At 71.4% G+C, this 111,113-nt stretch carries 99 protein-coding genes and 10 pseudogenes (2 of these 109 running past the window's edge); 49 read left to right on the top strand and 60 right to left on the bottom strand.

The genetic code is table 11. The annotated features are described in order from the left end of the window. On the bottom strand, positions 1-173 hold the 5' end (the start) of the coding sequence (locus LRS14_RS23075; RefSeq protein WP_257801266.1) for a tripartite tricarboxylate transporter substrate binding protein. Its footprint begins 841 nt before the window's first position; the window shows 173 of its 1,014 coding nt (coding positions 1-173); it begins with the start codon at positions 171-173; its stop codon lies off the left edge, out of view. Continuing rightward, the gene (locus tag LRS14_RS23070) at positions 163-1,275 is read right to left on the bottom strand and encodes a porin (protein ID WP_257801265.1); all 1,113 of its coding nucleotides are present in this window, start codon (positions 1,273-1,275) and stop codon (positions 163-165) included. The genes LRS14_RS23075 and LRS14_RS23070 overlap by 11 nt, the downstream gene beginning before the upstream one ends. A gap of 180 nt (positions 1,276-1,455) precedes the next feature. Between LRS14_RS23070 and LRS14_RS23065 the strand changes: the two genes are divergently transcribed. Both LRS14_RS23065 and LRS14_RS23060 read left to right on the top strand, forming a co-directional pair. Next, a complete protein-coding gene (locus LRS14_RS23065) occupies positions 1,456-2,436 on the top strand; it encodes a tripartite tricarboxylate transporter substrate binding protein (RefSeq protein WP_257801264.1) in 981 nt (326 codons plus the stop codon). Between the two features lie 10 nt (positions 2,437-2,446). Then, a complete protein-coding gene (locus tag LRS14_RS23060; RefSeq protein WP_052736513.1) occupies positions 2,447-3,517 on the top strand; it encodes a mandelate racemase/muconate lactonizing enzyme family protein in 1,071 nt (356 codons plus the stop codon). A 13-nt stretch (positions 3,518-3,530) separates the two neighbouring features. Here LRS14_RS23060 and LRS14_RS23055 read toward each other — a convergent pair whose 3' ends face one another. Genes LRS14_RS23055 through LRS14_RS23045 form a run of 3 tightly spaced genes read right to left on the bottom strand, consistent with a single transcriptional unit; the run spans position 3,531 to position 5,325 of the window. Next, complete coding sequence (locus LRS14_RS23055; protein ID WP_257801263.1) at positions 3,531-3,734, bottom strand: alpha/beta fold hydrolase; 204 nt, start codon at positions 3,732-3,734, stop codon at positions 3,531-3,533. Next, positions 3,731-4,345, bottom strand: a complete 615-nt coding sequence (locus LRS14_RS23050) for an alpha/beta fold hydrolase (protein ID WP_257801262.1) — start codon at positions 4,343-4,345, stop codon at positions 3,731-3,733. Before LRS14_RS23050 ends, LRS14_RS23055 begins: the two co-directional genes overlap by 4 nt. Continuing rightward, positions 4,342-5,325, bottom strand: a complete 984-nt coding sequence (locus LRS14_RS23045; protein ID WP_257801261.1) for a tripartite tricarboxylate transporter substrate binding protein — start codon at positions 5,323-5,325, stop codon at positions 4,342-4,344. Before LRS14_RS23045 ends, LRS14_RS23050 begins: the two co-directional genes overlap by 4 nt. A gap of 126 nt (positions 5,326-5,451) precedes the next feature. Between LRS14_RS23045 and LRS14_RS23040 the strand changes: the two genes are divergently transcribed. Both LRS14_RS23040 and LRS14_RS23035 read left to right on the top strand, forming a co-directional pair. Beyond that, a complete protein-coding gene (locus LRS14_RS23040) occupies positions 5,452-6,291 on the top strand; it encodes a PPK2 family polyphosphate kinase (RefSeq protein WP_052736511.1) in 840 nt (279 codons plus the stop codon). A gap of 21 nt (positions 6,292-6,312) precedes the next feature. Beyond that, positions 6,313-6,603: pseudogene (locus tag LRS14_RS23035) on the top strand (DUF2845 domain-containing protein); the annotation flags it as partial. Here the strand turns inward: LRS14_RS23035 and LRS14_RS30790 are convergent. Continuing rightward, positions 6,557-7,495, bottom strand: a complete 939-nt coding sequence (locus tag LRS14_RS30790; protein WP_404977607.1) for a transglutaminase domain-containing protein — start codon at positions 7,493-7,495, stop codon at positions 6,557-6,559. The pseudogene LRS14_RS23035 and the gene LRS14_RS30790 overlap by 47 nt on opposite strands. A gap of 236 nt (positions 7,496-7,731) precedes the next feature. On the opposite strand from LRS14_RS30790, the gene LRS14_RS23025 reads away from it, so the two are divergent. The 7 genes and pseudogenes from LRS14_RS23025 to LRS14_RS22995 all read left to right on the top strand — a co-directional run bounded on the left by LRS14_RS23025 (position 7,732) and on the right by LRS14_RS22995 (position 13,259). Continuing rightward, a complete protein-coding gene (locus tag LRS14_RS23025; RefSeq protein ID WP_046114922.1) occupies positions 7,732-8,376 on the top strand; it encodes a PEP-CTERM sorting domain-containing protein in 645 nt (214 codons plus the stop codon). Positions 8,377-8,483: 107 nt separating this feature from the next. Then, positions 8,484-8,789 (top strand): annotated as a pseudogene (locus LRS14_RS23020) (nucleotide pyrophosphohydrolase); the annotation flags it as partial. Then, entirely contained in the window at positions 8,766-10,667 is a 1,902-nt protein-coding gene (locus LRS14_RS23015) for a PIN domain-containing protein (RefSeq protein ID WP_257802208.1), read from the top strand. The pseudogene LRS14_RS23020 and the gene LRS14_RS23015, both read left to right, overlap by 24 nt. A gap of 15 nt (positions 10,668-10,682) precedes the next feature. Next, entirely contained in the window at positions 10,683-11,591 is a 909-nt protein-coding gene (locus LRS14_RS23010) for a LysR family transcriptional regulator (RefSeq protein WP_046112638.1), read from the top strand. A 116-nt stretch (positions 11,592-11,707) separates the two neighbouring features. Continuing rightward, on the top strand, positions 11,708-12,040 hold the full coding sequence (locus LRS14_RS23005) for a hypothetical protein (RefSeq protein ID WP_046112637.1): 333 nt from the start codon (positions 11,708-11,710) through the stop codon (positions 12,038-12,040). Positions 12,041-12,087: 47 nt separating this feature from the next. Beyond that, positions 12,088-12,549: a TerB family tellurite resistance protein gene (locus tag LRS14_RS23000; protein WP_046112636.1), complete on the top strand. Its 462-nt coding sequence runs from the start codon at positions 12,088-12,090 to the stop codon at positions 12,547-12,549. Then, complete coding sequence (locus LRS14_RS22995; RefSeq protein WP_257801259.1) at positions 12,546-13,259, top strand: extensin family protein; 714 nt, start codon at positions 12,546-12,548, stop codon at positions 13,257-13,259. Before LRS14_RS23000 ends, LRS14_RS22995 begins: the two co-directional genes overlap by 4 nt. Positions 13,260-13,269: 10 nt before the next feature. Here the strand turns inward: LRS14_RS22995 and LRS14_RS22990 are convergent, their stop codons facing one another. Next, positions 13,270-13,503, bottom strand: coding sequence for a hypothetical protein (locus LRS14_RS22990; protein ID WP_257801258.1), 234 nt, complete (start codon positions 13,501-13,503; stop codon positions 13,270-13,272). Between the two features lie 72 nt (positions 13,504-13,575). Here LRS14_RS22990 and LRS14_RS22985 point away from each other — a divergent pair, with 72 nt between their 5' ends. Further along, on the top strand, positions 13,576-13,941 hold the full coding sequence (locus LRS14_RS22985; RefSeq protein ID WP_046112634.1) for a hypothetical protein: 366 nt from the start codon (positions 13,576-13,578) through the stop codon (positions 13,939-13,941). A 52-nt stretch (positions 13,942-13,993) separates the two neighbouring features. Here the strand turns inward: LRS14_RS22985 and LRS14_RS22980 are convergent, their stop codons facing one another. Genes LRS14_RS22980 through LRS14_RS22965 form a run of 4 tightly spaced genes read right to left on the bottom strand, consistent with a single transcriptional unit; the run spans position 13,994 to position 17,670 of the window. After that, a complete protein-coding gene (locus LRS14_RS22980; protein ID WP_046112633.1) occupies positions 13,994-14,677 on the bottom strand; it encodes a CoA pyrophosphatase in 684 nt (227 codons plus the stop codon). Beyond that, positions 14,677-14,958: a DUF427 domain-containing protein gene (locus LRS14_RS22975; RefSeq protein ID WP_046112632.1), complete on the bottom strand. Its 282-nt coding sequence runs from the start codon at positions 14,956-14,958 to the stop codon at positions 14,677-14,679. The genes LRS14_RS22980 and LRS14_RS22975 overlap by 1 nt, the downstream gene beginning before the upstream one ends. Beyond that, positions 14,955-17,042 (bottom strand): NAD(+) synthase, encoded by a 2,088-nt coding sequence (locus tag LRS14_RS22970; protein WP_046112631.1) that lies wholly within the window; start codon positions 17,040-17,042, stop codon positions 14,955-14,957. Before LRS14_RS22970 ends, LRS14_RS22975 begins: the two co-directional genes overlap by 4 nt. 16 nt (positions 17,043-17,058) lie before the next feature. After that, positions 17,059-17,670, bottom strand: coding sequence for a cysteine hydrolase family protein (locus LRS14_RS22965; protein ID WP_257801257.1), 612 nt, complete (start codon positions 17,668-17,670; stop codon positions 17,059-17,061). Positions 17,671-17,874: 204 nt separating this feature from the next. Here LRS14_RS22965 and LRS14_RS22960 point away from each other — a divergent pair, with 204 nt between their 5' ends. Then, positions 17,875-19,746 carry an ABC transporter ATP-binding protein gene (locus LRS14_RS22960; RefSeq protein WP_257801256.1) on the top strand — a complete coding sequence of 624 codons (1,872 nt, stop codon included), beginning with the start codon at positions 17,875-17,877 and terminating at the stop codon, positions 19,744-19,746. On the opposite strand, the gene LRS14_RS22955 is transcribed toward LRS14_RS22960, so the two are convergent. The 3 genes from LRS14_RS22955 to LRS14_RS22945 form a co-directional block, all read right to left on the bottom strand. Next, a complete protein-coding gene (locus LRS14_RS22955) occupies positions 19,734-20,591 on the bottom strand; it encodes a S9 family peptidase (RefSeq protein ID WP_046112629.1) in 858 nt (285 codons plus the stop codon). The genes LRS14_RS22960 and LRS14_RS22955 overlap by 13 nt on opposite strands. Beyond that, positions 20,578-21,744 carry a DUF3182 family protein gene (locus tag LRS14_RS22950; RefSeq protein WP_052736226.1) on the bottom strand — a complete coding sequence of 389 codons (1,167 nt, stop codon included), beginning with the start codon at positions 21,742-21,744 and terminating at the stop codon, positions 20,578-20,580. The genes LRS14_RS22955 and LRS14_RS22950 overlap by 14 nt, the downstream gene beginning before the upstream one ends. 141 nt (positions 21,745-21,885) lie before the next feature. Continuing rightward, on the bottom strand, positions 21,886-23,241 hold the full coding sequence (locus LRS14_RS22945) for a DUF3422 family protein (protein ID WP_257801255.1): 1,356 nt from the start codon (positions 23,239-23,241) through the stop codon (positions 21,886-21,888). 134 nt (positions 23,242-23,375) lie between these two features. Here LRS14_RS22945 and LRS14_RS22940 point away from each other — a divergent pair, with 134 nt between their 5' ends. After that, positions 23,376-23,663 carry a hypothetical protein gene (locus LRS14_RS22940; RefSeq protein WP_046112627.1) on the top strand — a complete coding sequence of 96 codons (288 nt, stop codon included), beginning with the start codon at positions 23,376-23,378 and terminating at the stop codon, positions 23,661-23,663. 64 nt (positions 23,664-23,727) lie between these two features. Here the strand turns inward: LRS14_RS22940 and LRS14_RS22935 are convergent, their stop codons facing one another. From LRS14_RS22935 to LRS14_RS22915, 5 genes are all read right to left on the bottom strand, one after another. Then, the gene (locus tag LRS14_RS22935; RefSeq protein WP_046112626.1) at positions 23,728-23,997 is read right to left on the bottom strand and encodes a GlsB/YeaQ/YmgE family stress response membrane protein; all 270 of its coding nucleotides are present in this window, start codon (positions 23,995-23,997) and stop codon (positions 23,728-23,730) included. Between the two features lie 144 nt (positions 23,998-24,141). Next, a complete protein-coding gene (locus LRS14_RS22930) occupies positions 24,142-24,306 on the bottom strand; it encodes a hypothetical protein (RefSeq protein WP_257801254.1) in 165 nt (54 codons plus the stop codon). Between the two features lie 109 nt (positions 24,307-24,415). Beyond that, entirely contained in the window at positions 24,416-26,728 is a 2,313-nt protein-coding gene (locus tag LRS14_RS22925) for a xanthine dehydrogenase family protein molybdopterin-binding subunit (RefSeq protein WP_257801252.1), read from the bottom strand. After that, on the bottom strand, positions 26,725-27,801 hold the full coding sequence (locus LRS14_RS22920) for a xanthine dehydrogenase family protein subunit M (protein WP_232315324.1): 1,077 nt from the start codon (positions 27,799-27,801) through the stop codon (positions 26,725-26,727). The genes LRS14_RS22925 and LRS14_RS22920 overlap by 4 nt, the downstream gene beginning before the upstream one ends. Next, entirely contained in the window at positions 27,798-28,370 is a 573-nt protein-coding gene (locus tag LRS14_RS22915) for a (2Fe-2S)-binding protein (RefSeq protein WP_257801251.1), read from the bottom strand. Before LRS14_RS22915 ends, LRS14_RS22920 begins: the two co-directional genes overlap by 4 nt. Positions 28,371-28,497: 127 nt before the next feature. Between LRS14_RS22915 and LRS14_RS22910 the strand changes: the two genes are divergently transcribed. From LRS14_RS22910 to LRS14_RS22885, 6 genes are all read left to right on the top strand, one after another. After that, positions 28,498-28,866: a thioredoxin family protein gene (locus LRS14_RS22910; protein ID WP_257801250.1), complete on the top strand. Its 369-nt coding sequence runs from the start codon at positions 28,498-28,500 to the stop codon at positions 28,864-28,866. 101 nt (positions 28,867-28,967) lie between these two features. Beyond that, entirely contained in the window at positions 28,968-30,311 is a 1,344-nt protein-coding gene (locus tag LRS14_RS22905; protein ID WP_083440483.1) for a glucose-1-phosphate adenylyltransferase, read from the top strand. Further along, positions 30,308-32,443: a glycogen debranching protein GlgX gene (gene glgX, locus LRS14_RS22900; protein WP_257801249.1), complete on the top strand. Its 2,136-nt coding sequence runs from the start codon at positions 30,308-30,310 to the stop codon at positions 32,441-32,443. The genes LRS14_RS22905 and glgX overlap by 4 nt, the downstream gene beginning before the upstream one ends. Next, on the top strand, positions 32,440-34,287 hold the full coding sequence (gene treZ / locus LRS14_RS22895; RefSeq protein ID WP_257801248.1) for a malto-oligosyltrehalose trehalohydrolase: 1,848 nt from the start codon (positions 32,440-32,442) through the stop codon (positions 34,285-34,287). The genes glgX and treZ overlap by 4 nt, the downstream gene beginning before the upstream one ends. A gap of 14 nt (positions 34,288-34,301) precedes the next feature. Continuing rightward, entirely contained in the window at positions 34,302-37,223 is a 2,922-nt protein-coding gene (gene treY / locus LRS14_RS22890; RefSeq protein WP_257801247.1) for a malto-oligosyltrehalose synthase, read from the top strand. 79 nt (positions 37,224-37,302) lie between these two features. Continuing rightward, on the top strand, positions 37,303-37,722 hold the full coding sequence (locus tag LRS14_RS22885) for an Hsp20/alpha crystallin family protein (protein ID WP_046112618.1): 420 nt from the start codon (positions 37,303-37,305) through the stop codon (positions 37,720-37,722). Between the two features lie 53 nt (positions 37,723-37,775). Here LRS14_RS22885 and LRS14_RS22880 read toward each other — a convergent pair whose 3' ends face one another. Continuing rightward, the gene (locus LRS14_RS22880) at positions 37,776-38,792 is read right to left on the bottom strand and encodes a tripartite tricarboxylate transporter substrate binding protein (RefSeq protein WP_404977606.1); all 1,017 of its coding nucleotides are present in this window, start codon (positions 38,790-38,792) and stop codon (positions 37,776-37,778) included. 106 nt (positions 38,793-38,898) lie between these two features. Next, positions 38,899-41,295 (bottom strand): DUF6351 family protein, encoded by a 2,397-nt coding sequence (locus LRS14_RS22875; RefSeq protein ID WP_257801246.1) that lies wholly within the window; start codon positions 41,293-41,295, stop codon positions 38,899-38,901. A gap of 223 nt (positions 41,296-41,518) precedes the next feature. Between LRS14_RS22875 and LRS14_RS30785 the strand changes: the two are divergent. After that, positions 41,519-41,674 (top strand): annotated as a pseudogene (locus LRS14_RS30785) (helix-turn-helix domain-containing protein); the annotation flags it as partial. Here the strand turns inward: LRS14_RS30785 and LRS14_RS22870 are convergent. Continuing rightward, the gene (locus tag LRS14_RS22870) at positions 41,639-42,088 is read right to left on the bottom strand and encodes a hypothetical protein (protein WP_257801245.1); all 450 of its coding nucleotides are present in this window, start codon (positions 42,086-42,088) and stop codon (positions 41,639-41,641) included. The pseudogene LRS14_RS30785 and the gene LRS14_RS22870 sit on opposite strands and share 36 nt — an antisense overlap. Here LRS14_RS22870 and LRS14_RS22865 point away from each other — a divergent pair. Further along, on the top strand, positions 42,081-42,326 hold the full coding sequence (locus LRS14_RS22865; RefSeq protein ID WP_257801244.1) for an IclR family transcriptional regulator C-terminal domain-containing protein: 246 nt from the start codon (positions 42,081-42,083) through the stop codon (positions 42,324-42,326). The two genes, LRS14_RS22870 and LRS14_RS22865, sit on opposite strands and share 8 nt — an antisense overlap. Here the strand turns inward: LRS14_RS22865 and LRS14_RS22860 are convergent. From LRS14_RS22860 to LRS14_RS22850, 3 genes are read right to left on the bottom strand one after another with little or no spacing between them, the layout of a single operon-like run. Next, positions 42,295-43,554, bottom strand: a complete 1,260-nt coding sequence (locus LRS14_RS22860; RefSeq protein WP_257801243.1) for a hypothetical protein — start codon at positions 43,552-43,554, stop codon at positions 42,295-42,297. The genes LRS14_RS22865 and LRS14_RS22860 overlap by 32 nt on opposite strands. 50 nt (positions 43,555-43,604) lie before the next feature. Beyond that, the gene (locus tag LRS14_RS22855; RefSeq protein ID WP_257801242.1) at positions 43,605-44,984 is read right to left on the bottom strand and encodes a tetratricopeptide repeat protein; all 1,380 of its coding nucleotides are present in this window, start codon (positions 44,982-44,984) and stop codon (positions 43,605-43,607) included. Then, positions 44,981-45,211 carry a DUF2789 domain-containing protein gene (locus LRS14_RS22850; protein WP_046112613.1) on the bottom strand — a complete coding sequence of 77 codons (231 nt, stop codon included), beginning with the start codon at positions 45,209-45,211 and terminating at the stop codon, positions 44,981-44,983. Before LRS14_RS22850 ends, LRS14_RS22855 begins: the two co-directional genes overlap by 4 nt. A 178-nt stretch (positions 45,212-45,389) precedes the next feature. Between LRS14_RS22850 and LRS14_RS22845 the strand changes: the two genes are divergently transcribed. The 3 genes from LRS14_RS22845 (at position 45,390) to LRS14_RS22835 (ending at position 49,947) form a co-directional block, all read left to right on the top strand. Then, positions 45,390-46,970, top strand: a complete 1,581-nt coding sequence (locus LRS14_RS22845) for a diguanylate cyclase (protein WP_257801240.1) — start codon at positions 45,390-45,392, stop codon at positions 46,968-46,970. Between the two features lie 260 nt (positions 46,971-47,230). Beyond that, complete coding sequence (locus tag LRS14_RS22840) at positions 47,231-48,232, top strand: sigma-70 family RNA polymerase sigma factor (protein WP_257801239.1); 1,002 nt, start codon at positions 47,231-47,233, stop codon at positions 48,230-48,232. Positions 48,233-48,342: 110 nt separating this feature from the next. Then, the gene (locus LRS14_RS22835; protein ID WP_257801237.1) at positions 48,343-49,947 is read left to right on the top strand and encodes an ATP-binding protein; all 1,605 of its coding nucleotides are present in this window, start codon (positions 48,343-48,345) and stop codon (positions 49,945-49,947) included. On the opposite strand, the gene LRS14_RS22830 is transcribed toward LRS14_RS22835, so the two are convergent. Genes LRS14_RS22830 through ribA form a run of 3 tightly spaced genes read right to left on the bottom strand, consistent with a single transcriptional unit; the run spans position 49,934 to position 52,020 of the window. Continuing rightward, the gene (locus tag LRS14_RS22830; RefSeq protein ID WP_310740869.1) at positions 49,934-50,851 is read right to left on the bottom strand and encodes a DUF2145 domain-containing protein; all 918 of its coding nucleotides are present in this window, start codon (positions 50,849-50,851) and stop codon (positions 49,934-49,936) included. The two genes, LRS14_RS22835 and LRS14_RS22830, sit on opposite strands and share 14 nt — an antisense overlap. Continuing rightward, positions 50,848-51,312: a hypothetical protein gene (locus LRS14_RS22825; protein WP_257801236.1), complete on the bottom strand. Its 465-nt coding sequence runs from the start codon at positions 51,310-51,312 to the stop codon at positions 50,848-50,850. The genes LRS14_RS22830 and LRS14_RS22825 overlap by 4 nt, the downstream gene beginning before the upstream one ends. A 33-nt stretch (positions 51,313-51,345) precedes the next feature. Continuing rightward, positions 51,346-52,020, bottom strand: a complete 675-nt coding sequence (gene ribA / locus LRS14_RS22820) for a GTP cyclohydrolase II (protein ID WP_083440479.1) — start codon at positions 52,018-52,020, stop codon at positions 51,346-51,348. A 141-nt stretch (positions 52,021-52,161) separates the two neighbouring features. Between ribA and LRS14_RS22815 the strand changes: the two are divergent. Beyond that, positions 52,162-54,235 (top strand): annotated as a pseudogene (locus LRS14_RS22815) (ATP-dependent helicase). A 23-nt stretch (positions 54,236-54,258) separates the two neighbouring features. Continuing rightward, positions 54,259-54,888, top strand: coding sequence for a PAS domain-containing protein (locus tag LRS14_RS22810; RefSeq protein WP_257801233.1), 630 nt, complete (start codon positions 54,259-54,261; stop codon positions 54,886-54,888). Here LRS14_RS22810 and LRS14_RS22805 read toward each other — a convergent pair. Further along, the gene (locus LRS14_RS22805) at positions 54,863-55,252 is read right to left on the bottom strand and encodes a VOC family protein (RefSeq protein ID WP_046112607.1); all 390 of its coding nucleotides are present in this window, start codon (positions 55,250-55,252) and stop codon (positions 54,863-54,865) included. The two genes, LRS14_RS22810 and LRS14_RS22805, sit on opposite strands and share 26 nt — an antisense overlap. Before the next feature lie 24 nt (positions 55,253-55,276). Then, on the bottom strand, positions 55,277-55,756 hold the full coding sequence (locus LRS14_RS22800; RefSeq protein WP_198156905.1) for a PaaI family thioesterase: 480 nt from the start codon (positions 55,754-55,756) through the stop codon (positions 55,277-55,279). A 177-nt stretch (positions 55,757-55,933) separates the two neighbouring features. Between LRS14_RS22800 and LRS14_RS22795 the strand changes: the two genes are divergently transcribed. Then, positions 55,934-57,526, top strand: a complete 1,593-nt coding sequence (locus tag LRS14_RS22795; RefSeq protein ID WP_257801231.1) for an alkaline phosphatase — start codon at positions 55,934-55,936, stop codon at positions 57,524-57,526. A 95-nt stretch (positions 57,527-57,621) separates the two neighbouring features. Then, a complete protein-coding gene (locus tag LRS14_RS22790) occupies positions 57,622-58,212 on the top strand; it encodes a PEP-CTERM sorting domain-containing protein (protein WP_257801229.1) in 591 nt (196 codons plus the stop codon). A gap of 15 nt (positions 58,213-58,227) precedes the next feature. On the opposite strand, the gene LRS14_RS22785 is transcribed toward LRS14_RS22790, so the two are convergent. The 3 genes from LRS14_RS22785 to LRS14_RS22775 all read right to left on the bottom strand — a co-directional run bounded on the left by LRS14_RS22785 (position 58,228) and on the right by LRS14_RS22775 (position 62,779). Next, complete coding sequence (locus tag LRS14_RS22785) at positions 58,228-58,794, bottom strand: N-acetylmuramoyl-L-alanine amidase (RefSeq protein ID WP_257801227.1); 567 nt, start codon at positions 58,792-58,794, stop codon at positions 58,228-58,230. A 200-nt stretch (positions 58,795-58,994) separates the two neighbouring features. Next, complete coding sequence (locus tag LRS14_RS22780) at positions 58,995-61,541, bottom strand: cation-translocating P-type ATPase (protein WP_257801226.1); 2,547 nt, start codon at positions 61,539-61,541, stop codon at positions 58,995-58,997. A 98-nt stretch (positions 61,542-61,639) separates the two neighbouring features. After that, on the bottom strand, positions 61,640-62,779 hold the full coding sequence (locus LRS14_RS22775; protein WP_257801225.1) for a DSD1 family PLP-dependent enzyme: 1,140 nt from the start codon (positions 62,777-62,779) through the stop codon (positions 61,640-61,642). Between the two features lie 85 nt (positions 62,780-62,864). Here LRS14_RS22775 and LRS14_RS22770 point away from each other — a divergent pair, with 85 nt between their 5' ends. Beyond that, complete coding sequence (locus LRS14_RS22770; RefSeq protein ID WP_046112604.1) at positions 62,865-63,803, top strand: LysR family transcriptional regulator; 939 nt, start codon at positions 62,865-62,867, stop codon at positions 63,801-63,803. Positions 63,804-63,936: 133 nt separating this feature from the next. On the opposite strand, the gene LRS14_RS22765 is transcribed toward LRS14_RS22770, so the two are convergent. From LRS14_RS22765 to LRS14_RS22730, 8 genes are read right to left on the bottom strand one after another with little or no spacing between them, the layout of a single operon-like run. Beyond that, complete coding sequence (locus LRS14_RS22765) at positions 63,937-64,143, bottom strand: hypothetical protein (protein WP_257801224.1); 207 nt, start codon at positions 64,141-64,143, stop codon at positions 63,937-63,939. Between the two features lie 28 nt (positions 64,144-64,171). Further along, positions 64,172-65,851 carry a hypothetical protein gene (locus tag LRS14_RS22760; RefSeq protein WP_257801223.1) on the bottom strand — a complete coding sequence of 560 codons (1,680 nt, stop codon included), beginning with the start codon at positions 65,849-65,851 and terminating at the stop codon, positions 64,172-64,174. A 55-nt stretch (positions 65,852-65,906) separates the two neighbouring features. After that, positions 65,907-66,710 (bottom strand): LamB/YcsF family protein, encoded by an 804-nt coding sequence (locus tag LRS14_RS22755; RefSeq protein WP_046112602.1) that lies wholly within the window; start codon positions 66,708-66,710, stop codon positions 65,907-65,909. Continuing rightward, complete coding sequence (locus LRS14_RS22750) at positions 66,707-67,687, bottom strand: biotin-dependent carboxyltransferase family protein (protein WP_257801222.1); 981 nt, start codon at positions 67,685-67,687, stop codon at positions 66,707-66,709. Before LRS14_RS22750 ends, LRS14_RS22755 begins: the two co-directional genes overlap by 4 nt. Continuing rightward, complete coding sequence (gene pxpB / locus LRS14_RS22745; protein ID WP_046112600.1) at positions 67,684-68,403, bottom strand: 5-oxoprolinase subunit PxpB; 720 nt, start codon at positions 68,401-68,403, stop codon at positions 67,684-67,686. Before pxpB ends, LRS14_RS22750 begins: the two co-directional genes overlap by 4 nt. A gap of 6 nt (positions 68,404-68,409) precedes the next feature. Beyond that, entirely contained in the window at positions 68,410-69,708 is a 1,299-nt protein-coding gene (locus tag LRS14_RS22740; RefSeq protein WP_046112599.1) for a TRAP transporter large permease, read from the bottom strand. A 37-nt stretch (positions 69,709-69,745) separates the two neighbouring features. Further along, the gene (locus tag LRS14_RS22735; protein ID WP_046112598.1) at positions 69,746-70,252 is read right to left on the bottom strand and encodes a TRAP transporter small permease; all 507 of its coding nucleotides are present in this window, start codon (positions 70,250-70,252) and stop codon (positions 69,746-69,748) included. 36 nt (positions 70,253-70,288) lie between these two features. After that, a complete protein-coding gene (locus LRS14_RS22730) occupies positions 70,289-71,251 on the bottom strand; it encodes a TRAP transporter substrate-binding protein (RefSeq protein ID WP_257801220.1) in 963 nt (320 codons plus the stop codon). A 245-nt stretch (positions 71,252-71,496) separates the two neighbouring features. Here LRS14_RS22730 and LRS14_RS22725 point away from each other — a divergent pair, with 245 nt between their 5' ends. Together LRS14_RS22725 and LRS14_RS22720 are read left to right on the top strand one after the other, a co-directional pair. Further along, the gene (locus LRS14_RS22725) at positions 71,497-72,153 is read left to right on the top strand and encodes a glutathione S-transferase family protein (RefSeq protein WP_257801219.1); all 657 of its coding nucleotides are present in this window, start codon (positions 71,497-71,499) and stop codon (positions 72,151-72,153) included. Then, a complete protein-coding gene (locus tag LRS14_RS22720) occupies positions 72,150-73,058 on the top strand; it encodes a pyridoxamine 5'-phosphate oxidase family protein (protein ID WP_257801218.1) in 909 nt (302 codons plus the stop codon). The genes LRS14_RS22725 and LRS14_RS22720 overlap by 4 nt, the downstream gene beginning before the upstream one ends. Here the strand turns inward: LRS14_RS22720 and LRS14_RS22715 are convergent. Next, positions 73,051-73,953 (bottom strand): LysR family transcriptional regulator, encoded by a 903-nt coding sequence (locus tag LRS14_RS22715; RefSeq protein ID WP_257801217.1) that lies wholly within the window; start codon positions 73,951-73,953, stop codon positions 73,051-73,053. The two genes, LRS14_RS22720 and LRS14_RS22715, sit on opposite strands and share 8 nt — an antisense overlap. A 134-nt stretch (positions 73,954-74,087) precedes the next feature. Here LRS14_RS22715 and LRS14_RS22710 point away from each other — a divergent pair, with 134 nt between their 5' ends. Further along, positions 74,088-74,876 carry a hypothetical protein gene (locus LRS14_RS22710; RefSeq protein WP_257801216.1) on the top strand — a complete coding sequence of 263 codons (789 nt, stop codon included), beginning with the start codon at positions 74,088-74,090 and terminating at the stop codon, positions 74,874-74,876. 88 nt (positions 74,877-74,964) lie between these two features. Here LRS14_RS22710 and LRS14_RS22705 read toward each other — a convergent pair. The 5 genes and pseudogenes from LRS14_RS22705 to LRS14_RS22685 all read right to left on the bottom strand — a co-directional run bounded on the left by LRS14_RS22705 (position 74,965) and on the right by LRS14_RS22685 (position 80,598). Continuing rightward, a pseudogene (locus LRS14_RS22705) lies at positions 74,965-75,913 on the bottom strand (IS481 family transposase). Between the two features lie 300 nt (positions 75,914-76,213). Next, positions 76,214-77,389 carry an alpha-hydroxy acid oxidase gene (locus tag LRS14_RS22700; protein WP_257801215.1) on the bottom strand — a complete coding sequence of 392 codons (1,176 nt, stop codon included), beginning with the start codon at positions 77,387-77,389 and terminating at the stop codon, positions 76,214-76,216. Positions 77,390-77,402: 13 nt separating this feature from the next. Further along, the gene (locus tag LRS14_RS22695; protein WP_257801214.1) at positions 77,403-78,380 is read right to left on the bottom strand and encodes a tripartite tricarboxylate transporter substrate binding protein; all 978 of its coding nucleotides are present in this window, start codon (positions 78,378-78,380) and stop codon (positions 77,403-77,405) included. A 56-nt stretch (positions 78,381-78,436) separates the two neighbouring features. After that, the gene (gene pobA, locus LRS14_RS22690) at positions 78,437-79,636 is read right to left on the bottom strand and encodes a 4-hydroxybenzoate 3-monooxygenase (RefSeq protein WP_257801213.1); all 1,200 of its coding nucleotides are present in this window, start codon (positions 79,634-79,636) and stop codon (positions 78,437-78,439) included. Positions 79,637-79,719: 83 nt separating this feature from the next. Next, positions 79,720-80,598, bottom strand: a complete 879-nt coding sequence (locus LRS14_RS22685) for a Bug family tripartite tricarboxylate transporter substrate binding protein (RefSeq protein ID WP_404977605.1) — start codon at positions 80,596-80,598, stop codon at positions 79,720-79,722. Here LRS14_RS22685 and LRS14_RS22680 point away from each other — a divergent pair. Next, complete coding sequence (locus tag LRS14_RS22680; protein WP_257802251.1) at positions 80,588-80,743, top strand: hypothetical protein; 156 nt, start codon at positions 80,588-80,590, stop codon at positions 80,741-80,743. The genes LRS14_RS22685 and LRS14_RS22680 overlap by 11 nt on opposite strands. Before the next feature lie 85 nt (positions 80,744-80,828). Here LRS14_RS22680 and LRS14_RS22675 read toward each other — a convergent pair. Both LRS14_RS22675 and mdlC read right to left on the bottom strand, forming a co-directional pair. Then, positions 80,829-82,281: pseudogene (locus LRS14_RS22675) on the bottom strand (aldehyde dehydrogenase). Between the two features lie 113 nt (positions 82,282-82,394). Beyond that, positions 82,395-84,047 (bottom strand): benzoylformate decarboxylase, encoded by a 1,653-nt coding sequence (gene mdlC / locus LRS14_RS22670; protein ID WP_257801212.1) that lies wholly within the window; start codon positions 84,045-84,047, stop codon positions 82,395-82,397. Between the two features lie 141 nt (positions 84,048-84,188). On the opposite strand from mdlC, the gene LRS14_RS22665 reads away from it, so the two are divergent. The 4 genes and pseudogenes from LRS14_RS22665 to LRS14_RS22650 all read left to right on the top strand — a co-directional run. Next, positions 84,189-85,115, top strand: a complete 927-nt coding sequence (locus tag LRS14_RS22665; protein ID WP_257801211.1) for a LysR family transcriptional regulator — start codon at positions 84,189-84,191, stop codon at positions 85,113-85,115. Between the two features lie 857 nt (positions 85,116-85,972). Beyond that, positions 85,973-87,259: a nuclease-related domain-containing protein gene (locus LRS14_RS22660; RefSeq protein WP_257801210.1), complete on the top strand. Its 1,287-nt coding sequence runs from the start codon at positions 85,973-85,975 to the stop codon at positions 87,257-87,259. Continuing rightward, entirely contained in the window at positions 87,180-87,548 is a 369-nt protein-coding gene (locus LRS14_RS22655; protein ID WP_232315320.1) for an Lrp/AsnC family transcriptional regulator, read from the top strand. The genes LRS14_RS22660 and LRS14_RS22655 overlap by 80 nt, the downstream gene beginning before the upstream one ends. A 17-nt stretch (positions 87,549-87,565) precedes the next feature. Next, positions 87,566-88,441: pseudogene (locus LRS14_RS22650) on the top strand (ornithine cyclodeaminase family protein); the annotation flags it as partial. Here LRS14_RS22650 and LRS14_RS22645 read toward each other — a convergent pair. Then, entirely contained in the window at positions 88,388-89,557 is a 1,170-nt protein-coding gene (locus tag LRS14_RS22645; RefSeq protein WP_310740868.1) for an ornithine cyclodeaminase, read from the bottom strand. The pseudogene LRS14_RS22650 and the gene LRS14_RS22645 sit on opposite strands and share 54 nt — an antisense overlap. Between LRS14_RS22645 and LRS14_RS22640 the strand changes: the two genes are divergently transcribed. From LRS14_RS22640 to LRS14_RS22610, 6 genes are all read left to right on the top strand, one after another. Continuing rightward, the gene (locus LRS14_RS22640; protein ID WP_257801207.1) at positions 89,556-89,765 is read left to right on the top strand and encodes a hypothetical protein; all 210 of its coding nucleotides are present in this window, start codon (positions 89,556-89,558) and stop codon (positions 89,763-89,765) included. The two genes, LRS14_RS22645 and LRS14_RS22640, sit on opposite strands and share 2 nt — an antisense overlap. 249 nt (positions 89,766-90,014) lie before the next feature. Continuing rightward, positions 90,015-91,586, top strand: coding sequence for a methyl-accepting chemotaxis protein (locus LRS14_RS30410; RefSeq protein ID WP_310740867.1), 1,572 nt, complete (start codon positions 90,015-90,017; stop codon positions 91,584-91,586). 179 nt (positions 91,587-91,765) lie between these two features. Next, positions 91,766-93,244, top strand: coding sequence for an NCS1 family nucleobase:cation symporter-1 (locus LRS14_RS22625; RefSeq protein ID WP_046112584.1), 1,479 nt, complete (start codon positions 91,766-91,768; stop codon positions 93,242-93,244). Between the two features lie 16 nt (positions 93,245-93,260). Beyond that, positions 93,261-93,998, top strand: a complete 738-nt coding sequence (locus tag LRS14_RS22620) for an aspartate/glutamate racemase family protein (protein ID WP_257801206.1) — start codon at positions 93,261-93,263, stop codon at positions 93,996-93,998. Positions 93,999-94,026: 28 nt separating this feature from the next. Continuing rightward, positions 94,027-94,773: a GntR family transcriptional regulator gene (locus LRS14_RS22615; RefSeq protein WP_257801205.1), complete on the top strand. Its 747-nt coding sequence runs from the start codon at positions 94,027-94,029 to the stop codon at positions 94,771-94,773. A 68-nt stretch (positions 94,774-94,841) separates the two neighbouring features. Beyond that, complete coding sequence (locus LRS14_RS22610; RefSeq protein WP_257801204.1) at positions 94,842-95,483, top strand: DJ-1/PfpI family protein; 642 nt, start codon at positions 94,842-94,844, stop codon at positions 95,481-95,483. 40 nt (positions 95,484-95,523) lie between these two features. On the opposite strand, the gene LRS14_RS22605 is transcribed toward LRS14_RS22610, so the two are convergent. Then, positions 95,524-95,787, bottom strand: coding sequence for a DUF1488 family protein (locus LRS14_RS22605; protein WP_046112580.1), 264 nt, complete (start codon positions 95,785-95,787; stop codon positions 95,524-95,526). Positions 95,788-95,890: 103 nt separating this feature from the next. On the opposite strand from LRS14_RS22605, the gene LRS14_RS22600 reads away from it, so the two are divergent. Then, positions 95,891-96,619 (top strand): Crp/Fnr family transcriptional regulator, encoded by a 729-nt coding sequence (locus tag LRS14_RS22600; protein ID WP_257801203.1) that lies wholly within the window; start codon positions 95,891-95,893, stop codon positions 96,617-96,619. An 11-nt stretch (positions 96,620-96,630) separates the two neighbouring features. Here LRS14_RS22600 and LRS14_RS22595 read toward each other — a convergent pair whose 3' ends face one another. Beyond that, positions 96,631-97,680, bottom strand: coding sequence for a lysylphosphatidylglycerol synthase domain-containing protein (locus LRS14_RS22595; RefSeq protein WP_257801202.1), 1,050 nt, complete (start codon positions 97,678-97,680; stop codon positions 96,631-96,633). A 67-nt stretch (positions 97,681-97,747) separates the two neighbouring features. Beyond that, a complete protein-coding gene (locus LRS14_RS22590) occupies positions 97,748-98,632 on the bottom strand; it encodes a LysR family transcriptional regulator (protein WP_046112578.1) in 885 nt (294 codons plus the stop codon). A 103-nt stretch (positions 98,633-98,735) separates the two neighbouring features. Between LRS14_RS22590 and bla the strand changes: the two genes are divergently transcribed. Further along, complete coding sequence (bla, locus tag LRS14_RS22585; RefSeq protein WP_257801201.1) at positions 98,736-99,641, top strand: class A beta-lactamase; 906 nt, start codon at positions 98,736-98,738, stop codon at positions 99,639-99,641. Between the two features lie 123 nt (positions 99,642-99,764). Continuing rightward, positions 99,765-100,289: a CHRD domain-containing protein gene (locus tag LRS14_RS22580; RefSeq protein WP_198156904.1), complete on the top strand. Its 525-nt coding sequence runs from the start codon at positions 99,765-99,767 to the stop codon at positions 100,287-100,289. 43 nt (positions 100,290-100,332) lie between these two features. Here the strand turns inward: LRS14_RS22580 and LRS14_RS22575 are convergent, their stop codons facing one another. The 6 genes and pseudogenes from LRS14_RS22575 to LRS14_RS22550 all read right to left on the bottom strand — a co-directional run bounded on the left by LRS14_RS22575 (position 100,333) and on the right by LRS14_RS22550 (position 108,911). Continuing rightward, positions 100,333-103,620: a response regulator gene (locus LRS14_RS22575; protein ID WP_257801200.1), complete on the bottom strand. Its 3,288-nt coding sequence runs from the start codon at positions 103,618-103,620 to the stop codon at positions 100,333-100,335. 1,339 nt (positions 103,621-104,959) lie between these two features. Beyond that, positions 104,960-106,378: pseudogene (locus LRS14_RS30780) on the bottom strand (serine/threonine-protein kinase); the annotation flags it as partial. Positions 106,379-106,483: 105 nt separating this feature from the next. Beyond that, positions 106,484-107,689, bottom strand: a complete 1,206-nt coding sequence (locus LRS14_RS22565; RefSeq protein ID WP_083440475.1) for an HPP family protein — start codon at positions 107,687-107,689, stop codon at positions 106,484-106,486. Between the two features lie 42 nt (positions 107,690-107,731). Then, positions 107,732-108,148 (bottom strand): DUF6691 family protein, encoded by a 417-nt coding sequence (locus tag LRS14_RS22560; RefSeq protein ID WP_257801198.1) that lies wholly within the window; start codon positions 108,146-108,148, stop codon positions 107,732-107,734. Positions 108,149-108,151: 3 nt separating this feature from the next. Next, positions 108,152-108,586, bottom strand: coding sequence for a YeeE/YedE family protein (locus LRS14_RS22555; protein WP_257802204.1), 435 nt, complete (start codon positions 108,584-108,586; stop codon positions 108,152-108,154). 5 nt (positions 108,587-108,591) lie between these two features. Beyond that, positions 108,592-108,911 (bottom strand): annotated as a pseudogene (locus LRS14_RS22550) (ArsR/SmtB family transcription factor). Positions 108,912-108,974: 63 nt separating this feature from the next. Here LRS14_RS22550 and LRS14_RS22545 point away from each other — a divergent pair. After that, a pseudogene (locus LRS14_RS22545) lies at positions 108,975-109,864 on the top strand (LysR substrate-binding domain-containing protein). Between the two features lie 2 nt (positions 109,865-109,866). On the opposite strand, the gene LRS14_RS22540 reads toward LRS14_RS22545, so the two are convergent. Continuing rightward, the gene (locus LRS14_RS22540) at positions 109,867-110,784 is read right to left on the bottom strand and encodes an NAD(P)/FAD-dependent oxidoreductase (protein ID WP_257801197.1); all 918 of its coding nucleotides are present in this window, start codon (positions 110,782-110,784) and stop codon (positions 109,867-109,869) included. 58 nt (positions 110,785-110,842) lie between these two features. On the opposite strand from LRS14_RS22540, the gene LRS14_RS22535 reads away from it, so the two are divergent. Further along, on the top strand, positions 110,843-111,113 hold the 5' portion of the coding sequence (locus tag LRS14_RS22535; RefSeq protein ID WP_257801196.1) for an Rrf2 family transcriptional regulator. Its footprint extends 164 nt past the window's final position; 271 of the gene's 435 nt are visible here — the first part of the coding sequence; the start codon lies at positions 110,843-110,845; its stop codon lies off the right edge, out of view.

The raw sequence follows: 111,113 nt of genomic DNA, 5'->3' as shown, positions 1-111,113 counted from the left end.
TCGGCGGAACCGCCGGGTGCCAGCGGCACGACGATGCGCAAGGTCTTGCCCGGCCACACATCGGCGGCGTGGGTGCCGGTGGTGCCCAGCAGCGCGATGGCCGCCGAGGCCTGCAGCAGCCGGCGGCGCGGCAGGCCGGCCGCGGCCGTGGCCCTCGTCTCGTCAGAACACATGCTTGACCCCCGCGGCCAGCAGAGAGGTCGTGGCACCGGCCTGCACGCCGGCATAGGCGCCGGTGGCATCGGACACCGCATAGCTGGTGCGCGCGCCGTTGCCCAGGCGGCTGTAGCCGGCATACAGGTCGGTGCGCTTGCTCAGCGAATGCACGTAGTTCACGCTGACCTGCGTGAAGTCGAAGTTGCGCGCGGTGCGGTCGTCGTAGCGCTTGACCGACAGGCTGGCCTTGCCCACGCCGCTGGTGCGCACCGAGCCGCCCACCAGCCAGCTGCGGTACTTGCGGCTGAACACGCTGCTGGTGCTGGACGGGGCGGCCGCGGTGCGCGAGGCCTCCCATGCGCCCTGCTGCACGATGGCCGCCACCGACCAGACGCCGAACTCGTGCCTGACTGCCGCGGTGGTGGCGCTGTCGTGGTCGGTGTCTGCCGCATTGGCCACCCGGGCGTACGAGACACCGGCCAGCGTGCCGTCCTGGCGCCATAGCAGGTTCATGCCGGTGCTCTTGCGCGCACCGCCGCTGCCGCCTTCACCGGCCGTGGCCTGCAGCCGCAGCGACATGCCGGCCCAGGTGGGCGAGAGGTAGTTCACCACGTTGTCGTTGCGCGCCGCGGTGGTGCTGGCCGCGCCGGTCCAGATGCTGCTGCTGGCGGTGCCGATGCCCAGCGCCATCGGGTCCACGGGCTGGACCAGGTAGAACGCCGGGCCGTAGTCCCGACCCGCCTCCAGCGTGCCCCAGGGGCCCGACAGCGACACCAGCGCCTTGCGGCCGAAGATGCGGCCGCCCTGTGCCAGCTGGCCGTTGTCGATGGTGATGCCGCTTTCCAGCGTGAAGCCGGCGCGGTGGCCACCGCCCAGCTCCTCGGTGCCGCGAAAGCCCAGCCGGCTGCCGTACAGGCAGCCGCTGTTGACAGCGTTGAGCCGCTCGCTGCCCAGGTCGGCGCGGGCCAGGCAGCCGTCGATCAGGCCGTACACGATGACGCCCGGAGCGGGTCCGGCCTGCGCGGCGGCGATGGCGGGCAGCAGCAGGCAGGCACCGGCCGACAGCGCAAGGGCGGTGGCGGTGGCGCTGAACGGGGCGGGGCGGAAGGCTGAGGTCAAGGCTTGTCTCCAGGGTGGTGTCGTTGTGCGACGCACTCTAGGAACGGCCTGCCCGCCGAGCCAGCCGGGCCGGCGGCATAGCTGCATTGCGGAGGCCGCATAGCTGAATTGCGCCTGCGGCGACTTACCCGGGCGGCAGGCGGTGCGCACACTGCGGCCATCCCAAGAAGGAGACGAGCGATGTTGAAGACCCGACGTGCCACCTGCCTGGCTGCCGCCGCTGCCGCCACCTGCCTGCTGCTGGGCACGCCCGCCGCGCAGGCCCAGGCCTGGCCGGCCAAGACCATCCGCCTGGTGGTGCCCTATTCGGCCGGCGGCCCCACCGATGCCGTGGCCCGGATGGTGGCGCGTCAGGTGGGCACGGCGCTGGGGCAGACGGTGGTGGTGGACAACAAGGCCGGTGCCGGCGGCACCATCGGCGTGGCCGACGTGCTGCGCTCGCCGGCCGACGGCTACACCTTCGCGCTGGTGGCGCCGGGCCCGCTGGCCGGCATGCCCAACCTGATGAAGGTGCCGTATTCGCTGGGCGATGTGCAGTACCTGACACTGGTGGCGCGCATTCCGGCGGTGATCATCGCCGGCAAGGACGTGGGCCCGGCCACGCTGCCCGAGCTGGTCAAGGCCGCCAAGGCCGCGCCGGGCAAGCTGAACTACAGCTCCGCCGGCCCCGGCACCACGCCGCACATCGGCTTCGAGCTGCTCAAGCAGCAGGCCGGCATCGACGTGCAGCATGTGCCCTACAAGGGCGCGGCACCGGCGGTGACCGCGGTGCTGGGCGGCGAGGTGCAGTTCGCGATGGTCGACCTGCTGCCGGTGCTGCCGCATGTGAAGGCCGGCACGCTCAAGCTGCTGGCGGTGGCCGGCAGCCAGCGCGCGCCGCAGGCGCCGCAGGTGCCCACCACGCAGGAGCTGGGCCTGCCCGGCGTGAAGATGGACACCCTGTACGGCGTCATCGGGCCCAAGGGCCTGCCGGCCGAGGTGCAGAAGAAGTTCCGCGACGCGGTGGTGGCCGCGGTGAACTCGCCCGAGTTCAGGTCGCAGCTGCTGGAACAGGGCGCGGTGGCGCTCAGTTCCACGCCCGAGGAGTTCCGCGCGCAGATGCAGGCCGAATCGGACAAGTGGCGCGAGGTGGTCGCCAAGGGCCACATCACGCTGGAGTGAGGTCGCGGCCATGCTGATCGCCGATGCCCGCATCACGCCCTGCACCCAGCGCCTGCAGGACCCGAGCTGGAAGTTCGCGCGGGCGCAGGTGCCGCAGCTCGAGGGCTGGCTGCTCACGCTGACCGACGACGACGGCCACGCCGGCCTGGGCTATGCGCATGCCATCCCGGCCATCACCACGCAGGGCAGCGGCGCACGCGCTTCGCTGGAGTTCCTGGCGCCGCGGCTGGTGGGCCGGCGGGTGGACGACATCGGCGCGCTGGTGGAGGAAATCGACGCCACGCTCAACTACAACGCCAGCGTCAAGGCCGCCATCGACATGGCGCTGCACGACCTGTTGGCGCGGCGGCTGGGCGTGCCCGTGCACGTGCTGCTGGGCGGCGCGCAGCGCAGCCGGGTGGCGCAGTCGCGCATCCTGGCCATCAAGCCACCGGCCGAGATGGCGGCCCGGGCCGCGGCGCTGGCGGCCGAGGGTTACCTGCAGCTCAAGCTCAAGCTGAGCGGCGACACCGCGCTGGATGCGCAGCGCGTGGCCGAGGTGCGCAGCGCGGTGGGACCGGGGGTGGCGCTCACGCTGGACCCCAACCAGTCCTACGGCGCCAAGCAGATGATCTCGGCCTTCGCCCGCCTGGAGCGGCACGACATCGCGCTGATCGAGCAACCGGTGCCGGCGGCCGACTGGGCCGGCCTGGCGCTGGTCACCCGCAGCCTGCCGGTGGCGGTGGAGGCCGACGAGAGCGCGCAGACGGTGCACGACGTGTTCCGCCTGGTGGCCGACCGGATGGTTGACGTGATCAACCTCAAGGTCACCAAGCTGGGCGGGCTGCGGCGCTTTCTGCAGGCAGTGCAGGTGTGCGAAGCCGGCGGCGTGGCCGTGCGGGTGGGCGCAGCCTTCGGCCCGGCGCTGCTGCAGGCCATGAGCCTGCAGGCCGCCAGCGTGGTGCGGCAGCTGCCGCATGCCTGCGAGCTGGGCGAGCACCTGCACCTGCTGGACGATCCGTTCGAGCCGCTGCCGGTGGTGCAGGGGGCCCTCACGCTGCCCGGTGGCGCGGGCTGCGGCATCGGCCTGCGCGGCGGCTGAAGCGGCGCTGCCGTCAGGCCGGCAGGCAGCGCGCCCAGCGGTGCACCGCCTCGGCCACGGCCTGCGGCTGCTCGGGCAGCAACGCATGGCTGGCATCGTCGATCAAGGCCGTGGTCACCAGCGCTTCGCCCAGCGCCGCGCGCAGCTCGTCGCGCGTGGCGGGCGGCCGCCAGGGATCCTGTGCGGCCTGCAGGTCCAGCAGCGGCACCGGGCTCACCGGCCACCAGGTCGGCTTGGGGGCTGGCTGCCAGCGGCGCGGTAGTGCGCGCGCCATTGCGGATACCAGCCCTGCAGCCAGGCATCGGCTGCATGCCCGGGTGCGAAGAAGGCCTGCCGCAGGGCCTGCAGGCGCAGCGCGCGGGGCTGCAGTGCATCGGCGGCGGTGTCCAGCGCGGCGGCGAGGCCGGGCGGAAATTCCCGCGCGGCCGCCGCCAGCAGGGCCACGCCGCGCACGCGCTGCGGCTGCGCCTGCGCCGCCACCCGCGCCACGAAGTGGCCGAAGGCATGGCCCGCCAGCACCAGCCGCTGCGCACCCACCGCATCGGCCGCCTCCAGCACGTCCTGCGCCAGCCGGTGCAGGCTCAGGCCCGCCATCGGCCCGTGGCTGCCCGCCATGCCCCGCGGCTGCGGCCGCAGCACGCGCCAGCCGTGGCCGGCCAGGGCGGTGGCCACGTCGTCGCAGTCCAGCGAATCGCGCAGCGACGAGGGCAGCAGCACCAGCGCGGGCGCGTGGTCGTCGCCGTCGATGGCCATGTCGATGACCACCGGCGCTCCGTCCTGCGCGGGCAGCGCCAGCAGCCGCCGTCGCGGCGCGGCCGGGCGGTTCATTCGCTGGTGGCGCCGGAGCGCTTGACGATCTCCGCCCAGCGCGGCATCTCGGCCTGGATCAGCGCGGTGAACTCGGCCGGCGTGCCGAAGGTGGGCTCGATGCCCAGCGCCTGCAGCTGCCGGCGCAGCGCCGGCGTGGCCATCGCGCGGCCCACCGCGGCATGCAGCGTGCGCAGCACGTCCGGCGGCGTGCCGGCCGGCGCCAGCAGGCCCAGCCAGTTGGACACGTCATAGCCCTTCAGCCCCGCCTCGGCCAGCGTGGGCACCTGCGGCAGCGCCTCCATGCGCCGCTGCGAGGTGACGCCCAGCGCCTTGACCCGGCCGCTGCGGATGTGGTCCTCGTACACGGTGTAGGAGTCGAAGGTCATGTCCACCCGGCCGGCCAGCACGTCGGTGAGAAGCGGGGCGCTGCCCTTGTAGGGCACGTGCAGCATGTCCACGCCGGCCAGGCTCTCGAAGAGCGCGCCCGACAGGTGGCTGGAGCTGCCGTTGCCCGCCGAGCCGTAGCTCAGGCCGCCCGGCCTTGCCTTGGCCAGCGCGATGAGCCCGGCCACGTCGTGCGCCGCCACCGACGGGCCCACCACCAGCACCCGCGGCGTGATGTGCGTCAGGCTGATGGGCGCGAAGTCCTTCAGCGGGTGGTAGCGCAGCCGCGGATACAGCGCCGGGTTGATCGCATGCGTGCCCATGGTGCCGAAGAACAGGGTGCTGCCGTCGGGCGCCGCCTTGGCCGCCGCCTCGGCCGCCGGCGCGCCACCGGCGCCACCGCGGTTGTCGATGATGACTTGCTGCCCCAGTTCCTCGCCCAGCCGCTGCGCCAGCCCGCGCGCCATCACGTCGGCCGCGCCGCCGGCCGGAAAGGGCACGATCAGGCGCAGCGGCCTGTCGGGAAAGGCGGCCCGCACGGGCGATGGCGCCAGCGTCATGGCCAGCGGTGCGGCGGCCAGCCAGGCGGCGGCGCGGCGGCGGTTCGGATGCATGGGCGAGTCTCCGGCTTCTTGTGCGGACGATTCTGGGGCGCCACCGCCACGCGGCCCAGGCAGCCAGGCGCATAGCTGCTATGCCCCGCCGATGCAGGCGGCCGGGCGGCTGGGCATACTCGGCCGATGGCCAAGAAACCCAACGGCACGCTGTCGCTGTTCCAGGACCTCACCCACGCGCTGCCCGGCGTGCCCTTCGACCTGTCGGCCATCGACCCCGCGGACCGCCGCCTGGCCAGCAGCGACAAGGACCATGACAAGCAGCGGGTGGACGCGCTGGCCATCCAGCTCGACGACCTGCAGAACCTGTTCTTCGCCGACAAGCGCTACGCCATGCTGGTGGTGCTGCAGGGCATGGACACCAGCGGCAAGGACGGCACGCTGCGCGCAGTGTTCGGCCGCATGAGCCCGCTGGGCGTGCGCACCGTGGCATGGCGCGCGCCCAACACCGAGGAGCGCGCCCACGATCCGCTGTGGCGCATCCACAAGGCGCTGCCGGCCAAGGGCGAGCTGGTGGTCTTCAACCGCAGCCACTATGAGGACGTGCTGGTGCCGGTGGTGGGCAAGACCATCTCCGCGCGCGAGACGGCGCTGCGCTATGCCCGCATCAACGACTTCGAGCGGTCGCTGGCCGAGACGGGCACCGTCATCGTCAAGTTCATGCTGCACATCTCCAAGGGCGAGCAGCGCCAGCGCCTGCAGGCGCGGCTGGACGATCCCACCAAGCGCTGGAAGTTCGACCCGGCCGACCTGGAGGCGCGCAAGCAGTGGGGCGCCTACCAGCGGGCCTATGCCGATGCCATCAGCGCCACCGGCACGCCCTGGGCGCCCTGGATGGTGGTGCCGGCGGACTCCAAGACCCACCGCAACCTGGTCGTGGCCACCGCGCTGGAAGCCCGCCTGCGTGCGATGGACCTGCGCTTTCCGCCGCCCGCGCCCGAGCTCCAGGGCATCGTGGTGCGTTGAAAGCGGTTGCCGAGCATCGCCATGCACAGCCTGCCCGCTGCCCGCCTGGCCCGTGCCGCGCTGCTTGCCCTGGCCGGGCTGTGGGCCGCCGGTGCCGGCGCGCAGTCCTTGCGCTGCAACGGCCAGCTGGTGAACCCGGGCGACACCAAGTACTCGGTGGTGCGCAAGTGCGGCGAGCCCGCTTTCCGCGAGGCGGTGTGCGTCAGCCGCGAGCTCTTCGTGTGGACGCTGCCGGCCGTGCCCGGCCAGGTGCTGCAGCCGCTGATCACGCCGCAGTGCGTGCCGATGGAGGAGTGGACCTACGACCGCGGCCCCGGCCAGTTCCTGGGCATCGTGCGCTTCCGCAATGCCACGGTGGAGTCGATGCGCGACGGCGAGCGGGTGCATTGAGCCGCGCTGGCCGCGGGCCGCTCAGCCCCCCTTCGGGCACCTGTTCCACCCATACCTTCATCTCCACCGTCTCCAGCTCGCCGTAGTTGGAGATGAAGGCCACGTCGGCGGCGTCGCGGCCATAGGCCAGCACGATGCGCCCGCCGCGCGGGCCGGCCTGCGTGGCATCGAAGGTGTACCAGCGCCCGCCCACGAAGGCCTCGAACCAGGCATGCAGGTCCATCGGGTCCAGCTGATGCAGGTAGCCCACCACCATGCGCGCGGGGATCTGCAGCGCCCGGCACAGCGTGATGCCGATGTGCGCGAAGTCGCGGCACACGCCAGCGCCGTCGGCCATCGTGCCCTCGGCATCGGTGCTGGCATCGCTGACGCCGTAGCGGTATTCGATGTGGCTGCGGATCCAGTCGACGATGGCCATCACCTGCGGATAGCCCGGCACCGCGCCGGCCGCGATCTCCTGCGCCTTGTCGGCCAGCTTGTCCGAAGGGCAGTAGCGGCTCTGCAGCAGGAACTGCAGCACGTCGTGCGGCAGGTCGGCCACCGGCGTGGCGCCGGCGCCTTCGTCCACCGCGATGTCGCCCTGCGTGTACACGACCGACTCCACCCGGATGCGCAGCCGCCCGGCGGGTACCACGAAGCGCTGGCACAGGTTGCCGAAGCTGTCGGCATATTCCACCGACTGCAGGTGCGGCTCGAACAGGTAGCTCTCCTGCGCCAGCCACTGCGCGTCGCCGCTGCGCGGGCGCAGCATGCCGATGCTGGGGCAGGGCGCTGGCGCCTCCACGGTGATATCGCAACCGGCTCGCAACTTCATGGAACGCTCCTGCAACCGCAAAGGCCGAGTATCCCGCGGCGGTGCGTCGCGGCCTTTCGTGGTGCTGCCGCGACTTGTCTAGGCAAGCTGGGCGGCACTAGTTCACGGCCTGCAGACCGCGGCCTGCGCACTAGTTCGCGGCTGGCGGCAGGGCGCGGCCGAGGGCCTTCGTTCAGGGGGAACCGGCTCCGAAGGGGGTTTCCCATACTGCGGCCCTTCGCGTAACGGACTGCCCCATGAACCACGTCTCCGCCCTCGTCGCCGCCATCGCCTTCACCTTCGCCGGCACCGCCGCGCAGGCCGCCACCAACCTCGTTGCCAATGGCAGCTTCGAGGCCACCACCCAGGCCAGCGGCACCTGGGACACCTACGGCCACGTGGCCGGCTGGGCCGCCGGCCCGCGTGGCGTCGAAGTGCGCAACAACGTGGTGGGCAGCGCCTTCGACGGCAACAACTTCATCGAGCTGGACACCACCGGCAACAGCTTCATCGCGCAGACCATCGCCACCAACTTCGGCGAGCACTACACGCTGAGCTTCGCCTACTCCGGCCGCCCCAACACCGCCGGCCTGCGCGGCAACAGCAACGACATCCTGGTGATGTGGGGCCTGAAGCCCGTGACCCTGGTGGGCAGCAACAACGCCACCGGCACCCACCAGTGGACGACCTACAGCTTCGACGTGGTGGGCTCGCTGGGCCACTCCACCACGCTGTCGTTCTGGGCGGTGGGCAAGAGCGACAGCCTGGGCGGCTCGCTGGACAACGTCTCGCTGATCAGCAACGTCACCGCGCCGGTGCCCGAGCCCGAGACCTATGCGCTGATGCTGGCCGGCCTGGCTGCAGTCGCCACCATCGCGCGCCGCCGCAGCCGCGCCGGCTGAGTAGCCTCGCTCCGCATCCCAGGCCCGCCCCGTGCGGGCCTTTTTCGTGGCCGGCTTTTCGTGGCGATACTCGGCGGCACAGACCAAGCACCCCGAGGAGCCTTCGATTGGACCTGACCGCGCTGCAACACACCTTGCGCGAGTTCGCTGCCGAGCGTGACTGGCAGCCGTTCCACACGCCCAAGAACCTGGCCATGGCGCTGATGATCGAGGCCGCCGAGCTGGCCGAGATCTTCCAGTGGATGACGCCCGAGCAGTCGCAGGCGGCGCACCACGACCATGTGACGCAGGAGCGCATCTCCGACGAAGTGGCGGACGTGCTGCTGTACCTGCTGCAGGTGGCCGACCACACCGCGGTGGACCTCAAGCGCGCGGTCGGCCGCAAGCTGGTGAAGAATGCCCGCAAGCATCCGCCGGTCAAGCCCGGCGTGCCGGTGGGCCCCAAGGACACCGCGCTGCCGCAGACGCATGTGCTGGTGGACTGGGAGAACGTGCAGCCCAGGGACGTGGACATCCGCGCGCTGGTGTCCGACGTGACCGACGTGTGGCTGTTCCACGGGCCCAGCCAGCGCAACGTGGACCGCGACCAGACCGCCTTCGGCGACCGCGTGACCTGCGTGCCCATCTCGCGCGCGGGCAAGAACGCGCTGGACTTCCACCTGTCCTTCTACATGGGCTACATCGCCTCGCGCAATCCGGCGGCGCGCTTCGTGGTGCTGTCCAACGACAAGGGCTACGGGCCGATGCTCGAGCATGCGGTGGACCTCGGCTTCTCGGCCACGCTGGTGGGCTTCGACAAGACCGGCCGCCGGCGCGCGCCGGCCCGCGGCCCGGCCCGCCCGGCGCCGCGCCCGGCCGACGGCCGCAAGCCCGCCTCGCAGGCCCGCCGCGGTGCGCCGCTGGCGGTGCCCGCCGCGCCGCCGCCGGCCGAGCGCCGCGGCCGCAACCGCGGCAGGGGCGGTGAGGCGGCCGCGCGCGGTCGCAGTGAATCGGTGATGACGCCCCTGGCCGAAGGCCGGCGCGAGGCCGGCCCCGCCGCCCGCCCGGCTGAAGCCGCACGCCGCGGCCGCCGCGACGAGCGCGCACAGCCCCGGGTGGACGAGGACGTGCGGATGCCCGCGGCCGTGGAAGCCGCCGAACGGCCGCCCGTCGAGCCGGCGCCGATGCCGATGCCGCCGGCCGTGGCCGCGCCGGCCACGCCGGCCGCCAAGCGCAGCCGCCGTCGCACCGCGGACGCACCGGCAGCCGACGCCGCCGTGCCGGAACCGGTTCCGGCTCCCATCGAGGCAGAGGCGGCGGACGTGGCCGCGGCCGACGTGCCCGCCAGGAAGGCGGCGCGCAAGACACCCGCCAGGAAGACGGCCACCGTGGCCACCCGCAAGGCCGCTGCCAGGACCACCGCGGCGCAAGCCGATGCCGCGTCCGAGGTGGCTGCAGTGCCCGACGCCGAAGCGGCCGCCAGCGCGGAGCCGGCGGGCGTGCCGGCCAGGAAGGCCCGTGCCGCCCGCAAGACCAGTCCGCGCGCTGCGGCCGGCCCGGCGGCTGCCGCCGCCGCCAGCACGCAGGCGCCCGAGCCTGAGCCAGCTGCGGCAGCGGAAGCCCCCGAGGCCACCGACGAGGCGGCGCCCGCACCCCGCAGCCGCGCCCGCAAGACGGCCGCGAAGAGCGCGGCCAAGACGGCTGCCAAGACAGCCGCCAAGACAGCCGCCAAGACGGCGCGCGCAGGCGGCCGCACCGGTCCCGAGCCGACCGAGCCTCCTGCCGCAGCCAGCGCGCCGGCCGCCACGCCCGAGGAAGCGCCCGCACCGCCATCCGCCGACACCGCACGCGCCGGCAACAGCCGCCGCCGCGGCCGCGCCACCGAAGCCGACACCGGTGCCGGTGCCGGTGCCGCCCCGGCCGCCCCCGCCCGCCGCCCGGCCAACCCGCCGCGCGCCACGCCCGACACCCGCCGGATGCCGCCGCCTGCCGCGGCGCGGCAGCCCGCGCCCGCTGCGCCGCCCGTTGCAGCGCGCCAACCGACGCCCGCCGCGGCACCCGCCGCGCGCCAGAGCGCTGCGTCACCCGCGCCCAGCCGGCCGTTCGACCTCGAGAAGTCGCTTCGGCACGTGGAAGCCAGCTTGCGCAAGACCGCCAACAAGCCGACTCGCCGGGCGCGGCTGATGGCCACCATCCGTTCACTGCTCGGCCAGTGGGCCGACGATGCCACCACGCAGGCCGTACTGCAGCGGCTGCTGTCCAGCGGCCGGGTGTCGATCGACGGGCAGGGTGCGGTGGCCTACGCGCTGTAACCGCCGCCGCCGGCGATGGAGGACGACTGGAAGCGGCTGGCCGCATTTGCCGAGGTGGTGCGTGCCGGCTCGCTGAGTGCCGCCGGCCGACGCCTGGGCATCAGCACCTCGGCGGTCAGCCAGCAGCTGCGCGCGCTGGAGCAGGCGCACGGCGTCACGCTGCTGCACCGGTCTACCCGCAAGCTGGCGCTCACCGAGGCCGGCGCCCGGCTGGCCCAGCATTGCCAGGCGATGGTGGATGCCGCCGCGCGGGCACGCCAGCAGCTCACCGCCGCGCGGGATGCGCCGGAAGGCGAGTTGCGCCTGGCCGCGCCGGTGGGCTTCGCGCGCCACCTGGCGCCGGCATTGGCGCCGCTGCTGGCCGCTCATCCCGGGCTCAGCCTGCGGCTGTTCGTCGACGACGCGATGATCGACCTGATCGACGCCCGCATCGACCTGGCGGTGCGGGCCGGCCGGCTGGCCGATTCCAGCTGGGCCGCGCGCCGGCTCTGCCGCTTCGAGCTGGTGCTGTGCGCTGCGCCGGCCTACCTGGCCCGTGCCGGCATGCCCGCCACGCCGGCCGAGCTGCCATCGCATGAATGGATCGGCGGCGCACGGGATGGCAGCGGGTTGCTGCTCACGCTGGAAGGACCTGCCGGCGCGCAGGAGAGCTTCCGGGTCGCGCCGCGGGTGCTGGGCAACAACCAGCTGTCGCTGCAGCAGCTGTGCGTGGCCGGCCTCGGCCTGATGCTGGCGGTGCGTGCCGACATCGACGACGAGCTGCGCACCGGCCGCCTGCTGCCGGTGATGCCTGAGTGGCGCGGCACGCCGCTGCCGGTGTGGGCGGTGACGCCGCAGCGCGATGGCCAGCCGGCCAAGGTGCGCCATGCGGCCGAAGCCATCGGCCGTTACCTGCGCGAGGTGCCCGGGGCGTTGAGCGACTGATTGTTGCGCTGCAACAACGGGGTGTGCGGTGTTGGGGGTATCGACCTCTAGGGAAATCCCTTAGTCTCCCCACCTAGGGTTTGTACCAAGCCCTCTCGACCGCAGGAAGTCCCGTCATGAAGTTCTCGCTCACCACCGCCTTCGTTCTCGTCCTGGCCGCCGCCGCGGTGCAGCCCGCCGCCGCCGCCGACCGCGCGGCCCCGGTGTTGTCCAAGCCGCAAGCTGGCATCGACGCCTCCACCTTCATCGTCGGCCACCCGGCCAGCCCGCGCTGGAAGGCCGCTCCGTCGGCCAATGGCCAGCATCCCGCAGTGCTGGTGGCGCGCCAGGCCGTCCACATCGATGGCAACACCTTCCTGGTGCAGCCGCCGGCGTCCACCACCTGGACCGCCGGCCCCACCGCCGACGTGGCCGTGATGGCCGGCAGCCCGGCCGTCAGCGCCCGCTGAAAAACCGCGCCGCGCGCCGGGCAGGCGCCAGCCGTTAGGCTGCGCCGATGCTCAAGACCCTGAAGGACCTGTTCGACGCGCTGCGCATGCCCGCGGCCACAGAGGCCGAGGCCAGCCACACGCTGCAACTGGCCACTGCCGTGATGCTGGTGGAGGTGATGCGCGCCGATGCCGAGATGACCGACGCCGAGCGTGAAGCGGTGGTGGCCGGCCTGCGCGACAAGTTCACGCTGGCCGACGACGAGCTGGACACCTTGGTGGCCCAGGCGCAGCAGGCGTCCCGCCAGGCCAGCGACTACTTCGGCTTCACCTCCCAGATCAACCAGCACTGCGACATGCCGCAGAAGCTGCTGATGCTGGAGCACATGTGGCGCGTGGCCTATGCCGACGGCACCCTCAGCGCGCATGAGAACCATGTGATGTGGCGGCTGGCCGACCTGCTGCACATTCCGCACGGCGCCTACGTGAACGCCAAGATGCGCGCACAGCAGGCCGCCGCCGCGGCTTGAGCGCCGGGCGCGGGTGGCGCCGGCTGGCAGGGTGGCTGGCGCTGCTGGCGGCCGCTGCGCTGCTGGCCGCCGGCCACGGCCGCTGGTGGCGCCTGCCCGACCGGCACAACCCTTTCGCACCCCTGTCGCTGGAAGAAGCGCCGGGCTGGCTCACCCGCTACAAGCTGGCGCGGCTGAGCGCGGAGCCGGCGGCCTGCCAGGCCTTCATCGACACCACGCCGCTGCAGGCGCAGCCGCAGCCCGACCGCGTGACCGGCCCGGGCTGCCAGCTCAGCCACACGCTGCTGGTGCGGCGCACCCAGGTGCAGGTGGGCGAGCCCTTCACGCTCACCTGCCGTGCCGCGGCCTCGCTGGCGCTGTGGGAGCGGCATGTGCTGCAGCCGGCGGCGCAGGCGCACTTCGGCCAGCCGGTGGTGCGGCTGGTGCACTTCGGCAGCTATGCCTGCCGCAACGTGTATGGCCGGGCCGAGGGCGCCCGCAGCCAGCATGCCACCGCCGATGCGCTGGACGTGGCGGGTTTCGTGCTGCAGGGTGGCCGCCGCGTCAGCGTGGCGGCCGACTGGCCGGGCGACGATGCGGCCTCGCTGTTCCTGCGCCAGGTGCATGGCGGCGCCTGCGGGCTGTTCGACGGCGTGCTGGGCCCGGACTACAACGCGGCGCATGCCGACCACTTCCACCTGGACCGCGGGCCGTACCGGCTGTGCCGGTAGCCAGGCGGCTTCAGCGCTGGCTGCGTGCCTTCTTCGAATCCACCTCGGCCAGCTGCTGCTTGAGCAGCAGGAACAGCACGCGGGCGTTCTCCACCGTCATGCTCAGCACGCTGCCGGGCTCGCCGCCGTCGTCTTCGCCGCGGGCGGGGGCGGACTGCACCGCGGCGTCGATCCGCGCCCGCACCAGGCCGTGGCTGTTGTTCATCGCCTTGATGCGCTGCACTTCGATCTGATAGGTCTTCATGGCCCGGAGCGTAGCCCAACCCCGGGCGAATCCCGGTCGCCGCGGCGCATGCGATGGCCTAGGCTGCGGCGCATGAAGTCGATTCCCGTGCTGACCGCGACCGCTGCGCTCCTGGTGTGCGCCGCCTCCCACGCCGCGGCGCCTGCCGCCACCTGGCCGGTGGCCGGGCGGCAGGGCGTCATCCAGGTGGTGATCGTGCCGGAGGCGGCCGCGCGCGACCGCGCGGCCTATGCCCAGCAGATCGAGCAGCTGTGCCCGCCGCAGTCCACCTGCTTCCTCAACTTCCACACCAACAGCAGCGGCGCACCACTGGCGGTGCCATTGCCCGATGCCATCGCGCAGGAAAGCACCGCGGTGTTCCGCCGCTCGGTCAAGCAGGGTGGCGAATACTTCCGCTGGAGCTGCCGCATGGGCATCGACGCGGCCAACTGCTTCTAGCGCGCCTTGGGGGGACGGTGGGCCGCAGGCCCGCCCAGGGGGCAGGACATCCTCACTTCCAGGCGAACGCCGGCTGCTCGAAGTGCGACACCCGGGTGGGCAGGCCGCGCAGGCACACCTCGCGGAACTGGTACAGCACCGCCGCGGTGGGCGCCGCGATCCAGGTGCTGCCCACCGGCATGCGCAGCACCGGGTGCACGCTGGAAGCCACGTTCTCCAGCCGCGGTGCGTCGCTGCGCAGGAACTCGCTGACCGGGATGCGGTGGATGCTGTCCACCTCGCCGGGGTTGGCCACCAGCAGCGGCGCCGGCCCGCCCCATACCACCACCGGCGTGATGACGAATCCCGAGCGGGTGCTGAAGTCGTCCAGCCGGCCAAGCACCGCCTCCGGGCCCAGCACCAGGCCCACTTCCTCTTCCAGCTCGCGCAGCGCGGCGCTCTCGGGCGTTTCGCCTTCGTCCACCCGGCCGCCGGGCAGGGCCCACTGGCCGGGATGGTTGCGAAGGTGCAGCGCGCGGCGGGTGAGCACCAGCGCGGCTTCCTCCGACCATTCGGCATGCGCAGGCAGGCCGCCCACGGCCGCGCCATGGCCTTCGTCGACGATGGCCACGGCCACCGCCGCATGGCCGGGCGGGGTGTCGCCGGGCCGGGCAGCCGGCCGCAGGGACTGCACCGCGAAGGCCTGCAGGTGCGCCTGCACCTGGGTCCGCAGCGCCTCGGTGCGCCGCACCGTCATCAGTCCTCGATCCTCACGCCCTTCCAGAAGGCCACCCGGTCCTTGATCTCGGCCGCGGCCTCCTTCGGGTCGGGGTAGTACCAGACGGCGTCCGGGTTGGCGTCGCCGTCCACGAACAGCGTGTAGTAGCTGGCCTGGCCCTTCCAGCTGCACATCGTCTTGGTGTTGCTGGGCAGGATGTATTCCTTCTTCAGCGAATCGCCGGGGAAATAGTGGTTGCCCTCGACGACCACGGTGTCGTCGCTCTCGGCCACCACGGTGCCGTTCCAGATTGCTTTCATGTGCCGGTCTCCTGGGCTGCGGTCTCGTCGTCGGGCACGCGGGCCCAGTCGGCCAGCCAGGTGGTGGCATGGGCGTCGCTGGGGGCGCGCCAGTCGCCACGCGGCGACAGCGAACCACCCGAGCCTACCTTGGGCGCGTTGGGCACGCACGAGCGCTTGAACTGGCTGGTCTGGAAGAAGCGGAACACGAAGGTGCGCAGGTGCTTCTTGATCTGCGCCAGCGTGTACTGGTTGCGCGCCACCAGCGGGCTGTGCGGCCAGGGGCCGTGCTCCGCGTCGCGCCAGGCCTGCCAGGCCAGGAAGGCCACCTTGGTGGGCGGAAAGCCGAAGCGCACGGTGTGGTACAGCGCGAAGTCGTGCAGCTCGTAGGGGCCCAGCGTGTCCTCGGTGCTCTGGCCGGGCTGGCCGCCGTCGGCCTCGCCGGGCACCAGCTCGGGGCTGATCTCGGTGTCCAGCACCTGGTTGAGCACCACGCGTTCGCGCTCGCTGGCGGTGTCGGCCACCCAGCGCACCAGGTGCTTGATCAGCGTCTTGGGCACGCTGGCATTCACGTTGTAGTGCGACATGTGGTCGCCCACGCCGTAGGTGCACCAGCCCAGCGCCAGCTCGCTCAGGTCGCCGGTGCCCAGCACCAGCGCGTGGTGGTGGTTGGCGAGGCGGAACAGGTGGCTGGTGCGCTCGCCGGCCTGCACGTTCTCGAAGGTGACGTCGTACTGCTTCTGCCCTTCGGCATAGGGGTGGCCGAGGTCCTTCAGCATCTGCTCGCAGCTGGGGCGGATGTCGATCTCGGCCGCGCTGCAGCCCACCGCTTCCATCAGCTCGCGTGCCTGCGCCAGCGTGCGCGGGCTGGTGGCGAAGCCGGGCATGGTGTAGCCCAGCACGTTGGTGCGCGGCAGGCCCAGCAGGTCCATGGCCCGCACCGCCACCAGCAGGGCATGGGTGGAGTCCAGCCCGCCCGAGACGCCGATCACCAGCTTGTGGATACCGCTGGATTCCAGCCGCTGCACCAGCGCCCGTACCTGGATGGAATACACCTCCTCGCAGCGGATGTCGCGCGTGGCCGGGTCGGCGGGCACGTAGGGAAAGCGCGGCACGGTGCGCCGCAGCGTGGCCAGCTCGGGCGTGAGCGCGGGCAGCGGCAGCTCGAAGCGCACCGCCTGCATGCGTGCCACCTGCTCGGCATGCAGGCCGGCCGACTGGCCGAAGCTGGTCTGGCGCATGCGCTCGCGCGACAGCCGCTCCAGGTCCACGTCGGCCAGCGTCAGGTGGCCATCACCGGCAAAGCGCTGGGATTCGGCGAGCAGGTCGCCCGATTCATAGATGAGCGCCTGGCCGTCCCAGGCCAGGTCGGTGGTGGATTCGCCGACGCCGGCCGAGGTGTAGAGGTAGGCTGCGATGCAGCGCGCCGAATGCAGGCTGGCCAGCTGGTGGCGGTAGCCCGACTTGCCGATGGTGATGTTGGAGGCCGAGAGGTTCACCAGCACCGTGGCGCCGGCCAGCGCGGCATAGGAGCTGGGCGGGATGGGCACCCACACGTCCTCGCAGATCTCCACGTGGAAGCGCAGCAGCGGCTGGTTGGCCGCCTCGAACACCAGCTGCGTGCCGAACGGCACCGCCTGCCCGCCGATGCGCACCTCGTCCACCAGCGCGTGGGCTGCGGGATTGAACTGCCGGGCCTCGTAGAACTCGGCGTAGTTGGGCAGGTAGGTCTTGGGCACGATGCCCAGGATCTGGCCGTCGAACACCACCGCCGCGCAGTTGAACAGGCTGTGGCGCACCCGCAGCGGCAGGCCGACGATGGCCACCGCCGGCACGCCGCGGCTGCCTTCGGCCACGGCCAGCAAGGCGGCCTCGCAGGCGTCCAGCACCGCGCGCTGGTGGAACAGGTCGTCGCAGGTGTAGGCCGACAGGCCCAGCTCGGGAAAGGCCACCAGCGAGGCACCCTGCTCGGCGGCCTCGCGCAGCATGCGCAGGGTTTCGCCGGCATTCCAGGCCGGGTCGGCGATGCGCACGCGGGGCACGGCCACGGCCATGCGCATGAAGCCGTGGGCCGCGGGGTGGAAGAAGTCGGTGGGCTCGGTCATCGGGTTGGGGCCTCGGTCAGGCGGAGGGTTCAGGGGGCTGCGGCCGCAGCTGCAGGCCGGGCGAGGCGGCGGTATCCACGCCCAGCACCTCGGAGAAGTGGCGGATGGCCGCGGCATTGCGCTCATCGCCCTGGGTGCCGATGCAGTCCTGCGGCACCAGCGCGTCGATGTTGCGCATGCGCGCGTCGGACACGGTGGACAGCACGCACTGGTCGCTGGAGACGCCGGTGACGATGATCTGCCGGATGCCGAGGTCGGCCAGCAGCAGCTCCAGCGGCGTGGCGAAGAAGGCGGAGTGTTTGGGCTTCAACAGGAAATAGTCGTCGGTGTGGGGCGCCAGTTGCTCCACGATGTGGGCGCCCGGGCCGCCGGCCTGCCGCGCCTTGTCCACCAGCTCGCGGAAGTCGGAGCGCCAGCGGCCGCGATTGTCGTTGGCATAGATCACCGGCACGCCGGCCTCGTGGCAGCGCTGGCGCAGCGCGGCCAGCCGCGGCGCGATGGCCGCCGCCGCGGGCAGCAGCTTGTCGGCATCGGGGAAGTCCCAGAGGCTGATCATGTCGGTGATCAGCAGGGCAAGGCCGCCGGGGCATCGGTCGGCGGCTTCGTGCGTGGATTCAGGCTGGGTCATGGTGTGTCCGTTGGCAACCACCGCAGCGGGCAACGCTTGTGCCGCCCCCGAGCCGCCCCCAGGTTTGTAAGCGTGTCGGGGAAACCCCTACAAGCGCTTTGTAATGCGGCCGACTGCACGCCGCCGAAGCGGCTTCCTACAGTGCCCGGTGCCTTGGCATGTTGCCTCGGCAGGTGCGCCGTGTTCCGGCTGTTCCAGGATTCCATGTCCACCACCTCCTCCCCCGCCGCCATCGTTCCCGCCTCCCTGGGCGAGTTGTACAGGCATATCTGGCTGCATGCCCGTGGTGCCCGCGGCAAGTTCGCGCTGGCGCTGAGCATGCTGGGCGGCTCCCAGCTGATGAAGCTGGGCATTCCCTGGATGGCCGCGCAGGCCATCAACGGCATCCAGTCCGGCGGCCGCGCGGCCCTGGGCCCGGCGGCGCTGTGGATCGGCGCCATCCTGGCGGCCTACGTGGGCTGCTGGGCGCTGCACGGCCCGGCCCGGGTGATGGAGCGCACCGTGGCACTGCGGGTGCGGCGCAGCGTCGCCGATGCGCTGTACGCCCGGCTGCTGCAGGCGCCGCTGGGCTGGCACGAGCAGCACCATTCCGGCGACCTGCAGCACCGCGTGGGCCAGGCCTCGGGTGCGCTGTTCGGCTTCACCCAGAGCCAGTTCATCTACCTGCAGAACGCCATCAACCTGTGCGGGCCGGTGGTGGCGCTGTGGCTGCTGTCGCCCGGCACCGGCCTGGTGGCGGTGGTGGGCCTGGTGGCCATCTCCAGCGTGATCGTGGCCTTCGACGGTGCGCTGATGAAGCTGGCGGTGTCGGAGAACCATGCCGAGCGGCGCTATGCGGCCCGGCTGCTGGACTTCGTGGGCAACGTGTCCTCGGTGCTCAGCCTGCGGCTGCAGGAAGGCACGCGCCGCCTGCTGGACAGCCGGCTGATGGCGGTGTTCGAGCCGCTGCGCCGCAGCATCGTGCTCAACGAGTGGAAGTGGTGCTCGGTCGACCTGTCGGGCGTGGTGCTGTCGTGGGGCCTGGTGGCGGTGTACGTGCTGCTGGCCAGCACCGGGCAGACGACCGCGGCCACCGGCACCGTGATGCTGGGCAGCCTGTTCATGGTGTACCAGTACGCGCAGCAGGCCGCCGGCGTGCTGGGCACCATCGCCTCCCAGTACCAGGCCATCTCCCGCACCCGCACCGACTTCGCCAGCGCCGCCATCGTGATGCAGGCGCCCGAGCGCAAGCAGGCGGCCACGCTGGCCGAGCCCGGCTGGCAGCGCATCGACATCCAGGGCCTGCGCTTTTCCCGCGGCGGCGCCGAGTCCGGCCAGCCTGCTGATGAGCGGGGCGGCCTGCACGACGTGGCATTGAGCCTGCGCCGCGGCGAGCGCCTGGCCTTGGTGGGTCCCAGCGGCGCCGGCAAGAGCACGCTGCTGCGCGCGCTGGCCGGCCTGTACGAGGCCAGGGCTGCCCACATCGCGGTGGACGGGCAGTTCGTGCCTGACGCCCGCGACCTGGGGCCGGTGGCCACGCTGATTCCGCAGGAAGCCGAGATCTTCGAAGCCTCGGTGCGCGAGAACATCACCTTCGACGAGCCGGTGCCCGAGCACGAGCTGATGCGCGCCATCCATGCCGCCGCCTTCGATCCCGTGCTGGAGACGATGCCGGGCGGCCTCGAGGCCATGCTGGCCGAGCGCGGCACCAACCTCTCGGGCGGCCAGCGGCAGCGCCTGGCGCTGGCCCGCGGCCTGCTGGCGGCACGCCACAGCAGCGTGCTGCTGCTGGACGAGCCCACCAGCGCGCTGGATTCACTGACCGAGATCCATGTGCACTCGCGCATCCTGGAAGCCTTCCCCGATGCCTGCATCGTGGCCTCGGTGCACCGCCTGGGGCTGCTGGCCCACTTCGACAAGGTGGTGTTCATGGTGGCCGGCCGGGTGGAGGACGTGGGCACGGTGGAGGAGCTGGTCAAGCGCCAGCCTGCCTTCGCGGTGATGATGGCCACGATGGGGCCGGGCGCGCATGGCGCTGCCGCGGCCACCACCGCCGCCGCCTCGCCGGCGCCGGCCGCGGCGCCTCACGCCGGCTGAGTGCCGGTGGCCTGGGCCGCCGGCAGCCGCGGCCCTGGCTTGGGGCTGGGCGGCGTGGGCGGCGATTCGGGCTCGTGCGGCTCGATGGCGGCCGGGGCCACCTGGTCGGCGCGGGCGCCGAACACCATCTCGTTGACCCAGCCCACCAGCACCGAGGTGTAGGCCCGCTGGTCGTGCTCCTTGGTCAGGCCGTGGTCGGCGCCGCGCAGGCAGCGGTAGGTCAGCGAGCGGGCGCTCTTGCCCGCCTCCCGGTAGCTGTGCAGCACCGCCCGCGGCACGATGGTGTCCAGCTCCGACTCCACCAGCAGCAGGTCGCCGTCGAAGTCGTGCGTGGCCTGCAGCGCGCGGTTGTCGGCGAACGGCACCAGGCTGCGGCGGTAGGCCTTCAGGTCCTGGTCCTTGTGCAGCTGCAGCTTGGGCACTTCCCAGCCCGAGTCCATGTACAGCGCCGGCGCGCGCAGCGCCAGCCAGCGCACCGGCCGCATCGTGGTCAGGATGGTGGCCAGGTAGCCGCCGTAGCTGCTGCCCACCACTGCGATGGACGAGCGGTCCACATGGCGGTGGTCGGCCAGCAGGTCGTAGGCGGCCAGCACGTCCTGCAGGTTGCTGGCCCGCGAGACGGTCTCGAACTGCGGCTTGGTCTGCGCATGGCCGCGCAGGTCGAAGGCCAGGCAGATGCAGCCCAGGGCCGCGATCTGCCGCGCCCGCGCCACGTACTGCGACTGGCTGCCGCCCCAACCATGAATGAACAGCACCCCGGGCAGCTGCGTGCCGGGCGTGACGAAGGTGCCGGCAATGCTGCCGTCGTCGACGGGAATGGCTACGTTGTGCTCAAAGGTCGGCATGCGCCTCCACCTGCGCGTACTTGGTCACCCGGCCCACGTCGGCATCGTCGTCGTCGTAATGCACGCGCGCGCCGGCCGGGACGCTCACCTTGTCGGCATACACCTCGTGGGTGGATGCACGCACCACGCGGCATGCGGGATCGGCCTGGAAGGCCTGCAGCGCCGCCACCTCGGCGCCGCTGGCGCCACCGATGCGCCAGCTCTGCTCCAGCACGCCGGAACGCCACTGGCCGCGGTCGTCCACGCCCTGGGCCACATCGTAGTTGGCGCGGGTGGCCATCCAGCCAGGATAGTGCTCGGCCGCGGCCCGGTGGTACACCAGCGCCTGCTCCACCGCGGTGGCCAGCTCCGGCGCCAGTGGCAGCTCGCGCAGCGCCTCGAAGTCGCCGCGCACCACGGTGAGGGTGCTGCCGCCGTAGACCTCGTGGCCGCGGTGGTTGCGGGTGAGCTGCTGCGTGCCCACGTAGCTGGCGGTCAGCGGGCCGGCCTGTACCTGGCCGACGCTCAGCGTCTCCACCTGGCGCAGGTTGCGCTCCAGCACCACGCCGTGCTGGCGCAGCTGCTCGGGATCGGTCTCGGCCAGCCAGGCTTCCAGCTCGGCGGCGCTGTGCATCACCTGCTGGCCCAGGCCGCCCACGCCGTCGGGGTTCTTCAGCCGCATGCTGCCGTGCGCCAGCAACCGCTCGGCGGCCACGCGGGCATCGGCCGGCGTGAAGCAGGAGTAGCCGGGCAGCACCACCTCCTGGATGGCCTGGCCATGGGCGGCCGACCAGCCGGCCGGTGCGGGCGCATCAGGGTGCACCAGGCCGTGCGACACCAGCTTGGTGGCCACGAAGGGATGCGGCACCACGCCGCCGAAGAGCTGGTCGCCGGACTCGATGCCCAGATGGCGCGCGGCGTCCACGCTGGTGAGGGTGTCGCTGGGCACGAAGAAGAGCGGCCCCTCGGGCCGGGCGTCGGCGCGGTAGATGCCGCCGAAGTTCAATCCCAGCAGGTCGGCCAGCGCATGCGCGACCGAAGCCTTGGTGCGGTGGTCGTGGTTGTCGCCACGGGCCTGCGGCTGGGTGCAATGGAACACCACCGTGGGCCGGCGGCCGGCCACTTCCAGGGTGCGGGCCAGGGCGGCGGTGCTCGGGTCTTGCGCAGTGATCATGGTGGGCTCCCGGAAGGGCGTGGCCGGTGGTCGATGGCCCACTGTGCATGCGGCGCTGCAGCGTGGCTGACGGGAGGCACGCGCATCGGTTGTAGGAGAGGGCCGCATGTCGGGCGGGCTGCGCGCACGGCCGCGGCGCCTTCAGTCCCGCGGGCCCATGTGCAGCCGGCGGTGGATGCGCCGGGTGGCCTGCCATACCGCCCACAGCACCAGCGGAATGGCGGCGCCGGCGGCCATCTCAGGGTGGATGGGCAGGCCGGCCGCCTTGGCCGCCTTGCCGCCGTACAGCAGCAGGCTCACCACGTAGTACGAGATGGCCGCGATGGACAGGCCTTCCACCGTGGACTGCAGCCGCAGCTGCAGTTCCTGCCCGCGCGTGAGCTTGGCCAGCAGCTGCTGGTTCTGCGTCTCGGTGGCGATGTCCACCCGGGTGCGCAGCAGGGCGCTGCTGCGTTCGATGCGCTGCGACAGCGAGCCCAGCCGCTGCGCCGCCGCCGCCACCGTGGCGATGGCCGGCGAGAGCCGCCGCTGCATGAATTCACCGATGGTCTGGGTGCCGGGAATCGGCATCTCGCGCAGCTCGGCCAGCCGCTGGCGCACCAGTGCGTCGTAGGCCTCGGTGGCGGAGAAGCGGTACTGGTGCTCGGCGGTGGCGCGCTCCACCCGCGCGGCGACGTGGATCAGCGTGTCCAGCAGCTGCGCCTCGGAGCTTTCGCGGGCTTCCAGCCGCGCCGTCACCGCGGCCAGCGCGGCTTCGGACTCGGCCAGCACCGGCGCCAGCGCCTTGGCCACCGGCAGGCCGCGCAGCGCCATCAGCCGGTAGACCTCGATCTCCAGCAGCCGCTGCGAGATGCGGCCCGCGCGGGTTTCACTGGTGCCCGGCGGCGCCAGCACCAGCAGGCGCTCGAAGCCGTCGGGCCGCAGCCGGAAGTTGGTGACGGCCATCGAATGGCCCTTGCCCATCAGCGAAGCCACCACCGTGCGGCCGCCGAACCAGCGCTGCGCCGCTTCTAGGGCGGCGGCGGGGTCGTCCAGCGGATGTTCCAGCATCACCAGCTGCAGCGCGGCCACGGTGCGGCCGGGCACCGCGCGCAGCCAGGCCTTGTCCAGCACCAGCGCGTCGATCAGCGGCGGGTTGTCCGCCTGCAGGCCGGCGGATTCGGGCAGCGGCTGCACCACCGCATAACGGGTGAACTCGGTGTGGCGCTCCCATTTCAGCGTGTGGTCGGCAAAGCGCAGCCGCAGGAAGTTGGCCTCCAGGTCCTGCGGCCGCAGCCCGGCCTGGCCGGGCAGGCGCTGCAGGTGGGCACATTCGTCCTCCCGGCTCACGCCGTGGTTGAGCACGGCGACCGTGAACACCAGCGCCGGCAGACGGATGCGGGCCGAGGGGCGGGCATGCACCTCGTTGTGCAGTTCGTCGCGCAGGCTGTCGTCCGTCGGCAAGGCGCCGGCCGGCTGCGCGATTTCGTCGGTAAGAGCTGAAAGAAGTGATGACATGGCGGCCGGCTGCAGCAGATGCGACGGCCGCAGTGTGCCCCGGCGGCGCCTGCGGTGGCCGCCGGCGCGGGAAAGCGCCTGCGGCGGTGCTGTTCGGCGGATCGGGGCTTTTCGGGGCGCGATACGCTTGCGGCATGCAAGTCGTTGGCATCTCCCTGCGCAAGCCCGCCTTCAATGAAGTGACGGCCTCCACCATCATGGCAAGCGGCCTCTGGGTCGCCCTCGTCGGCCTCATGCAGGCCGGCGGCCATCCGCTCGAACGCCCCGAGGCGGCCACGCTGCTGCTGGTGATGCTCTGGGGTTGCCTGTCGGTGCGGCTGGGCATCGACATGGCCGCCGGCTGGCGACACCGCTTCGTGCACCTGGCCGTGTGCGGCGTGCTGCTGGGCATGCTGCAGGTCGGCCGCAACCTGCTGGCCTGAGTTTCCTGCGCCGGAAACGACAACGCGCCCCGGAGGGCGCGTTGCAGTTGGAGCCGTGCGCTGTTTAACGCACGCTGCCGCGACGCACCAGGTTCACGATCGCCAGCAGGATGATCGCGCCGCCCAGGGACAGCAGCAGGCCCATCACGCTGAAGTCGCCCTGGTTGACGGTGCCGGCGCCCAGCAGCGGCGACAGCAGCCAGCCGCCCAGCATGGCGCCGATGATGCCGACCACCACGTTGAGGATGACGCCTTGTTGCGCATCGGTGCGCATGATCATGCTCGCGACCCATCCGATGAGCCCGCCGACAACCAGCCAGATGATGAGGTTCATAGGTTCACTCCAAAGTTTGATTTGATGAAGGCCGGCTGCATGTGCGCCGGCTTGTTGCGCCTGTGGCTCTAGGGCGGGCCACCGGTGCAGTTAGGTTAGGGACACGGCGGGCCCGGGGGAGTCGGCTGCAACCGGCAACTGCCGTCAGCGTTGGCCTACGCGGGGCGGATAGGGCACCCGCGTACCTGTAACACCCTGGCTGCCCAGCACGCTGCGCAGGCCGTCGCGGCCGCTGGCGGCGCGCGCCAGCAGGGCCAGCCCGGCGGTGGTGGCCAGCAGCGAATGGCGTCGCGCACCCCACAGCAGCATCAGCGCACCGGCGCCCAGCGCCAGCCAGTGTTCCCCGGGAGGCTGGGGCGCTGGTCGTCGTAGGCCTTGATCTGCCTGAGCACGTCGGGCACTTGCATGGTTCGCTCCTTCACGCGTTGGATGAGGGGGAGGCCGGCGCCATGACCTTGTCGGGCGTCATCGGCAGGCTGAGGATGCGGCGGCCGGTGGCATGGTGGATGGCGTTGCAGATGGCCGCGGCCACGCCCACCAGGCCGATCTCGCCCACGCCCTTGGCCCCCAGCCGGCTGGCGATGCGGTCGTTCTCGTCGACGAAGATGACGTCGATGTCGTGGATGTCCGCATTCACCGGCACGTGGTACTGGGCGAAGTCGTGGTTCATGAAGCGGCCCAGCTGCTGGTCGGCCTGGGTTTCCTCGTGCAGGGCCTGGCTGATGCCCCACACCACGCCGCCGATGATCTGGCTGCGCGCGGTCTGCGCATTCATGATGCGGCCGGCCGCGATGGCGCTCACCACCCGGGTGACACGCACGGTGCCCAGTTCCTCGTCCACCTTGACTTCGCAGAACACCGCCGAATGCACGGCGCGGGTGTACTTCTTCTGCTTCAGCACCGCGGGCAGCATCAGGTACTTCTCTTCCAGCTCCTTCAGCCCGGCGGCGGCCAGGATGTCGGTCAGCCGCACCGTCACGTCGCGCTCGAAGCGCAGGTACATGGTGCCCTGGGCGAAGCCCACGTCGTGGAAGCGGCAGGTGGCGAATGGCGAGTTCGGCTGCTTGCGCGCCAGCTCCCACAGCTTGTGCTGCAGGCGCTCGCACACGCCTTGCACCGCCGAGCCGATGGTCGTCACATGCGAGGAGCCGCCTTCGATCGGCGCCACCGGCAGGTTGGAGTCGCCCAGCTCGAAGCGCACGTCCTCCATCGCCATGCCCATGGAAGCCGCGCCGATCTGCGTCATCACCGTCAGCGTGCCGGTGCCGATGTCGCTGGCCGCGCTGCGCAGCACCAGCTGGCCATCGGCCTGCAGCACCGCATGCACGCGGGCGAACATCTGCAGCGCATCCCAGGTGCCGGTGGCCATGCCCCAGCCCACCAGCTCGCGGCCTTCGCGCATCGATCGCGGGGCCTGCGGCCGCGCGTCCCAGCCGAAGCGCTGCGCGCCTTCGTGGTAGCAGGCCCGCAGTTCCTTGCTGGAAAACGGCAGGTCCTCGTTGTAGTCGTGGTCGGCGTAGTTCTTCAGCCGCAGCGCCAGCGGGTCCATGTGCAGGCGGTGGGCCAGCTCGTCCATCGCCACCTCGATGGCATGCACGCCGTGGGCGGCGCCGGGGGCGCGCATGTCCATCGGGCTGTAGTGGTCCAGCGCGGCGAGCTTGTAGCCCAGGCGCACGTTGTCGCAGCGGTAGAGCTGGCTGGACCAGTTGACCACCACCTCGACGTAGTCCTCCTTGCGCGAGGTGGCGCCCACCGCGTCGTGCATCAGCGCGGTGAGCTGGCCGTCGGCCTGCGCGCCCAGCTTCACCCGCTGCCAGGTCTCGGGCCGGTGGCCGAAGAAGAACATCTGCTGCCGCGTGAGCACCACGCGCACCGAGCGTTCCAGCTTCAGCGCGGCCATGGTGGCCAGCAGCACCGGATGCTGCGGCCGCAACCCGGCGCCGAAGGCACCGCCGACGAACTGGTTCTTCACCGTCACCCGGCTCTTGGGCAGGCCGAACACCCGCGAGACCACCCAGCGCACGTTCTGCGAGCCCTGGGTCTTGTCATGGATGGTGAGGTGGCGGTTGCGGCCGTACACCACGGTGGCCGCATGCATCTCCATCGGGTTGTGGTGCTCGGCGCCGTGGTGGAACTCCGCCTCCACCTGCACCGCGGCGGCCGCATAGGCCGCCTCGGCATCGCCGCGCGGCTCGGGCGGCGGCTTGAAGCCGGCGCGCAGTGCGCTGGGGTCGTGGGCCTCGGGCAGGGCGGCCATCAGGTCGGTGTGGTGCGGCTCGGTGGCCACCTCCACCTGCACCAGCGTGGCCGCATGGCGCGCCGCCTCGAAGCTGGTGGCCACCACCAGCGCCACCGGCTGGCCGCTGTAGTGCACCTCTGCATCGTGCAGCGGCTTGAAGGGCGAGCCGGTCACCGGCGCGGTCATGTCCTTGTAGAACATGTCCAGCGAGCGCATGCGCGGCCGGTTCTCGTGGGTGAGGATGTCCACCACACCCGGCACCGCGGCGGCGCGGCCGGTGTCGATGCGCTGGATGCGGCCGCGCGCGGCGGCGGTGTCCACGATCACGCCGTACAGCAGGTCGCCCGCGGGATGCTCGGCGGCATAGCGGGCGCGGCCGGTCACCTTGTCGGGGCCGTCCAGCCGCGGCAGCGGCATGCCCAGCGCCACCGGGGGTCGCATGGCCAGCAGTTCGGCGAAAGGCCTGGCCAGCTCGGGTACGCGGTCGTTCATGAAGGCTCCCTGCGCACGCTGTCGACCGGCAGGCCGGCCAGCGGCCCGGTGTTGGTGAGTTCACCCGCCACGGCCAGCTCCAGGGCGCGTACCACCGCACGCTCGGCCAGCGGGATCTTGAAGGCGTTGTCGGTGCCCGGCGCGCCATGCGCCTGCGCACCCTGCAGCAGCCGGCGGGCGGCCTCGCCGAAGGCGGCGGGCGTGGCCTCGCGGCCCTGCAGCAGCGCCTCGGCCTCGGGCAGCCGCCAGGGCTTGTGGGCCACGCCGCCCAGCGCGATGCGCGCTTCGGTGATGCGGCCGCGCTCGTCGAGCTGCAGCGCTGCGGCCACCGACACCAGCGCGAAGGCGTACGAGGCCCGCTCGCGCAGCTTCAGGTAGGTGGTGTGGCGGGTGAAGGGCGCGGGCGGCAGGGTGATGTGGGTGATGAGCTCGTCCGGCGCCAGTTCGGTGTCCAGCTCCGGCCGGTCGCCGGGCAGGCGGTGGAACTGCAGCATCGGGATGCGCCGGCTGCCGCGCTGCGAGCGCACGTGCACCGTGGCGTCCAGCGCGGCCAGGCCGACGCAGAAGTCCGACGGATGGGTGGCGATGCACTGCTCGCTGCTGCCCAGGATGGCCAGCTGCTTGGCCAGGCCGTTGCGCGCCGGGCAGCCGCTGCCGGGCTCGCGCTTGTTGCACGGCACCTTGGCGTCGTAGAAATAGCTGCAGCGGGTGCGCTGCAGCAGGTTGCCGCCGTTGGTGGCCATGTTGCGGATCTGCGGCGAGGCGCCAGCCAGGATGGCGGCCGCCAGCAGCGGATGGCGGCTGCGCACCAGCGGATGGGCGGCGGTCTCGGCATTGGTGGCCATGGCCCCCAGCGACAGGCCGCCGTCGGCCGTGGGCTCGATGGCCTTCAGCGGCAGGCGGTGCACGTCCACCAGCCGCGTGGGCCGGGTCAGGTCGGCCTTCATCAGGTCGAGCAGGTTGGTGCCGCCGGCCAGGAAGCGGGCACTGTCGGGCGTGGGCAGCGGCGCGCGGCCGATGTCGGCCAGGGCGGATTCCACCGCATCGGGCATCACATGGTCGAATGGCGTCACGGCTGCACCTCGGGGGCGCCGGCGTCGGCCACCGCGCCGGGCGCGGGATGCAGCGCCAGCGTGGCCACCGCTTGCGCGATCTGCGGATAGGCGCCGCAGCGGCAGAGGTTGCCGCTCATCAGCTCGCGCAGCTGCGGCAGGCTGCTGGCGCCGCCCTCGTTGATCAGGCCCATGGCCGAGCACAGCTGGCCCGGCGTGCAGTAGCCGCACTGGAAGGCGTCGTGGTCGATGAAGGCTTGCTGCAAAGGATGCAGCGCACCGTCCTCGCCGGCCAGGCCCTCCACGGTGGTGACGCTGGCGCCGTCGTGGGAGACGGCCAGGGTCAGGCAGGCGTTGATGCGCTTGCCGTCCAGCAGCACGGTGCAGGCGCCGCACTGGCCATGGTCGCAGCCCTTTTTGGTACCAGTGAGGCCGGCATGTTCTCGCAGCAGGTCCAGCAGCGTGACCCACGGCGCCACCAGCAGCGGCGTGGTGGTGCCGTTGATGTGCAGGCGAATGGGGCGCTGCGCGATACCGGCGGGCGAGGGAGGCGGTGCGGTGGGTCGGGTGGCGGTGGCAGCGGGGGGCATGGGCGTCCCTTGATGTGTTTTCGCGTGTAAGCGCGGGTGCGTTTTGCATCGGAAGGGGCAACCGCCGTTCCCGCCGCCCGGGGTGAGTCGATTCGCGACGCGGCACGCGGCTTGCCCCCACGCGCCCATGACCGCGCCCAGACCTCCTGCTTCCCAGCCCTACCAGGCCGCCCAGCCCAGCCGGGCCGAGGTCGATGCGATGCCCGGCCCCACGCTGCTGGAGTTCGGCACCGACTGGTGCGGCTTCTGCATGGCCGCGCAACCCGCGGTGGCGCAGGCGCTGCAGGCCTACCCCGGGGTGCGGCACATCAAGGCCGAGGACGGCCCGGGCCGCCCGCTGGGCCGCAGCTTCCGGGTCAAGCTGTGGCCCACGCTGGTGCTGATGCACGACGGCCGTGAACTGGAACGGCTGGTGCGCCCCAGCCAGCCCGGCCCCATCGCCGAGGCCCTGGCCCGCCAGGCCGCCGCCGCCCACACCGCGCCCGGCAGCTCATGACGCATGCACCCGCCACCGACGAGCGGATGAGTCATCGTCCTACGAAGAGCCCCCGGAGCCCCCCGGACACTTTCTGCAACAGGCGCGTGTAAGGAATGCGAATGCAACAAAGAAAACCCTCGGTCCTCGCCTTCGTCATGGCGGGCGGGGAAGGTTCACGGCTGTTCCCGTTGACCCAGCACCGGTGCAAGCCCTCGGTGCCCTTCAACGGCAAGCACCGGGTCGTCGACTTCGTGCTGAGCAACCTCGTGAACTCCGAGATCTGCTCCGTCTACCTGCTGGTGCAGTACAAGTCGCAGGCGCTCATCGAGCATGTGCGGCAGTCGTGGACGATGGCCCGCTTCATCCCCGACCACTTCATCACCGTGGTGCCGCCGCAGATGCGCGACGGCCCCGAGTGGTTCCGCGGCACGGCCGACTCCGTCTGGCAGAACCTGCACCTGATCGAGACCCACCGGCCCGACTACGTGGCCGTCTTCGGCGCCGACCATGTGTACCGCATGGACGTGCGGCAGATGCTGGATGCGCACATCGCCGCCGATGCGGACGTGAGCGTGGCCACGCTGCCGGTGTCGCTGGAGAAGTGCTCGCAGTTCGGCATCGTCGAGACCGATGCCGAGCTGATGGTGCGCGAGTTCCGCGAGAAGCCCAAGATGGCCGTGCCCATGCCGGGCCGGCCGACGCATGCGCTGGCGTCGATGGGCAACTACATCTTCTCCACCGACGTGCTGCTGGACGAGCTGCGTCGCGCCCACCGCAACGGCGAGCGCGACTTCGGCGGCGACATCCTGCCGCGCATGGCCAAGAGCCATCGCGTGCTGGCCTACGACTTCACCACCAACCACATTCCCGGCCTGGCCGAGTTCGAGGACCCGCACTACTGGCGCGACGTGGGCACCATCGAGGCCTACTTCGAGGCCCACTTCGACACCCTGGGCGCCAAGCCGCGCTTCCGCATGACCAACCCGGCCTGGCCGGTGTACGCCAGCCAGGATCCGTCGGAGTCGGCGCAGATCGAAAGCGGCGTGCTCAACCGATCCGTCGTCGGCTCGGGCTGCGTGGTGAACAACGCGCGGCTGGACCACGCGATGCTGCGCAGCTCCGTCACCGTGTGCGAGGACGCGCAGCTCTCGCACTGCATCGTGATGGAGCGCACCACCATCGGCCGCGGCACGCGCATCACGCGGGCCATCATCGACCAGGACAACGACATCCCGGCCGGCGAGGTGATCGGTGGCGACCGCGAGCGCGACAGCCAGCGCTTCCACGTCAGCGACAGCGGCATCGTGGTGGTGCCCCGCGGTTACTTCCGCCGTGCTGCGGCCGGCCGCACGCCGGTGCTGGCCAGCTCCAACCTCAAGCTGGGCCTGCCCACCGCCGCCGAACCGGCACGCAGCCTGGCCACCACCCCCGCACGCATCGCGCAGGCCAAGGCCGCGGCATGATCCCGCTGCAGGCGGTGTGGCCGGGCCGGCCGTATCCGCGCGGCGCCACTTGGGACGGCCAGGGCGTGAACTTCGCGCTCTTCTCGCAATACGCGGAGCGCGTGCAGCTGGCGCTCTTCGACGAGCGCGGCCGCGAGCGCCAGCGCATCGAGCTGCGCGAGCGCACCGACCATGTCTGGCACTGCTACCTGCCCGAGGCGCGGCCCGGCCAGCTCTACGGCTACTACGTGCACGGGCCCTACAAGCCCGAGGAAGGTCACCGCTTCAATCCGCACAAGCTGGTGCTCGACCCCTATGCCAAGGACTATTCCGGCGAGCTGCGCTGGCATGACGCGCTCTACGGCTACACCATCGGCCACCGCAAGGCCGACCTCTCGTTCGACCGCCGCGAGAGCGCGCAGTACATGCCCAAGTGCCGGGTGCTGGAGCCCGCCTTCAGCTGGGGCGACGACCGCCGGCCCGACATCGCCTGGCACGAGATGGTGGTCTACGAGATGCACGTCAAGGGCTTCACCATGCAGCATCCCGGGGTGCCTGCGCCGCTGCGCGGCACCTACGAGGGCCTGGCCAGCAAGCCCGCCATCGAGCACCTGAAGCGCCTGGGCGTCACCACGGTGGAGCTAATGCCGGTGCACTCCTTCCTCAACGACCGCTACCTGGCCGAGAAGGGGCTGCAGAACTACTGGGGCTACAACACGCTGGGCTTCTTCGCGCCGGAGATGCGCTACTCCGCATCGCAGAAGGTCAAGGAATTCAAGACCATGGTGCGCACGCTGCATGCGGCGGGCATCGAGGTGATCCTGGACGTGGTCTACAACCACACCTGCGAAGGCAACCAGCTCGGCCCCACGCTGTCGATGCGCGGCATCGACAACGCCTCCTACTACGTGCTGGCCGAAGACCGCCGCTACTACAACGACTTCACCGGTTGCGGCAACACCGTCAACATCGAGCAGCCGCGGGTGCTGCAGCTGGTGATGGACAGCCTGCGCTACTGGGTGGAGGAGATGCATGTCGACGGCTTCCGCTTCGACCTGGCCTCCGCCCTGGCGCGCGAGGGCGGCCGGGTGGATCACCTGGGCGGCTTCTTCGACTCGGTGCGGCAGGACCCCACGCTCAACACCGTCAAGCTCATCGCCGAGCCCTGGGACCTGGGCGAGGGCGGCTACCAGACCGGCCGCTTCCCGCTGGGCTGGGCCGAGTGGAACGACCGCTACCGCGACGGCATGCGCGCCTATTGGAAGGGCGACGAAGGCCAGCTGGGCGAGCTGGCGCGCCGGCTCACCGGCTCGTCCGACCTGTACGGCCGCAGCGGCAAGCGGCCCAACGCCAGCATCAACTTCGTGACCGCGCACGACGGCTTCACGCTGCACGACCTGGTCAGCTACAACGACAAGCACAACGAGGCCAACGGCGAGGACAACCGCGACGGCCACAACCACAACCTGTCGTGGAACTGCGGCGCCGAAGGCGAGACCGACGATGCCGAGGTGCTGAAGCTGCGCGAGCGCCAGAAGCGCAACCTGCTGGCCACGCTGCTGCTGAGCCAGGGCGTGCCGATGCTGCTGGCCGGCGACGAGATGGGCCGCACCCAGCGCGGCAACAACAACGCCTATGCGCAGGACAACGCCATCAGCTGGCTCGACTGGCAGGCCACGCCGGCGCGTGAATCGCTCACCCGCTTCGTGGCGGAGCTGATCGCGCTGCGCCGCCAGCATCCCACCTTCCGCCGCCGCGACTTCTTCGCCGGCCCGGCCGGCGAGCGCGGCCACGATGTGCGCTGGCTGCGCCCCGATGGCGTGGAGATGGGCGAGGCCGAATGGAGCGAGGCCTTCGCGCGCTGCCTGGGCATGTACGTGGCCGGCGACGGCCTGGCCGACACCGACCGCTACGGCGTGCTGCTGGTCGACGACGACTTCCTGCTGCTGTTCAACGCGCACCACGAGGACGTGGACTTCGTGGTGCCCCCCTTCGAAGGCGAGGACTGGACGGTGCGCATCGACACCGCCCGGCCCGATGCCGAGCTTCCGACCACCGTGGTCGCCCCCGGCGACCGCTATGCGCTGTGCTGCCGCTCGCTGGCGGTGCTGTCCCGACCTCTTCCCGCGCCCCGCGAATCCGCCGCCCCATGAATCCCTCTCCCGACACCTTTCGCTTCGGCCCGCAGATCGACGGCGACGCCACCCGCTTCAGCCTCTGGGCGCCCAGCCTCCACGGCGTCACCCTGGAGATCGTCGACGGCGACGGCCAGGTGCTGCGCACCGAGCCGCTGCAGCGCGATGCCGACGGCTGGCACCAGGCCCGCGTCGGCGATGCCGGCCACGGCACGCTGTACCGCTTCCGCGTGCGCGAGGACCTGGCCGTGCCCGACCCCGCCTCGCGCAGCAATCCGCAGGGCGTGCACGGCCCCAGCCAGGTGATCGACCCGGACCACTACCCCTGGCGCCATGCCGCCTGGGCCGGACGGCCCTGGCACGAGGCGGTGCTCTACGAGCTGCACGTGGGCACCTTCACGCCCGAAGGCACGCTGGCCGCGGCCGCCGCGCGGCTGCCCACGCTGCAGGCCGCCGGCATCACCGCGGTGGAACTGCTGCCGCTGGCGGCCTTTCCCGGCGATCGCGGCTGGGGCTACGACGGCGTGCTGCCGTTCGCGGTGCATCCGGCCTACGGCACGCCCGACGACCTGCGCGCCTTCGCCGAGGCCGCGCACGAGCTGGGCCTGATGGTGCTGCTGGACGTGGTCTACAACCACTTCGGCCCCGACGGCAACTACATGGCCGCCTACTGCCCCGAGCTGGTCAACCCCGAGCACCACACGCCCTGGGGCTCGGCCATCAACTTCGATGGCGAGCACAACGAGGCGGTGCGCCGCTTCTTCATCGAGAACGCGCTGTACTGGGTGGACACCTGCCGCCTGGACGGCCTGCGGCTGGACGCGGTGCATGCGCTGGTGGACACCTCGGCGCTGCACATCGTGCAGGAGATCGACCAGGCGCTGCTGCAGGGCCCGGGCCGCCAGCGCCAGGTGCACCTGGTGCTGGAGAACGAGCGCAACTCCGCACGGCTGCTCACCCGCAGCGGCGGCCCCGCCGGCTCCGGCCTGGCCCAGTGGGACGACGACTGGCACCATGCCGCCCATGTGGTGGCCACCGGCGAGACCGACGGCTACTACAGCGACTATGCCGACCAGCCCGTGCGGCAGCTGGCGCTGGCGCTGGCCGAAGGCTTCATCTACCAGGGCCAGCCCAGCGCCTTCGCGCATGGCGAAGTGCGTGGCGAGTCCAGTGCCGGCCTGTCGCCCACTGCCTTCATCACCTTCCTGCAGAACCACGACCAGATCGGCAACCGTGCGCTGGGCGAGCGCATGGATGCGCTGGCACCCACCGCGCGGCTGGAGGCGCTGCTCACGCTGCTGCTGCTGTCGCCGCAGGTGCCGATGCTGTTCATGGGCGAGGAGTTCGCCGCCACCACGCCGTTCCTGTATTTCTGCGACCACGCGGGCGAGTTGGCCCAGGCGGTGACCGAGGGCCGGCGCAACGAGTTCGCGCGTTTTGCCGCCTTCTCCCATCCCGAGGCGCGCGAGCGCATCCCTGACCCCAACGCGGCCTCCACCTTCGAGGCCAGCACGCTGCGCTGGGCGGAGGCGCAGCGGGACGCCGGCCAGCAGCGGCTGCAGCTGGTGACGCAGCTGCTGTCGATGCGGCGCGAGCACCTGTGGCCGCTGGTGCCCGGCCTGCAGGGCCCCGGCCGGTACGAGGTGCAGGGCGATGCCCTGCATGTGCACTGGCAAGCCGGGGACGGCACCCGCTGGCACCTGCGCGCCCACCTGGGCGAAGGCAGCGCCCGCCTGCCCATCGGTGCCTCGGAGCAGCCGCTGCACCTGCAGGCCGCCGCGGTGATGGACGGGGCATGCCGCTTCGACGGCCCCGGTGCCATTGCCTCCCTCGAACCCGCCGTGCGTGCCGCCGGCCAATGAGCACGTACCCACCGATGCCTTCCAACGCCCCTCCCGCGCGCATCCCGCGCGCCACCTACCGCCTGCAGCTGCACAAGGACTTCGGCTTCGAGGCGGCCACCGCGGTGCTGCCCTACCTGCAGCGGCTGGGCGTCAGTCATGTGTACTGCTCGCCCATCTGGCGTGCGCGTCCAGGCAGCCTGCATGGCTACGACGTGGTGGCCCACGACGAGATCAATCCCGAGCTGGGCGGCGACGAGGGCTTCGAGCGCTTCTCGCAAGCCGTGAAGGCGCACGGCCTGGGCCTGCTGCTGGACATGGTGCCCAACCACATGGGCGTGTTCGGCGCCGACAACCCCTGGTGGCTGGACCTGCTGGAGAACGGCCAGGCCTCGCGCTACGCCACCTACTTCGACGTGGACTGGTCGCCACCCAACCGCACGCTGCGCGGCAAGGTGCTGGTGCCGGTGCTGGGCGCCGCCTATGGCGACGTGCTGGAACGTGGCGAGCTGCAGCTGGCCTATGCCGACGGCCGGCTGGCCATCCGCTACCACCAGCACCTGTTCCCGCTCGATCCGCGCAGCTATGCCAAGGTGCTGCAGCGGGTGGTGGAGGAGCTGCCCTCCGGCGAGCCGGCACGGCTGGCCATGCAGCGGCTGAGCAAGGAAAGCGCGGCGCTGCCAGCGCATGACGACCCCGACGCCGCCCACCGCGCCGACCGCCAGGCCGCGGTGCCGCGGCTGCAGGCCGCGCTGGCCGAGGCCGCCGCAGAGGAAGAGGTGCGCGAGGCCATCGACACCGTGCTGAAGGCGCTGAACGAAGACCCGGGCCGCGATGCGCTGGATGCGCTGCACGACCGCCAGGCCTACCGGCTGGCCTGGTGGCGGGTGGCCGCGGACGAGATCAACTACCGCCGCTTCTTCGAGGTGAACGAGCTGGCCGCGATGCGGGTGGAGGACGAAGGCGTATTCGAGGCCACCCATGCCCGCGCGCTGGACATGGCCGCCGCCGGCACGGTGGACGGCCTGCGCATCGACCACCCCGACGGCCTGCTCGACCCCAGGCAGTACTTCGACCGGCTGCAGCAGGGCTACCTGAAGCGCACCCGGCCCGAGGCGGTGGACACACTGATGGCCGAGGCCGCCGAGTCGCGCCAGTGGCCGCTGTACGTGGCCGCGGAGAAGATCGCCGCCGCCCACGAGGACGTGCCGCACACCTGGGCGCTGCACGGCACCACCGGCTACCGCTTCGCCAACGTCATCAACGGCCTGTACGTGGAGCGCAAGCATGCGCAGCGGCTGGAGCGGCTGTGGCGCGAGTACGCCGACGTGGGCCAGGACTACGAGGAGATCGTGCGCGAGGCCAAGCTGGCGGTGGCGCGCGGCTCGCTGGCCAGCGACCTCACGCTGCTGGCGCAGGCCCTGCACCGCGTGGGCCAGGCCCACCGCAGCACCCGCGACCACGGCTTCAACACGCTGCGCGAGGCCCTGGCCGAGGTGGCCGCCAGCATGCCGGTGTACCGCACCTACGTGATCGACGAACCCAGCGCGCAGGACAAGCGCTTCATCGAATGGGCGGTGGCCGATGCCAAGCGCCACACCGACATCGCCGACGACAGCGTGTTCGAGTTCGTGCGCCGCTGCCTGCTGCTGGACCCGCCGCCCGGCCTGGGCGGCGCCACCACCGAGGCGCTGCTGCGGCGCTTCGTGCACCGCTTCCAGCAGTTCTGCGCGCCGGTGGCGGCCAAGGGCGTGGAGGACACCGCCTTCTACCGCTACCACCGGCTGATCTCGCTCAACGAGGTGGGCGGGGAGCCGGCGGTGTTCGGCCTGTCGGCCGCGGCCTTCCACGGCGCCAGCGTCGACCGTGCGCGCCACTGGCCGCACACCATGCTGGCCAGCTCCACCCACGACAACAAGCGCGCGGAAGATGTGCGCCAGCGCATCAACGTGCTGTCGGAGCAGCCGGCCGCCTGGCGGCTGGGCCTGCGCCGCTGGCGCCAGGGCACCCGCGGCCTGCGCACCGAGGTGCATGGCAAGCCAGCGCCTTCGGCCAGCGACGACTACCTGCTGTACCAGACGCTGCTGGGCAGCCTGCCGCTCGATCCGCTGGACGATGCGCAGCTGGCCGCCTACCGCGAGCGCATCGAGGCCTACATGATCAAGGCCACCCGCGAGGGCAAGCAGCACACCAGCTGGACCCGGCCCAACGAGGCCTACGAGGCCGCGCTCAAGCGCTTCATCGGCGGCGTGCTGGGCCGGCTGCAGCCCAACCCGGTGCTGACCGAGCTGCGCCAGCGCGCGGCCGAGCTGGCCTGGTTCGGCGCGCTCAACAGCCTGAGCGCCACCGTGGTGAAGATGGTGTCGCCCGGCGTGCCCGACCTGTACCAGGGCTCGGAGCTGATGCCGCTGACGCTGGTGGACCCGGACAACCGCACGCCGGTGGACTATGGCCACCGCGACCGGCTGCTGGCCACCTTCGAAGCCGCGCAGCAGGCCGGCACGCCGGCGCAGGACACCATCGCCGAGCTGAGCGCCGAGCCCGCCGATGGCCGGCTGAAGCTGTGGTGCCTGTGGCGGCTGCTGCAGCTGCGCAGCGAGCTGCCGTCGCTGTTCTTCGAGGGCGACTACCTGCCCGTGCGGGTGCAGGGCGACAAGCGTGCGCATGCCATCGCCTTCGTGCGCAGCACCCGGGAGGCGACGCTGGTCGTCATCGCCGGGCGCAAGTTCGCGCAGGGCTTCGCCCAGGCGGAATGGCCGGTGGGCGAGGCGGCCTGGGCCGGCACGCGCCTGGCCTGGCCGGCAGCGCTGGTGCGCCGGCTGCAGGGCGCGCAGGCCACCGAGGTGCTCAGCGGCCAGGCCGTGCAGCTGCCCGACGGTCCGCTGCCGCTGGGCAGCGTGCTGCAGCAGCTGCCGGCTGCGGTGCTGCTGGTGCGGCATGCCCCGCGTGGCGCTTGATGCAGCGCAAGGCCGCGCGGGCCGTGGTTTCTAGACTTGCCTGCATGCGAACCGCTGCTGCGTTCGAGATGGAGGCGACATGAATGCCCTGACCCGCGTGGATACCTTCAACGACCTGCTGCCCGACATGCTGCGCCGCTTCTCGCGGCCCTTCGGCCTGGCCGAGCACCTGCCGCCCGAGATCAAGCTCGACGTGACCGAGCACGACGCCGACTATGCGGTGCGGGCGGAGATTCCGGGCGCGCGCAAGGAAGACATCAGCGTCACCATCGACGGCAGCTTCGTATCCATCGTGGCCGAGCTGCGCAGCGAGAGCGAGCAGGCCCGACACGGCCGGGTGATGCTCAAGGAAAGCAGCCTGGGCCGCGTGTCGCGCGGCTTCTCGCTGGCCCACGAGATCGACGCCGGCGGCGTGGTGGCCAGGCTGGAGGATGGCGTGCTCAGGCTCACCCTGCCCAAGCGCGAAAGCAGCCGCAGCCGCACGATCCAGGTGCAGTGAGGCGGCGGGCCCGGGCGCCCGGCGGGGCCTTGCGGCACCGCCGGCGCAAGGCCTTACTTGGCGGCCAGGCCCAGCTTCTCGATCAGCTGCTTGTCCTTGGCAAAGGTCTCGGTGGCCCAGGCGCGGTACTCGTCGCCGGTGCGGTACCACACCTCCTGGTTCAGCTGGGCCATCACCTCGGCATGGCGCGGGTCGTCCATGGCCTTCTTGAAGGCGTCGTGGATGGTCTTGACCACCGCCGGGTCCATGCCCTTGGGGCCCACCAGGCCGTAGGGCGAGGTGGACACCACGCCGTAGCCCAGGTCCTTGGCGGTGGGCACCTCGGGCCAGCGCTTGGTGCGCTTGTCGCCGAAGGTCAGCAGCAGGCGCATCTGGCCGGCATCGACGAACTTGTCCCAGCCGGTGGCATCGCTGGCGGCCATCACGTGGCCGCCGATCAGCGCCTGCATCTGGTCGGCGTTGCCCTTGAAGGGCACGTGGTTCAGCTGGATCTTGGCAGCCTCGGCCACCTCCTCCATCAGCAGGTGCGGGCTGGTGCCGATGCCGGTGGAGCCGTAGTCGATCTTGCCCGGCTCCTTGCGGGCCGCGGCCACGTAGTCCTGGAAGGTCTTGTAGGGCGAATCGCTGCGCACCACGAAGCCGAAGGTGTAGCCCGACACGCCCATGATGAAGGTGAAGTCGTTCAGCGGATGCCACTGCGTCTTCTGCATGTGCGGGATGCGCAGCATGCCCATCGGGAACTGGGCGATGGTGTAGCCGTCGGGCTTGGCGGTGAGCGCCATGCCGCCGGGGCCCAGGGTGCCGCCGGCGCCGGGGCGGTTCTCCACGATCACGTTCTGGCCCAGGTGCTTGCTGGCCAGCTCGGCCAGCAGGCGGTGGTGGCGGTCGGTGGAACCGCCGGCGGGCCAGGGCACGATCAGCGTGATCGGCCGGCTGGGATAGGCCTGCGCCTGCGCGGCGCCGAACGGCGCCAGGGTGGCGGCCGCGGCCGTGGCGGCCAGCAGGGTGCGGCGGCGGATCGAGCCCGGCGCAGTGCCGTTGGCGGATGTCGGGTGGCGGGTGGGCTTCAAGGTCGCGCTCCTTCAGGTCGGCAAAAACGGGAAAGCCGGCGGCTGCCGGCGGGCCCCCGCCACGCGGGCAGGGGCTTCAGTTGAAGCGGAGGCAGGCTGCGTGGGCTTACCTCTCGCGGGACACGGGCTCGGCCGGCAGCGGCTGGCCGCCGGGGCCGGCGGCAAAGCTCAGCCAGCCGACGGCGGCCTGCTGGCCCACGCCGGGCTTGCTCCAGTCGCACACGCCGGTGGTGAACACCGCCTGCAGGCGGGTCAGCTGCGCGGCGTCGAGCTTGCCCTGGTAGTCGGCGGCATTCACCGGCTTCAGCTGGCACTTCAGCACGTCCTCGGTCAGCGGGCCGCCGGCCACCTGGCGCGGCGACGCGGCCTTGCGCAGGTACGGGTCGGCATCGCAGGCGGCGGCGTCGGTGACCTTCACGCTTTGCGTGGCGTCGGTGCTCAGGAAGCAGTGGTCCGCGGCGCCGGCGGGCTTGGCGGCCACCACCTTCTGCTCGATCGGGTTGGTGCTGGTGTCGGCCTTCAGCTTGGTCAGCCACTCGTCCATGGTCAGGAAGGCGCTGGTGTTCATCGTGGCCGACGGCGTGAAGCCGTTGCGGCCGAAGCGCCAGATGACCTGGTTGTCGTGGTTGCCGTTGGCCTTGTCCAGCCGGTCGCGGATGGAGAAGCTGCGCCACTGGTGGTGGATGCCGACCAGCGCCTGCGGGAAGGCAGTCAAGCCCGGCGGCACGTCGATCAGCGAATCGTCGTAGCCGCGCATGTCGATCACCGGGGTCTTGGCCAGCTGCTTGCCGCTCATGACGATGCCGGTCTTGTAGGCGATGTCCAGCGCGGTGGTGTCGGCCTGCGAGCGGGCGGCCATCAGCTGCGAATCCTTGTCCACGCCGCCGATGGTCTCGTTCAGCGTCACGAATTCCTCGCCGGTGATGGCGCCGTCCAGCAGCGCCTTCAGGCCGTACTGCACGCCGGTGTTGTCACGCGTCTCGCGGGCGCGGATGCCGTCGTCCGACTTGCCCCAGATGGAGGCCGCCCACTCCCAGGCGCTGCAGCGGGCGCCGGTGGGATTGGTGGTCTTGTCGAACACCTGGCTGGTGGGCAGCTGGCAGTTGTTGGTCAGCGCGGTGGCCTGCGCGATGGCGCCGGTGGTGTTGTCCACGACCGTGCGCGCCAGGTAGTTGCCCACCTGCGCATTGGTGCCGAAGCGGTTGAACCAGGCATGGCAGCCGGTCTGGTCGCGGTGGCCGTTGATGGCGGCCTTCTTGGCATTGGCCTGCGCGGGCGTCAGGCCGGCGGTGGCATTCAGCCAGGCGGGCTTCTGGTAGGCCTCCACCAGCAGCACGCAGTCGTTCACCTCCAGCAGCGTCGATTCGGAGTCGGGGTAGGCGCAGGAGATGGTGATGCCGTCCAGCAGCCCGGGGGCGATGGAGGCGTTCATGTTGCTGTTGATCGAGCCGCCCGAGCAGCCGCTGCCCATCGTGTACTTGATGGCGCCGTAGCTGTCGCCGATGTGCTCCTTCATCATCATGACCGTCTCGGACATCATGACGCGGTTGGAGTTCTGCAGCGAGTCGGTCAGGCTGTTGGCCACCACCATGAAACCGCGCGAGAGCGACTTGTCGTCCGTCCAGGCGGTGGCGGGGCGGAACTGCCGGCGCGGCTGGCCGGTGCTGGCGCCGAACTGGTAGAGGATCTTGCCGTTCCACTGCGCCTGCGGCGCCACCGGCGTCCACGGCTTGGTGGGGTCGAACAGCACCGCGATGTCGTAGATGCCGCGGTTCATCGTGCCGCGCTCCACGCGCACGATGTAGGGCACGGTGGCGCCGGCATCGGTGGTGGTGGTGGCCAGGTCGGCCGGCGTGCTGCCCACGGTGTAGGGCTTGAAGCAGGGATTGGCCGGCGGGTTGGCTGTGGTGGGCGGGGTGGTGCTGTCGAAGGGCACCGACGGGCTGGGGTCGGGCAGCGCAAAGCTGCAGCCTGCCGTGGTGGTCTTGTAGTACAGCTTGAATTCGGTGGCGATATTGCACTGCGCATCGGTGGCGGTGGTGCCCAGGCCGCTGGCATGCGTGGCCGGCGTGGTGCCGGTGGCCGGCTGCGGCGTGGGCGTGGCGCACACGTAGGGCGTGGTCTGCGGGCCCGAGAGCACCGGGCCGCCGCGCGGCGCATTGGTGATCTTCAGTTCGGCCGCGCTGGTGGTGCCGGTGCGGGCCACCAGCGTGTTCTCGCCACTGGCCAGGCCGGTCACCAGGCCCGTGATGCGGCCGTTGCGCAGCGCGAAGGCGCTGGTCACGTCACGGCCGCCCACCTCCACCTTCAGGCCGTCGGCCTGGCCGCCGGCGGGCAGCACGATCTCCACCATCGCATCGCCACCGCTCACCAGGTCGGCGCGGGTGGACAGAGTCTTGATCTGCACTGCAGGGTCATCGTCGTTGCTGCCGCAGCCTGCCAGCAGCATGATCGCGAGCGCGATCGGCGTGGCGCGCAGCGCCGGCCCGGGGAGGTACTTCATGCCTGTCGTCTCCGTGTGTGCGCCGTGCGGCGCTGTTATGTGGCACCGGGTGCCCGTCGTATTCCGCACTGCAGAATGGCGCGAAGGTGCCCGAAGACCATCGTAGTTCGGCAGGCTCGCCTGTGTAAACGCGGCACAAACCCGCAGCCTCTGTCACCCGCGGGACAGCAGGACGAGGGCGTCCCGGCATGCCTTATTCCGCAATGCGGACTAATATGCCGGCATGAGCCGACGCCGCATTACCCCTGAGGACACACCTGCCGAGGAAGACCGCCGCTATGTCACTGCGCTGGCCCGCGGCCTGGAGGTGCTGCGCTGCTTCCGCCCGCAGGACCGCTGGCTGTCACACCAGGAGATCGCCCGCCGCACCGGCCTGCCGCAGGCCACCGTGTCGCGCCTGACCTTCACGCTCACGCACCTGGGCTACCTGCGCCACCAGGCCGATGCCGGCCAGTACGCGCTGGCGGGCGGCGTGCTGGCGCTGGGCTTCAGCATGCTGTCCAACTTCGACATCGCCCGCATCGCACGGCCGGTGATGCAGGCCATCGCCGACCGGGTGGAGGCCGCCGTGTCGATGGGCCTGCGGCATGAGCTGCAGATGGTGTACGTGGCCCACTGCCGCGGCGCCGGCCGGCTGACGCTGGGGCTGGACGTGGGCGCCCGCCTGCCGCTGCCCGACACGGCCATGGGCCGGGCCCTGTTGTGCGCGCTGCCCGCCACCGAGCGCGACGCCGTGTGCGCACTGCTGCAGCAGGCCGATGCCGGGCGATGGCCGCGCCAGCGCAGTGGCCATCGACACCGCGCTGGCGCAGCATGCGCGGTGGGGCTATGTGCTGTCCGAGCAGGACTGGCAGCGCGAGATCAGCGCGGTGGGCGTGCCGGTGCAGGTGGGCGATGGCCGCCCGCCGCTGGCGCTGACCATCGGCGGGCCCTCCAGCTACCTGACGCACGAGGTGCTGATGCGCATGGGTCCGATGCTGGTGGAGGCGGCCGCGCAGATCAGCATGCAGATTCATGCGGGAGGGGCGTAGCGGCGGCCGTCACCGGCGCTGCGTGGCCTGCCTGTTGCAACGCCTGCTGCAGCCGTGCGCGGTCAGGGAAGCGCCGCGCCCGCCACCGCGGCGGCACATGGCAGGTGGCCTCCAGCAGGTCACCGAAGTGCGCCCGCACCGTCGCCCACGGCAGCACGGCGGTGCACTGCTCGCCTGCCACCAGGTAGGCCATCACCACGTTGTCGCACTGGGGCAGCAGCGCGTCCGAATCTTCGGGCCAGACGGCGTAGTTGATCAGCGTGCCATCCTGCGCCTGGGCTGCAGTGAAGGCGGCGACGAACACCGACTCGCCATGCAGCGCCACCAGGGCATCACGCTGGCTGGCATAGGCCGCCATGCGGTGGCGCATTGACAGCAGCGCCTGCAGCGCCGCGGCGCGTCCCGACAGCGCGTGCGCTGCCCAGCCGTGCCCCTGCAGCGCCAGCGGCTGTTGCGACAACCAGCGACCCGTGCCGTCCAGACCGCCCACGGCCCATGCCAGCATCGCGTCGAGCCCCTGCTCGTCGGCCGCCGACGTCACCAGCAGCGCATCCCGGAACGGCACCATCGCCACCGGCTGGCCGGCCGGCGCGCGCTGGATGAGCTCGGGCAGCAGCAGGCGCGAGCTGTCGTAGCTGTCGCCATACTCGGCGCGCCACAGGCCTGGTGCCAGCGCCACCCAGCGCACCTGCGCCGGCAGGCCGCGCAGGTTGTCCATCGCGTCCTTCAGTGCGTCGTCCCAGCCTTCGCCCCAGCCGTCCAGCTGGCTTTGCTGCACCGGCAGCATCGATTCGGGCGTGTCCACCACCAGCGCGATCACCAGGTCGCCGACCCAGCTGCGGTAGGCCATCGCAAAGTCGGCGCCGTCCGCCAGCCTGGCCACCGACAGCCGTGCAGCCTCGACGTCTTCCAGCGTGCGCACCACCGGCAGCAGGTGTGGCCGCACCGCTGCATAGCCTCGAGGGGCCGTCAGCGCAGGCGACATGAGCTCGCCCAGGAAGCGTTCGAGCCGCCCATCGCGCTCGCGCCGCGGTGCCACGCGCCATTCGCCCCACAGCCGCGTGAGGTTGGTGGAGATGCGCGTGCCATCGGGGCGTTGCCCCCGCACTTCCATGCGGGTTTCGTCGGCCTCTATCTGCGTCAGGCCATGTCGCTGCAGCCAGCGCGTGGCGTCGCTGACGAGGCGTTGTGGAGTGGCGCGGCGAAGGAGTTGGTCAATGAGTTTCATATTTGCAATTTCGGAATTGCGAGGTCGCAATTCGAATTGCAATTCGTTGACTATTGCTCGGCCTTTGCTGCCATCTCTATTCGCAACGCCACGATCCAGCCCATGACCGGCCGCCGCTGTTCCTCGCGCAGCACCCGCCGCACCAGGTTGACCACCGCAAAGCCGTGCGCCGCGGCCAGCCGGCGCAGGTAGGGCTCGCTGTGGGCATAACGCATGTGGCTGTCCAGCCGGTAGTCGGGCGGTTCGGCGCCGTCCTCCGGGGCCGCGGCGATCTCGGCTGAAAACGCCAGCACGCCGCCCGGCCGAAGCGCATGCCTAACGCCGGCAAACACCGGGCCGAGGTCGCCCAGGTAGATGAAGGTGTCGGCCGCCACCGCGATGTCGTAGTGGCGGGCGCCGGCCAGCAGGTGCTCGGTGATGTCGGCCTGCGCCAGGGTGTCGTACACGCCGCGGCGGCGCGCCGCCTCGACCATGGTGTGCGACAGGTCCACGCCTTCCAGGTGCTGTGCCGGCGGCTTGAGCCGGGCGCCGCACAGGCCGGTGCCGCAGCCCAGGTCGATCACCCAGCCCGGCGCCGCGCCCGCGGGCTGGCCGGCCTGCCAGGCCGCCAGCGCGTCGGCCGCCACGTCCTCGTGCGCGCGGTAGCGCAGCACCTGTACCAGGTGCGGCTCGAAGTCGTCGGCATAACCATCGAACAGCGCCTGCACATAGGCCCTGGGCGCCACGGACGGCGCGGCCTCGGTGCCCAGCGCGGCGAGGAAGTAGCGGTTGGTGTCGGCGTCGTCGCCTTCGTCGATGGCGCGGCGCAGCGCGGCGGCGGCCTCGTCGCGCCGGCCCAGGTCCTTCAGCAGCTGGCCCAGGTGGCTCCAGGCCGCACCCAGCGTGGGGTCGACGGCCACGGCCCGGCGGTAGGAGGGCAGGGCTTCCGCATGGCGCTGCAGCTGCTGCAGTGTCTGGCCGTGCAGCATCCAGGCCGGCGCGCGCTGCGGCTGGTGCTGCAGCAGGCGCTCCAGCGCGGCCAGTGCCTCGGCATGCCGCTGCAGGTGGCCCAGGCACAGCGCCCGGTAGAACTGCGCGACACCGCTGCCGGGGTCCAGGGCCAGGGCCCGCTCGAAGTTGCCCAGTGCCTCGGCATGCCGGCCCAGCTCGCCGGCCGCCAGGCCGCGGTGGGTCCAGGCATCGGCATGCTGCGGCTCGGCGGCCAGGGCCGTGTCCAGCGCCTGCAGGGCGGCTTCGCGCTGGCCCAGCTTCAGCCGTGCCGCGCCCAGGTTGATGAGCACCGACACCCGGCCCGGCGCCAGGGCCAGCGCTGACTCGAAGCGTTCGGCGGCCTCCGCCGCATGGCCGGCCTCGAACCGGGCCACGCCCTCCAGGAACAGGCCGCGCGCGGCCTCCAGCGCGGCGGGCGTGCCTGCGGCCGGCGTGTTCAACGCAGCCGCAGGTTCAGCTGGTCCACCATCGGCGCCCAGTCGGCGTCCTCGCGCCACTCCTCCTTGAGGAACTGGGATTGCGCCGGCGACCAGAACGGCGCATCGCCCAGCAGCATGTCCGGCGGCAGCGGCCGGTGGGTGGCAATGAACTGCTCGATCTCCTGCGTGCTGCTGGGCAGGCCCAGCTGGCTGAAGAGTTCACCGAGGTCGTGGTTGGGTAGTTCCATGCGTACTCCTTTGGCCGGAACGCTAACAGCGGGCGGGCGTGCCGGCTGTAGGACAAGCGCGGCTGCGCGCCGATGCGGCCCTGCGTGTGCAGCAGGTGCAGGCCGTTGTGCGCCCGCGAGGCGGACAATAGCCTGCAAAGCACAAACATCGCGGGAGCGCCAATGCGGAAGTTCGAGCGTGGCTGAGTGGACGGGTGCTGGGGGCGACGCCGCCGCGACGGCGGGCCCGCGGGCCTGGTCGGTGCGGGCCATGCTGGCCGCCCTGGTGGCTGCCTGCGTGCTGCCCGCGGCCATCGCCGCGGGCGCCCTCCTGTTCGAGGACTACCGGCTGCATCGCGAGAAGCTGTACCGGGAGGAACTGCTGCTGGCCCAGGGCGCGGCCGGCGAGATTGACCGTGAGCTGGCGCGCATCGGCGCCACGCTGGAGGCCCTGGCCACCTCCAGCGAGCTGGCCAGCGGCCACCTGGCCGACTTCCACCAGCGGGCCAGCCAGGCGCTGGCGGTGGGCCTGGTGGACAACTTCGTGCTGGTCGGCCGCGACGGCCGCCAGTTGCTGAACACCCTGCATGCCTTCGGCACGCCACTGCCGGGGGCCGGCCCGCGGCCCGAACTGGCCCGGGTGTTCGACCGCGGCGAGATGACCGTCACCGGCCTGCTGGGCAACGGCCTGTTCAAGGAAAGCACCATCAGCGTGGCGGTGCCCGTCTGGCGTGACGGCAAGGTGGCCCAGGCGCTGGCGGTGGGCCTGTCGCCGGCGCGGGTGGCCGGCCTGCTGCGCCGCCATGCGCTGCCGGAGAACTGGGTGGCCGCGGTCGTCGACGGCCAGGGCACCATCATTGCCCGCTCGCTGGACAACGCGCGCTTCGTCGGCACGCCGGCCCAGCCCGCGCTGGTGGAGGCCATCGGCAGCCGCCGCGAAGGTGTGTTCGACACCCGCACCCGCGAGGGCTTCGACGTGGTCACGGCCTTCACCCGCTCCAGCGTGTCCGACTGGAGCGTGGCCGTGGGCGCGCCGCAGTCGGAAGTGATGCGGCAGCTGCACCGCTCGCTGGCCATCGCCGCGCTGGGCGTGGCCGGCGCCATGGCGGTGGGCATGGGCGTGGCGCTGCGCTGGGCGCGGCGGCTGACGCAGTCGGTGCAGGGCCTGATCGGCCCGGCGATGGCGCTGGGCCGCGGCGAGCTGGTGGCCGCGCCGCGCACCGGCCTGAAGGAGGCGGACGCGGTCGGCCAGGTGCTGGAACAGGCGTCGCGCATGCTGGCCCATGCCCAGCACCTGGCCCACACCGATGCCCTGACCGGCCTGAGCAACCGGCTGCTGTTCGAGGCCCTGGCCCACCGCCAGCTGATCGACGACCAGCGCAACGGCCACCGCCGCGTGCTGATGGCACTGGACCTGGACGGCTTCAAGGCGGTGAACGACCACCACGGCCATGCGGTGGGCGACCAGGTGCTGAAGATGGCGGCCCAGCGCATCGTCGCCAGCCTGCGCTCGGCTGACGTGCCGGCCCGCCTGGGCGGCGACGAGTTCGTGGTGCTGCTGAGCGACAGCACGCCCGACGGCGCCGCCATCGTGGCCGAAAAGCTGGTGCGGGCGCTGTCCGACCCCTATCCCGGTGTGCGCCAGCCGGTATCGGCCAGCGTGGGCATCGCGGTGGCGCCAGCCGCGGGCGCCACCGTGGCCGACCTGATGCGGCGCGCCGACGAGGCGCTGTACGAGGCCAAGCGTGCAGGCAAGCGGCGCTGGGCCGCGCGGGCTTGAAATTTCGGCAGGCACGGCGGGTGCTCTTGCCGCGCGTCCTGCCAGTTGCATCGCACGACTCTTGCTTCGCTGCAGCGAGGTGTAACTTGATGCCAGTTACACACCGTTCGCAGCGGTAGACGACCCGCTGCGCAAAGAACCGTCCCCCGCTGTTACCACCCTCAAGATGTTTCCGTGTGCGTTTCGTCACACGAATGGTGATTATTTGCCTTAACGTAGGCACATATTGCCGCAAAACATTCTGACAAGAGGGATTTCCTTTGCTGAACTTCGAACAGCACCTGCCATCCGGCGCCGCCTGCACGGCTGCGCGCGATGGCCGCTTGATGTCGATGGATGGCCTCAGTTCCGCATTGATCGCGCGGAACACCTCCTGGGTGCGCCAGGAAGCCAGCCTGCTGGCCCGCAAGCTGCCTTCCAACGTGGAGCGCGCCGACCTGATCCAGGTGGGCCTGATCGCCGTGGCCCAGTCCGCCCTGGCGTTCCGCTATGAAGGCGACCATGACAGCGAGGAGGCCCGCCAGGCCTTCGTGCGCTATGCCCGCGCCCGGGTGCGCGGCGCGATGCTGGACGAGTTGCGTGGCATGGACGTGCTGCCGCGCGCCGAGCGCCGCCGCATCAAGGTGCTGGAGATCGCGCGCGAGCGCTGGTGCACCCTGCACGGCCGCAGCCCCAGCCTGGCCGACCTGAGCCAGGCCTGCGGCATCAGCATCGACGAGGTGGCCGCGCTGGAGCATGCGGCCCACCGCGCGCGCCCCGAGCAGCTGCCCGCGCGCACCGACGACGACGAGGCCGGCCACCTGGCCGCGCGCGAGCCCGCCACGCCGCAGGACGAGGTGGAGGCGCGGGTGGACACCGGCCTGCTACTGCGCCGGCTGGAGCGCTTCTTCACCAAGCTGCCCGAGACCGACCGCCAGGTGATCGACGCCTACCTGGGCGTGGGCATGACGCCGGTGCAGCTGGCCGATTCGCTCAGCCTGAGCGTGTCGCGCATTGCGCAGCGCTATGCGGCCGTGTGCCGGCGCATCGCCATGCACATGGGCAACAGCCCAGTGCGGGCGGTGGACCGCGTGGGCGCCGACACCGGCGAGCGCTTCGACCACCTGGTGCAGCAGCGCGAGGCGGCGCTGCGGCGCCAGGCCTGCGGCCAGGCCCATTGGGGCCGGATGCTGGAGGACGTGCTCACCGCACCCGACCGCCGCTTCCACGGCCCGGGCGAGGACGAGCGCATCGTCGTGCGTACCGGCACCCGCTGGGGCTGAAGCCGACCGGGGCTTTGCGACGGCTGTCACGGGCGGTGTAGTCGGTGACCGCTAACATGGTGCGCAAAGGGGGTGGCCGCCCCCATGGGATGGAGCCGTACCCATGCACCATGCACGACCTGCGCATTCTTCACCTGGAAGACGACCCCTTCGATGCGGACCTGGTGCACCGCGAGGTGACGCGCCTGGGCCGCCATCCCATGTGGTGCCAGGTGGGCAATGCTGAGGAATTCCATGCCGCCATCGACCAGCACCGGTTCGACGCAGTGGTGTCGGACAACTCGGTGCCCGGCATCACCGGCCTGCAGGCGATGGAACTGGCGCGCCAGCGCCAGCCCGGCATTCCGTTCATCTTCGTCAGCGGCCGCACCGATCCTTATTGGAGCGAGCACTGCCTGGCCGCCGGCGCCACCGACTACGTGCCCAAGAACGAGCTGTGGCGCCTGCCCAGCGCGCTGCAGCGCCTGAACGCCGCCCGCGAGACCCAGCGACTGGCCACGCTGACCGAGGCCCGCGCGCTGCTGGTGGACCTGGTCAAGCAGCTGTCGATGGCGCGCAGCGTGGAGGCGGTGGTGCAGGTGGTGCGCCGCGGCGCACGGCAGCTCACCGGCGCCGACGGCGCCACCTTCGTGCTGCGCGAGGGCGAGCTGTGCCACTACGTGGACGAGGACGCCATCGGCCCGCTGTGGAAGGGCCGGCGCTTCGGCATGGACAGCTGCATCAGCGGCTGGGTCATGCGCCAGGGCCGGGCCGCGGTGGTGCCCGACGTGCGGCTGGACGACCGCATCCCGCAGGACGCCTACGCACCCACCTTCGTGCGCAGCCTGGTGATGGTGCCCATCCGGGCCGAGGCGCCGATCGGTGCCATCGGCAACTACTGGTCGGTCGAGCATGCAGCCACCGACGACCAGGTGGCGCTGCTGCAGGCGCTGGCCGACAGCACCTCGCTGGCGCTGGAGAACGTGGCGCTGCTGCAGGGCCTGGAGCAGCGGGTGCAGCAGCGCACCGGCGAGCTGCGCGAGGCCAACCGCGAGCTGGAGGCCTTCAGCTATTCGCTCTCGCACGACCTGCGCGCGCCGCTGCGCGCGGTGCAGGGGTATGCCGACCTGCTGCTGATGGACCATGAGCCGCCGCTGCACGGCCAGACCGAGCAGTTCGTGCGCCACATCGCGCTGGCCGCGCGCCGCATGGACACGCTGATCGACGACATGCTGACGCTGGCCAAGGTACAGCGCAGCGACCTGCGGCTGCAGCCGGTGCGCATCGGCGCGCTGGTGCGCGAGATGCTGGCCACGCTGCAGCAGCGCGAGCCACAGCGCCAGGTGCGGCTGCAGATCGACGACACGCTGGTGGCGCAGGCCGATCTGCCGCTGCTGCGGCTGGCGCTGGACAACCTGGTGGCCAATGCCTGGAAGTTCAGCAGCCGCCAGCCCGACGCGGTGATCGGCTTCTCGGCCGCGCCGGCCGCAAACGGCGGCACCGAGTTCTGCCTGTGGGACAACGGTGCCGGCTTCGACATGGCGCAGGCCGGCCAGCTGTTCGAGCCCTTCCGGCGGCTGCACAAGGCCTCGGACTTCCCCGGCACCGGCATCGGCCTGGCCATCGTGCACCGGGTGGTGCAGCGGCACGGTGGCCGCATCCATGCGCAGGCGGCGCCCGGGCAGGGCGCGCGCTTTTACTTCACGCTGGCACCGCAGTTCGTCAGTCCAGCCTGAACACCGTGTCGCCCGGGGCCGCCTGGCAGCCCGGGCCCATCGGCTGCCAGCCGCGGCGCAGCACCGCCTGCGCGCCGTCGTGGCACAGCTCCAGCCGCTGCGCGCCCGGCACCTGCTGGCGCACGAAGGCCTCCAGCGTGGTGGGCAGGCTCACCTTCAGCTGCAGCGACAGCACGTCGTCCTGCGGATGGTCGTCGAAGTGCACCCACGGGATGAAGGGGCCGGCGAACATCAGCGCATGCGAGCCCACGTCCACCGGCTGCGGCGCATAGCCCTGCGCCTGCAGCCAGTGCTGCGCCCGTGCCCGCAGGCCCGCCGAGCGCTCGCCCGCCAGCGGCGCCCAGGCCAGCGCCATCAGCTCGGCCACCCACTGGTTGCAGTTCTGGTAGCGCTGGCTGAAGGGATAGGCATTGGCGCTGTAGGTGGCGGCCAGCAGGCTCAGCGCTCGCGGGTTGTCCAGCGCGGCGGCCTGCAGTTGCGCCCCGGCGGCCGCGGGCAGCAGCACCATCGACACATGGCCGGTGTCGGGCCGGTCGTTGCCCATCACGAAGCCGGCGATGCCCTGGTCGTACAGCCGCGGCCGGCTCTCGTCGCAGGCATAGTAGAGCTGGCGCACCGACCACGGGCCGTTGGCGCTGGCCTTCAGGCTGATGCCGGCATGCGAATAGCGCAGGCCGAAGCGGTCCAGGTCGAGCCCGCTGCGGGCGATCAGGGCCACCTCGTGGCCCGAGGCATCCAGCTGCTGCTTGATGAGGGCCGCGAACTGCAGCAGCTGGTCCTGCTGCGCGGCGCTGAGCTGCGGGCCGAGGCCGCAGAAGGCGGGCGATCCGGCCTGGGCCGCGCCGGCGGCAGCCAGCAGCGACAGGAGCGCGGCGGCCCGCCGGGCCGCGCGGCGCAGGCTCAAAGCGGGACGGGGCGCGAGGCCAGCTCGCCGTGCCAGGTGTCGGCCAGCACCAGGAAGAAGGGCTGGCGGTTGTCCACCCGCGCGAACTGCACGCCGTAGGGCCGGTGGCGCGCGTGTACCAGGTCGCCTTGAACGAGGCCGGCCGGTTGCACGGCCTGCTGCGGCAGCTCCAGCTGGAAGCGGCCCTGCGGGCCGGGCGTGGCCTCGGCCTGCAGCGTCAGGCGCAGGCGGCCAGGGCGCTCGGCCGCAGCCACCGCCACGATGCGGTAGTCGCCCTCGGCCACGCGGTCGTCGCCGCCCGAGCTGCGGCTGGAACCCTGGATCGAATCGGACACGCTGCCCGAGGAGGCCGAGCCCGCGCTGGAGGCGGAGGACACCGCGCTGTCAGCGCGGGCGGTGGATGCCATCACGGCGATGCTGGCCACCAGGGCGGCGGCCAACGGCTTGCAGGAAACGCTCATCTCAACTCCGTCAGGGAGCCGGCAGGATAACCGTCAGGCCTCTTCTGCCGCGCCCAGCCAGTGGCCCATGCGCAAGGCCTTGGTGAGCAGGTAGCCGCTGTTGTGCGGGTTCTCGCCGGCGCGCAGCGGCAGCCGTTCCTCCACCGCCACGCCCAGCGCACGCAGCGCCTCCACCTTGGCGGGGTTGTTGGTCAGCAGCCGAACCGAGCACACGCCCAGCGTGTGCAGCATCTGCGATGCGACGCGGTAGTCGCGGGCATCGTCGGGCAGGCCGAGGCGGCGGTTGGCTTCCACGGTGTCGGCGCCGGCGTCCTGCAGCGCATAGGCGCGGATCTTGTCCACCAGGCCGATGCCGCGGCCTTCCTGGCGCAGGTACAGCAGCACGCCGCGGCCTTCGGTGGCGATGGCCTGCTGCGCGGCCTGCAGCTGCGGGCCGCAGTCGCACTTGAGGCTGAACAGGGTGTCGCCGGTGAGGCATTCGGAGTGCAGCCGGGTGAGCACCGGCAGGCCGTCGTTGACGGCGCCGATGGTCAGTGCCGCATGCTCGCGGCCGGCGGCATCGCGGAAGCCGTGCAGCGTGAACTCGCCCATCTCGGTCGGCAGCCGGCAGCTGCCGCCATAGAACAGGGCCGGTACGTCGGTGGTGGTGTCGGCGGATAGGCCGACGGAAGGCCCGGCCACGTCGGCCGGCCGCAGGGGCGCGTTCATCGAATGGTTTGAGATCTTGGTCTGCCAGCTCAGCTGCGCTCATTGTGGCGCGGAACCCGAGCCCGTCGTTACAGCAGGGGTGGTGCGGCCGCCGGCATGTATGCATGTACAGTGGCCGGGCCGTTCCTGCAGTCCGCGCCCATGTCCGCCGTCGTCACCCGCCCTGATTCCTTTGCGCAGCTCAACCCGCAGCAGCGGGACGCCGTGGAGCATGGCGTGGCCGAGCCCGATGGACGGCCGCTGCTGGTCATCGCCGGGGCGGGCAGCGGCAAGACGATGACGCTGGCGCACCGCGTGGCCCGACTGGTGATGGCCGGGGCCGATCCGCAGCGGGTGCTGCTGCTCACCTTCTCGCGCCGCGCGGCGCAGGAGATGGTGCGCCGCGTGGGCCGCACGCTGCACCAGGCCCTGGGCCTGCCCGGCGCCACCCGTGCCCCCCACGCTGCCCTGGGCCGGCACCTTCCACGGCATCGGCGCGCGGCTGCTGCGCGAATACGCCGCCGCCATCGGCCTGCCCGAGCGCTTCACCATCCTCGACCGCGCCGATGCCGAGGACCTGATGAACCTGGCGCGCCAGGAAGGCGGCTGGGCCGCGGCCCGCAGCCGCTTCCCGCAGAAGGGCACCTGCCTGGCCATCTACTCCCGCGTGGTGAACAGCCAGCGCAGCCTGCCCGAGGTGCTGCGCGATGCCTTCCCCTGGTGCGAAGGCTGGGCTGCGGAGCTGAACACGCTGTTCGCGGCCTACACCGCGGCCAAGCAGCAGCAGCACAGCCTCGACTACGACGACCTGCTGCAGTACTGGGCCGCGATGATGGAGGAGCCTGCATTGGCCGCGCACATCGCCGCGCGCTTCGACCATGTGCTGGTGGACGAGTACCAGGACACCAACCGGCTGCAGGCGGCGGTGCTTCATGCGCTCAAGCCGGATGGCCGCGGCCTCACGGTGGTGGGCGACGATGCGCAGTCCATCTACGGCTTCCGCGCGGCGGAGGTGCGCAACATCCTCGACTTCCCGCACCAGTTCGGCCAGCCTGCGCGGGTGGTGCCGCTGGAGCGCAACTATCGCAGCACCCAGCCGCTGCTGGATGCGTCGAACGCGGTGATCGCCCTGGCGCCGGAGCGCCATGCCAAGCAGCTGTGGACCGATCGCACCGCCGCCGCGCGGCCGCGGCTGGTGGCCGTGGCCGACGAGGGCGAGCAGGCCCGCTGCGTGGCCGACCGGGTGCTGGCGCTGCGCGAGGAAGGCTTCAAGCTGCGATCGCAGGCGGTGCTGTTCCGCACCTCGCACCACAGCGCCGCGCTGGAGCTGGAACTCACCCGGCGGCAGATCCCGTTCGTGAAGTTCGGTGGCCTCAAGTTCCTGGAATCGGCCCATGTGAAGGACGTGCTTTGCGTGCTGCGCTGGGCCGAGAACCCGCGCAGCCGCATCGCCGGCTTCCGCGTGGCGCAGCTGGTGGCCGGCGTGGGTCCGGCCCATGCCCGCAAGCTGCTGGATGCACTGGAACAGGCCGCCGACCCCGCCGCTGCGCTGCTGGCCTGGCCTATGCCGCCGGCCGCGCAGGAGGACTGGTCGGGCTTCGTCGCACTGTATGGGCAGCTGCAGCAGGCCGGCAGCTGGCCGGGCGACCTGGACTGGGTGATGCGCTGGTACGAGCCGGTGCTGCAGCGCCTGCACGACGACGCCCCGGCCCGCCAGGCCGACCTGCAGCAACTGGCCCGCATCGCCGCCGGCCATGCCAGCCGCGAGCGCTTCATCACCGAGCTGACGCTGGACCCGCCCGACGCCAGCAGCGACGAGGCCGGCCCGCCGCACCTGGACGAGGACTACCTGGTGCTGTCCACGCTGCATTCGGCCAAGGGCCAGGAATGGGCCGCGGTGCAGATCCTGAACGTGGTGGACGGCTGCATCCCTTCGGAGATGAGCACGCGCGACAGCGCGCAGATCGACGAGGAACGGCGGCTGCTGTACGTGGGCATGACCCGCGCAAAGCAGCACCTGGACCTGCTGGTGCCGCAGCGCTTCTACGTCACCGACCAGGTCAAGCACGGCGACCGACATGTCTATGCAAGCTTGTCGCGCTTCATTCCCGAGGACCTGGCGCAGAGGTACTTCGAGCGGGTGACGCCGCTGGCCGATGCGGCAGCGCCAGCGGCGCCGCTGGCGCTGGGCCAGCGCTTCGACATCGGCATGCGGCTGAAAGGGCGCTGGGCCTGACGGCGCCGCTACCATCCCCGCCCATGGACAAGCAGGAACCGGTCGCATGGGGTTGGCGGCAGGCCATCGAAGCGGGCGATCTGTGCGTGTGGGATCTTCGTCCGAACCTGGAGATGGTGGCCCACTCGCCGCAATGGAAGCAGAAGCTGGGTTTTCCGAAGCCGCATGCCGCCGATCGCACGCACTTCTGGCGCTGCCGGGTGCACCCGGAGGACCTGGACGGCATGCTGGGCGCGATGCGCGCGCACATGCGCGGCGACGAGGCCACCTACGAATCCACCTTCCGGCTGCGCAGCAACGGCTCCGGCTACCGCGTGGTGCATTCGCGCGGGCGTGTCGTGGAGCGTTGCGTGCAGCACGGTGTGCTGCGCATGGTCGGCACCATGATCGACGTGACCCCGCGCCCTTCCACGCCGGGCGGCGGCCTGCCCGGCGACGGCCCGCGCCCTTCACCGGACGCGCCGGCCTTCGAGCGGCCGTTCCACCGGCTGCTGACCGCACGCCCGCCGGACGACGGCGGCCCGCCCGGGGCGGCGTGGACCGCACTGGTGGAGGAGCGCGACCGCTTGCTGGTCCAGGTGGAAGACCTGCTGCACAGGGCAGCGGCGGAACTGCAGGCGCGCGGCCTCAACCCGCCGGCTGGGGCTGGATGAGGGCGAGGATGTTGCCCTCGCTGTCCTTGAACCAGGCCGCCTTGGCACCGCCGGCGGTCACCGCCCCGGCCGCGCTGCGCTCGCCGGGCATGTCGGGGTAGTCCTCGAACACCACGCCGCGCGCCTGCAGCGCGACGATTTCGGCATCCACGTCCGCCACCTGCCAGAAGGCTTGGCTGGCCTGCGAGGTGCCGGCGTTGGGCGTGGGATAGAGGAAGCAGGCCGTGCCGCCCGCAAAGCGGTAGACCACACCGCCGCCGGTCTCCTCATCCGGCTTGAAGCCCAGCTGGCCTTCATAGAACGCACGCGCCCGCGGCAGGTCGGCGGCGGGGATGTAGGCGAAGAATGGATGGTCTTGCAGCATGGTGGGCTCCTGGGGGGTGTCTGCCTATGACGAACCGGGCCCTCCGGAATCGACAGGCGGAAGGCGACTGGGCGTGTCGGCATCGCTTGCGGCTGCCACGGTCAGCAGGATCGTCTCGCCCGTGGCCACCAGCTTCTCGTTCCCGCCGGATTCCGCGAACAGCTCGCAGGCGGTGAAGACCTGATGCCTGCCCGGCTTGACGACCCTGGCCCGGGCGATGAAGCGCTCGCCGACCGCCGGCCGAAGGCAGTTGACCGCGTAGTGCGAGGCCAGCACCTTGCCCACCACGGTGGCCGCCGCGAAGCCGCAGGCCGTGTCGATCAAGGCACCCACCAGGCCCGCATGGAGGAAGCCCGCGTACTGCCCCGCCTCCGGGCGCCAGGGCATGGCAATCGTGGCAGTGCCTGGGCCGGCGTCGATGACCTCGATGCCGCACCACCGGTTGAAGGCTGCTGTGGCATTGACGGCCCGCAGCAGGGCAAGCAGGTCGGTCGACTGCGACATGGCACCACCTCGGAGTGACGGATGCGCCCAATCTAGGCGCAGGCTGGCGATGCGCCTGTCCGCCAAGTGACAAGCGGTCACGCCTGCGTGGCGCGGCGCGCGCCCTGTCAACAAAGCTTCACGCCCGCTCCTTAGCCTGCGCAGGCCCTTCACCACCACCGTGGAAAGCCATCGCGCATGCAGTCCAACGACCACCCCGCTTCCACCCGTCGCCGCCTCCTTCAGGGCGGCCTGGCCCTGGCCGGTGCCACGCTGCTGCAGCGCCATGCGGTGGCCGCCGCGGCCATCGTGACCGCCGAGGGCGACCGGCCGCTGATGGCGCAGGGCATCCAGTTCGGCGACATGACGCTGGGCAACACCCTGCTGTGGAGCCGGGCCGACCGGCCGGCGCGGCTGCATGCCGAGTATTCGTTCGACGAGTCCTTCAGCCGCCCGGTGCGCCTGGTCGGCCCGCATGCGCTGGAGACCACCGACTTCACCGCGCGCATGGACCTGGCCGGCCTGCCCGCCGACCGCACGGTGTTCGTGCGCGCGTGGTTCGAGAGCCTGACCCACGCCGGCGCCTCCAGCGAGCCGGTGCTGGGCCGCTTCCGCACGCCCGCGCTGGCGCGCAACATCCGCTTCGTGTGGGGTGGCGACACCGCCGGCCAGGGCTGGGGCATCAACCCGGCCTTCGGCGGCATGCGCATCTATGAGCAGATGCGGCGCGTGCAGCCCGACTTCTTCCTGCACAGCGGCGACACCATCTATGCCGACGGCCCCATCGCCGAGACGGTGACCGCCGAGAACGGCCAGACCTGGAGCAACCTCGTCACGCCCGAGGTGGCCAAGGTGGCCGAGACGCTGGACGAATACCGCGGCCGCTACCGCTACAACCTGCTGGACGAGAACGTGCGCCGCTTCAATGCGGAGGTGCCGCAGATCTGGCAGTGGGACGACCACGAGGTGACCAACAACTGGAGCGCCAGCAAGAGCCTGGCCGCCGACCCGCGCTACACCGTGAAGGACGTGCCCCTGCTCATCGCCCGCGGCAGCCGTGCCTTCATGGAATATGCGCCGATGCGCCCCTACGGCGCGGCCGAGCTGGAGCGGGTGTACCGCCACATCCCCTACGGCCCGCTGCTGGACGTGTTCGTGATCGACATGCGCAGTTACCGCGGCCCCAACGGCACCAACCTGGAAAGCGCCGAAGGCGAGGCCAGCCGGCTGCTGGGCAGCGCGCAGCTGGCCTGGCTGAAGGACGGGCTGCGCCGCTCGCGCGCCACCTGGAAGGTGATCGCCTCCGACATGCCGATCGGCCTGAACGTGGGCGATGGCCGCGATGCCGGCGGCACCGCCCGCTGGGAGGCCGTTGCCAATGGCAACGATGGCCCGGCCCGCGGCCGCGAGCTGGAGATCGCGGGCCTGCTGCGGTCCATCCGCCAGATGGCACTGCGCAACGTGGTGTGGCTGACCGCCGACGTGCACTACTGCGCCGCCCACCACTACGACCCGTCGCGCGCCGCCTTCACCGACTTCGACCCCTTCTGGGAATTCGTCGCCGGCCCGCTGAATGCCGGCACCTTCGGCCCCAACACGCTGGACGCCACCTTCGGCCCGCGCGTGGACTTCCAGAAGACGCCGCCGGCCGGCCGCAGCAACTTCTCGCCCTTCGCCGGCCTGCAGTTCTTCGGCGAGGTGAACATCGATGCCGCCAGCCGCACCTTCAGCGTCGCCTTCAAGGACCTGGACGGCCGGCAGGTCTACAGCCGCACGCTGGTGCCGGCATGAGCGCCGCCGTCCGGCCGCCCGAAGGCGGCGCTCTTCCCGCCCGGCGGTATCCCGCGCAGCGGGAGGGTTCACCAGTGAGCGCGTCGGAGCTGACCATGAACAAGCGAGACCTCCCGGTACATGCCGCCCGCCTGCTGCTGGCCACCGGCCTGCTGGCCGCCGGGCCGGCGGCCCATGCCCTGACGCTGGTGTCCACGCAGCCGGGCGGCAACGATCTGGCGGTGGTGCTGGACGGCTCGCGCATCGGCATCGACCTGTCGCTGCGCACCACTGGCAGCGCCAGCTTCCAGCTGTCGCTCGAGGCGGCCGACGTGGGCCAGTGGCTGCCCTTCAACGCGGTGATCGCCGTGGCGCCCGGGCAGGCGCTGCAGGCATTGCGCGTGTCGCTGCAGGGCGCCGCCTTCGCCTATGTCGGCACCGTCACGCCGGCCTTCGGCGCGCTGGCGGGCATCGATGGCGACGACACCCGGCAGACGCTTCGCTTCCAGCCGGCCGAAGCCTTCGGCGTGGACCTGGGTGCACCGTTCGCGCAGGCCGGCACGCAGGACTGGCTGCTGGCCCCGGCCAGCGGCCTGCAGGCCGGCGACCGCTTCACCGTCACCATCAGCGCGGTGCCCGAGCCCGCCACCGTGGCCCTGATGCTGGCCGGCCTGGGCGTGGCGGCCTGGGCGGCGCGGCGCCGCTGAACGCGGCGGGTCCCGTCAGGCCATCTCCATCTGCCGCACCTGCTGCGCCACCAGTGCCGCGATGCCGTCGGCCACGGCGCTGCGTATCTGCGGGCTCAGCAATGCGGCGCGGTCGTTGTCGTTGGCGATGAAGCCCAGCTCCAGCAGCACTGCGGGGCCGTCGAACTTGAGCACCGCCAGGTCGTTGCGCTGCTTGATGCCGCGGTCGCGCAGGCCGGTGGCCTGCACCAGCACCTGCTGCATGCGGCGGGCCAGGGCCTCGTCGTCGCGGTAGAGCACCTCGGTGCCATGCGCAGCGTCCGATTCGGCGTCGTTGAGGTGGATCGAGATGAAGGCATCGCAGCCGGCGGCCTGCGCCATGGCCGCCCGGCGCACCACCGGCGCATGGTCCTGCTCGTCGTCGCGCGTCATGAAGACGTCGATCTGGCGGGCCCGCAGCGCGTCCTTCACCGCCAGGGCGTAGCGCAGCGCCATCGCCGACTCATGGAAGCGGAAGCCGTTCTCCATGTGCGTGGCACCAGGGTCGAAGATGCCGGGCTGGCGGTTGCTCATGCCGTGGCCGGGGTCGATGCAGATCTTCATGACACTTTCTCCTGCGGCCTGGATCGGCCTGAACACAGCCTAGGCGCGACCTCGTGATTTGCCTTCCGCCTGATGGGGGAGGCAGCCCGTGTCACCCGCCGGGGCGTGTCGCACCTCGACGCGGCAGCCCGCACCGGCTGCATCTTCCGTGGCTTGCCGGCATCCGTGCTGCGCCCATGAAGCTGATGTGCATCGCCACCTCATGCAGTGGCGCGTTGCGTCCGGTGCTGCAGCCAGGCGGCCAGCCCCGCCGCGGCGGCGACGGCTGCTCCGGACCAGGCCAGGTCCTGCACCGGCGGCACCGCGAAATGCAGCAGCCGGCGCAGCCCCGGCACCGCCAGGGCCAGGCCGATGGCTACCGTGGCTGCGGCCGCGACGCCCCAGAAGGCACGGGCCCTGCGGCCGGCCAGCATGCGCCAGCCGATGCCGGCCGACAGGTTCACCGCCACCAGCAGCAGGTTGCCGGCGGTGAGCCCGGCCACGGCCAGCGTGCGGGCCACGTCGGTGCCGCGGCCGGCGCCCAGCGCCATCAAATAGATGCCCAGCGTGGCCGCCAGCAGGCAGGCGCCCTGGGCCAGGCCCTGGCGCAGCATCGGCCAGCCCACGATGCCGTCGTCGCCGCGGCGCGGCGGACGCTGCATCAGGCGCGGGTCTTCCGGCGCGCCTTCGAAGGCCAGCGAGCACACCGGGTCGATCACCATCTCCGTCAGCACCACATGCGCAGGCAGCATCAGCGGGGGCAGGCCGACCAGCAGCGGCAGCAGCGCCAGGCCCGCGATGGGCACGTGGACGGCGGTGATGTAGACCATCACCTTGCGCAGGTTGTCGAAGATGCGGCGGCCCATGCGCACGCCGCCCACGATGCGGCCGAAGTCCTCGTCCAGCAGCACCAGCCCGGCGGCCTCGCGGGCCACGTCGGTGCCGCGCACGCCCATCGCGATGCCGATGTGCGCGGCCTTCAGCGCCGGTGCGTCGTTCACGCCGTCGCCGGTCATGGCCACCGTCTCGCCATTGCGCCTGAAGGCCTGCACCAGCCGCAGCTTCTGCTGCGGCATCACGCGCGCGAACACACGAACCCGGCGCACCACGTCGGCCAGCGCGTCGTCGTCCAGCTGCTCGATGCGGTCGCCGGCCACCGCACCGGCGGCGGTGTCGATGCCGGCCTGCCGCGCGATGGCCAGTGCCGTCGCCTCATGGTCGCCGGTGATCATCGCCACCGCGATGCCGGCGGTGCGCGCCTGGGCCACCGCGGCCGGCACGCTGGGGCGCAGCGGGTCCTCGAAGCCGACCAGGCCCAGCAGCGTGAAGTGGTGGTCGTGCTGCAGGGCGGGCGCGGGGCCCGGCGGCGCGCGGGCCTCGGCCACCGCCAGCACGCGCAGGCCTTCATCGGCCAGCCGCCGCACCTGCGCCAGCCAGGGTTCGGCGGCGGCGGGCACCAGGTGGCAAAGGCCGAACACCGCCTCGGGCGCGCCCTTGGCCGCGATGCAGCGATGGCCCTCGGTATCCGTCCATTCGTGCGACATCGCCAGCAGCTCGGCGCTCAACGGGTATTCGTGCGTCAGCTGCCAGTCGGGATGCAGATGTTCGCTGCGCGCCAGCGCGCCGTCGCCGTGCTGCAGCAGCGCTCGGTCCATCGGGTCGATGCCGCCGCGGCGCGAGGCCAGCATGGCGTACTCCAGCAGCCGGTGCACCGCCTCCGGCAGCGGCGCGCCGGGCTGCACGCGCACCTCCATGCCAGCAGCCACCAGCCGCCGCAGCTGCATGCGGTTCTCGGTCAGCGTGCCGGTCTTGTCCACGCACAGCACGGTGGCCGCGCCCAGTGCCTCGACCACCGCCGGCCGGCGCGCCAGCACCTGGATGCGGGCCAGCCGCCAGGCACCCAGCGCCAGGAACACGGCCAACGCCATCGGGAACTCCTCCGGCAGCATCGCCATGCCCAGCGCGATGGCCGACAGCAGCCCCTGCATCCAGTCGCCGCGCCACAGGCCATGCCACAGCGCCAGCGCGGCGCTGCACAGCAGGGCCGCCATGCCGAACATGCGGACCAGCCGCCGCAGGTGGCGCTGCAGCGGCGTGGGCGCGGTCTCGATGCCGGCCAGCGAAGCGCCGATGCGGCCCACCTGCGTCAGCCGGCCGGTGCCCGTCACCTGCACCAGGCCGTGGCCGGCCACCGCCAGCGTGCCGGCGAACACCCACGGCGTGTCGTCGCCGCCCGGCGCGCGGGCTTCGGGCGATGCGGCATCGGCCGTGGCACCAGCGGCCTGCTTGCGCACCGGCATCGATTCACCGGTGAGCAGCGATTCGTCCACCGACAGCCCGGCCGCCTCGCGCAGCACGCCATCGGCGGCCAGGCGTTCGCCTTCGCCCACCAGGAACAGGTCGCCCGGCACCAGCTCGCGGGCGGCCATGCGCCGCACCTGGCCGCCGCGCCGCACCCGCACCTGCGGCGCGGCCAGCTCGCGCAGCGCATCGAGCGCATGTTCGCTGCGCCGCTGCTGCAGCACGACCAGCCCCACGGTGAGCACCGCGAAGCCGGCCAGCAGCAGGCCTTCGCCCAGATCGCCCAGCACCAGGTAGATGGCGGCGGCGGCCAGCAGCAGCAGGAACATCGGCTCGGTGGCCACGCTGCGCAGGGTGGCCGGCAGGCCGTGCCGTTCGCGGTCCTGCAGCTCGTTGGCGCCGTGCACCGCCAGCCGGCGCGCCGCTTCGTCTTCGCTGAGGCCGGTGGCCGGCGCAGGCAGGTCCATGGACGGCGAGTGTGCAGCGCCGCTTCATGCAGCGCCGTCGTGCCCGGCGCCAAGATTGATGCACGTCAACCGGCGGCGGATGCGCGCCGTGGGCTGCCCTAGAACATCGCGCCCCGCGCCGACACCGGCCACACCTGCTCCACCACGCCGGCGCGCACGGCCACCAACCAGTCGTGCAGGTTCACCGTCGGGTCGCAGTGGCCGGGCACCAGGCGCAGCTTGTCGCCCACGGCCAGCGGCGCGGCGCCGGGGCTGCCGACGATCACCGTGTGCTCGTCGGAGATGCCGTCCACCCTCCAGCCCTCGTGCAGCACCTGGGGCAGGCCATGGTCGGTGGCGAAGGCCTTGAGGCCGCCGTCCAGCACCGCCTGGCCCGGCCGCAGGCTGATCACGCTGCACCAGCCGTACAGCGCATGGCCCAGCGCCGGCGTGCCTTCATCGGGCGTGTTGGCCGCATAGTCGGTGTCCATCAGCACATAGGAGCCGGGCTGCACCTCGGTGTACACGCCCGAGGTGGCCTCGATGGCATAGGTGCCGGTGCCGCCGCCGGTGAGGGTGGCGCAGGGCAGGCCGGCCGCGGCCAGCGCCTGCGCCGCCTCGCGGGCCCTGGCCACCGCGCCGCCGATGGCGGCCTGCCGCTCGGCCGGGCTGCGCAGGTGCTGGGCGCTGCCATGGTAGGCATGCAGGCCGGCAAAACGCAGGCCGGGCGCCTGTCCGGCGATGGCCTGGGCCAGCGCCACCGCATCGGCCGCGCTGGTCACGCCGCAGCGGCCCTGGCCCACGTCCAGTTCCACCAACACGTCTAGACAAGTGCCGGCCGCCGCGGTGGCCTCGGCCAGCTGCTGCACCTGCAGCGGATGGTCGGCGCACACCGCCAGCCGGATGCGGCCGGCCAGTGCCGCGGCCCGACGCGCCTTGCCCGCGCCGATGAGCTGGTTGGTCACCAGGATGTCGTCGATGCCCGCGGCCGCGAAGGCCTCGGCCTCGCCCAGCTTCTGGCAGCACAGGCCCTGCGCGCCGGCCGCGATCTGGCGCAGCGCCAGCGCCGGGGTCTTGTGCGCCTTGCCATGCGGCCGCACCCGCACGCCGGCCTGGCGCGCGCGCTGGTGCACCAGGGCCATGTTGGCCTCCATCGCATCCAGGTCGATCAGCAGGGCCGGGGTGTCGATGTCTGCCAGCACATCGCCCACGGCGGCCGGCGGCGGCGTTACAGGTGTGAACGGGACTTCGCGTGTCATGCGGGCATTGTGGGCCTGGAAGTTGCACGCGGGCTGCACAGCGGCCACGCTATGCTGTGCCAGGCCGTTGCCGAGGCCGCCTGCCGTGAACACCCGATTCCTTGAAACGCTTGTCGTGCTGGCCCGCGTGCGCAGCTTCCGCGAAACCGCGCAGGTGCTCAACGCCACGCAGGCCGCGATCTCGCAGCGCATCGCCAGCCTGGAAGACGAACTGGGCACCGAGCTGGTGGATCGCAGCTCGCGCCGGCTGGTGCTCACCCAGGCGGGCGAGCAGGTGGCGCGGCAGGCGCAGCGCATCCTGCAGCTGGAGCGCGAGCTGGTGCTCAGCACCCGGCCCGAGGCACCGCCGGCCGGGCGCGTGCGCATCGGCACCATCGAGTCGGTGGTGCACACCTGGCTCTCGCCGCTGATCCGGCTGCTGGCCGAGCGCCATCCGCAGGTGAACCCCGACATCACCGTGGACACCGCCCGCCACCTGCAGGACCAGTTCCGCCAGCGCAAGCTGGACCTGATGATCCAGAACGACCCTTATGCCGAGGCCGTGGGCACGCTGGACTACACCGTGACGCCGCTGTGTGAATTCCCGCTGCGCTGGGTGGGCCGGCCCGACCTGGTCCCGGCCTCGGGCATCGTCACCATCGAGGACCTGGAGCGCGTGCCGGTGCTCACCTTCAGCAAGACCTCCAGCCCGCAGGCGCATGTGCGCGCGCTGTTCATCGACCGCGACGTGGAGCCGCGGGTGTGCAGCTTCCCGTCGGTGGAATCCATCATCCAGCTTGCCGGCGATGGCTACGGCATCGCCGCCATCCCGCCGGTGTTCGTGCGCGAGCAGCTGCAGCGGCGCGAGCTGTTCCAGTGCGACGGGCCGCGCCTGCCGCCGATGGTCATCACCGCCATCAGCGAGCGCGGCGCCTGCTCCGCCGTGCGCGCGACGCAGGACGTGGCCTGCGAGGTGGTGACCCGGTTCTGCGCCCGGGTAGGGCCGGAGTGGGCGCGGCGGCTGGGGCCCGCCGACGCCAGCTGACGCCGGCGGCGCGCGCCGCGCATGCCCCATCCCGAATGTGAGCCGCAGCGGCTGGTGATGTTCGGCCGCTGCGCCAAGCTCTACCGACGAAGGCCGCGTGGTGCACCAGGCCCGCGGCGCAGCCCGGCGCCGGCTACTCCGGTTCCTTGATGGAGCAGTTGGCGTCCGAGTAGGGCCCCGACACCTTGACCCAGTTGGCGTCGATGGCCTCGGGGTTGCACATCGTCTTGCCGGTGGCCTTGTGCTTCCACACGTAGTAGAGGCTGGGCTGGGCGGTGGCGGTGCCGGCGATGCCGGCCAGGGCCAGCGCGGTGGCCGCGAGGGCGAGCTTGAACTTCATGGGGACTCCTTGCGTTGGGCAACAGTGGTCACTTGTAGATCAGCGAGTTGCCGATCACCGTCAGCAGGGCCTTGCCCTGGGCCACGATGGCGGTGCGGTAGGCCTCGAAGCGGGCGTCGGTCATCGCGTTGTCGTCCCGCACGCCGCCGCCGGTGTCCGGCGTGCCGCGGAAGAAGTTGGTCATCACCGGCACGTGGATGTGGCCTGCCGGGATGTCCAGCCCGAAGGTGTCGCGCAGCAGGGTGTTGCGGTAGGCACTCTCGTTGGACAGGTAGTCGCCGCCGCCGCCCGAGCGCGAGCAGGTGGCCAGGTTGGGCGCCACCACGGTGCTCAGGTCGGGCATCAGGTTCATCACGCCGTTGGAAGGCACGCTGACGGTGGCCACGTCGTTGCAGTCCGGGAAGTAGGCGTAGTTGGTGTGCCAGGTGACGTTGAAGCCCTCGGTGCCTTCGCTGGTGGCGCCGGGCGGGCGCGCCACGCCGGCCTGGGTGCGGCCCGTGACCATCGCCGGGATGGGCATGGAGGCGGTGGTGAACTGCGGCGGATAGTCCTTCATCCAGGCCGTGGTGGCGTCGTAGCCCAGCCAGCGCTGCGGCGGGTTGATGTTGCAGCCCGAGCCGGCCAGGGTGATGGGCGCCGCGCCCGCGGTGGTGATGGTGCCGATGGGCAGCACGTAGGCCGGCAGCCGGGTGGCGCCGGGCGGGCAGTAGACGATGCCGTCGTTGCCGGCCGAGCTGCCGTGGAAGCGGCCGTTCCACTGCTCCAGGTTGAACACGTTGGCACTGCCCTGGCTCATGGTGATCGATGCGTCCACGCGCTTGGGGCCGGGCTGGAAGTAGGGCGCCAGCGTGTCTTCCTGCATGCCCTTGTTGAAGGGGTCGTAGCTCACCGGCAGGATGTAGCTCTCCACATGCATCACGCTGCCATCGGCCAGCGTCACCTGCTTGCCGTCCATCTCCAGCGCGGTGGCGCCGGAAGGATTGCCGTTGCGCAGGCCGGTGTTGGGCGTGCCCGGCACGCCGAGGGTGAAGGTGTCGAAGCCGCTGATGATCATGCGGCGGTACTTCTTGCCCGAAGGGGCGTTGCCTTCGGGCAAGTTGATGTCGTACTGCCCGCGCGAGGCGCGCTCCAGCTGCCACTGCAGGTCGTCGATCTCGGCAGCCGTCATCGCGAAGGAGGGCTTCCACTGGCGCAGCGCCTTGGTCATCTGCACGCGCGCCCAGTACAGCATGCGGTCGTCGCTGTTGGGCAGCACGCTGCCGGCGGGCGAGGCGCGGCGGCCCTGCACGCGGTCCACCGCGGCCTTCCACAGGGCCAGGCCTTCGGCCTTGACCAGGTCCACCGCCTGCGCATAGGTGGTGACGGGGGTGGTGCCATCGGCCGCGCACAGCTTGGTGGCGAAGGCGGGCGCGAAGGTGTCGAAGCCGGTGTCCTTCAGGATGCGGTCGGCCAGCGGCGTGGCATCGGTGCCCACCACGTTGGCGCCGCTGAAGGGCAGCGGGGTCTGCAGGCGCTGTTCCTCGTAGGCCAGGGCCACGGCGGTGTCCACGCTACAGGCCACGGTGGGCGCGGGCGGCGTGGGCGCGGGGGCCGGGGCTTCATCGTCGTCGTCGCTGCCACCGCAGGCGGCCAGCAGCACGGCGGCGGCCAGGGCGGTGAGGTGCGCATGCACGTGGACGCGCTTCGGTTCGGATCGGGATTGCAACATCGTGACTCCTACTGACACTTGCTTGTGGACTGCCGGGCAACGGTGCATGGGGTGGTCATTCGATACGCAGGCCCTCCGTGTTGGCCCGCGGGCCGGCGGGCCGCGGCGCGCGCAGCAGCACGCCATCGGCCTGCAGGGCGGTGCGCAGCGTCTGCGCGAATTCCAGGGCGCCGGGCTGGTCGCCGTGGATGCACAAGGTGTCGGCGCGCAGCGGCACCGTCTTGCCGCTGAGGGCGCGCACCGAGCCGCCCAGCATCTGCCGCACCTGGGCCAGTGCCTGGCCGGCGTCCTCGATCATGGCGCCGGGCGTGCCGCGCGGCGACAGGCTGCCGTCGTCCTGGTAGCTGCGGTCGGCGAACACCTCCGCGGCAGCCTGCAGGCCGGCGGCCTCGGCGGCGCGGATCATCTCGCTGCCGGCCAGGCCGAAGAACACCAGCGTGGGATCCACGTCGCGCACCGCCTGCGCCAGCGCATCGGCCAGCTTGCGGTCCTTCACCGCCATGTTGTAGAGCGCGCCGTGCGGCTTGACGTGGTTGAGGCGGCCGCCCGCGGCCTGCGCGAAGCCCATCAGCGCGCCCACCTGGTAGACCACCATCGCATAGGCATCGGCGGGAGAGACCTGCATCACCCGGCGGCCGAAGCCCTGCAGGTCCGGCAGGCCGGGATGCGCGCCCACCTTCACGCCCTTGGCCAGCGCGGTGGTGACCACGCGGCGCATGGTGGGCGGGTCGCCCGCATGGAAGCCGCAGGCGATGTTGGCCGAGGTCACGTGGTCGAGCAGGTCGACGTCGTTGCCCATGGTGTAGGCGCCGAAGCCTTCGCCCATGTCGCAGTTCAGGTCGAGGGTGGTGGTGCTCATGTCGGAGCTCCTGGTGGGCCGAGCAGCAGCGGCCGCAGGGCCTGCAGCTGCCGCTCGCGTTCAAGGTGCAGCGCCTGCGCCTGCGCCAGCGTGACGGGCACGAAGCGCAGCGCCTGCCGCGGCGCCATCTGGGCCAGCAGCGGCAGGTCCACGCTGGCCACGTGGGCGATCTTGGGATAGCCGCCTGCGCTCTGTCGCTCGGCCATCAGCACGATGGGCTGGCCGTCGGGCGGCACCTGCACGGTGCCGAAGCTCACGCCTTCGGAGATCAGCTCGCCGCCGGGCAGCCGCGGCAGCGCCGGGCCTTCCAGCCGGTAGCCCATGCGGTCGGACTGCGGGCTGAGCTGGTAGGTGGCCTGCGCCATCAGTGCATGCACCTCGGGCGCGAACAGCGCCGCATGTTCGCCCGGCACCATGCGCACCGGCGTCACCGCCTGCGCGGCGGCCAGCGGCACCGGCACGCTGATGTCCTCGGGCAGCACCGCCGGAGGCAGCTCGGCGGGCTGGCCGGCGCCGATGGGCAGGACGTCGCCCTTGCGCAGCGCACGGCCCTGGAAGCCGCCGAAGCCGCCGCGCACGAAGGTGCTGCGGCTGCCCATCACCGGCGGCACCGCGAAGCCGCCGCGCACCGCCAGGTAGCAGCGCAGGCCGTTCACGCGCCTGCCGAAGTCCAGCTGCGCGCCGGCCGGCAGCTGGATGCGTTCGTACATGGGCAGCGGCTCGTCGCCCACCTGGGCGGACAGGTCGGCACCGCACAGCGCGATGCAGGCCGCGGCGTCGAAGCGCAGGCTGGGGCCGGTCAGCAGGATCTCCAGCGTGGCCTCGTCGGCCGCATTGCCGGCCAGCAGGTTGGCCACGCGGTGCGACCACAGGTCCATCGCGCCGCCCACCGGCACGCCGAAGCGCTGCCAGCCATAGCGGCCCTCGTCCTGCAGCTGCGTCTGCGCGCCGGGCTTGAGCACGGTGATGCTGTTCATGCGGCGTGGGCAGGCGCGGCCGCCGCCAGGGCCTGGTAGGCCGCCTGGTCGATCGGCAGGAAGCGGATGGCATCGCCCGGGCCCAGCAGGCAGGGCGGCTCGGCGGTGGCGTCGAACAGCTTCAGCGGCGTGCGGCCGATGATGTTCCAGCCGCCCGGCGTGGCCAGCGGATAGATGCAGGTCTGGTCGCGGGCGATGGCCACCGAGCCCGGCGGCACCGAGGTGCGCGGCGTGGTGCGGCGCGGCATCTGCAGTGCCGGGTCCAGCCCGCCGATGAACGGGAAGCCCGGCGCGAAGCCCAGCATGTACACCACATGCGGCGATGCGCCGTGGCGGCGGATCACCTCGTCGCGCGGCAGGCCGCGCTGGCGGGCCACGTCGTCCAGGTCGGGACCGGCCTCGCCGCCGTACCACACGGGCACCTCGAACAGCCGCGGCTCGGCGGCCTGCGCATCGAGGTCGATCTCCAGCCGCTGCTGCACCTGCAGCCGCAGCCGCTCGTAGGGCGTGCCGCCGCTGCCGGGCACCTGCTCGGGCCGGTAGTGCAGCGTCACGGTGCTGAAGGCGGGCACCACGTCGCGCACCGAGCGCAGCGGATGCGCCAGCAGGTGCGCCACGAAGGCATGCACCCGGTGGCTGATGCGCAGGTCCACGCGGTCGCCGAAGCCGATCAGCAAGGCGCTGTCGCCCACGGGGCGGATGGGCTCGCTCGGCATGCGGCCTCAGCCCATCGCGCCGGGCAGCACCATCACGATCTGCGGAAAGACCGTGATCAGCACCGTGGCCAGCACCAGCAGCAGGAAGAAGGGGAAGGCCATGCGCGCCAGCCGGAACAGCTGCAGCCCGGTGATGCCCTGGATGACGAACAGGTTGAAGCCCACCGGCGGCGTGATCTGCGCCATCTCCACCACCAGGATCAGGTAGATGCCGAACCACAGCGGGTCGATGCCGGCGGCCAGCACCGCGGGCATCAGCACCGCGCTGGTCAGCACCACGATGGAGATGCCGTCCAGGAAGCAGCCCAGCAGCACGAAGAACACCGTGAGCACCGCCAGCAGCCCGTAGGCCGACAGGCCCAGCGACGAGATCCAGGCCGCGACGTTGGCCGGCAGGCCGGTGAAGCTCATCGCGCTGGTGAGGTAGGCCGCGCCGATGAGGATGAAGGTGATCATGCAGCTGGTGCGTGCCGCGCCCATCAGGCTGGCCACGAACGACGCCCTGGTCAGCGAGCCGCCCAGCCCCGCGATCAGCAGCGAGCCGATGACGCCGATGGCCGCGGCCTCGGTGGCCGTGGCCACGCCGGCGTAGATGGAGCCGATCACGCCCGCAATCAGCAGCCCCACCGGCGCCAGCAGCCGCAGCCGCTTGAAGCGCTCGGGCCAGGACACCTGCTGTTCGTCCTTCGGCACCTTGCCCGGATGGCGCAGCGACCACAGCGCGATGTAGCCCGAGAACAGCACCATCATCATGATGCCGGGCAGGATGCCCGCGGTGAACAGCTTGACGATGGACACCTGCGCGGCCACGCCGTAGACGATCATCACGATGGACGGCGGGATCAGCAGGCCCAGCGTGCCCGCACCGGCCAGCGAACCGACGGCGATGCTTTCGTCATAGCCGCGCGCCTTGAGCTCGGGCAGCGAGATCTTGCCGATGGTGGCCGCGGTGGCCGCCGACGAGCCGCTGACCGCGGCGAAGATGCCGCAGCCCAGCACGTTGACATGCAGCAGCCGGCCCGGCAGGTTCTGCACCCAGGGGCCGAGGCCGGAGAACATGTCCTCCGCCAGCCGCGTGCGGTAGAGGATCTCGCCCATCCAGATGAACAGCGGCAGCGCGGTCAGCGCCCAGCTGGCGGTGGAGCCCCAGCCGGTGGTGGCGAACAGCACCCCCGGCGGCGCCGAGGTGAACAGCATCAGCCCGGCCAGGCCGCAGGCGATGAGGGCCAGCGCCACCCACACGCCCAGGCCCAACAGCAGGAACAGCACCGCCATCAGCACGGCGGCTTGCGCAAGATCGCTCACGGCGTGGGCTTTCGCGAGAAGGGAAGGAAGGCGGCGGTCATTCGGTGCGCGCCACGTCGGCGCCGGCATCGGGCAGCGGCCTGCCGCCCAGGCAGCGCAGCAGGCGGTCGGCCAGCATCAGCGCCAGCAGCGCCATGCCGATGGCCATGGCCAGCTGCGGTATCCACAGCGGCACCTTCAACATGCCTTGCGCCACCTCGTCGTACTGCCACGAGTCGAAGACGAACACCGCGGTGTGCCAGGCGGCCCAGGCCGCCAGCGCGAAGCCGATGGCCGAGGCCAGCAGCTCGAAGCCGCGGTGCCAGCCCCGGGGCAGGAACTGCAGCACCAGCGTCACGCGGATGTGGTCGCCGTGGCGCATCGCGTAGGGCAGGGCGAGGAAGGCGGAGGCGGCCATTGCCCAGGCCGCGAAGTCGTCGGCCGCGGGTATCTGCTGGCCGGCCAGGCGGGCGATGATCTGCGCGGTGATCACCAGGCCGATGGCGGCCAGCGCCACGGCGGCCGCGGCCCCGGAGGCCCGCGCCAGGCGGTCGAGCACGGACATGTCTTGCTCCTTGGCGGTGGATGCAGGGCGGCAGGTTCAGCGGCGGTACGCTTCCAGCACCTTGGCGCCGTCGGGGCCGGCCTTCTTCAGCCATTCTTCGGCCATGGTCTGGCCGATCTTGTTCAGCTCGGGCGCCATCGCCGGCGGCACCGGATGCACCGCGATGCCCTTGCCGGCCAGCGTCTGCGTGAGCTTGGCGGTGAGCTCGCGGCCCATCTGCCAGCCGCGGGCCTCGGCCTTCCTGCCGGCGTCCATCACGGCCTGGCGCTGCTCGGCGGGCAGGGCCATCAGGGCGCGCTTGTTGGCGATGACGATGGCCTGCGGAATGAAGGCCTGCACGTCGTAGTAGTGCTTGACGTAGTCCCAGGCCTGGGTGTCCACGCCGGTGGCGGGCGAGGTGATCATCATGTCGATCACGCCGGTGGAAAAGGCCTGCGGCACCTCGGCCGTCTGGATGGTGGTGGGCACCGCGCCCATCAGCGTGACCATGCGGCTGGTGGAGGCGCTGTAGGCGCGGAAGCGTGCGCCCTTGAAGTCGGCCACGGTGGCCACCGGTGTCTTGGTGTAGATGCCCTGCGGCGGCCACGGCGCGCCGTACACCAGCACGATGCCCTGCTTGTCCAGCCGCTGCGCGATTTGCTCGCGGGCGGCCTTCCACAGCTTCTCGGTGGCGTCGAAGGAGTTGGCCAGGAAGGGCACGCTGTCGATCTCGAACATCGGGTCTTCATTGCCCAGCGCCGACATCAGGAACTCGCCGATCGGCACGATGCCCTGCTGCACCCCGCGCTTCACCTCGGGCCGCTTGAGCAGCACGCTGTTGCTCTGCACCTTGAACTCCAGCTCGCCCTTGGTGGCGGCCTTCACCTCGTCGGCGAACTGCCGCACGTTCTGCGTCAGGTAGTTGGCATCCGGCTGCTCGGCCGACAGGTTCCAGCTGGTGGCGGACTGCGCCGCCAGGGAGCACAGCGCGGCGGCGCCGGCGACGATCAGGCGTTTCATCGGTGTCGTCCTCGTCAAGAAAGGGGTCTGGCGAGTGACTGTCGGTGAACGCTCCCGCAGCGTCCAACGAGAAAAGTTTTAGTGCGATGACAAGTTTTGGTGATGCTGGCGCCAACCGAAGACGGCCACTGTTCCAGCTCCTGTAACGGTCACTTGGTCCGCATGAGGCTTCTGTCTGCGGCCACCCGGCGCCACAGTCCGTCCATGCCGCCGCCACTTGCAAGGCGACACACATGGAGCCCGACATGACCCCCAGCCATCCCGCACCCGCCGCCCCCGTCACCCTCTACCGCCACGCCCTGTCCGGCCACTGCCACCGCGTGGAGCTTGCGCTGTCGTTGCTGGGCCTGCCATGCAGGCTGGTGGACGTCGACCTGATGCAGGGCGAGCACAAGCGCCCCGCCTTCCTGCGCCTGAATCCGTTCGGCCAGGTGCCGGTGATCGACGACGGCGGCACCGTGGTGCACGACTCCAACGCCATCCTGGTGTACCTGGCCACCCGGTACGACCCCGCCCGCCGCTGGTTGCCGGCCACGCCCGAGGGGCAGGCCGCGGTGCAGGTGTGGCTGTCGGCCGCGGCCGGGCCCATTGCGTTCGGCCCGGCGGCGGCGCGGCTGGTCACGGTGTTCGGCGCCACGCTGGATGCAACCGGCGCCATCGGCCGCGCGCACCAGCTGCTGGGCGTGATGGAGCCGGTGCTGGCCGGCCGTGCCTTCCTCACCGGCGACGAGGCCACGCTGGCCGACATCGCGGGCTACAGCTACATCGCCGCCGCGCCCGAAGGCAACGTGGACCTGGCGCCCTATGCCGCGGTGCGGGCCTGGCTGCGGCGCATCGAATCGCTGCCCGGCTTCGTGCCGATGCCGCGCACGGCCGTCGGCCTGTCGGTGAACGCATCATGATCGCCGCACCCTTCCACGAAGGCGAGCAGGCCGTGCAGCGCCTGGTCGGCATGCAGGCGCGCATGGCCGAGATCGGCCCGCGCGTGATCCGCGACCACATGCCCGAGCAGCACCAGCGCTTCTTCGAGCAGCTGCCGATGCTGCTGGCCGGCATGGCCGATGCGCAGGGCCGGCCCTGGGCTTCGGTGCTGGTGGGCCCGCCGGGCTTCATCCAGGCGCCGGATGCGCAGCAGCTGCATGTGGGCGCGCTGCCGCTGCCCGGCGACCCGATGGCCGGGCACCTGCAGCCGGGCGCCGAGATCGGGCTGCTGGGCATCGAGCCGCAGACCCGCCGGCGCAACCGTGCCAACGGGCAGGTGACCGCGGTGGAGGCCGGCGGCTTCGGCGTGGCCATCACGCAGTCGGTCGGCAACTGCCCGCAGTACATCCAGCGGCGCGAGCCGATGATGAAGGCCGCCGACGGGCCCGCCGCGGCGCCGGCGCGATCCCTGTCGATGCTGGATGCCGCGGCCCAGGCGCTGGTGTCGCGGGCCGACACGCTGTTCATCGCCAGCCGCGCTCCGGCCACGGGCGATCGGCCGGCCGGCGGCGCGGACGTGTCGCACCGCGGCGGCCCGCCCGGCTTCGTCAAGATCGAGGACGCGCACACGCTGCTGCTGCCCGACTACTCGGGCAACCAGATGTTCATGACGCTGGGCAACCTGATGGTGGACCCGCGGGCCGGCCTGCTGTTCATCGACTTCGACAGCGGCGACCTGCTCACGCTCACCGGCCGCGCCGAGCTGGTATGGGACGGCCCCGACGTGGCCGCGCTCGACCGTGCGCAGCGCGCGGTGCGCTTCCAGCTGCAGGCCGGGTGGTGGCTGCCGCGGGCCCTGCCGCTGCAGTGGCGGCGGATCAGTTGAGGAACGGATCGGCCCGCAGGCTGGCCACGGCCATGTCGATGAAGCCGCGCACCTTGCCGGTGGCGCGCCGGCCTTCCAGGTGCACCACATGGATGGGCAGCGGCGCCGTCTCGAAGGCTTCCAGCACCGGCACCAGCGTGCCGTCTCGCAGGTGCGGCGCGGCCTGGTAGCTCAGCAGGCGCGCAATGCCCAGGTGCGCCAGCGCGGCGGTGATGACCGAGCCGTTGCTGGTGGTGCGCAGCCGCACCGGCAACGGCAGTACCAGCGACCGTCCGCCTTCGTTGAAGCGCCAGTCGGCCATCGGCGTGTTCACCCCGGCGGACAGCAGCGTGTGGCCCGCAGCCAGGTCGGCCGGATGCCGCGGCACGCCGGCCGCAGCCAGGTAGGAAGGTGATGCCACCAGCATGCGGCGCACCCGGCCCACCCGCACCGCCTGCAGCGACGAGTCGGGCAGCTCGCCGATGCGCACCGCCACGTCGATGCCTTCTTCCACGATGTTGACCATGCGGTCGAGGAACAGGCACTGCGCCTCCACCTGCGGATGCTGCTGCAGGTAGCGCGCCAGCAACGGCACCACGTAGAGCTGGCCGAACAGCACCGGCGCGGTGATGGTGAGCGTGCCGCGCGGCGCGGCATGGGTGCCGGCGGCCGCCACTTCGGCCTCCTCGATCTCGGCCAGGATGCGCCGGCAGTCCTCGGCATAGCGGGCGCCGGCATCGGTCACCCGCACCACCCGCGTGGTGCGGGTGAGCAGCCGCAGGCCCAGCCGTTCTTCCAGTTCCGCCACCGCCCGCGTGACCACCGGCGGCGACAGATCCAGCTTGCGCGCCGCCGCGGCAAAGCCGCCGGTATCGACGACGGCGACGAAGACGGTCATGGCATGCAGGCGGTCCATCGGGCTGCATTGTGGCGGCTGGCTGCGCGGTCAAAAGTCACCGCTTTGGGGCCCTCGGCCGCGCTTATCGTGGTGCCCCGCCTGCGCAGTCTGGCCAGGCGCGGGGGATCAAGAACAAACACGGAGGACATTCCTTGAAGATTCTCGAGGCAAGCGCCTGGCGCATTGGTGCGCTGGCGGGGCTGGGCCTGCTGGCCGGCTGTGGCGGCGGCGGTGGTGGCGAGGGCGATGCGGGCACGCCGGCCAGCGCCGCCTTTTCCGCGGAGGGGGTGTATGGCGGCACGCTCAACGGCAGCAGCGCGCTGTCGCTGCAGATGCTGGTGCTGGACAACGGCCAGCTGTGGGCGCTGTATGGGCAGCAGTCCAACGGGCGCTTGCTGGTGTCGGGCTTTTTCCAGGGCGGCAGCAGTGCGTCGACCAGCGGCATCCGCGCCACCGACCTGCGCGACTTCGGCACCGCGCCGCCCATGGTGCTCAACTTGAGCGCCAGCACCGGCACGGCCGCCGGTACCTTGGCCGGCACGCTGGCCACGTCGCAGGGCTCGGCCAGCTTCAGCGTCGGCCCCGACCCCAGCAGTACCTACCGCTACGAGGCCCGTGCGCTGCCGGCCATGGTGCAAGGCAGCTGGACGCTGACCACGCTGCAAGGGGAAGTGCAGTCGGTGACGGTGGCGGCCAACGGCAACCTCACCGCCAGCGGCTTGAGCGGCTGCAACTTCAGCGGCACGGTGCTGCCGCGCGCCTCCGGCAAGAACGTCTTCGACGTCACCCTGCGCTTCGGCCCCGCCCCCTGCGCCCTGCCCAACCAGACCGCCACCGGCATCGCCCTGGCCTATCCGCTGGACAACGGCAGCACCCAGCTGGTGGTGGCGGTGCATGACGCCGGGCGGACGGCGGGGACGGCGGCGTTTGGGGTGAGGTGAGGGGGGCGGAATGAATTAGGGGCGGTGCAATTGGCGTATTGCACGGAAGGGAGTAGGGGGTTCGATGAGTAATGGGTGTTGGCGAGGTCTAGGTGTGAACCGTCAAGAGGTTCTTTCTTGACTTGATGAGTCGGGACATCGGGAAGGCACCGCCGATGCCTGCGTGCGGGCGGTGCCAGTTGTAGTGGTGCTGCCAGCTGGCCAACGCCTGCGTGCGCTGGTCGGAGTTCTGGTAGGTCCATCCATAGGCCCACTCGCGCAGCGCCGACTGGATGAAGCGCTCGGCTTTGCCGTTGGTCTGGGGCCGGTACGCGCGGGTGAACTTGTGCGTGATGCCCAGAGCAGTGCAGGCGGCGGCGAAGTCCTTGGACCGGAACGCCGAGCCGTTGTCGGTCAGCAAGCGGCGCACCGTGATGCCCAGGCTGGCATAGTAGGCCACCGCATCACGCAGGAACTGCACGGCCTGCGGCGTCTTCTCGTCCGGGTGCATGGCCGTGAAGGCGATGCGCGCGTGGTCATCGACAGCCACGAACAGCGTTTCCCAGCCGGCGCCATCGACCGAGTCACGCCGGTTACCGTGACGCGGTGGCTGGGCCGCTCGATGCGCCCGACCTTCTTGGTGTCGATGTGCAGCAGGTCGCCTGGCTGGTCGTGCTCGTAGCGCACCACCGGCTCGGCCGGCTCCAGATCGCTGAGCTTGGACAGCCCCGCACGGGCCTGCACGCGGCTGACGGTGCTGTCCGAGACGCCCACGCTGCGGGCGATGCGCGCCTGGGTCATGCGCCGCGGCGCAGCTCCACGATCAGCAGCGCCTTCGATGGATCGATGGCACGCGGCGAGTGGGCGGGCCGCGACGACGCATCGGCCAGGGCTGCCTGGCCACCGGCCAGATACCGGCCCAGCCACTTGCGTGCGGTCACGGGCGTCACGCCGTGCTCGGCCGCCGCATCAGCGGCTGACCAGCCCAGTTCGATCATCTGCTGGACCATCTCCAGGCGACGCGCGTACGTCAATCGGACATGCTTATGGATGTTCATCCGGGTGTCTGCGTCAGACTGAACCGAGTCACTCGCGGTCGGACGCAGGCGCAGCCGCTGCGATCACTACAGCACATTCGGCAGGCAACGGCTCCGATCCGGCATGCGCACGATCAACTGCATGCTGCCGCCGCCTCCGTCGAAGCGGCCTTGCGCTGGCAGAACGGCGCAGCGCTGGCCTCGGCCCGGCGCAGGCCCTACTGCAGGCGTTTGGCCAAGGCGGGCCCTTGTCGGTGCCGAGCGATGTTGATTGCACCGTCGGGCATGGGCCGCCTCGGGCGGCTTAGGATGGGAACGCAATCAAGTCGATACCCGCGAGGCGACACCGGCGTCTGTTGGGCCGCCTTCACAGGCAAGCGAATCGCCCCTCAAATCTGCAATGCTGCTGGCGCCCAGCAGCGCCATCGTGCGCATGAACTCATCCGCGAACAGCTTCAGCACTGCGTCGACGCCCGCCTCGCCGCGCGCGGCGAGCCCGTACAGGAGCGGACGGCCCAGCAATACCGCCGTGGCGCCCAGCGAGATGGCTTTGGCGACATGGGTGCCGCGGCGCACGCCGCTGTCCATGAAGACCGGGACCCTTCCGGCGACGGCTGCCACCACACTCGGCAGCGCGGAGATGGCCGACGGCGCTGCGTCGAGCTGGCGCCCCCCGTGGTTCGACACGATGAGACCGTCGACGCCGTGATCGATGGCCAGGCGTGCATCGTCGGCATGCAGCAGCCCCTTGAGCAGCAACGGCCCGCGCCAGAACTCGCGCAGCCAGGCGAGCGTCTCCCAGACCAGCGTGCGGTCCATCGCCCGCGCCAGCAACGCAGCCTGCATGCTTGCCGAGCCTCCGTCCTCGCCGTCGGCCACGAGATTGGCGAAGTCTGGCGGCCCGCTGATCGCTGCCCGCATCGACCAGCGCGGATGCGTCACGAGATCCCAGCCCAGCTTCGCGGTGGGCTTGAACGGCACGCGAAAGCCGTTGCGCACATCGAGTTCCCGATTGCCACTGACTGGCACGTCGACGGTCAGCACCAGCGCCTGGTAGCCGGCGCGCTGTGCACGCTGCACGATGCGCGCAGCCATCTCCTTGTGCATCACGTACAGCTGCATCCACTGGATGCTCTCCGGCGCGGCCGCGCGAACGTCTTCGAGCCGCATGTTGGAAGCGGTCGACAGCGCGAACGGGATGCCGGCCCGCGCGGCCGCCCTCGCCAGCATCACGTCGCCGCGTGGACGCACCAGGCCGTTCAGGCCGGTCGGTGCAATGCCGTAGGGCGATGACCATTTCGTCCCGAAGACCTCCACCGCCGTGTCGATGCGGCTGGTGTCGCGAAGGACCCGCGGCGTCAGCGTGACGGCATCGAGATCGCGGGCGTTGCGGCGCAGGCAGCAGCCGTCGTCGGCGGCGCCGTCGACATAGTCGAAGACGAACCGGGGCAGCAGCCGGCGCGCCTCGCGCCGGAAGTCCTCTGCATTGAGAAGCATGGAAACCCTGCCGTCAATCGAGCCTGATGTTGTTCTTGCGGATCAGGCCACCCCAGCGCTCACGCTCGGTGCGTACGTAAGCCGTCATCTGCTCCGGGGTACCGGGCATGGCTTCGAGCGATAGCGCCTGGAAGCGTGCCTTGACCGGGGTCGCATCGAGGGCCGCCTGCAGCGCCTTGCTCAATCTCGCGACGGTTTCTGGTGGCGTCCCGGCGGGAACGACGAGCCCTTGCCAGGCATAGGCTTCGAAACCCACAACGCCCTGCTCCGCGAGGGTCGGCACATCGGGCAGCGTCTTCAGCCGCGCCGCACTCGCGACGCCGAGGGCGCGCAGCTTGCCCGACGTCACGTACTGCTGAACCGTGGCCGAGTCCATCAGCGCGAAGGGCACCTGGCCACCCACGAGGTCCTGCACGGCCGGCGCACCGCCCCGGTAGGGGACGTGGGTCAGCGTCAGGCCGGTGCGCTCGCGCAGCAGTTCGGCCGCCAGGTGCTGCGGGCTGCCGGCGCCCGATGACGCGTAGTTCACGCCGCCGGGGCTCGCCTTGACCCAGGCCGCGAACTCGCTGAAGTTATTCGCCGGGTTGCTAGGGTGGACCACCAGCAGCAGCGGAAAGCGCGCGAGCATCCCGACCGGGGCGAAGTCCTTCTCGGCGTTGTACGGCAGCTTGGCAAACAGCGACGGGTTCGCCGCCAGGGTGGCGAAGTCGGCTGTGAACATCACGTTGCCGATGTCCTTCGACTTGGCAACATAGTCGGCCGCGATGTTGGTGGCCGCGCCGGGCTTGTTGTTGACGATGATCGACCGCCCCAGCGACTTGCTCATGACCTCGGCCACGGAGCGGGCGACGGTGTCGGAGCCACCGCCGGCGGCGTAGCCGACGACCCATTCGATGGGCCTGGCATCCTGGGCGACCGCCAGAAGCGGCGCGACGGAAAGCAGCGTCAGGCTTCTGGCAATGGCGCGGCGGCTGAAAAAAGAGGTGGTCATCGGAGCGTCTCCTCGGGAAAGTATTGACGTGATGCGATCGGCACAGGCGTGCCCAATCAGGGTTCGAGCTGATCGAATGGCAGGCCGACGTAGTTCTCGGCGAGTGCAGTTGATCCGGCGCGCGAACCCGTGACGTAGTCGAGCTCGGCGATCTGCACGCGATGCTGGAAGTCGTCGGCGCCGGGGAAGCGGTGCAGCATCGACGTCATCCACCACGAGAAGCGCTGGGCCTTCCAGATGCGCCGCAGCGCGGTCGCGGTGTAGCCGTCGAGCAAGTCAGTGCGGCCTTTGCGGTAGAACTCGACGATCGCCCGCGACAGCACACGCACGTCCGCGGCCGCGAGGTTGAGCCCCTTGGCGCCGGTCGGCGGCACGACATGGGCCGCGTCGCCCGCCAGGAAGAGCCGCCCGTGCTGCATTGGCTCGGTCACGAAGCTGCGCATGCCAACGACCGTCTTGCTGAAGATCTCGCCTTCCTTCGGGGCCCAGCCGTCGCGCGTGGCCAGGCGGGCGCGGAACTCCGCCCAGATGCGGTCGTCGGACCAGTTCTCGATCTTGTCCGTCGGCTCGCACTGGAGATACATGCGCTGGATGTCGGGCGAGCGCGTGCTGACGAGCGCGAAGCCGCGTTCGTGCAGCGCGTAGATCAGTTCGTCCGACGACGGCGGCGCCTTGCACAGGATACCGAGCCAGCCGAACGGGTACAGCCGCTCGAAGCCCTTGAGCACGCCGGCCGGGATCGAAGGACGGCACACGCCCTGCGTGCCGTCGCAGCCGGCAATGAAGTCGGCCGTGATCTCGTGCAGTTCGTCGTCCTTGCTGCGAAAACGCACCTTCGGGCTCGCGGTGTCGGTGTCGTTGACGCTCACGTCCTTGACCTCGAAGCGGATGTCCGCCCCGGCGCCCAGTCGCGCGGCGACAAGGTCCTTGATCACCTCGTGCTGCGCGTAGACCATCACCGCCTTGCCGCCGGTGAGTTCAGGAAAGTCGATGCGGCGGTCTCGTCCGTCGAAGCGCAGGATCGTGCCGGTGTGGACGAACCCTTCGCGCTGCATGCGCTCGCCGACGCCAAGCTGGTTCATCAGGTCGACCGTGCCCTGCTCGAGCACCCCCGCGCGGATGGTGGCTTCGATCGCCTCCCGGCTGCGTGTTTCCAGCACGATCGACTCGATGCCTTCGAGGTGGAGGATTTGCGACAGCAGCAAGCCTGCAGGGCCGGCGCCGATGATGGCGACTTGGGTTTTGACGGTATTCATTTGGTCTTCAGCAAGATGAATGGGAACAGCGAAACATGCGTTGTTGCTTGGACCTGCCGCCGGTCTCGGGGCGGTGGTCTGCTTCAGTCCCCGGTGATCCGGCGTTCCCGGATGAGCTTGCCGAAGCGCGTGGCGTCGTCCATCGCCTTGTCGTGGAACTGCGCCGGCGTCATCGGCGCGGGGTCGCCGCCGAGGGCCAGGATGCGTTCGCGGGGGCCCGGCAAGGTGAGTGCGCGGTTGATCTCGCGGTTGAGACGGGCAATCACATCGGCTGGCGTGCCGGCTGGTGCGTAGAAGCCGAACACGGTGTCGGCGTCGAAGCCCTTGAGTCCGACCTCGTCGAGCGTCGGCGCGTCGGGAAACAGCGGCGAGCGTTTGGGGCTGCCGATCGCCAGGAGCTTGAGCTTGCCGGCCTTGATGTGGGGGATGGCCACGCCGGGGTCGAACAGGAAGTCGATCTGGCCAGCCAGCAAGTCGGTCAGCGCCGGTGCCGCCCCGCGGTACGGCACGTGTGTCGCGAACACGCCGGCCTGGCTTTTCATCAACTCGGCCGCCAGATGCGGCGAGCTGCCGTTGCCGGGCGAGCCGAACGACAGCTTGCCCGGCCGGGCCTTCATGACGGCCAGGAACTCCGTCGCGTCCTTGGCCGGGAAGTCCGGCTTGGTGACCAGGAAGACGAGTACCCGCGCCGCGGCGGCCACGGGCACCAGGTCCTTGGCAGGATCGAACGACATCTTTGGATAGATGAACGGATTGACCGACACCATGCCGCCCGAACTCATCAGCAGCGTGTAGCCGTCGGCCGGTGCCTTGGCCACCGCGTCGCCACCGATGTTGCCGCCGGAGCCGCTTTTGTTCTCGACGACGATCGGCTGGCCGAGCGCCTCCTGCAGCGGCTGGCCGATGGCGCGGGCGATCTGGTCGGCCGCCCCTCCCGGCGGGAAGTTGACGATGATCCTCACCGGCTTGGCGGGCCACGCCTGGGCGAAGGCCGTGGCGGGCAGCGCCAGGGCGGCTGCAGCAAGCAGCAGTGCATGGCGGCGGCCGGCCGAGGGCTTGCTCGATCTGCTGGGCTTCATGGGATGTCTCCTGGATCGTCGTTTCTAGAACGCGGCGGGCGGTGGGCATGGCGCTGCCATACCGCCGGATGAAGGCGGCAGGGTTGGCAGCGCTGCAGGTCAGCGCGAAGCGCTCAGAACGGGTAGTGACGCTCGCTCGTCTGCAGCGTGATCCAGCGCAGGTCGGTGAACGCATCAACGCCGGCACGCCCACCGAAGTGGCCGTAGCCCGAGTCCTTGACGCCGCCGAAGGGCATCTGCGCCTCGTCGTGCACCGTTGGCGCGTTGATGTGGCAGATGCCGGACTGGATTCGCCGGGCGACGTTCCAGGCCTTCGCAATGTCGCGGCTGAACACGGCGGACGACAGACCGAACGGGTTGTCGTTGGCGCAGGCGACAGCGGCGTCCGTGCCCTCCACGCGCACGATGCCCTTGACCGGGCCGAAGCTCTCCTCGTGGTAGATCGCCATCTCGGGCGTCACGTGGTCCAGCAAGGTCGCGGGCATGAGCGTGCTGTCCGCCTTGCCGCCGCACACAAGCGTGGCGCCTTTGGCGAGTGCGTCGTCGATCAGTGCGTTGCAGCGGTCGACAGTGCTCCTGTCCACGACGGAGCCCAGCACCACCGGCCCTTTACGCGGGTCGCCCAGCGGGAGGCCCGTGGCCTTGGCGGCGAGTTTCTCGACGAAGACGTCGGCGATCGATGCGTCCACGATGATCCGCTCGGTGGACATGCAGATCTGGCCGGAGTTGGCGAACGCGCCGAAGGCCGCACCGTTGACCGCGGCATCAACATCGGCATCTTCCAGCACGAGGAATGGCGCCTTGCCCCCGAGTTCCAGCACGGCCGGCTTGAGGTGCTTGGCGCACAGGCTGGCGATGATCTTGCCGACCTTCGTCGAGCCGGTGAAGTTCACACGGCGCACGGCCGGGTGCGCCACCATCGCCTCCACCACCGCGCCGGCGTCCGCCGGCGCATTGGTCACGAAGTTGACCACCCCCGGTGGCAGCCCGGCCTCCTGCAGCGCCTCGATGATGAGGCCATGGGTGGCGGGCGACAGCCTCCGAACCCTTCAACACCACGGTGTTGCCGCAAGCCAGCGGCGTGGCCACCGCACGCACTCCCAGGATGACCGGGGCGTTCCACGGCGCCATGCCCAGCACCACGCCAGCGGGCTGGCGCACGGCCATGGCCAGGCTGCCCGGCACGTTGGACGGAATGATCTCGCCGTTGATCTGCGTGGTCAGCGACGCGGCCTCCTGCAGCATGCCGGCGGCAACGTGCACGTTGAAGCCCGACCACAGGGCCGAGCCGCCGGTCTCCGCGGCAACGGCCTGCGCAAACGCATCGGCCTTGGCCTCGAGTGCCTCAGCGGCCTTGAGCAACAGGCCACGTCGCTCGCTCGGGCCCATCTGCGACCAGGCGGGGAATGCCGCGGCGGCGGCCTCGACCGCCGCAATCGCGTCCTCGGGCGAGGCGGCGGGTGCCGTGGTCGCCACGCTGCCGTCGAGCGGGTTACGTCGATCGAAGGTCGCGCCGTTGCGGGCCTGGCAGGCCTCGCCGTTGATCAGCATCGAGATCGTGGTCATCGTGTGTCTCCTTGGGGAAATGGCATCGGTGAGAAGCGTGCGCGCGCTGGCCCCTGCGGTCGGCTTGTGCCGCCGCACATGCGCTCTGGGCGATGCAACGGAAATCGTCGGCGTTACGCGACCTCGATCTCGACCAGGATCGGCCCGTTCGAGCGAAGCGCTCGGGTCAGCGTGTCGCGCAGCGCTTCGGCGTGTTCGACGTGGACAGCGTCGAGACCCTGGCTGCGCGCCAGCGCGACGAAATCGAGGTCGGGCAGGTCGGTGCCCTGTGGCACCTCGCCATCGGCGTACCCGAAGACGGGCGCGAAGTCCTGCAGGGCGGCATAGCGTCGGTTCTTCAGGATCACGAAGGTGATCGGCAGCTTGAGCTGCGCCGCACTCCACAGCGCCTGCGGCGAGTACATCGCCGAGCCGTCGCCGATGAGGCCGATGACCCGCGACCCAGGCTTGCCGAGCGCCACGCCGACGGTCGCCGGCAGGCCCCAGCCGAGGCCTCCGCTGGCCATCGTGAAAAAGGTGTCGCTGCGGGTGATCGGCAGATGCTGCTGCATCACGGATCGTGCGCCAGGGGCTTCCTCGACCACGATGTGACCAGGATCGCGCACCTCGTGCAGCGTCTGCAGGGCGAAGGCGACCGACATGCGCTCGCCCGCCAGGGGAGGCTCGGCACGCGTGCGCTCGGGGCGCGGGGGCGGCGCTGTGCGCTGCGGTGGGGCCGCTCGCGCCAACAGGTCGATCACGCCCAAGCGGATGCTGCACACCGCCGAAGTGCCCAGCGGCGCCCAAGCGGCGACCTGCGGGTCGTCGACGAGCTGGAACAGGCTTGCTCCGGCTGGCACGTGGGGGCCAGTGCCTTCGACGTGGTAGGTGAACGTCGGTGCGCCGACCGCCAGGATCACGTCATGGCCGCTCAGCAGGCCGACGATCTTCTCGCGCATGGCTGGCAGGAAGCCGGCGAACATCGGGTGATCTTCCGGGAAACCGCAGCGTGCGGACATCGGGGCGACCCAGACCCTCGCCTGGTGGCGTTCGGCCAGTTGCAGCACCTCGTTCCAGGCGCCGTCGCGATCGACGCCGGCGCCGACGACGAGCGTCGGGCTGCGGCTCCCGTCGAGCGCATCGCCGATTTGCGCAAGCACGCCAGGCTCGGGCCGCAGCGCCGTGCTGACGACCCGCGGCTCGACCCATTCGGTGGGCCGGTCCCAGTCGTCAGCTGGGATCGACACCAGCACTGGGCCGCACGGCGGCTGCATGGCGATGTAGTAGGCGCGGGCGATCGCGAGCGGCACGTCCTCGGCGCGCGCCGGCTCGATGCTCCACTTGACGTAGGGCTTTGGCAGTTCGGTCGGCTGCGCCGAAGCGAGGAATGGGTCGAACGGCAGGATTGAGCGCGCCTGCTGCCCGGCGGTGATGATCAGCGGCGTGCGGTTGGTGAAGGCCGTGAAGATGTTGCCCATGGCGTTGCCGACACCGGCGGCTGAGTGCAGGTTGACGATGGCCGGCCTGCCGGTGGCTTGCGCGTATCCGTCGGCCATGCCGACGACCACCGCCTCTTGCAGCCCGAGCACGTAGCGGAAGTCTGGCGGGAAGTCCCGGAACATCGGCAGCTCGGTCGAGCCGGGGTTGCCGAAGATTGACGTCATGCCGAACGAGCGCAGCAGGTGCAGCACCGCCGTGCGGACGGTTGCCGGCGTCCTGGTCCGTTCGGAACCAGTCGCGACGGAGAGGGCTTGGGACGTGGCGCTGTCTGCGGTAGCTTGGGTCATTGAGCTGTTTGCCAGGGCTGGGGTGTGGGGGAAGTCTCGCGACTACGGCGCCTGCGCGCAATTCGATGGGGGTTCTAAGCTTTATGCATTCACCGCATACTGCAAGGTGTGTAGCGAACACTTGGGAAGCTGCACCAGGCCATGCACATCAACGAACTCGATCTCAACCTGCTGCGTGTCTTCGACGCCGTCTACCGCGCCCGCAGCGTGAGTCGAGCGGCCGACCTGCTTGGCATCGCCCAGCCGGCCACTAGCCAGGCGCTCACGAGACTACGGCTGCTGATCAAGGATCCTCTGTTCGTGCGTGTTGCCGGCGGCGTGGCGCCCACGCCGAGAGCGCAGCGGCTGGCGCATGCGGTGCAGTCGGCGATCGCCACGCTAGAGGCCGCCTTGAACGAGGAGAACGCCTTTGATCCCCGAGCAGCGCAGCTGACCATTCGCTTGCACCTGAGCGACATCGGCGAGGCGCGCTTCCTGCCGCTGCTGATGTCCTCACTGAGCGAAAAGGCGCCGGGCGTGCGTGTCGAGAGCACACCTTTGGCACATGCCGACATCCCTCTCGCGCTCGACAGCGGGGTGCTCGACCTCGCGATCGGGTTCTTGCCTTCGGTGCATGGGACTCAGCGCACTGACCTGCTGAACGACACCTATATCGTGCTGCTGCGGGAAGGCCACCCATTCGTCTCGGGCAAGCGACGGCGTGCGGCGGCGCTGGAGGAGTTGGCCCAGCTCGAGTACGTGGCCGTGCGGTCTCACTCAGAAACCATCCGAATCCTCCAGCTGCTGCGGCTCGAAGACCGCGTGCGGCTGACGGCCGCGCACTTCCTGGCGCTTCCGGCTATCGTGCGCACGACAGACCTCGGGGTCGTCATGCCGCGGGCGATCGCAGCGGGATTCGTCGCGAGCGGAGGGCATACCATCATCGAGCCGCAACTTCCGCTCCGGAAGTTCACGGTGTCGCTGCACTGGAGCCACCGATACGAGAACGATCCGGCCCATCGTTGGATTCGAGAACTGGTGGTAGAGCTATTTCGACATAAGGCCACAGACGCTCTTACTGTGTCATAAGGGACGACTTCAGCTTGCCCGCTGCATGGCGACGGGGCAAGTCAGCCCCTGGACCTGACGATCCTTCACGCGGTTGGCACGCCGGTTGGCAAACAGATTGGCATGATGTTGGAGCGCTGGGCCGAACACCCTGACCACGCGCGCCAGCGCTGCTTGGTGCCCGCGCGCATGTCCAACGGCTCCACCGCCAGCCACACTGCCTTGACGCGGATCCCCGCAGCAGCTCTCGTGTCCAGGCAGCGAAGTCCGCTGCGGCCGCCTCTGGCCACGTCACTTTCAGCATCACAGCGCCGCGGTGCAGTTGGACTCGATGTCGCCGCCGGCCAGGGCCTGCGAAGCGGCTTGCGGCACGCAGCTGATTGCAACGAAGTCGTGCTGACTGGCGGCGCTCGCTCGGCCCACCCTCCGGCGCCAGTTGCCGCCAGCGGTGCACGACATTGGCATCGATGCCGCGCGACGTCGCCACCTTGGCCGCCGACGCACCGTGCGCGTCGCACTCCGCCATCACTTCGGCCTTGAGCGCGTGGCTGTCACGGACCCCGTTCAGGGCGGGAGTTCGCCGGCGGTGTCCAACGACCGTGCCAAAACTGGGTGCGGCCGCTTGGCAGCGTCCGCACCGAGCGACCGCTACCGCTGCAAACCTGCCCCCACCGCCCCCGGCCGCTTGACCAACCAGCACGCTGTCCGCAGCCCGCCAGCACCAACGCTTCAGCGGCAATCACCTCAGCAGCACGACCACATGCGCAATCACGCATTGCCCAAGCATCCCGGCTCCACCTCACACCCCATCGCCGCACTCATCCCAATAACTCCCTCCACATGGGCGCGATATTCTCAGCACGAGCGGAGGACCCTACGTGCTCATCAAGTCAGCGGAAGACCGCGTTGCGGACATCGACGCGCTTACACAATTGCTTGGCCGGCGTGACCTGACGCCGACCGTCCGCGCGCGCATCGAGCAGGAGATCCGGGCCGTGCGCGCGGGTGCCAAGGGCGAAGCCGAGGCTGCGTACGAGATCGACTTCTATCACCGGGCTTCCACGAAGTGGGCTGTCATCCATGACCTTCGGCTCGAGCACAAAGGGCGCGTGGCGCAGATCGACCATCTGCTGATCAGCCGCAGCCTGGACATCTGGGTGTGCGAGTCCAAGCACTTCGCCGAAGGCGTGGCCGTCAACGACCAGGGCGAGTTCACCGCCTTCTATGGCGGCCGGGCCGTGGGGGTGCCTTCTCCGTTCGAGCAGAACCGCAAGCACATCGCCCTGCTGCGCGAAGTGCTCCACAGCGATCGGGTGAACCTGCCCAAGCGGCTGGGCATCGCCATCAAGCCGGCGCTGGAAAGCGTGGTGCTGGTCAGCAAGAACGCAAGGATCACGCGGCCGCGCACGAAGATCGACGGGCTCGACCGGCTCATCAAGACCGACCAGCTGCGACACCTGATCGAAAAGACCATCAACGAGGCTTCCGCAGCCACCACGCTGCTGGCCGTCTCCAAGGTGGTCAGCCAAGAGACGATGGAGGACGTCGCGCGGCAGCTGGTGCGGCTGCATCAACCCGCGCAGTTCAACTGGACCGCCAAGTTCGGCCTGGCCGCGGCCGCAGCGCCAGCGCCTGTGCAGATGGCGCATGTGCAGCGGGCGCCCGCTGCGGCACCGTCGCCGGCTCCGGCTCCGCCACCGGCTGCAGCGGCGTCCACCGCACCACTGCCTGCCATGGCCGTGGCTCCCCCTCTTCCGCCGCCGGCTGCTGCGGCCGACCCTTTGGTCGACCCGCATGAAGGCCGGCTGTCCACCTCCAGGCTGGCCAGTGCCCGCGGCCTGCGTTCTTCCAAGGAACTGCTGGACCGGCTGGTGTCGGCGGGCTTGCTGGCGGTCACTCCTGAAGGTGGCCATGTGCTCACGCCAGCGGGCCAGCAGGCCGGTGGCGTGTTCATCGCCAAGAGCCGCTTCGGGCCCTACTTTCTCTGGCCCCGGGACCTGCTGAGCGCCTGCGTTACCCTCCGCGCCCATGAAGATGGACGACGTGGACCGCCAGCTCATCGCGCTGCTGCGCCAGGATGCGCGCATGAGCGTGGCCACGCTGGCGGGCAAGCTGGGTGTCTCCCGCGGCACCGTCACCAACCGGCTGCGCAAGCTGGAGGATGAGCAGCTGATCGTCGGATACACCGTGCGGCTGCGGCCCGATGCGGAGCCCAACCTGATCCGTGCCTGGACCAGCGTGCTGGTGGAAGGCAACCAGACCCGCGCCGTGATCGCCAGCCTGCTGGGCGAGCCCGGCGTGCAGGCCCTGCACGACACCAACGGCCGCTGGGACCTGCTGGTGGAACTGCGCGCCGAGACGATGACCGACCTGTCGCAGGTGCTGGAGCGGGTGCGGCTGATCAAGGGCATCGCCAACACCGAGACCAGCATCCTGCTGGCCACCTACCGCTGACACGGAGCGCCTCGGCCATGCACGTGCTGGATGCCCAAGCCACCCGCCGCGCGCTGCCCTTCGAGGCGCTGATCCCGGCGCTGCGCCGCATGTTCATCGAAGGCTGCGAGGTGCCGCGCCGCCATGTGCATCAGGTGGGCAGCTTCACCTCGCTGCTGATGCCGGCCTGGAACGCGCAGCACTACGGCCTGAAGACCATCAACATCGCGCCCGGCAATGCGGCGCGGGACCTGCCCGGGCTGCATGCGGTGTACCAGCTGTTCGATGCCACCACCGGCGTGCCGCTGGCGCTGCTGGACGGCGACGAGATCACCGCCCGCCGCACGGCCGCGGCCTCCGCGCTGGCGGCCAGCTTCATCACGCCGGCCCGCCCACGCCGGCTGCTGGTGGTGGGCGCCGGCCGGGTGGCGCGGCTGCTGCCGCCGGCCTATGCGGCGGTGCGGCCGCTGCAGCAGGTGACGGTATGGGCCCGCTCGGCCACGCAGGCCGAGGCCCTGGCCGCCGAATGGCGGGCGCAGGGCTTCGCGGCGCAGGCCGTGAACGACCTGGAAGCCGCGGTGCGGGCCGCCGACATCGTCAGCTGCGCCACGCTGGCCACTTCACCGCTGGTGCAGGGCGCCTGGCTGGCCGAAGGCAGTCACCTGGACCTGATCGGCAGCTTCACGCCCCAGATGCGCGAGGCCGACGATGCCTGCCTGGCCGGCGCCAGGCTGTATGTGGACACCGAGGAAGCGCTGGAAAAAAGCGGGGACCTGCTGGGCCCGCTGTCCCGCGGCGTCTTCACCGCGGCCGACGTGCGTGGCACGCTGGCGGCGCTGTGCCGCGGTCAAGTCGCCGCTTCAGGCAGCCAGGGCGATGGCCTGCCGGGCGCCGGCCGGGGCCGCACCGTCTTCAAGTCGGTGGGCACCGCCCTGGAAGACCTGGCCGCCGCCGTGCTGGCCTTCCAGGCCGCGAGCGCCTGAGGCTGCGGGCACTGCGCCGGTGGCCAGGCCGAACAGGTTCTTCGGGTCGGCCTGCTTCGGCACCAGGTCCACGGTGCTGCCGATGCCCAGCTCGGCCGCGGCTTCCTGTAGGAAGCACAGCGCCGAGTAGTCCTCCAGCGCAAAGCCCACCGAATCGAACACCGTCACCTGCTGCGGGCTGCGGCGGCCCGGCTGCCGGCCGGCCAGCACCTGCCAGAACTCGGTGACGGGGAAGTCCGCCGGCATCTGCTGGATCTCGCCTTCGATGCGGCTTTGCGGCTCGAACTCGACGAACACCGCCGCCTGTTCCAGCACGCCGCGGTGCAGCTCCGTCTTGCCGGGGCAGTCGCCGCCCACCGCATTGAGGTGCATGCCCGGCGCCAGCATGTCGGGCGTGAGGATGGTGGCCTGGGTCTTGTCGGCCGTCACCGTGGTCACCACGTCGGCGCCGCGCACGGCCTCTGCGGTGCTGGCGCACACCTGCAGCTGCAGGCCCTGGCCGGCGAGGTTGGCCACCAGCTTGGCGGTGGCAAGCGGGTCGGTGTCGAACAGCCGCAGCGTGGTGATGCCCACCAGGTCGCGGAAGGCCAGCGCCTGGAACTCGCTCTGCGCCCCGTTGCCGATGAGCGCCATCACCCGGCTGCCGGGCCGGGCGAGCACGCGGGCGGCCAGCGCCGACATGGCGGCAGTGCGGATGGCGGTGGTGATGGTGAGCTCCGACAGCAGCCGCGGCGCACCGGTGGCCACGTCGGCCAGCAGGCCGAAGGCCATCACCGTGGGCAGGCCGCTGCGGGTGTTGAGCGGATGGCCATTGACGTACTTGAAGGCGAACTGGGTCGCATCGGCAATGGGCATCAGCTCGATCACGCCGTGCGCCGAATGGGCGGCCACGCGGGCGGTCTTGTCGAATTCGGGCCAGCGCAGGAAGTCGGCCTCGATGCGCCGGGCGATGCCGGCGATGCAGGCCGGCAGGCCCTTGCGCTGCACCAGCTGCACCATGTCCTGCACCGATAGATAGGTAGTGGAAAGCGCCGAAGCGGTGTCCATGGAAGTCTCCGTCGTTGTGTTCCAGGAAGTGTGCGGCGGGCTGCTGTCAGGCGGAAGCGTCAACTTCATGCACAAAAGCGGACGTCGCTGCCGTTTTGGCAGCCTGATCTGCCGAAACGGCAACTTTGCGGGTGGCGCGCCGCTTGCCACCTGGCAGTGCAGCGCGGCCCATCCCGGGCCGCCGCGCTCCCAAGGAGAACTGCCATGAGCCAACCCTGGCTGCCCATCTGGCTGCTCGGCGCGCCTTTCGTGCTGGGCATCATCGAGTGGATCCGCACGCCCAAGGTCCGACGCAGCGACCGCTGAGTCGGCCCGCCGCGGGCCACTGCGCGTGAACAATTCCCGCGGGTGGCTTGCGATGCGTCAGTTCTGACGCGGTTGCCAGCGCTGCAGGGCAGCGCCTCGGGATCTGCGCGCCGATAAGAAGGCGGTAGTCACCTTCCGATCGGCAGTTCCCATGAGGTTTTCGTCCCTGACCGTGCGCACCCGCCTGCTCGGCGCCTTCGGCATCCTGGCGGCCGGGCTGATGGTGGTGTCGGCCCTGGCGTTGCAGTCGCTGTCGGCTGCCAACCAGCGCTTTTCGCAGTACATCCATGGCGTGAACCTGCGGGCGCAGACCGCCGACCGCATCCACGAGGCGGTGGACCGCCGCGCCATCGCCGCGCGCAACCTGGTGCTGGTGGCTGGTGCCGCCGACATCGCTGCCGAGAAGGCCGCCGTGCTGGCCGCGCACAAGGACGTGCAGGACAACCTCGCGCTGCTCGCCCGCCAGGTGGCCGCCGCGCCTGACAGCACCGAACGCACCGACCGCCTCACGCAGGAGATCGCCCGCATCGAGCAGGCCTACGGCCCGGTGGCGCTGGGCATCGTGGAGCTGGCGCTGGCCCAGCGGCGCGACGAGGCCATCGACCGCATGAACCGCGAATGCCGTCCGCTGCTGGCCGCGCTGCTGAAGGCCTCGGAAGACTTCGCGCGCTACACCGACGACCGGGCCCATGCCATGACCGCGCAGGCCGAGGCCGACTACCTGCATCGGCGCAACCTGCTGCTGGGCCTGGGGCTGATGGCGCTGGTGGCGGCCACCGCCGCCGGCCTGCTGATCGCCCGCAGCCTGGGCCGCGCCCTGGGCGCCGAGCCGGTGGACCTGTGCCGTGCCGCGCAGCAGGTGGCCGGTGGCGACCTGGGCCCCATCCCCGGTGCCGACGCCGCCCCCAGCGGCAGTGCACTGGCTTCGCTGCGGGCGATGCAGGCCAGCCTGGCCGCGATCGTGAGCCAGGTGCGGGATGCCTCGCATGCGATTGCCACTGGCACCGCGCAGATCGCCACCGGCAATGCCGACCTGAGCGAGCGCACCGAGGAGCAGGCCTCCAACCTGCAGCAGACCGCGGCCTCCATGGAAGAGCTGACTGCCACCGTGCGCCTGAATGCCGACACCGCGCGCCAGGCCACGCAGCTGGCCACCGCGGCCAGCGCGGTGGCGGTGGAGGGCGGCGCCGTGGTGGGCCGCGTGGTGGACACCATGGGCGCCATCACTGCCTCCAGCCGGCGCATCGTGGACATCATCGCCACCATCGACGGCATTGCCTTCCAGACCAACATCCTGGCCTTGAATGCGGCCGTGGAAGCGGCCCGCGCCGGCGAGCAGGGCCGCGGCTTCGCGGTGGTGGCCGGCGAGGTGCGGGTGCTGGCGCAGCGCTCGGCCGAGGCCGCGCGCGAGATCAAGGCCCTGATCACCGACAGCGTGCAGAAGGTGGAAACCGGCAGCACCCAGGTGGGCGACGCCGGTCGCACGATGGACGACATCGTGGCCCAGGTGCGCCGCGTGAGCCAGCTGATCGGCGAGATCGAGCTGGCCACCACCGAGCAGACACAGGGCATCGGGCAGGTGGGCCATGCGGTGGCGGAGCTGGACAAGGTCACGCAGCAGAACGCGGCGCTGGTGGACCAGAACGCCGCCGCCGCCGATGGCGTGAGCCGCCAGGCCGCGCGGCTGGTGGACGTGGTGGGCGCCTTCAAGCTGGCGGCCTGAACCCGGCCGCGCCGGGCCCCCCGCCGCCTTCCTGCGGCGGCCGACACTAGGGCTTCCCCTCATCGGGAAGCCCTTTTTCGTGCTTGATTGCACTCAAGTTTTGTATACAAATATCGCATGCGCTGCCGCCGTCGGCAGGCATCGGACCTCACGCCGTCCTTCCAACCGAGGAGCGATCCATGACGACAGCCACCACCGCCTCCGCCGTACCTTCGGCGGCCGAGGCGCCCGCCGAATCCAATGCGCTGATCAAGCCCGGCTACCACCCGCGGCTGACCAACGAGGACCTGGCCCCGCTGAAGAAGCAGACCTGGGGCCAGTACAACATCTTCGCGTTCTGGATGAGCGACGTGCACAGCGTGGGCGGCTACATCACCGCCGGCAGCCTGTTCGCACTCGGCCTGTCCAGCTGGCAGGTGCTGGTGGCGCTGCTGGTGGGCATCGTCATCGTGCAGTTCTTCTGCAACCTGGTGGCCAAGCCCAGCCAGGTGACGGGCACGCCGTATCCGGTGGTGTGCCGCGCTTCGTTCGGCGTGCTGGGCGCCAACATCCCGGCCATCATCCGCGGGCTGATCGCGGTGGCCTGGTACGGCATCCAGACCTACCTGGCCTCCAGCGCCTTCATGATCCTGGCGCTGCACTTCTACCCTGGCCTGGCGCCCTATGCCGATGTGGCGCAGCACGGCTTCGTGGGCCTGTCCACGCTGGGCTGGGTGGCGTTCATGGTGATGTGGGTGCTGCAGGCGCTGGTGTTTTGGCACGGCATGGAAGCCATCCGCCGCTTCATCGACTGGGCCGGCCCGGGCGTGTACGTGGTGATGGCCGTGCTGTGCGGCTGGCTGGTGTGGAAGGCGGGCTGGAGCAACATCGACCTGAACCTGGGCGGCGTGAAGTTCCAGGGCTGGGACGCGCTGCCGGTGATGCTGTCGGCCATCGCGCTGGTGGTCAGCTACTTCAGCGGCCCGATGCTCAACTTCGGCGACTTCTCGCGCTACGGCAAGAGCTTCGACGCGGTGAAGAAGGGCAACTTCTGGGGCCTGCCGGTCAACTTCGTGTTCTTCTCGCTGCTGACGGTGGTGACCACCGCGGCCACGCTGCCGGTGTTCGGCGAGCTGATCACCGACCCGGTGCACACCGTCGGCAAGATCGACAGCACCACCGCCGTGGTGCTGGGCGCGCTCACCTTCATGATCGCCACCATCGGCATCAACATCGTGGCCAACTTCGTGTCGCCGGCCTTCGACTTCAGCAACGTGGCGCCGCAGCACATCAGCTGGCGCACCGGCGGCATGATCGCCGCGGTGGGCAGCATCTTCATCACGCCCTGGAACCTGTACAACAACCCCGAGGTGATCCACTACACGCTGGACGTGCTGGGCTCCTTCATCGGCCCGCTGTTCGGCATCCTGATCGCCGACTACTACCTGGTGCAGCGCCAGCAGATCGACGTCGATGCGCTCTACACCATGAGCGAGCGCGGCCGCTACTGGTACAGCCGCGGCTACAACCCCAAGGCGGTGATCGCGATGGTGCCCTCGGCGCTCATCCCCATCCTGTGCGTGATGGTGCCGGCCTGGCGCGGCGCGGCCAACTATGCGTGGTTCATCGGCATGGGCCTGGGCTTCGTGATCTACGCGCTGATCAACCGCAAGCAGTGAACCGGACGAACGCCCCATGCGCATCAAGATCATCAATCCGAACACCACGCAGCGCATGACCGACAAGATCGGCGCCTGCGCCCGCGCAGTGGCACGGCCGGGCACCGAGATCGTGGCGGTCAGCCCGGCGATGGGCCCGGCCTCCATCGAGAGCCACTACGACGAGGCGCTGGCCGTGCCCGGCCTGCTGCAGGAGATCGCGGCCGGCGAGCGGCAGGGCATCGACGGCTACGTGATCGCCTGCTTCGGCGACCCCGGCCTGCTGGCCGCGCGCGAGCTGGCCGCCGGCCCGGTGCTGGGCATCGCCGAAGCCGCGATGCACCTGGCCAGCATGGTGGGCAGCAGCTTCTCGGTGGTGACCACGCTGGGCCGCACCATCGGCCAGGCGCGGCACCTGGCGCAGGCCTACGGCATGGACCGCTTCTGCGCCAACGTGCGGGCCTGCGAGCTGCCGGTGCTGGCGCTGGAAGACCCGCGCAGCGGTGCGCGCGAACGCATCGTGGCCGAGTGCCGCCGTGCGCTGGAGGAAGACGGCTCCGACGTCATCGTGCTGGGCTGCGCCGGCATGGCCGACCTGTGCGAGCACGTGGCCGACGTGCTGGGCGTGCCGGTGATCGACGGCGTGGCCGCGGCCACGCAGCTGGTGGAGTCGCTGGTGAACCTGCGGCTGCGCACCAGCAAGCGTGGCGAGCTGGCCAGGCCGCTGCCCAAGGCCTACACCGGGGCCTTGCAAGGCTTTGCGCTGGACCGCTGAGGCACGGTGCTGCGCCACAATCGTGGCCATGCCCCGTGCCCGCAAGACTGCCGAAACCGCCACCGCTGAGTCGCCCGCCGCCGCCGACGCGGCCGCGCCGCAGGCCACGGTGGACAGCATCGCGCAGGACCTGGCCCAGGCCATCGTGGAAAAGCGCCTGCCGCCCGGCACCTGGCTGCGCGAGGAGGCCCTGGGCCGCGTGTATGCGGTCAGCCGAACCAAGGTGCGCGCGGCGCTGCTCACGCTCAGCAAGGACAAGCTGATCGAGATCATCCCGGACAAGGGCGCCTTCGTCAGCCGCCCCAGCGTGCAGGAAGCGCGCGAGGTGTTCGGCGTGCGCCGCATCCTGGAAGCGGAGGTGGTGCGGCTGTTCGTGGCCACGGCCCGGCGGGCGCACTACCAGGCGCTGGAGCAGCACATCCGCACGGAACGCAACACGCTGCGCGAGCCGGCCACCACAGGCACCGTGCGAGAGAAGCTGCTGGGCGACTTCCATGTGGTGCTGGCCGAGTGCACCGGCCACAAGGTGCTGACCGAGCTGGTGCGCGAGCTGGTGGCCCGTAGCTCGCTGATCGCGATGCTCTACCACTCCGACAACGATGCCCACTGCTCCAGCGACGAGCATGCGGAGTTCCTGCGCATCTGCCGCCAGGGCGACGCCGATGCGGCGGTGGCGCAGATGACCGGCCACCTGCAGCGCATCGAGAACAGCCTGCGCCTGGACGGCGGCGCGCCCGACCGGCAGACCGACCTGGTCAAGGCGCTGCTGGCGTAGGACGCCACTGGTGCCACGCCGCGCTGCCGGCCGGCAGAGCCGGTGACGTTGGCTGCGCACACTGCGGCATGAACCAGCGCACCGTTCACCTCTACGTCTTCGAAGGCTTCGCGGATTGGGAAGCCGCCCATGCCATCGCGGCCATCAACCAGCCCGCCTTCCAGCAGCCTACCGACGACAGGCAGCCCTGGCGGGTGATGGCCGTGGGCGTGGCGGGCGACATGGTGCGTTCCATGGGCGGGCTGGCCGTGGTGCCCGACACCCATCTGGACAACGTGCTGCCCGACCACAGCGCCATGCTCATCCTGCCCGGCGGCCCGGGCTGGGAAGACGCCGAGCACCATGCCGAGGCCGAGGCGCTGGCGCGCCGCTTCGCGGACGCCGGCACGCCGGTGGCCGCCATCTGCGGCGCCACCGCCGGGCTGGCGCGTGCCGGCCTGCTGGACGACCGGCTGCACACCAGCAATGCACTGGCCTACCTGAAGGGCACCGGCTATGCGGGCACCGACCGCTATGACGACAGCGCCGCCGTCACCGACCGCGGCGTGATCACCGCCGGCGGCATGGCGCCGGTGGACTTCGCCCGCGAGATCCTGGCGCTGCTGGGCATCTACACGCCCGAAGTGCTGGCGGCCTGGCACGACCTGTACAAGACCGGCGAATCCCGGCATTGGATGCGCATGGCCGAAGCGGCCGGCACGGCGGACTGAAGCGCCAGCCACGGCGGCGCCCCTGGCCGGCACAGCGGCCTCAGCGGGCCGCGGCCACGTCCGGGTCGCGCAGCATCACCGGCTCGCGCGAGCCCGCTGCCAGCCTGCGGCGCACCGCCTCGTCGATCTGCCGGGCATGGGCCACATAGGCGGCCACGAGGTCGTCACCGGCGCCCTGGGCCTGGAAGTGGTAGCGCAGCGTGGCCCCGCCGATGCTGGCCGCCACCGGCGGCTGGCCTTCCTGCGTGACCCAGAAGCGCACCGTGGCCGAGGCGGGATCGAAGAACGGCGGGTTGGTGTTCATGGGGTTCTCGGTTCATGGCCAAGCCGCACGATGCGCCGCGGCCGCGGCGCCGTCTGTGCGCTGGCGAACACAGAGGGCGTACGCTTGGCCACCAGGGAGGCCCATGGCCCAGATACCCGCCGGCACCATGCCGCGTGACAACCACTTGATCGCCGCGCTGAGCGACGGCGACCTGCAGCGCTGGTCAGCGCAGCTGGAACGGGTGCGGCTGCCGCTGGGTGCGGTGCTGTATGAGCCCGGCCGGCCGCAGACCCATGTGTTCTTTCCCACCACGGCCATCGTCTCGCTGCTGTACGGCATGGCCAGCGGTGCCTCGGCCGAGATCGCGGTGGTGGGCCATGAAGGCGTGGTGGGCATTTCCCTGTTCATGGGCGGCGAGTCCACGCCCAGCCGGGCGGTGGTGCAGAGCGCGGGCGAGGGCTTCCGCGCCCCGGCCCGGGGCATCCAGCAGGAGTTCCATCGCGCCGGCCCCACCATGCACCTGCTGCTGCGCTACACGCAGGCGCTGATCACGCAGATGGCGCAGACCGCCGCCTGCAACCGCCACCATGCCCTGGGCCAGCAGCTGTGCCGGCTGCTGCTGCTGCGGCTGGACCGCGTGCAGGGCGACCGCCTGGCGCTGACGCAGGAGCGCATCTCGCAGATGCTGGGGGTGCGCCGGGAAGGCGTGAGCGAGGCCGCGCTGAAATTGCGCCAGGCCGGCCTGCTGCGCTACAGCCGCGGCCACATCGAGGTGCTGGACCGCGCGGGGCTGGAGGCCCGCTCCTGCGAGTGCTATGCGGTGGTGCGCCGGGAGTACGAGCGGCTGCTGCCCGACCGCCAGGCGGTGTAGCCGACGGGCGATCAGGTCGAAGCCGGCGCCGGCTCCTGCGCCTGCTCCTGCTCCTGCGCCGGATGCTGGCTGGCATAACGCTCCAGCAGCACGTAGATCACGATGCCCGAGGCCAGCGGCAGCAGGTAGTACAGCGCGCGGTAGGCCAGCACCGCGCCCATCAGCTTGCCTTGCGGCACGGTGCCGGACAGCAGGGCGAGGTACACCGCTTCCAGCACGCCCAGGCCAGCCGGGATCGGCGTGACCACGCCCACCACCGCGGCGGCCATCAGCACGCCCAGCGTCATGCCATAGCTCACCTGGTCGCCCAGCAACAGGTACATGGCGCCGCCCATCAGCGCCCAGTTGCAGGCCGACATCACCAGCTGCACCAGGGCCAGCGGCCCCGAGGGCAGGCGCACCTTGCGCCCGCGGAACTGCCAGGTGCGGCCCTTGGAGGCGAAGCACCAGGCGACATAGGCCGCGGCCAGCAGCACCATGCCCACGCCGATGGCGCGGAAGGTGGTGGCCGTCATGTGCGCCTGCTCGGGCGGCGCGATCAGGCCGGAGGCGAACAGGGTGCCGGCCAGCAGCCCGTAGCCCAGCCAGTTGGTGGCCAGGCTCACGCCCACCACCTGCGCCACCGTGGCTTCGTCCAGGCCGGCCTTGGCATACAGCCGGGCCCGCAGCGCCACCCCGCCCACCAGCGAACCCAGGTTCAGGTTGAAGGCATAGCTGGCCAGGGCGATGCCCCAGGTGCGCAGCAGGCCCAGCTTGTGGCGTGTGTGGTGGCGGCCGATGAGGTCGAAGCAGCCGTACAGGGCATGGCTGGCCAGCGCCAGGCCCAGCACGCCGGCCAGCAGCGAGAGCTTGTACTGCTTGAGCGCATGCCAGGCACCGGCCCAGTCGATCTTGTGCGCATGCGACAGCAGCATCGCCAGCACCAGCAGGCCGAAGGCCGGCACCACCCAGCGCTTGTAGCGCGCCCAGAGGCCGGCAATGCCGCGCTTGCCGGCCGCTGCGGAAGCGGCGGCCGCGCTGTCGTGCGCGGGGGAGGGGATGGTCGCCGAGTCGCTGGACATGGTGTACGCATGATCCGGTCCGGCCTGGCGCGGCGCCAGCCGCCGCGGGCTTCTCGCGCTGTAGGCGCTATCCGACGGTCGCGTGCCCGGCAAGCCGGCCATGCTCGGCCAGCAGCCAGCGGCGGAACTCCTGCATCGCCGGCGTGGGCGGGCGCGAGCGCAGCCGCGTGAGCCAGTAGCCGCCGAGGGTCACGCCGGTGTCGAAGGGCTGCACCAGGCGTTCCTGCCGCAGCGCGTCGGCGAACATCGCCGGCGGCAGCAGGGCCACGCCGGCGCCTTGCTCGGCGGCGGCGGCCATGGTCACCGACGAATCGAACACCGGCCCGCGCAGCAGCGGCAGCGGCTGGCGCGCCGCCTCGAACCACCGCGGCCATTCATCCACCCGGTAAGAGCGCAGCAGCAGCTCCCGACCCAGGTCGGCCGGCGACCGCAGCCGCCGAGCGATGGCCGGCGTGCACACCGGCGACAGCGGCGCCGTCATCAGTGCATCGGCCTCGGTGCCATGCCAGCTGCCGTCGCCGAAGCGGATGGCGCAGTGCAGGCCTTCGCCCGACAGGTCGACCCGGTTGTTGTGCGTCAGCAGCCGCAGGTCGATGAAGGGATGGTCGCGCTCGAAGGCCGGCAGCCGCGGCAGCAGCCAGCCCACCGCATAGGTGCCGACCGCGGCCACCGTCAGCACCTCGCGCAGCCGGCCCTCGCGGAACTGGCCCAGCACCGCGCCGATGCGCTCGAAAGTGTCGCTCAGCATCGGCAGCAGGGCCTGGCCTTCGTCGGTGAGCGCCAGGCCGCGCGGCAGGCGGCGGAACAGCGGCACGCCGATGCGGTCCTCCAGGTTCTTCACCTGGGCCGCCACGGCGTTCTGGGTGACCCGCAGCTCCAGCGCGGCGCGGGTGAAGCTGAGGTGGCGCGCCGCCACTTCAAAGGCGCGCAAGGCATTCAACGGCAACTGCATGCCCCAGATTTTCTGCGGTCTCGGGCACCGAATCCGCGTTTGTGGCCCGCGGCGGGGCTGTTTAACGTGGCGGCCATCCATCCCCCACCGCAGGAGATTCCCGATGCACCGACGCAGCTTCACCACCGGCATGGCGCTGGCCCTGGCCACCGGCTGGCAGGCCGCCGCCGCCAGCAAAACTTCAGGCAGCGCGGCCGATGGCCCGCCCGACTGGGCCGCCATCGAGGCCGGCGTCGGCGGCCGGCTGGGCGTGTCGGTGCTCGACACCGGCAGCGGCCAGGTCACCGGCCACCGGCTGGACGAGCGATTTCCGATGTGCAGCACCTTCAAGTGGCTGGCCGCCGCCCACGTGCTGCAGCGGGTGGACGCCGGGCTGGAGCGGCTGGACCGCCGCATCGTCTACGGGCCGGAGGTGCTGATCGCACATTCGCCGGTGACCCAGCGGCATGCCGACGGCAGTGGCATGACGCTGGCCGCGCTGTGCAAAGCCACCGTCACCGTCAGCGACAACGCCGCGGCCAACCTGATCCTGCAGACCCTGGGCGGGCCGGCCGGGCTCACCGCCTTCGTGCGCACGCTGGGCGATGCGCACACCCGGCTGGACCGCACCGAGCCCGAACTGAACGAGGCCACGCCCGGCGATCCGCGCGACACCACCACGCCGCGGGCGATGGCCGGTGCGCTGCAGCGCGCGGTGCTGGGCAATGCGCTGTCGCCGGCCGGTCGGCAGCAGCTTGCGGCCTGGCTGGAGGCGGCCTCCACCGGCTTCAAGCGGCTGCGCGCGGCGGTGCCGGCGGGCTGGCGCGCCGGCGACAAGACCGGCACCGGATCCCGCGGCACCGCCAACGACGTGGCGGTGTTCTGGCCGCCGGCCGCGCCGCCGCTGGTGGTGTGTGCCTACCTGACCGACAGCAGCGCCGCGCCGGCGCAGCGGGACGCGGCCCTGGCCGAAGTGGGCCGGCAGGCGGTGCAGCGGCATGCCGCGGCGGCCGGCGCGAAGCGTTCCTGACAGAGTGATCCTGCAGATCCGGCATGCTGAAGAAACAGGCACCGGGTCAGGGGGAAAGCCCTGCTTGCGGGCACGCAGGCGGGTACGCAGGATCGCGGCTCCTTTCCACCCCGGAGCCCCGTGATGATGAAGAAGTCAGTCCTCTGCGCGGCCTTGTTCGCCGCGCCGTTCATGGCCACCCCCGCGCTGGCGGCCATCGACACGTACACCGCCTTCCTGTATGGCGCCAACGAAACCGGCGTGGGCGACCCCGACGGCTTCGGCGTTGCCACGGTGCTGATCGACAACCAGGCGCTCACCGTGTCCTGGTCCATCATGGCCAACGCCATCGACTTCCCGCTCACCGGCGCGCACATCCACGCCGCGCCGGCCGGCACCAACGGGCCGGTGATCGTGGACTTCGGCGGCAGCCTCACCGGCTCGCAGATGTACGACGCCGACCTGGCCTCGATCACGCCGGTCAATCCCAGCAGCTTCTACGTCAACCTGCACAACGCGATGTATCCGGCCGGCGCCATCCGCGGCCAGCTGCAGTACGTGGGCACCGCCATGGCGCCGGTGCCCGAGCCCGAGACCTATGCGCTGATGCTCGGTGGCCTGGGCTTGGTGGGCTTCTTGGTGCGCCGTCGCCAGGCCGCGCGCGGCTGAAGCCCCGTCGGGCGCCGCGCCTGCGGCGCCCCTCGCGCCGGACTCAACCCGCGACCGCGGCCCGGCGCGCCGCCGCCCGCGGGGCCAGCCACTGCAGCAGCGTGGCCTGCAGGCCGGCCAGCTGGATCGGCTTGGCCAGGTGCGCATCCATGCCGGCGGCCAGCGCCTGGCGCACTTCCTCCGGCATCACGCTGGCGGTCATCGCGATCAGCGGCAGCCCGGCCAGCGCCGGTTGCTGCCGGATGCGGCGGGCCGCCTCGTAGCCGTCCATGCGCGGCATCAGGCAGTCCATCAGCACGCCGTCCACTGCGGTGTGGGCCAGCAGGTCGAGTGCGGCCTGGCCGTCGCTGGCGGTCAGCAGCTCCACGCCGAAGGTGGAAAGCATCTCGGCGGCCACTTCCAGGTTGATGTCGTTGTCGTCCACCACCAGCACCCGCACGCCCCGCAGCGCCGCGGCGGCATCGGCCGGGCTGGCAGGATCGCGCGCGCTGGCAGGTGACGCGGTGGTGGCGGTGCCGTCCAGCGCCGCGCGGCAGGCATCGCGCAGGGCCCACGGTGTCACCGGCTTCTCGATCACCAGGCCGGTCAGGCGCTCGTCGGCTTCGTCCGCGGCGGCCAGCGACGGCGTCATGCGCAGCACCGGCGGCGCGGGCTGCAGCCGGCGCAGCGCGGCCCGCAGCAGCTCGCCGCCCTCGGCCAGCAGCAGCCGGTCGTCGGCCAGCAGGAGCTGGTAGGGCCGGTTGTCGGTGGCGGCCTGCACCACCTGCTGCAGGGCGTCCGGCGCGCCGGCCACCGCCTGCGGCTGCGCGCCCAGCGCGTCCAGCATGCGGCACAGCAGCGCGCGGGCGCCCGCATGCGCTTCGATCACCAGGATGCGCACGCCGTCCAGCACCCGGTCGCCGGCCGGCGTGTCCTGCGGCGTGGCCGGTGCGCAGGGCAGGGCCAGCTGGAAGTGGAAGCGGCTGCCAAGGCCGGGCGTGCTGTCCACGCCGATCACGCCGCCCATCAGGCCCACCAGCCGGGCGCAGATCGACAGCCCCAGGCCGGTGCCGCCATGGGTGCGGCTGATGGAGGCATCGGCCTGCTGGAAGGGTGAGAACAGGCGCTCGCGGGTGGCGGCGTCCAGGCCCGGGCCGGTGTCGTGCACCGAGACCTGCAGCGTCACCCGGCCGCCTTCGGCCGGCTGGTGGCGGATCTGCACCGTCACCTCGCCCTGCGCGGTGAACTTCACCGCGTTGTTGCAGAGGTTGAGCAGCACCTGGCTCAGCCGCAGCGGGTCGCCCACCAGCTGGGTGGGCAGGTCCGGCGGCAGGTCGAACAGCAGCTCCAGGCCCTTGGCCTGCGCGGCCAGCGCCACCAGGCTGGCCACGTGCGACAGCCCGTCGCGCAGGTCGAAGGGCACCTCCTCCAGCTCCAGCTTGCCGGCCTCGATCTTCGACAGGTCGAGCACGTCGTTGATGATGCCCAGCAGCAGCACCGCGCTGCGGTGCGCCTTCTCCACGTAGTTGCGCTGGCGGGCGTCCAGCGCGGTGCGCAGCGCCATCGCCGACATGCCGATCACCGCATTCATCGGGGTGCGGATCTCGTGGCTCATGGTGGCCAGGAAGTCGGTCTTGGCGCGGCTGGCGGCCTCGGCGGCGCGCTCGGCGCTGCGGCGCACCTCCACCTCGTGGTGCAGCGCCTGGGTGCGGGCCTCCACCAGGTGTTCCAGGTGCGCGTTGATGTGCGCGTTCTCGAAGGCCACCGCGAACTGCTGGCCCACCACCTTGAGCGTGTCGAGCTGGTGCTCGGCCAGCTGCGTGGCCACCTGCCGGTTCTCCAGGTAGAGCATGCCGCGGTGCTCCCCGCGGCTGAAGATGGGCAGCGCCAGCAGGCTCTTGACGCCACGCGCCAGCAGGTCGGCGTCGCGGCCGTAGGCCGGGTGGTCGCGCACCGCGGCCACCTGCACCGGCATCGATTGGGCGGCCAGGCTGCGCACCAGCGCAGGCGGCACCGGCGGTGGCGGATCGGCGTCGTCGACCGCGCGCCATTCATGCGCATCGCTGAACCAGGCGGCGGGCTGCCATTGGTCCTCCTCGCGCCACAGCAGCACGCCGCAGTCGGCCGCGGCATAACGCCGGACCAGGCCGAACAGGATGCGCTGCACCTGCTGCGGTTCGCGGCCGCGGGCCAGGGCTTCGGTGGCGGACAGGACCACGTCCACCTCCAGCGAAGTCGACGCGGTGGCCGGCGTGGCGGCGGGCGCGGCCGCTGGCGCGCGGCCGGCGGCCTTGGCGGTGGCGCCCCAGGCCGCATAGCCGCTCGCGGCCATGTCCGCATAGGCCTGGGCGGCGCGCGGCAGGCCGGCCTCGGCATGGCAGGCGGCGGCCAGCTCGCAGGCCAGCGCCTGGTGCCAGCAGCGGCTGGCGACGGCCGCGCCGTCGATGGCGGCGTCGAAGTGCCGGGCCGCGGCCAGCCAGTCTCTCGCGGCCCAGGCGAGCAGCGCCTGCAGCAGCGTGTGCAGGTGCCCGAAGTTCATCGGCGCATGGGCGGCGCAGTCGGCCAGCCAGTCCTGCAGCGGTGCCAGCTCCGCCCGCAGTGCGGCGCCGTCGGCGCCGGGGCGGCGCAGCGCCACCGCCAGCGACAGCGCCCACAGCACGCGCTGCACGCCATGGGCGTAGAAGCTGCCGATGAGCCCCATGGACGGGCTGCCGCGGCGGCTGAGTGCCAGCACCTGCGGCCAGTCGTCGTGCAGCGCGGCGGCCAGCGCCCGGTACACGTAGGCGAAGGGCCCGGCCCAGCCCTTGGCGGTCGCGGGCTCCACCGGCATCGGCGGTCCGCCGCTGCAGGTGCGGTCGGTCAGCGCCCACAGCAGGTCGTCGAACACGATGTAGACCTCGCGCGCGGCCTCGTTGCTGGTGCGGGCCGCGCGGGCCAGCGCGTCGGCGATCTCGGCACGCACCAGGTCCAGGTGCGGCGCGCTGTCCACCAGGGCCGGCAGGGAAGCGAGGTAGCCGTAGCCGGCACATTCCAGGTCGCCGTGCACCAGCGCCTCGGCCGAGCTGGCATGGGCCGCATCGGCGCTGCGCTCGATCGGCTCCTGCCAGGGCATCACGCAGCTGGCCGCTGCCAGGCCCACCCGGTGGCGCTGCCAGCCGCCCTGCGAGGCCTGGGCCAGGCGCAGCGCCGCCAGCGAGAGCTGCTCCACGCCGTAGCGGTCGCGGCCGAGCGCCAGGAACACGGTGGACGCCAGCACCAGCACGAAGGGCAGGCGCTCGGTGCGGCCCTCCTCGCAGGCCAGGCGCACCGCCCGCAGCATCGCCCAGGCGAAGGCGGTCTGGTGGCTGCTCATCGAGGCCACGCCCGCGGCCTGCAGCAGCAGGGGAGCTGGTGACCACGCGCGGGTCGGTGGTCAGCGGCAGGGCCTGCAGCCGCTCGGCCTGCAGCAGGTCGCGCCACGTCTGCCAGTGCGCCATCTCGGCGCTGGCCGCGGCTTCCCACTGGCCGTCTTCCGGCACCTCGAAGCCCAGCTGCCGCAGCTGCCACCAGATCATCGCCAGGCTCTCGGCCTGCCTTTGGCGCCCGTTGAGCGACATGGCCTGCAGCGACACCATCTGCGCGGCCTGCTCGGGATGCTGCCGCACGTCCGGCATGGTCCGGGCGAACACCGCATCGGCCGCCGCGAACCGGCCCAGGCTGAACAGCGCCGCATGCTGCACCAGGCCCCGCCGCAGATCGAGCGCCGCGTCGGCCGGCAGGCAGCGCTGCAGCCGGGCGGCGGCGTCGCAGAAGTGCAGCGCATGCGCGAAGGCGGCGCGGCCGCAGGTGCTCTCGGCGGCCAGCAGCAGCACCTGCAGCAGCGGGGCGGCCTCGGCCGGCGACTGCACCCGGTCCACCGCCGCGGCCACGTGCTCCGCCACGGCGAACAGCTGCGCCGGCGTCAGCAGGGCAGGCGCCCGCCCGTCCATCAGCACGCGCGCCATCGCCAGGTGCCAGTGCTGGCGCTGGGCCGTGTCCACCAGCGCCAGGGCGGCCTGCTGCACCTGGTCGTGGCAGAAGTGCAGCTGCCGCACGGCGGTGCCGCCCGGCCGGTTCGCATGCAGCGGGCTGGGCCGGGAGGTGAGCAGCAGGTTCTGCTGCAGCAGCGGCAACAGCTGGTCGTCCAGCGTCTGGCGGTCGATGCCCAGCGTGCTGCCGAGCAGCGCCTCGTCGATGGCGCCGCCCATGCAGGCGCACAGGCCCACCAGCGCCTGCGTCCGGGCATCCAGGCGCTTGAGCTGCTGCGCCAGCACCGCCAGACCGTCCTCGCTGGCCGGCAGCGCGGCCAGGGCCGCCACGTCCCAATGCCAGCGGCCGTCGGTGCGCCGCAGCTGGCCGGCGTCGAACAGCTGCTGCACCTGCTGCAGCACCTGGAACTGGTCTCCGCCGGCGCGCTGGTGCAGCACGCGGGCCAGGTCGGCCACTTCCTCGGGCGCGGTGTCCAGCATGTCCGCCACCACCTTGCACAGGCTGGCCGCGCTCAGGCCACGCAGCGGCACCGACACCTGCTCCAGGCCGCTGGCGGCGATGTCGGCCAGCGCCTGGCGCAGGCCCGGCGACAGGTCGGCCTCGGTGTCGCGGTAGGCGCCCAGCAGCAGCACGCCGCCATGGCTTTCCTCGGTGGCGATGCGGCGCAGCAGCAGCAGCGAGTCGTCGTCGGCCCATTGCAGGTCGTCGAGGAACAGCAGCAGCGGCGGGCCGAGCTGGCGCGCGGCGCGAAACAGCGCCGCCAGCGCCATCGCGGTGCGCTGGGCCACGGCGTTCAGCTCCTGCGCCTCGCCGCCGGCCGCGGGTGCCGGCGCGCGCGACTGGCCGTCGACCTGCAGCAGCGGCCCGAACGCCGGCACCAGCTGCACCAGCGAGCCGGCCTGCGGGCCCAGCGCCGCGCGCAGCAGCTGGCGCGTGGCCACCAGCTGCGCATCGGGCCCGGCCCACCAATGCTCGGCCAGCTGCGACAGCGCATCCACCAGGCCGGCGCAGGGCTGGTGGCGGCTGTGCTGGTCGTACTTGCCCGACACCAGCAGCATGCGCCGCGGCGCCAGCATCGGCATGAGCGACTTCACCAGGGTGGACTTGCCGGTGCCCGAGGCGCCATGCACCCACACCACGCGGCGCTGGCCGGCCGGCGCATCGATCGCGGCGAGGATCTGGCCGAGCTGGTCGTCGCGGTCCACCAGCCGCGACGGCGGCGCGGGCTGGGCGCGGTGGTCGTGGCGGCCCGGCACGAAGCCTTCGCCCGGCAGTGCCAGCAGCTGCTGCAGGTCCCGCCGCAGGCCGGCATGCGACTGGTAGCGGTCCTGCGGCCGCTTGGCCAGCAGCTTGTCGATCAATGCGGCGACGCCACGCGGCAGCGCGGGATTCAGCACGTCGGGTGACTCCGGCTGGCGCGCCAGCAGCGCATGCAGCCGCGTCAGGGGATCGGGCTCGGCGAAGGGCGGCTGGCCGGTGGCCAGCCAGTACAGCGTGGCACCCAGGCCGTAGAGGTCGGCGCGGTAGTCGATGCCGGCGCCGACGCGGCCGGTCTGCTCCGGCGCGCTGAAAGGCCGCACTTTCACGGCCTGCGCCGCTGCCGACGGCGGCGCGACCGCGAAGCGCCGCTGGGCCACGGCCTCGCCGAAGTCCATCAGGCCGACCGCTTCGGTGGCCGCGTCCAGCATCACGTTGCCCGGCCGCAGGTCGCCGTGCAGCACGCCGGCGGCGTGCACGTCCTCCAGCACCTGCAGCAGCCCGAGCGCGATGCGCAGCAGCCGGTCCGCCGGCACGGGTCCGGCGCTGCAGGCGGCGGGCAGCGGCAGGCCGGGCAGCCGCGTCTCGGCCAGGGCGCGGCGGCCGGGGTCGAAGTCGATGAGCCGCGGCACGCCCGCCACCGATTGCAGGAGGCGAAGCACCTGCGCCTCGGCACGCAGCCGGTCGAGCAGCGCTTCGTTGCCGGGCCCCGCGTCGGCCTCCTTCAGCAGGCAGGGCTCGGCGGTGATGCTCCACCGACCGGGCGTGATGCGCAGCCCGTTGCGCTCGTAGGGCGTGCCCGGGGACAGAAGGCGCGCGCTGCTGGTGGCGGAGGAAGTGGCCATGGCGGTGGACGGCACCGCCGAGTTCTGCGCAAGGCCACCAGATGTGTCAGCAATGCTGGGTTTCTGATCTGGCGAGAAGGTAACCGGGAAGCGCGCCCGCCGCCACTAGGGGCTTCCGACCTGCACCGCGCGGTAAAGCGCGCGCACCAGGTCCGACTGGGTGATGATGCCCACCAGCCGCTGCTCCGCATCGATGATGGGAATGTGGTGGTGGCCGCCCTCGGAAAACAGCGGCACCAGCTCGATCACGTGGCGCTGCGCGCTGGCCACCCGCACCTGCCGCGTCATGATCTGGCCGACGGCCTCGGGCTTGCTGGTGTGGGTCAGGCCGCTGCGACGCACCAGCGCCCGCAGCCGGTCGCCCAGGCCGTGGTGCCGGGCCAGGTCGGCTTCACGCATGAAGTCGGCCACCGTGACGATGCCCACCACCCGGCGCGCGCGGTCGATCACCGGCAGCGCCTTGATGCGGCGCTGCTGCATCAGCGCCCAGGCCTCTTCCAGCGGCGTGCCGAAGGCCACCGTCAGCGGGTCGGTGGACATGATGTCGGCGCAGCGCAGCTCGCCCAAATTGCGCCGGTAGGCGGCCAGCTCGGCATGGTGCAGCAGGGCCTGCAGGTCGTCTCGACTCACGTCCAGCACCTGGCCGTAGCGGGCCATCGCGGCGTCGAGGTCGGCCTCGGTGAAGCGGCTGCGCGAGGGCGGCGCGGCGGCGGCGGGCGCACCCGGCCCATGCGGATAACGCCGGCCGGTGAGGTGGTTGTAGGCCATGCCGGCGGCTACCAGCAGCAGCGAGTTCACCAGCATCGGGAACAGCGCGAAGCGCACGCTGCCCACCTGCGCCAGCACGACGAACAGTGCCGTGGCCCCGCCCGGCGGATGCAGGCAGCGCAGCAGGAACATCAGCGCGATGGCCAGCCCCACGGCCGCCGCGCCGGCAAAGGCGGGGTCCGGGATCAGCAGCACGCAGGCCACGCCCACCAGCGCCGACAAGGTGTTGCCACCCACCACCGCCCAGGGCTGGGCCAGCGGACTGGCCGGCACCGCGAACACCAGCACCGCGCTGGCGCCCAGCGGCGCCACCAGCCAGGGCCCGGCGCCGCCGCCCAGCCAGCGGCTGGCCAGCCCGGTCAGCAGGATGCCGAGCGCCGCGCCCACCCAGGCGCGCAACTGCTCGGTGCGGCCCACATGCACCGGCGCCGGGCGCAGGTCGCCGAGCCAGCGACGCAGGCCGGGCAGGCGGGTGGTGGCATCGGGCACCGCTGGTGCGGCTTCGGGCAGGGAGGTGGCACGGCTGGGGCTCGGGGACTGCATGCGCCGATGGTAGGCAAGCCGGCGCGGCGGCCGGCGCCGGGCTCAGCGGCGGCGCTGCAGCAGCTCGAACAGCGCCATGCCGGCCAGCATCGCCAGCACGAAGAGGCCGGCCTGCGGCAATGCCATGCCCAGGCCCACCAGCGCCGGGCCCGGGCACAGGCCGGCCAGGCCCCAGCCCATGCCGAACAGCAGGCTGCCGCCCGCCAGCCGGCGGTCGATGCCACGGGCGGTGGGCAGCTGCATCGGCCCGCCCAGCAGCGCATGGCGGCGCCGGGCGGCAAGGGCGAATGCCGGCAGGCCCACCGCGATGGCGCCGCCCATCACGAAGGCGAGCGACGGATCCCAGGCGCCGGCCAGGTCCAGGAAGCCCAGCACCCGGGCCGGATCGGCCATGCCGGAGACGATGAGCCCGAGCCCGAACACCAGCCCGGCCAGCAGGGCAGCGACGATCTGCAGCATGCCTCAGGCCGCCAGCAGGTGGCGCATGACGAACACGGTGGCGAAGCCGGCGCCCATGAACAGCAGGGTGGCCACCAGCGAGCGCGCAGACAGCCGCGACAGGCCGCACACGCCGTGGCCGCTGGTGCAGCCGCTGCCGTAGCGCGTGCCCAGGCCCACCAGCAGCCCGGCGGCCACCAGCAGGCCGGGGCCGGCATCGATGCGCGGCACCGGCAGCGGCGCGAACAGCCCGTAGGCCAGCGGCGCCAGCACCAGCCCGCCGACGAAGGCGGCGCGCCAACCCAGGTCGCCGCGCCGGGGCCTCAGCAGGCCACCCAGCACGCCGCTGATGCCGGCGATGCGGCCGTTGAGCAGCACGAACATCGCCGCCGCCAGGCCGATGAGCAGCCCGCCGGCGGTGGCCGCGAACGGGGTGAAGGCCGTCCAGTCGATCTGCATGGCGCTCATGCCTGCGGGTAGTACAGGGCGGCCAGCACGGCCAGGATCTGCAGCAGCCGCTCGTCGGCCACGCTGTAGAAGATCTGCTTGCCCTGGCGGCGGGTGGCCACCACGCCTTCGTTGCGCAACACGCCCAGCTGCTGCGACAGCGTGGGCTGGCGGATGCCCAGCGCGGCTTCCAGGTCGCCCACGCACTGCTCGCCCTGCGAAAGCTGGCACAGCAGCAGCAGGCGCTCCTCGTTGGCCAGCAGCTTGAGCGCGGCCTGGCCTGGCCGGCGGCCTGGCGCAGGGTGTCGGGATCGGGGGCGACGAGCGGGTTCGGCATGGCTTCAATATATCAACTTATATATCGTTAGTCCATGAAGTGTGGCTTCGGCACAATCGTCCGGTGAACCTCCATCGACTCGACCTGGTGTCGCTTTCGCTCTTCGCGCATGTGGTGCACACCGGCAGCATCAGCCAGGGCGCCGAGCGGGCGCGGCTGGCGGTGGGTGCGGCCAGCAAGCGCATCACCGACCTGGAAGCGGCGCTCGGCACGCAGCTGTTCGAGCGGCATTCACGCGGCGTGAAGCTCACCGTCGCCGGCCAGGCGCTGCACCGGCATGCGCAGCGCATCCTCACCGACGTCGACCAGCTGGAAGCCGACCTGTCCGACTACGCCAGCGGCATCGTGGGCGTGGTGCGGCTGTGGGCCAACACCTCGGCCATCACCCAGTTCCTGCCGGCGGGCATCGCGGGCTTCACCGCGGCCAACCCGGGCATCCGCATCGAGCTGGAGGAACGCAACAGCAGCGAGGCGGTGCTGGCGGTACTGGACGGCCGGGCCGATATCGGCATCTTCGCCGAGCGCACGCCGCCGCTGGGCCTGCGCACCGTGGCCTACCGCAGCGACCGGCTGGTGCTGGTGGTGCCCGAGGGCCATCCCTGGCCGGCCGCAAGCGCCTGCGCTTCACCGAGGCGCTGGACCATGAGTTCGTCAGCCTGCCCAGCGGCACCTCGCTGGCCGAGCGGCTGCGGGAGGAGGCGGAAGCGCTGGGCCGGCGGCTGAAGCTGCGCATCCAGGTGCGCAGCTTCGATGCGATGTGCCAGATGGTGGCCGCCGGCCTGGGCATCGGCGTGCTGCCCGATGCCGCGGTGAAGCCCTATCTGCGCGCGATGGGCCTGCGGCAGATCGACCTCAGCGATCCCTGGGTGCACCGCCAGCTGCTGATCGGCGCACGCGACTTCGATGCGCTGTCGCGGCCGGTGCGGCTGCTGATGGAACACCTGCTGCGCTGACCTCACCCGCGGAACACCAGCGACTGGTGCACGCCGGCGCCGGCCAGCGCGCCGTCGCCCACCGACAGCGCCACATTGCCCGCAGCCCGTGCGGCATCGCCGCAGGCAAACACGCCGGGCACGGTGGTTTCCTTCGTCGGGCCGGTGCGCACGAAGCGGCCCATCGGGCTGTCCTCCAGCTCGCAACCCAGCTGCCGGGCCAGCGGGCCGGCCGGCTCGGTGACGGGCTGGGTGAACAGGCCGTCCATCTCATGGCGGCGGCCGTCCTCCATCACCACCGTGGCGCTGCCCGTCACCTCCCGCACCGCGCCGGCCACCACCGCCACGCCGCGGGCCTGCAATGCGGCTGCCTGCTCGTCGTCGGGTTGATGGGCGCCGTTGAGGAACAGGGTGACGGTGCCCCAGTCCGGCAGCAGCAGCGCATGGTGCTGCGCCAGCGGGCTGGCGGCGACGACGCCGATGCGGCCCTGGTTCAGCTCGTAGCCATGGCAGTACGGGCAATGGAACACGCTGCGGCCCCAGCGCTCGGCCAGGCCGGGCACGGGCGGCAGCTTGTCGAGTACGCCGGTGGCCAGCAGCAGCCGACGGGCCGCCAGCGGGCTGCCCGCGTCGGTGTGCAGCAAGAAGCCGCCTTCGGGGGCGACCCGGGCCTGCGTGGCGGTGGCCTGCAGCCACTGCACCGTGGGGTAGCGCGCCAGCTGCTCGCGCGCCTGCGCCAGGATTTCCGCCGGCGGCCGGCCGTCCTGCCCCAGGAAGCCGTGCGAATGGGCGGCGAAGCGGTTGCGCGGCAGGCCGGCGTCCACCACCAGCAGGCGGCGCCGCGCGCGGGCCAGCTGCAACGCGGCCGACAGGCCCGAGAAGCTGCCGCCCACCACGATGGCGTCGAAGGGCGGCTCGGCAGGGGTGTTTGGTGACTTCATGAGTTGCATGATAGGCAGCCGCCGATTTTCATGCAACTTGCCGGGTTACGATAGCTGGATGAGAAACGACAGCCGACTCTCCCGCATGCTGCATGTGCTGATCCACATGGCGCAGACCGACGAACCCGTCACTTCGGATGTCATCGCCACGATGCTGGGCACCCATGCGGTGGTGGTGCGGCGGGTGATGGCCGGCGCGCGCGACTGCGGCTTCGTGGCCGCGGTGCGCGGGCATGGCGGCGGCTGGAAGCTGGGCTGCTCGCTGGAGCGCATCACGCTGCTGGACGTCTACCAGGCGGTGGGGGAGCCGGCGGTGTTCGCCCTGGGCG

Origin of the sequence: Aquincola sp. J276 (genome assembly GCF_024700035.1) — a bacterium.
Lineage (GTDB): Bacteria > Pseudomonadota > Gammaproteobacteria > Burkholderiales > Burkholderiaceae_C > Aquincola > Aquincola tertiaricarbonis.
This window is presented reverse-complemented; position numbering and strand designations above follow the sequence as displayed.

What these genes read in the sequence shown, in the direction of transcription:
- LRS14_RS23065 (WP_257801264.1), top strand. Translation starts at nt 1,456, where the DNA reads ATGTTGAAGACCCGACGTGCCACCTGCCTGGCTGCCGCCGCTGCCGCC.
- LRS14_RS23060 (WP_052736513.1), top strand. Translation starts at nt 2,447, where the DNA reads ATGCTGATCGCCGATGCCCGCATCACGCCCTGCACCCAGCGCCTGCAG.
- LRS14_RS23050 (WP_257801262.1), bottom strand. Translation starts at nt 4,345, where the DNA reads ATGAACCGCCCGGCCGCGCCGCGACGGCGGCTGCTGGCGCTGCCCGCG.
- LRS14_RS23045 (WP_257801261.1), bottom strand. Translation starts at nt 5,325, where the DNA reads ATGCATCCGAACCGCCGCCGCGCCGCCGCCTGGCTGGCCGCCGCACCG.
- LRS14_RS23040 (WP_052736511.1), top strand. Translation starts at nt 5,452, where the DNA reads ATGGCCAAGAAACCCAACGGCACGCTGTCGCTGTTCCAGGACCTCACC.
- LRS14_RS30790 (WP_404977607.1), bottom strand. Translation starts at nt 7,495, where the DNA reads ATGAAGTTGCGAGCCGGTTGCGATATCACCGTGGAGGCGCCAGCGCCC.
- LRS14_RS23025 (WP_046114922.1), top strand. Translation starts at nt 7,732, where the DNA reads ATGAACCACGTCTCCGCCCTCGTCGCCGCCATCGCCTTCACCTTCGCC.
- LRS14_RS23010 (WP_046112638.1), top strand. Translation starts at nt 10,683, where the DNA reads ATGGAGGACGACTGGAAGCGGCTGGCCGCATTTGCCGAGGTGGTGCGT.
- LRS14_RS23005 (WP_046112637.1), top strand. Translation starts at nt 11,708, where the DNA reads ATGAAGTTCTCGCTCACCACCGCCTTCGTTCTCGTCCTGGCCGCCGCC.
- LRS14_RS23000 (WP_046112636.1), top strand. Translation starts at nt 12,088, where the DNA reads ATGCTCAAGACCCTGAAGGACCTGTTCGACGCGCTGCGCATGCCCGCG.
- LRS14_RS22990 (WP_257801258.1), bottom strand. Translation starts at nt 13,503, where the DNA reads ATGAAGACCTATCAGATCGAAGTGCAGCGCATCAAGGCGATGAACAAC.
- LRS14_RS22985 (WP_046112634.1), top strand. Translation starts at nt 13,576, where the DNA reads ATGAAGTCGATTCCCGTGCTGACCGCGACCGCTGCGCTCCTGGTGTGC.
- LRS14_RS22980 (WP_046112633.1), bottom strand. Translation starts at nt 14,677, where the DNA reads ATGACGGTGCGGCGCACCGAGGCGCTGCGGACCCAGGTGCAGGCGCAC.
- LRS14_RS22975 (WP_046112632.1), bottom strand. Translation starts at nt 14,958, where the DNA reads ATGAAAGCAATCTGGAACGGCACCGTGGTGGCCGAGAGCGACGACACC.
- LRS14_RS22970 (WP_046112631.1), bottom strand. Translation starts at nt 17,042, where the DNA reads ATGACCGAGCCCACCGACTTCTTCCACCCCGCGGCCCACGGCTTCATG.
- LRS14_RS22965 (WP_257801257.1), bottom strand. Translation starts at nt 17,670, where the DNA reads ATGACCCAGCCTGAATCCACGCACGAAGCCGCCGACCGATGCCCCGGC.
- LRS14_RS22960 (WP_257801256.1), top strand. Translation starts at nt 17,875, where the DNA reads ATGTCCACCACCTCCTCCCCCGCCGCCATCGTTCCCGCCTCCCTGGGC.
- LRS14_RS22955 (WP_046112629.1), bottom strand. Translation starts at nt 20,591, where the DNA reads ATGCCGACCTTTGAGCACAACGTAGCCATTCCCGTCGACGACGGCAGC.
- LRS14_RS22950 (WP_052736226.1), bottom strand. Translation starts at nt 21,744, where the DNA reads ATGATCACTGCGCAAGACCCGAGCACCGCCGCCCTGGCCCGCACCCTG.
- LRS14_RS22945 (WP_257801255.1), bottom strand. Translation starts at nt 23,241, where the DNA reads ATGTCATCACTTCTTTCAGCTCTTACCGACGAAATCGCGCAGCCGGCC.
- LRS14_RS22940 (WP_046112627.1), top strand. Translation starts at nt 23,376, where the DNA reads ATGCAAGTCGTTGGCATCTCCCTGCGCAAGCCCGCCTTCAATGAAGTG.
- LRS14_RS22935 (WP_046112626.1), bottom strand. Translation starts at nt 23,997, where the DNA reads ATGAACCTCATCATCTGGCTGGTTGTCGGCGGGCTCATCGGATGGGTC.
- LRS14_RS22930 (WP_257801254.1), bottom strand. Translation starts at nt 24,306, where the DNA reads ATGCTGCTGTGGGGTGCGCGACGCCATTCGCTGCTGGCCACCACCGCC.
- LRS14_RS22925 (WP_257801252.1), bottom strand. Translation starts at nt 26,728, where the DNA reads ATGAACGACCGCGTACCCGAGCTGGCCAGGCCTTTCGCCGAACTGCTG.
- LRS14_RS22915 (WP_257801251.1), bottom strand. Translation starts at nt 28,370, where the DNA reads ATGCCCCCCGCTGCCACCGCCACCCGACCCACCGCACCGCCTCCCTCG.
- LRS14_RS22910 (WP_257801250.1), top strand. Translation starts at nt 28,498, where the DNA reads ATGACCGCGCCCAGACCTCCTGCTTCCCAGCCCTACCAGGCCGCCCAG.
- LRS14_RS22905 (WP_083440483.1), top strand. Translation starts at nt 28,968, where the DNA reads ATGCAACAAAGAAAACCCTCGGTCCTCGCCTTCGTCATGGCGGGCGGG.
- glgX (WP_257801249.1), top strand. Translation starts at nt 30,308, where the DNA reads ATGATCCCGCTGCAGGCGGTGTGGCCGGGCCGGCCGTATCCGCGCGGC.
- treZ (WP_257801248.1), top strand. Translation starts at nt 32,440, where the DNA reads ATGAATCCCTCTCCCGACACCTTTCGCTTCGGCCCGCAGATCGACGGC.
- treY (WP_257801247.1), top strand. Translation starts at nt 34,302, where the DNA reads ATGCCTTCCAACGCCCCTCCCGCGCGCATCCCGCGCGCCACCTACCGC.
- LRS14_RS22885 (WP_046112618.1), top strand. Translation starts at nt 37,303, where the DNA reads ATGAATGCCCTGACCCGCGTGGATACCTTCAACGACCTGCTGCCCGAC.
- LRS14_RS22875 (WP_257801246.1), bottom strand. Translation starts at nt 41,295, where the DNA reads ATGAAGTACCTCCCCGGGCCGGCGCTGCGCGCCACGCCGATCGCGCTC.
- LRS14_RS22870 (WP_257801245.1), bottom strand. Translation starts at nt 42,088, where the DNA reads ATGGCCACTGCGCTGGCGCGGCCATCGCCCGGCATCGGCCTGCTGCAG.
- LRS14_RS22860 (WP_257801243.1), bottom strand. Translation starts at nt 43,554, where the DNA reads ATGAAACTCATTGACCAACTCCTTCGCCGCGCCACTCCACAACGCCTC.
- LRS14_RS22850 (WP_046112613.1), bottom strand. Translation starts at nt 45,211, where the DNA reads ATGGAACTACCCAACCACGACCTCGGTGAACTCTTCAGCCAGCTGGGC.
- LRS14_RS22835 (WP_257801237.1), top strand. Translation starts at nt 48,343, where the DNA reads ATGCACGACCTGCGCATTCTTCACCTGGAAGACGACCCCTTCGATGCG.
- LRS14_RS22825 (WP_257801236.1), bottom strand. Translation starts at nt 51,312, where the DNA reads ATGAGCGTTTCCTGCAAGCCGTTGGCCGCCGCCCTGGTGGCCAGCATC.
- ribA (WP_083440479.1), bottom strand. Translation starts at nt 52,020, where the DNA reads ATGAACGCGCCCCTGCGGCCGGCCGACGTGGCCGGGCCTTCCGTCGGC.
- LRS14_RS22810 (WP_257801233.1), top strand. Translation starts at nt 54,259, where the DNA reads ATGGACAAGCAGGAACCGGTCGCATGGGGTTGGCGGCAGGCCATCGAA.
- LRS14_RS22805 (WP_046112607.1), bottom strand. Translation starts at nt 55,252, where the DNA reads ATGCTGCAAGACCATCCATTCTTCGCCTACATCCCCGCCGCCGACCTG.
- LRS14_RS22800 (WP_198156905.1), bottom strand. Translation starts at nt 55,756, where the DNA reads ATGTCGCAGTCGACCGACCTGCTTGCCCTGCTGCGGGCCGTCAATGCC.
- LRS14_RS22795 (WP_257801231.1), top strand. Translation starts at nt 55,934, where the DNA reads ATGCAGTCCAACGACCACCCCGCTTCCACCCGTCGCCGCCTCCTTCAG.
- LRS14_RS22790 (WP_257801229.1), top strand. Translation starts at nt 57,622, where the DNA reads ATGAACAAGCGAGACCTCCCGGTACATGCCGCCCGCCTGCTGCTGGCC.
- LRS14_RS22785 (WP_257801227.1), bottom strand. Translation starts at nt 58,794, where the DNA reads ATGAAGATCTGCATCGACCCCGGCCACGGCATGAGCAACCGCCAGCCC.
- LRS14_RS22780 (WP_257801226.1), bottom strand. Translation starts at nt 61,541, where the DNA reads ATGGACCTGCCTGCGCCGGCCACCGGCCTCAGCGAAGACGAAGCGGCG.
- LRS14_RS22775 (WP_257801225.1), bottom strand. Translation starts at nt 62,779, where the DNA reads ATGACACGCGAAGTCCCGTTCACACCTGTAACGCCGCCGCCGGCCGCC.
- LRS14_RS22765 (WP_257801224.1), bottom strand. Translation starts at nt 64,143, where the DNA reads ATGAAGTTCAAGCTCGCCCTCGCGGCCACCGCGCTGGCCCTGGCCGGC.
- LRS14_RS22760 (WP_257801223.1), bottom strand. Translation starts at nt 65,851, where the DNA reads ATGTTGCAATCCCGATCCGAACCGAAGCGCGTCCACGTGCATGCGCAC.
- LRS14_RS22755 (WP_046112602.1), bottom strand. Translation starts at nt 66,710, where the DNA reads ATGAGCACCACCACCCTCGACCTGAACTGCGACATGGGCGAAGGCTTC.
- LRS14_RS22750 (WP_257801222.1), bottom strand. Translation starts at nt 67,687, where the DNA reads ATGAACAGCATCACCGTGCTCAAGCCCGGCGCGCAGACGCAGCTGCAG.
- pxpB (WP_046112600.1), bottom strand. Translation starts at nt 68,403, where the DNA reads ATGCCGAGCGAGCCCATCCGCCCCGTGGGCGACAGCGCCTTGCTGATC.
- LRS14_RS22735 (WP_046112598.1), bottom strand. Translation starts at nt 70,252, where the DNA reads ATGTCCGTGCTCGACCGCCTGGCGCGGGCCTCCGGGGCCGCGGCCGCC.
- LRS14_RS22730 (WP_257801220.1), bottom strand. Translation starts at nt 71,251, where the DNA reads ATGAAACGCCTGATCGTCGCCGGCGCCGCCGCGCTGTGCTCCCTGGCG.
- LRS14_RS22725 (WP_257801219.1), top strand. Translation starts at nt 71,497, where the DNA reads ATGACCCCCAGCCATCCCGCACCCGCCGCCCCCGTCACCCTCTACCGC.
- LRS14_RS22720 (WP_257801218.1), top strand. Translation starts at nt 72,150, where the DNA reads ATGATCGCCGCACCCTTCCACGAAGGCGAGCAGGCCGTGCAGCGCCTG.
- LRS14_RS22715 (WP_257801217.1), bottom strand. Translation starts at nt 73,953, where the DNA reads ATGGACCGCCTGCATGCCATGACCGTCTTCGTCGCCGTCGTCGATACC.
- LRS14_RS22700 (WP_257801215.1), bottom strand. Translation starts at nt 77,389, where the DNA reads ATGCTTCTCAATGCAGAGGACTTCCGGCGCGAGGCGCGCCGGCTGCTG.
- LRS14_RS22695 (WP_257801214.1), bottom strand. Translation starts at nt 78,380, where the DNA reads ATGACCACCTCTTTTTTCAGCCGCCGCGCCATTGCCAGAAGCCTGACG.
- pobA (WP_257801213.1), bottom strand. Translation starts at nt 79,636, where the DNA reads ATGAATACCGTCAAAACCCAAGTCGCCATCATCGGCGCCGGCCCTGCA.
- LRS14_RS22680 (WP_257802251.1), top strand. Translation starts at nt 80,588, where the DNA reads ATGATCCTCACCGGCTTGGCGGGCCACGCCTGGGCGAAGGCCGTGGCG.
- mdlC (WP_257801212.1), bottom strand. Translation starts at nt 84,047, where the DNA reads ATGACCCAAGCTACCGCAGACAGCGCCACGTCCCAAGCCCTCTCCGTC.
- LRS14_RS22665 (WP_257801211.1), top strand. Translation starts at nt 84,189, where the DNA reads ATGCACATCAACGAACTCGATCTCAACCTGCTGCGTGTCTTCGACGCC.
- LRS14_RS22655 (WP_232315320.1), top strand. Translation starts at nt 87,180, where the DNA reads ATGAGCGTGGCCACGCTGGCGGGCAAGCTGGGTGTCTCCCGCGGCACC.
- LRS14_RS22640 (WP_257801207.1), top strand. Translation starts at nt 89,556, where the DNA reads ATGGAAGTCTCCGTCGTTGTGTTCCAGGAAGTGTGCGGCGGGCTGCTG.
- LRS14_RS22645 (WP_310740868.1), bottom strand. Translation starts at nt 89,557, where the DNA reads ATGGACACCGCTTCGGCGCTTTCCACTACCTATCTATCGGTGCAGGAC.
- LRS14_RS30410 (WP_310740867.1), top strand. Translation starts at nt 90,015, where the DNA reads ATGAGGTTTTCGTCCCTGACCGTGCGCACCCGCCTGCTCGGCGCCTTC.
- LRS14_RS22625 (WP_046112584.1), top strand. Translation starts at nt 91,766, where the DNA reads ATGACGACAGCCACCACCGCCTCCGCCGTACCTTCGGCGGCCGAGGCG.
- LRS14_RS22620 (WP_257801206.1), top strand. Translation starts at nt 93,261, where the DNA reads ATGCGCATCAAGATCATCAATCCGAACACCACGCAGCGCATGACCGAC.
- LRS14_RS22615 (WP_257801205.1), top strand. Translation starts at nt 94,027, where the DNA reads ATGCCCCGTGCCCGCAAGACTGCCGAAACCGCCACCGCTGAGTCGCCC.
- LRS14_RS22610 (WP_257801204.1), top strand. Translation starts at nt 94,842, where the DNA reads ATGAACCAGCGCACCGTTCACCTCTACGTCTTCGAAGGCTTCGCGGAT.
- LRS14_RS22605 (WP_046112580.1), bottom strand. Translation starts at nt 95,787, where the DNA reads ATGAACACCAACCCGCCGTTCTTCGATCCCGCCTCGGCCACGGTGCGC.
- LRS14_RS22600 (WP_257801203.1), top strand. Translation starts at nt 95,891, where the DNA reads ATGGCCCAGATACCCGCCGGCACCATGCCGCGTGACAACCACTTGATC.
- LRS14_RS22595 (WP_257801202.1), bottom strand. Translation starts at nt 97,680, where the DNA reads ATGTCCAGCGACTCGGCGACCATCCCCTCCCCCGCGCACGACAGCGCG.
- LRS14_RS22590 (WP_046112578.1), bottom strand. Translation starts at nt 98,632, where the DNA reads ATGCAGTTGCCGTTGAATGCCTTGCGCGCCTTTGAAGTGGCGGCGCGC.
- bla (WP_257801201.1), top strand. Translation starts at nt 98,736, where the DNA reads ATGCACCGACGCAGCTTCACCACCGGCATGGCGCTGGCCCTGGCCACC.
- LRS14_RS22580 (WP_198156904.1), top strand. Translation starts at nt 99,765, where the DNA reads ATGATGAAGAAGTCAGTCCTCTGCGCGGCCTTGTTCGCCGCGCCGTTC.
- LRS14_RS22575 (WP_257801200.1), bottom strand. Translation starts at nt 103,620, where the DNA reads ATGAGCAGCCACCAGACCGCCTTCGCCTGGGCGATGCTGCGGGCGGTG.
- LRS14_RS22565 (WP_083440475.1), bottom strand. Translation starts at nt 107,689, where the DNA reads ATGCAGTCCCCGAGCCCCAGCCGTGCCACCTCCCTGCCCGAAGCCGCA.
- LRS14_RS22560 (WP_257801198.1), bottom strand. Translation starts at nt 108,148, where the DNA reads ATGCTGCAGATCGTCGCTGCCCTGCTGGCCGGGCTGGTGTTCGGGCTC.
- LRS14_RS22555 (WP_257802204.1), bottom strand. Translation starts at nt 108,586, where the DNA reads ATGCAGATCGACTGGACGGCCTTCACCCCGTTCGCGGCCACCGCCGGC.
- LRS14_RS22540 (WP_257801197.1), bottom strand. Translation starts at nt 110,784, where the DNA reads ATGAAGTCACCAAACACCCCTGCCGAGCCGCCCTTCGACGCCATCGTG.